95 protein-coding genes, 1 other RNA gene and 1 pseudogene (2 of these 97 cut by a window edge) are annotated in these 115,343 nt (G+C 32.1%); 31 read left to right on the forward strand and 66 right to left on the reverse strand.

Annotated elements, in window-relative coordinates; all coding sequences use genetic code 11:
- From BLW23_RS04710 to BLW23_RS04750, 9 genes are all read right to left on the reverse strand, one after another.
- A protein-coding gene (locus tag BLW23_RS04710; protein WP_093668069.1) for a Crp/Fnr family transcriptional regulator crosses the window boundary here: on the reverse strand, positions 1-557 show its 5' portion. The gene continues 115 nt to the left of window position 1, outside the view; only the first 557 of its 672 coding nucleotides appear in the window; the start codon lies at positions 555-557; its stop codon lies off the left edge, out of view.
- 198 nt (positions 558-755) lie between these two features.
- Positions 756-3,023 carry an aconitate hydratase gene (locus BLW23_RS04715; protein ID WP_093668070.1) on the reverse strand — a complete coding sequence of 756 codons (2,268 nt, stop codon included), beginning with the start codon at positions 3,021-3,023 and terminating at the stop codon, positions 756-758.
- A gap of 210 nt (positions 3,024-3,233) precedes the next feature.
- Positions 3,234-4,259, reverse strand: a complete 1,026-nt coding sequence (locus BLW23_RS04720) for a hypothetical protein (RefSeq protein ID WP_093668071.1) — start codon at positions 4,257-4,259, stop codon at positions 3,234-3,236.
- Positions 4,237-4,620: a hypothetical protein gene (locus BLW23_RS04725; protein ID WP_093668072.1), complete on the reverse strand. Its 384-nt coding sequence runs from the start codon at positions 4,618-4,620 to the stop codon at positions 4,237-4,239. Before BLW23_RS04725 ends, BLW23_RS04720 begins: the two co-directional genes overlap by 23 nt.
- A complete protein-coding gene (locus tag BLW23_RS04730) occupies positions 4,620-5,252 on the reverse strand; it encodes a cupin domain-containing protein (protein ID WP_093668073.1) in 633 nt (210 codons plus the stop codon). The genes BLW23_RS04725 and BLW23_RS04730 overlap by 1 nt, the downstream gene beginning before the upstream one ends.
- Positions 5,253-5,391: 139 nt before the next feature.
- A complete protein-coding gene (locus tag BLW23_RS04735; protein WP_093668452.1) occupies positions 5,392-8,169 on the reverse strand; it encodes a bifunctional aconitate hydratase 2/2-methylisocitrate dehydratase in 2,778 nt (925 codons plus the stop codon).
- A gap of 433 nt (positions 8,170-8,602) precedes the next feature.
- Positions 8,603-8,912: RNase P RNA component class A (gene rnpB, locus BLW23_RS04740), an RNA gene on the reverse strand.
- 271 nt (positions 8,913-9,183) lie between these two features.
- Positions 9,184-10,302: a molecular chaperone DnaJ gene (gene dnaJ / locus BLW23_RS04745; protein WP_093668074.1), complete on the reverse strand. Its 1,119-nt coding sequence runs from the start codon at positions 10,300-10,302 to the stop codon at positions 9,184-9,186.
- Positions 10,303-10,373: 71 nt separating this feature from the next.
- A complete protein-coding gene (locus tag BLW23_RS04750) occupies positions 10,374-10,955 on the reverse strand; it encodes a nucleotide exchange factor GrpE (RefSeq protein ID WP_093668075.1) in 582 nt (193 codons plus the stop codon).
- Between the two features lie 192 nt (positions 10,956-11,147).
- On the opposite strand from BLW23_RS04750, the gene BLW23_RS04755 reads away from it, so the two are divergent.
- On the forward strand, positions 11,148-11,339 hold the full coding sequence (locus BLW23_RS04755) for a hypothetical protein (protein WP_093668076.1): 192 nt from the start codon (positions 11,148-11,150) through the stop codon (positions 11,337-11,339).
- 298 nt (positions 11,340-11,637) lie between these two features.
- Here the strand turns inward: BLW23_RS04755 and murA are convergent, their stop codons facing one another.
- The 3 genes from murA to BLW23_RS04770 are packed head-to-tail and all read right to left on the reverse strand — an operon-like array spanning position 11,638 to position 15,955.
- Positions 11,638-12,951 carry a UDP-N-acetylglucosamine 1-carboxyvinyltransferase gene (gene murA, locus BLW23_RS04760; RefSeq protein WP_093668077.1) on the reverse strand — a complete coding sequence of 438 codons (1,314 nt, stop codon included), beginning with the start codon at positions 12,949-12,951 and terminating at the stop codon, positions 11,638-11,640.
- Positions 12,952-13,584 carry a DUF4290 domain-containing protein gene (locus tag BLW23_RS04765; RefSeq protein WP_093668453.1) on the reverse strand — a complete coding sequence of 211 codons (633 nt, stop codon included), beginning with the start codon at positions 13,582-13,584 and terminating at the stop codon, positions 12,952-12,954.
- Between the two features lie 43 nt (positions 13,585-13,627).
- Entirely contained in the window at positions 13,628-15,955 is a 2,328-nt protein-coding gene (locus BLW23_RS04770; RefSeq protein ID WP_093668078.1) for an ATP-dependent helicase, read from the reverse strand.
- Between the two features lie 489 nt (positions 15,956-16,444).
- Here BLW23_RS04770 and BLW23_RS04775 point away from each other — a divergent pair, with 489 nt between their 5' ends.
- The 4 genes from BLW23_RS04775 (at position 16,445) to BLW23_RS04790 (ending at position 19,732) form a co-directional block, all read left to right on the forward strand.
- A complete protein-coding gene (locus BLW23_RS04775) occupies positions 16,445-16,957 on the forward strand; it encodes a DUF7935 family protein (RefSeq protein ID WP_093668079.1) in 513 nt (170 codons plus the stop codon).
- Between the two features lie 27 nt (positions 16,958-16,984).
- Positions 16,985-18,091 carry a hypothetical protein gene (locus BLW23_RS04780; protein WP_093668080.1) on the forward strand — a complete coding sequence of 369 codons (1,107 nt, stop codon included), beginning with the start codon at positions 16,985-16,987 and terminating at the stop codon, positions 18,089-18,091.
- Between the two features lie 496 nt (positions 18,092-18,587).
- Positions 18,588-18,854 carry a transposase gene (locus BLW23_RS04785; protein WP_093667736.1) on the forward strand — a complete coding sequence of 89 codons (267 nt, stop codon included), beginning with the start codon at positions 18,588-18,590 and terminating at the stop codon, positions 18,852-18,854.
- Between the two features lie 35 nt (positions 18,855-18,889).
- A complete protein-coding gene (locus BLW23_RS04790) occupies positions 18,890-19,732 on the forward strand; it encodes an IS3 family transposase (RefSeq protein WP_255362750.1) in 843 nt (280 codons plus the stop codon).
- 280 nt (positions 19,733-20,012) lie between these two features.
- On the opposite strand, the gene BLW23_RS04795 is transcribed toward BLW23_RS04790, so the two are convergent.
- The 20 genes from BLW23_RS04795 to BLW23_RS04885 all read right to left on the reverse strand — a co-directional run bounded on the left by BLW23_RS04795 (position 20,013) and on the right by BLW23_RS04885 (position 46,628).
- Positions 20,013-20,462 (reverse strand): Crp/Fnr family transcriptional regulator, encoded by a 450-nt coding sequence (locus tag BLW23_RS04795; RefSeq protein WP_093668081.1) that lies wholly within the window; start codon positions 20,460-20,462, stop codon positions 20,013-20,015.
- A gap of 136 nt (positions 20,463-20,598) precedes the next feature.
- Positions 20,599-21,219: an FEKKY domain-containing protein gene (locus BLW23_RS04800; protein WP_093668082.1), complete on the reverse strand. Its 621-nt coding sequence runs from the start codon at positions 21,217-21,219 to the stop codon at positions 20,599-20,601.
- A gap of 138 nt (positions 21,220-21,357) precedes the next feature.
- Positions 21,358-21,696 carry a hypothetical protein gene (locus tag BLW23_RS23145; RefSeq protein ID WP_176829753.1) on the reverse strand — a complete coding sequence of 113 codons (339 nt, stop codon included), beginning with the start codon at positions 21,694-21,696 and terminating at the stop codon, positions 21,358-21,360.
- A 192-nt stretch (positions 21,697-21,888) separates the two neighbouring features.
- The gene (locus tag BLW23_RS23625; RefSeq protein ID WP_255362735.1) at positions 21,889-22,023 is read right to left on the reverse strand and encodes a hypothetical protein; all 135 of its coding nucleotides are present in this window, start codon (positions 22,021-22,023) and stop codon (positions 21,889-21,891) included.
- 58 nt (positions 22,024-22,081) lie between these two features.
- Complete coding sequence (locus tag BLW23_RS04810) at positions 22,082-22,405, reverse strand: hypothetical protein (RefSeq protein WP_093668083.1); 324 nt, start codon at positions 22,403-22,405, stop codon at positions 22,082-22,084.
- Between the two features lie 51 nt (positions 22,406-22,456).
- A complete protein-coding gene (locus BLW23_RS04815) occupies positions 22,457-22,972 on the reverse strand; it encodes a hypothetical protein (protein ID WP_093668084.1) in 516 nt (171 codons plus the stop codon).
- A gap of 113 nt (positions 22,973-23,085) precedes the next feature.
- On the reverse strand, positions 23,086-23,832 hold the full coding sequence (locus tag BLW23_RS04820; protein WP_093668085.1) for a trypsin-like serine protease: 747 nt from the start codon (positions 23,830-23,832) through the stop codon (positions 23,086-23,088).
- Positions 23,833-23,987: 155 nt separating this feature from the next.
- Complete coding sequence (locus BLW23_RS04825) at positions 23,988-24,521, reverse strand: DUF2199 domain-containing protein (protein WP_093668086.1); 534 nt, start codon at positions 24,519-24,521, stop codon at positions 23,988-23,990.
- A gap of 65 nt (positions 24,522-24,586) precedes the next feature.
- A complete protein-coding gene (locus BLW23_RS04830) occupies positions 24,587-26,779 on the reverse strand; it encodes a tetratricopeptide repeat protein (protein WP_093668087.1) in 2,193 nt (730 codons plus the stop codon).
- Positions 26,780-26,950: 171 nt separating this feature from the next.
- Entirely contained in the window at positions 26,951-28,609 is a 1,659-nt protein-coding gene (locus tag BLW23_RS04835; protein ID WP_093668088.1) for a hypothetical protein, read from the reverse strand.
- Entirely contained in the window at positions 28,606-29,025 is a 420-nt protein-coding gene (locus BLW23_RS04840) for a hypothetical protein (protein WP_176829754.1), read from the reverse strand. Before BLW23_RS04840 ends, BLW23_RS04835 begins: the two co-directional genes overlap by 4 nt.
- A 962-nt stretch (positions 29,026-29,987) precedes the next feature.
- The gene (locus BLW23_RS04845) at positions 29,988-31,412 is read right to left on the reverse strand and encodes an alpha-amylase family glycosyl hydrolase (RefSeq protein WP_093668090.1); all 1,425 of its coding nucleotides are present in this window, start codon (positions 31,410-31,412) and stop codon (positions 29,988-29,990) included.
- A gap of 24 nt (positions 31,413-31,436) precedes the next feature.
- Positions 31,437-33,107, reverse strand: a complete 1,671-nt coding sequence (locus BLW23_RS04850) for an alpha-amylase family glycosyl hydrolase (protein WP_093668091.1) — start codon at positions 33,105-33,107, stop codon at positions 31,437-31,439.
- Between the two features lie 15 nt (positions 33,108-33,122).
- Entirely contained in the window at positions 33,123-35,498 is a 2,376-nt protein-coding gene (locus BLW23_RS04855) for a glycoside hydrolase family 31 protein (RefSeq protein WP_093668092.1), read from the reverse strand.
- The gene (locus BLW23_RS04860; RefSeq protein WP_093668093.1) at positions 35,495-37,420 is read right to left on the reverse strand and encodes a glycoside hydrolase family 13 protein; all 1,926 of its coding nucleotides are present in this window, start codon (positions 37,418-37,420) and stop codon (positions 35,495-35,497) included. The genes BLW23_RS04855 and BLW23_RS04860 overlap by 4 nt, the downstream gene beginning before the upstream one ends.
- Before the next feature lie 80 nt (positions 37,421-37,500).
- Positions 37,501-39,807 (reverse strand): glycoside hydrolase family 65 protein, encoded by a 2,307-nt coding sequence (locus BLW23_RS04865; protein ID WP_093668094.1) that lies wholly within the window; start codon positions 39,805-39,807, stop codon positions 37,501-37,503.
- A gap of 231 nt (positions 39,808-40,038) precedes the next feature.
- Complete coding sequence (gene pgmB, locus BLW23_RS04870) at positions 40,039-40,695, reverse strand: beta-phosphoglucomutase (protein ID WP_093668095.1); 657 nt, start codon at positions 40,693-40,695, stop codon at positions 40,039-40,041.
- A gap of 70 nt (positions 40,696-40,765) precedes the next feature.
- Positions 40,766-42,145 (reverse strand): MFS transporter, encoded by a 1,380-nt coding sequence (locus BLW23_RS04875; protein ID WP_093668096.1) that lies wholly within the window; start codon positions 42,143-42,145, stop codon positions 40,766-40,768.
- Between the two features lie 262 nt (positions 42,146-42,407).
- On the reverse strand, positions 42,408-45,422 hold the full coding sequence (locus BLW23_RS04880) for a GEVED domain-containing protein (RefSeq protein WP_093668097.1): 3,015 nt from the start codon (positions 45,420-45,422) through the stop codon (positions 42,408-42,410).
- 180 nt (positions 45,423-45,602) lie between these two features.
- Positions 45,603-46,628, reverse strand: coding sequence for a LacI family DNA-binding transcriptional regulator (locus tag BLW23_RS04885; RefSeq protein WP_093668098.1), 1,026 nt, complete (start codon positions 46,626-46,628; stop codon positions 45,603-45,605).
- Positions 46,629-46,825: 197 nt separating this feature from the next.
- Here BLW23_RS04885 and BLW23_RS04890 point away from each other — a divergent pair, with 197 nt between their 5' ends.
- From BLW23_RS04890 to BLW23_RS04910, 5 genes are all read left to right on the forward strand, one after another.
- Positions 46,826-49,924, forward strand: a complete 3,099-nt coding sequence (locus BLW23_RS04890; protein WP_093668099.1) for a SusC/RagA family TonB-linked outer membrane protein — start codon at positions 46,826-46,828, stop codon at positions 49,922-49,924.
- Between the two features lie 12 nt (positions 49,925-49,936).
- A complete protein-coding gene (locus BLW23_RS04895) occupies positions 49,937-51,493 on the forward strand; it encodes a RagB/SusD family nutrient uptake outer membrane protein (RefSeq protein WP_093668100.1) in 1,557 nt (518 codons plus the stop codon).
- 16 nt (positions 51,494-51,509) lie between these two features.
- The gene (locus tag BLW23_RS04900) at positions 51,510-52,865 is read left to right on the forward strand and encodes a SusE domain-containing protein (protein ID WP_093668101.1); all 1,356 of its coding nucleotides are present in this window, start codon (positions 51,510-51,512) and stop codon (positions 52,863-52,865) included.
- Between the two features lie 85 nt (positions 52,866-52,950).
- Positions 52,951-55,680 (forward strand): alpha-amylase family glycosyl hydrolase, encoded by a 2,730-nt coding sequence (locus BLW23_RS04905; RefSeq protein WP_093668102.1) that lies wholly within the window; start codon positions 52,951-52,953, stop codon positions 55,678-55,680.
- 442 nt (positions 55,681-56,122) lie between these two features.
- On the forward strand, positions 56,123-56,794 hold the full coding sequence (locus tag BLW23_RS04910; RefSeq protein WP_255362736.1) for an alpha/beta hydrolase fold domain-containing protein: 672 nt from the start codon (positions 56,123-56,125) through the stop codon (positions 56,792-56,794).
- A gap of 212 nt (positions 56,795-57,006) precedes the next feature.
- Here the strand turns inward: BLW23_RS04910 and BLW23_RS04915 are convergent, their stop codons facing one another.
- The 6 genes from BLW23_RS04915 to BLW23_RS04940 are packed head-to-tail and all read right to left on the reverse strand — an operon-like array spanning position 57,007 to position 62,625.
- Positions 57,007-58,167, reverse strand: coding sequence for a flavohemoglobin expression-modulating QEGLA motif protein (locus tag BLW23_RS04915; RefSeq protein ID WP_093668103.1), 1,161 nt, complete (start codon positions 58,165-58,167; stop codon positions 57,007-57,009).
- Positions 58,168-58,186: 19 nt separating this feature from the next.
- On the reverse strand, positions 58,187-59,017 hold the full coding sequence (locus tag BLW23_RS04920; RefSeq protein WP_093668104.1) for an N-formylglutamate amidohydrolase: 831 nt from the start codon (positions 59,015-59,017) through the stop codon (positions 58,187-58,189).
- A gap of 27 nt (positions 59,018-59,044) precedes the next feature.
- Complete coding sequence (locus BLW23_RS04925) at positions 59,045-59,374, reverse strand: hypothetical protein (protein ID WP_093668105.1); 330 nt, start codon at positions 59,372-59,374, stop codon at positions 59,045-59,047.
- The gene (locus tag BLW23_RS04930) at positions 59,375-60,220 is read right to left on the reverse strand and encodes a sulfurtransferase (RefSeq protein ID WP_093668106.1); all 846 of its coding nucleotides are present in this window, start codon (positions 60,218-60,220) and stop codon (positions 59,375-59,377) included. It abuts the gene before it with no gap.
- A complete protein-coding gene (gshB, locus tag BLW23_RS04935) occupies positions 60,210-61,241 on the reverse strand; it encodes a glutathione synthase (RefSeq protein WP_093668107.1) in 1,032 nt (343 codons plus the stop codon). The genes BLW23_RS04930 and gshB overlap by 11 nt, the downstream gene beginning before the upstream one ends.
- A 58-nt stretch (positions 61,242-61,299) precedes the next feature.
- Positions 61,300-62,625 (reverse strand): dicarboxylate/amino acid:cation symporter, encoded by a 1,326-nt coding sequence (locus BLW23_RS04940; RefSeq protein WP_093668108.1) that lies wholly within the window; start codon positions 62,623-62,625, stop codon positions 61,300-61,302.
- Between the two features lie 133 nt (positions 62,626-62,758).
- On the opposite strand from BLW23_RS04940, the gene BLW23_RS04945 reads away from it, so the two are divergent.
- The gene (locus tag BLW23_RS04945; protein WP_093668109.1) at positions 62,759-63,409 is read left to right on the forward strand and encodes a DUF937 domain-containing protein; all 651 of its coding nucleotides are present in this window, start codon (positions 62,759-62,761) and stop codon (positions 63,407-63,409) included.
- A gap of 65 nt (positions 63,410-63,474) precedes the next feature.
- On the opposite strand, the gene BLW23_RS04950 is transcribed toward BLW23_RS04945, so the two are convergent.
- From BLW23_RS04950 to BLW23_RS04995, 10 genes are all read right to left on the reverse strand, one after another.
- Positions 63,475-64,197: a hypothetical protein gene (locus BLW23_RS04950; RefSeq protein WP_093668110.1), complete on the reverse strand. Its 723-nt coding sequence runs from the start codon at positions 64,195-64,197 to the stop codon at positions 63,475-63,477.
- A gap of 189 nt (positions 64,198-64,386) precedes the next feature.
- Positions 64,387-65,130, reverse strand: coding sequence for a 3-oxoacyl-[acyl-carrier-protein] reductase (fabG, locus tag BLW23_RS04955; protein ID WP_093668111.1), 744 nt, complete (start codon positions 65,128-65,130; stop codon positions 64,387-64,389).
- 142 nt (positions 65,131-65,272) lie between these two features.
- On the reverse strand, positions 65,273-68,242 hold the full coding sequence (locus tag BLW23_RS04960) for a M16 family metallopeptidase (protein ID WP_093668112.1): 2,970 nt from the start codon (positions 68,240-68,242) through the stop codon (positions 65,273-65,275).
- Between the two features lie 111 nt (positions 68,243-68,353).
- Positions 68,354-69,229 carry a succinate--CoA ligase subunit alpha gene (gene sucD, locus BLW23_RS04965; protein ID WP_093668113.1) on the reverse strand — a complete coding sequence of 292 codons (876 nt, stop codon included), beginning with the start codon at positions 69,227-69,229 and terminating at the stop codon, positions 68,354-68,356.
- 74 nt (positions 69,230-69,303) lie between these two features.
- On the reverse strand, positions 69,304-70,224 hold the full coding sequence (locus tag BLW23_RS04970; protein WP_093668114.1) for a UDP-3-O-(3-hydroxymyristoyl)glucosamine N-acyltransferase: 921 nt from the start codon (positions 70,222-70,224) through the stop codon (positions 69,304-69,306).
- Positions 70,225-70,263: 39 nt separating this feature from the next.
- On the reverse strand, positions 70,264-70,830 hold the full coding sequence (efp, locus tag BLW23_RS04975; RefSeq protein ID WP_093668115.1) for an elongation factor P: 567 nt from the start codon (positions 70,828-70,830) through the stop codon (positions 70,264-70,266).
- An 11-nt stretch (positions 70,831-70,841) separates the two neighbouring features.
- On the reverse strand, positions 70,842-71,627 hold the full coding sequence (lpxA, locus tag BLW23_RS04980; protein WP_093668116.1) for an acyl-ACP--UDP-N-acetylglucosamine O-acyltransferase: 786 nt from the start codon (positions 71,625-71,627) through the stop codon (positions 70,842-70,844).
- Positions 71,628-71,633: 6 nt separating this feature from the next.
- Positions 71,634-73,025, reverse strand: coding sequence for a bifunctional UDP-3-O-[3-hydroxymyristoyl] N-acetylglucosamine deacetylase/3-hydroxyacyl-ACP dehydratase (locus BLW23_RS04985; RefSeq protein WP_093668117.1), 1,392 nt, complete (start codon positions 73,023-73,025; stop codon positions 71,634-71,636).
- Positions 73,018-74,058, reverse strand: coding sequence for a UDP-3-O-(3-hydroxymyristoyl)glucosamine N-acyltransferase (gene lpxD, locus BLW23_RS04990; RefSeq protein WP_093668118.1), 1,041 nt, complete (start codon positions 74,056-74,058; stop codon positions 73,018-73,020). The genes BLW23_RS04985 and lpxD overlap by 8 nt, the downstream gene beginning before the upstream one ends.
- A gap of 58 nt (positions 74,059-74,116) precedes the next feature.
- A complete protein-coding gene (locus BLW23_RS04995; RefSeq protein ID WP_093668119.1) occupies positions 74,117-75,367 on the reverse strand; it encodes an HD domain-containing protein in 1,251 nt (416 codons plus the stop codon).
- A gap of 130 nt (positions 75,368-75,497) precedes the next feature.
- Here BLW23_RS04995 and BLW23_RS05000 point away from each other — a divergent pair, with 130 nt between their 5' ends.
- From BLW23_RS05000 to BLW23_RS05015, 4 genes are read left to right on the forward strand one after another with little or no spacing between them, the layout of a single operon-like run.
- Positions 75,498-77,045, forward strand: coding sequence for a T9SS response regulator signal transducer PorX (locus tag BLW23_RS05000; protein ID WP_093668120.1), 1,548 nt, complete (start codon positions 75,498-75,500; stop codon positions 77,043-77,045).
- A 40-nt stretch (positions 77,046-77,085) separates the two neighbouring features.
- The gene (locus tag BLW23_RS05005) at positions 77,086-77,628 is read left to right on the forward strand and encodes a DUF1287 domain-containing protein (protein WP_255362737.1); all 543 of its coding nucleotides are present in this window, start codon (positions 77,086-77,088) and stop codon (positions 77,626-77,628) included.
- A 38-nt stretch (positions 77,629-77,666) separates the two neighbouring features.
- The gene (tsaE, locus tag BLW23_RS05010; RefSeq protein ID WP_093668122.1) at positions 77,667-78,083 is read left to right on the forward strand and encodes a tRNA (adenosine(37)-N6)-threonylcarbamoyltransferase complex ATPase subunit type 1 TsaE; all 417 of its coding nucleotides are present in this window, start codon (positions 77,667-77,669) and stop codon (positions 78,081-78,083) included.
- Positions 78,080-79,279, forward strand: coding sequence for an alanine dehydrogenase (locus BLW23_RS05015; RefSeq protein ID WP_093668123.1), 1,200 nt, complete (start codon positions 78,080-78,082; stop codon positions 79,277-79,279). The genes tsaE and BLW23_RS05015 overlap by 4 nt, the downstream gene beginning before the upstream one ends.
- 67 nt (positions 79,280-79,346) lie before the next feature.
- Here BLW23_RS05015 and BLW23_RS05020 read toward each other — a convergent pair whose 3' ends face one another.
- The 6 genes from BLW23_RS05020 to BLW23_RS05045 form a co-directional block, all read right to left on the reverse strand.
- The gene (locus BLW23_RS05020) at positions 79,347-80,078 is read right to left on the reverse strand and encodes a DUF6733 family protein (protein WP_093668124.1); all 732 of its coding nucleotides are present in this window, start codon (positions 80,076-80,078) and stop codon (positions 79,347-79,349) included.
- Positions 80,079-80,089: 11 nt separating this feature from the next.
- Complete coding sequence (locus tag BLW23_RS05025; protein ID WP_093668125.1) at positions 80,090-80,968, reverse strand: alpha/beta fold hydrolase; 879 nt, start codon at positions 80,966-80,968, stop codon at positions 80,090-80,092.
- A 1-nt stretch (position 80,969) separates the two neighbouring features.
- Positions 80,970-82,556, reverse strand: a complete 1,587-nt coding sequence (locus BLW23_RS05030; RefSeq protein ID WP_093668126.1) for a class I adenylate-forming enzyme family protein — start codon at positions 82,554-82,556, stop codon at positions 80,970-80,972.
- A 347-nt stretch (positions 82,557-82,903) separates the two neighbouring features.
- On the reverse strand, positions 82,904-83,179 hold the full coding sequence (locus tag BLW23_RS05035; RefSeq protein ID WP_093668127.1) for an acyl carrier protein: 276 nt from the start codon (positions 83,177-83,179) through the stop codon (positions 82,904-82,906).
- A 23-nt stretch (positions 83,180-83,202) separates the two neighbouring features.
- The gene (gene lysA / locus BLW23_RS05040) at positions 83,203-84,483 is read right to left on the reverse strand and encodes a diaminopimelate decarboxylase (protein ID WP_093668128.1); all 1,281 of its coding nucleotides are present in this window, start codon (positions 84,481-84,483) and stop codon (positions 83,203-83,205) included.
- Between the two features lie 40 nt (positions 84,484-84,523).
- A complete protein-coding gene (locus BLW23_RS05045; RefSeq protein WP_093668129.1) occupies positions 84,524-85,069 on the reverse strand; it encodes a YybH family protein in 546 nt (181 codons plus the stop codon).
- A 1,060-nt stretch (positions 85,070-86,129) separates the two neighbouring features.
- Between BLW23_RS05045 and BLW23_RS05050 the strand changes: the two genes are divergently transcribed.
- A complete protein-coding gene (locus BLW23_RS05050; RefSeq protein ID WP_093668130.1) occupies positions 86,130-86,501 on the forward strand; it encodes a DUF4258 domain-containing protein in 372 nt (123 codons plus the stop codon).
- Positions 86,502-86,862: 361 nt separating this feature from the next.
- On the opposite strand, the gene BLW23_RS05055 is transcribed toward BLW23_RS05050, so the two are convergent.
- The 4 genes and pseudogenes from BLW23_RS05055 to recQ all read right to left on the reverse strand — a co-directional run bounded on the left by BLW23_RS05055 (position 86,863) and on the right by recQ (position 91,366).
- A complete protein-coding gene (locus BLW23_RS05055) occupies positions 86,863-88,038 on the reverse strand; it encodes an aspartyl protease family protein (RefSeq protein WP_093668131.1) in 1,176 nt (391 codons plus the stop codon).
- A 90-nt stretch (positions 88,039-88,128) separates the two neighbouring features.
- Positions 88,129-88,719, reverse strand: coding sequence for a YdeI/OmpD-associated family protein (locus tag BLW23_RS05060; protein ID WP_093668132.1), 591 nt, complete (start codon positions 88,717-88,719; stop codon positions 88,129-88,131).
- 3 nt (positions 88,720-88,722) lie between these two features.
- Entirely contained in the window at positions 88,723-89,151 is a 429-nt protein-coding gene (locus BLW23_RS05065) for a VOC family protein (RefSeq protein WP_218134030.1), read from the reverse strand.
- 17 nt (positions 89,152-89,168) lie between these two features.
- Positions 89,169-91,366: pseudogene (recQ, locus tag BLW23_RS05070) on the reverse strand (DNA helicase RecQ).
- A 138-nt stretch (positions 91,367-91,504) separates the two neighbouring features.
- On the opposite strand from recQ, the gene BLW23_RS05075 reads away from it, so the two are divergent.
- The 6 genes from BLW23_RS05075 (at position 91,505) to BLW23_RS05100 (ending at position 98,205) form a co-directional block, all read left to right on the forward strand.
- Positions 91,505-92,476 (forward strand): KpsF/GutQ family sugar-phosphate isomerase, encoded by a 972-nt coding sequence (locus BLW23_RS05075; protein ID WP_093668134.1) that lies wholly within the window; start codon positions 91,505-91,507, stop codon positions 92,474-92,476.
- A 2-nt stretch (positions 92,477-92,478) separates the two neighbouring features.
- Positions 92,479-93,300, forward strand: coding sequence for a twin-arginine translocase subunit TatC (gene tatC, locus BLW23_RS05080; RefSeq protein WP_093668135.1), 822 nt, complete (start codon positions 92,479-92,481; stop codon positions 93,298-93,300).
- Between the two features lie 204 nt (positions 93,301-93,504).
- Positions 93,505-94,239, forward strand: a complete 735-nt coding sequence (gene lptB, locus BLW23_RS05085) for an LPS export ABC transporter ATP-binding protein (protein ID WP_093668136.1) — start codon at positions 93,505-93,507, stop codon at positions 94,237-94,239.
- A gap of 600 nt (positions 94,240-94,839) precedes the next feature.
- Positions 94,840-95,232, forward strand: a complete 393-nt coding sequence (locus BLW23_RS05090; RefSeq protein WP_093668137.1) for a transposase — start codon at positions 94,840-94,842, stop codon at positions 95,230-95,232.
- A gap of 2 nt (positions 95,233-95,234) precedes the next feature.
- Positions 95,235-96,083: an IS3 family transposase gene (locus tag BLW23_RS05095; protein ID WP_143032113.1), complete on the forward strand. Its 849-nt coding sequence runs from the start codon at positions 95,235-95,237 to the stop codon at positions 96,081-96,083.
- A gap of 985 nt (positions 96,084-97,068) precedes the next feature.
- Positions 97,069-98,205: an AAA family ATPase gene (locus BLW23_RS05100; protein ID WP_093668138.1), complete on the forward strand. Its 1,137-nt coding sequence runs from the start codon at positions 97,069-97,071 to the stop codon at positions 98,203-98,205.
- A gap of 47 nt (positions 98,206-98,252) precedes the next feature.
- Here BLW23_RS05100 and BLW23_RS05105 read toward each other — a convergent pair whose 3' ends face one another.
- A complete protein-coding gene (locus BLW23_RS05105) occupies positions 98,253-99,224 on the reverse strand; it encodes an IS110 family RNA-guided transposase (protein WP_093668139.1) in 972 nt (323 codons plus the stop codon).
- Between the two features lie 362 nt (positions 99,225-99,586).
- Between BLW23_RS05105 and BLW23_RS05110 the strand changes: the two genes are divergently transcribed.
- Complete coding sequence (locus BLW23_RS05110) at positions 99,587-100,387, forward strand: DUF1444 family protein (protein ID WP_093668140.1); 801 nt, start codon at positions 99,587-99,589, stop codon at positions 100,385-100,387.
- Positions 100,388-100,435: 48 nt separating this feature from the next.
- Here BLW23_RS05110 and BLW23_RS05115 read toward each other — a convergent pair whose 3' ends face one another.
- The gene (locus BLW23_RS05115) at positions 100,436-101,407 is read right to left on the reverse strand and encodes an IS110 family RNA-guided transposase (protein WP_093668141.1); all 972 of its coding nucleotides are present in this window, start codon (positions 101,405-101,407) and stop codon (positions 100,436-100,438) included.
- A 346-nt stretch (positions 101,408-101,753) separates the two neighbouring features.
- Between BLW23_RS05115 and BLW23_RS05120 the strand changes: the two genes are divergently transcribed.
- The 4 genes from BLW23_RS05120 (at position 101,754) to BLW23_RS05135 (ending at position 104,897) form a co-directional block, all read left to right on the forward strand.
- Entirely contained in the window at positions 101,754-102,329 is a 576-nt protein-coding gene (locus tag BLW23_RS05120) for a hypothetical protein (RefSeq protein WP_093668142.1), read from the forward strand.
- Between the two features lie 94 nt (positions 102,330-102,423).
- Positions 102,424-102,876 carry a hypothetical protein gene (locus tag BLW23_RS05125; RefSeq protein ID WP_093668143.1) on the forward strand — a complete coding sequence of 151 codons (453 nt, stop codon included), beginning with the start codon at positions 102,424-102,426 and terminating at the stop codon, positions 102,874-102,876.
- Between the two features lie 565 nt (positions 102,877-103,441).
- Positions 103,442-104,197 carry a hypothetical protein gene (locus tag BLW23_RS05130; protein WP_093668144.1) on the forward strand — a complete coding sequence of 252 codons (756 nt, stop codon included), beginning with the start codon at positions 103,442-103,444 and terminating at the stop codon, positions 104,195-104,197.
- Between the two features lie 127 nt (positions 104,198-104,324).
- A complete protein-coding gene (locus BLW23_RS05135) occupies positions 104,325-104,897 on the forward strand; it encodes a hypothetical protein (protein WP_093668145.1) in 573 nt (190 codons plus the stop codon).
- Positions 104,898-105,126: 229 nt separating this feature from the next.
- On the opposite strand, the gene BLW23_RS05140 is transcribed toward BLW23_RS05135, so the two are convergent.
- From BLW23_RS05140 to BLW23_RS05155, 4 genes are all read right to left on the reverse strand, one after another.
- On the reverse strand, positions 105,127-106,323 hold the full coding sequence (locus BLW23_RS05140) for an IS256 family transposase (RefSeq protein ID WP_093667472.1): 1,197 nt from the start codon (positions 106,321-106,323) through the stop codon (positions 105,127-105,129).
- Between the two features lie 139 nt (positions 106,324-106,462).
- Positions 106,463-106,840: a DUF2200 domain-containing protein gene (locus BLW23_RS05145; protein WP_093668146.1), complete on the reverse strand. Its 378-nt coding sequence runs from the start codon at positions 106,838-106,840 to the stop codon at positions 106,463-106,465.
- Positions 106,841-107,155: 315 nt separating this feature from the next.
- Complete coding sequence (locus BLW23_RS05150) at positions 107,156-107,896, reverse strand: CDP-alcohol phosphatidyltransferase family protein (protein WP_176829755.1); 741 nt, start codon at positions 107,894-107,896, stop codon at positions 107,156-107,158.
- Positions 107,897-107,992: 96 nt separating this feature from the next.
- A complete protein-coding gene (locus BLW23_RS05155; RefSeq protein ID WP_093668147.1) occupies positions 107,993-109,057 on the reverse strand; it encodes a DUF6252 domain-containing protein in 1,065 nt (354 codons plus the stop codon).
- Positions 109,058-109,226: 169 nt separating this feature from the next.
- Between BLW23_RS05155 and BLW23_RS05160 the strand changes: the two genes are divergently transcribed.
- The 3 genes from BLW23_RS05160 to BLW23_RS05170 all read left to right on the forward strand — a co-directional run bounded on the left by BLW23_RS05160 (position 109,227) and on the right by BLW23_RS05170 (position 112,583).
- Complete coding sequence (locus BLW23_RS05160; protein ID WP_093668148.1) at positions 109,227-110,201, forward strand: YheT family hydrolase; 975 nt, start codon at positions 109,227-109,229, stop codon at positions 110,199-110,201.
- A gap of 133 nt (positions 110,202-110,334) precedes the next feature.
- On the forward strand, positions 110,335-111,402 hold the full coding sequence (locus BLW23_RS05165) for a putative type IX sorting system protein PorV2 (protein ID WP_093668149.1): 1,068 nt from the start codon (positions 110,335-110,337) through the stop codon (positions 111,400-111,402).
- Between the two features lie 2 nt (positions 111,403-111,404).
- Positions 111,405-112,583 (forward strand): lipoprotein N-acyltransferase Lnb domain-containing protein, encoded by a 1,179-nt coding sequence (locus BLW23_RS05170; RefSeq protein ID WP_093668150.1) that lies wholly within the window; start codon positions 111,405-111,407, stop codon positions 112,581-112,583.
- Here the strand turns inward: BLW23_RS05170 and aroQ are convergent.
- A complete protein-coding gene (gene aroQ / locus BLW23_RS05175) occupies positions 112,564-112,980 on the reverse strand; it encodes a type II 3-dehydroquinate dehydratase (protein WP_093668151.1) in 417 nt (138 codons plus the stop codon). The two genes, BLW23_RS05170 and aroQ, sit on opposite strands and share 20 nt — an antisense overlap.
- 132 nt (positions 112,981-113,112) lie before the next feature.
- Positions 113,113-114,585 (reverse strand): IMP dehydrogenase, encoded by a 1,473-nt coding sequence (guaB, locus tag BLW23_RS05180; protein ID WP_093668456.1) that lies wholly within the window; start codon positions 114,583-114,585, stop codon positions 113,113-113,115.
- 200 nt (positions 114,586-114,785) lie between these two features.
- On the opposite strand from guaB, the gene BLW23_RS05185 reads away from it, so the two are divergent.
- Positions 114,786-115,343 carry the 5' end (the start) of an imelysin family protein gene (locus tag BLW23_RS05185; protein WP_093668152.1) on the forward strand. Its footprint extends 669 nt past the window's final position, so only the first 558 of its 1,227 coding nucleotides appear in the window; the start codon lies at positions 114,786-114,788; its stop codon lies off the right edge, out of view.

Here is a 115,343-nt window from a genome sequence, read left to right on the forward strand (position 1 = left end):
GCAATATCTTTTTGAGTGTAAGGGTGTTTTATTATATTATCACCTGTTTTATCGCACTCATACCCATAATCCTCACAAAGTTCATCAAAAAACTCTAATAAACGTGTTTTCGTGTCTTTAAACAACAGTAATTGCAACCTGCGTTCTAGTCTTTTGATACGAATCCCAATAAATTTATAAACTTTAAAACTAATTGAAGCATTATCACGCATTAGCGAATACATCGTATCTTTCGAAACCGGGCATATTAACGTAGAATTGTCTATCGATTGAGCAAATTCATTTCTCTTTTCCACTCCTAGAATGGCTTTCTCACCGAACATTTCTCCTTTTGTAAGAATTGCTTTTATAACTTCTTTACCGTCTTCGGTATAATACCCTATTTTAACTTTACCATTGTCAATCAAATAAATTTTATTCGCAGCATCTTCCTCAAAATAGATATAGTCGCTCTTTTTGTAGTTATTAAACGTATGATCTTTTTTATACGCAGGATATTTGTGAGGGCAAAGTATCTTAAAGAGGTTTGTATTTTCAAAGTACCAATAAGTGTTCATAGTTCATAGTTTTATTCATTAAATGAGATTAAAATTCAACGATATTTTTTCGTTTTATTTTTCTATGAATTCATAGAAAAACACTAGAAATATAATCGATTTACTTAACTACAAATCTTAGTCTAAAATAAAGCTAAATCCTTACAAAAAACCTCAGATAAATATCAGAGGTTTTTCAGATTTCTAAACTAAAATGTTTTAATCATTTTGCTTCTTAATTAAATTCAATGCAGAACCTTCCTTAAACCACTCTATTTGCCCTTCATTATAGGTGTGATTTACAATGATCGTATTTTTCGAACCATCTTTATGATTTACTTCGATTGTCAATGGCTTCCCCGGAGCAAATTCATTTAAATCTAAAAAGTTAAATGTATCATCTTCTTGTATTAAATCGTAATCATTTTCATTGGCAAACGTTACCCCTAACATACCTTGTTTTTTAAGGTTAGTTTCATGAATACGAGCAAAAGATTTAACTAAAACAGCGGCTACTCCTAAATGACGAGGTTCCATGGCTGCGTGTTCACGAGAAGAGCCCTCACCGTAGTTATGATCTCCCACTACAATGGTTTTAATTCCTTGAGCTTTATAATGTCGTTGTACTTTTGGAACGGCATCGTAATCTCCTGTTAATTGATTTTTAACAAAGTTTGTTTGCTTATTATAAGTGTTCACGGCACCAATTAACATATTGTTCGAAATATTGTCTAGATGACCTCTATAACGTAACCAAGGACCAGCCATAGAAATATGGTCGGTAGTACACTTGCCATACGCTTTTATCAATAACTTTGCGCCTTGAATTTTATCTCCCAAAGGAACGAAAGGTGTTAATAATTCTAAGCGTTCAGAATCTGGGTTTACTGCTACTTCTACCTTACTTCCATCTTTTTTAGGCTCAATATACCCAGCATCTTCAACTGCAAAACCTTTTAAAGGTAACTCCCAACCAGTTGGTTCTTCTAATTTTACATCTTCACCATTCTCATTAATTAGGGTATCTGTGATAGGATTGAAATCCAATCGACCCGATATTGCAATCGCTGCTACCATTTCGGGCGAGCCAACAAATGCATGTGTATTGGGATTTCCATCGGCTCTTTTAGCAAAGTTTCGATTGAACGAATGAACGATACTATTTTTTGGAGCATTTTTAGGATCTTCATAACGTCCCCATTGTCCAATACAAGGACCACAAGCATTGGTGAAAATCTTAGCATTTAAATTTTCAAAAACCTTTAAAATCCCATCTCTATCAGCAGTAAAACGCACTTGCTCTGACCCTGGGTTTATCCCAAATTCAGCTTTGGTTTTTAATCCTTTATCGATTGCCTGTTGGGCTATTGAAGCAGCACGAGATAAATCTTCATATGAAGAATTCGTACACGATCCAATCAATCCCCATTCTACTTGCAAAGGCCAATCATTAGCTTTTGCTTTTTCCGTCATATCTTCACCTACTTCCGTCGCTAAATCGGGTGTAAATGGGCCATTTAAATGAGGCTTTAATTCGTCTAAATTTATTTCAATAACTTGATCAAAGTATTGCTCTGGGTTCTCATATACTTCTGGGTCTGCTGTTAAGTACTCCTTTATTTCATTTGCGGCATCTGCAACGTCGTTTCTATTCGTAGCTCTTAAATAACGTTCCATTGATTCATCATAACCAAATGTAGATGTGGTTGCACCAATTTCAGCTCCCATATTACAAATAGTTCCCTTTCCGGTGCAAGACATAGACGTGGCTCCATCTCCAAAATATTCAACAATGGCATCAGTTCCTCCTTTAACTGTTAAAATCCCTGCAACTTTAAGAATTACATCTTTAGGAGCAGTCCATCCAGATAATTTACCTGTAAGTTTTACACCAATTAATTTTGGGAATTTTAATTCCCAAGGCATTCCTGCCATTACATCTACTGCATCAGCTCCTCCAACACCAATAGCTACCATTCCTAATCCTCCGGCATTCACTGTATGAGAATCCGTACCAATCATCATTCCTCCTGGAAAGGCATAATTTTCTAAAACTACTTGATGAATAATCCCAGCACCAGGCTTCCAGAATCCAATTCCATATTTGTTTGAAACTGATTCTAGAAAATTGAATACTTCATTACTATTATTTAATGCGGTTTGCAAGTCTTTTGTTGCTCCTAATTTTGCTTGAATTAAGTGATCACAGTGCACTGTTGTTGGAACAGCGACTTTATTTTTTCCAGCTTGCATAAACTGAAGCAACGCCATTTGAGCGGTAGCATCTTGACAAGCGATACGATCTGGAGTAAAATCTACATAGTCTTTTCCTCTAACAAATGCTTTATTAGTTTTAACGTCCCAAAGATGTGCATACAAGATTTTTTCAGCTAAAGTAAGGGGCTTCCCTATTATTTTTTTAGCAGCCTCTACTCTTTCGGGAAATTTAGAATAGATTTCCTTTATCATTTCAATATCAAAAGCCATATTAGTTTATTTTTTTGTTACAAGTACAATTTAATAAAAAATAACATGGAATACTCGTCATCCTTAATCGTAAAAATTATGGCGACATTGGAGAAATTTATAATACAGAAGTTCTTTTAATGAAAAAAACATGGCTTAAACCAAGCTTTTTTAGAGGGAAAATTCTCGATTCATCAACTCTATCTAAACCCCTATATAAAAAACAGATACTTATTTTAGGTAACCTGTTTTTATATTCTTTAACCATGACAAGGAGCTGCTAGTTGTTCTTATAATTTCTTTTAATGATGGTTCTTTTTCTTTATTTACTAGGTATTCTTTATCATTGTGATAGTCATATATTATTTCTTTGGCGATGTATTTATATGATTTCCAAGTGTCTTTAATTTTTTTATCATGGTTCGATAATGACCAACTTTGAAAACTAGGAGTTTTAAAAAAATGATAAACATTGTGCTCTAAATCTTGGGCATTTCTATTAATACCATATAAAAGTCTCATCGATACTGTTTGCCATTTTAACGCGAAATTCATCCACCATAAATAATCATACAGGGTTATTATTTCGAATGGGCATTTGTTAATTACGGGTTCTAAATATTTTATAATATCAGAAGTATACTTACTAGACCCTAGTTTTCTTGAAATAATGAAATCTAAGATTTTGTGATAAGAACTAAAGGCATCTTTTGATATCACCGTATGCTTTAACTTATCACTTCCAAAGAGCTGATCTCCATTTTCTCCTGTAATTATAACATCACTAGGTGAGATATGTTCGTATATTGTTCCTGTAATGAGTTTATGATTCAACTTCCCTTCAATTACTTCTTTATAAAATGTAGTATATTCTTTTATGGACTCTTTTGAAAGAATTATATTTATTCTGCTTAATTCTTCCGAAGAACATTGTTTTAAGATGGATATTAGAGCTAGAGTCGAATCAATTCCTCCAGACCACAGGACATTTAGATCACTTGTAGTGCTATTCAATACTTGTTTTGCTCTATGGTCGCATATCTCTTTAAAAGTTTTCGTATCGTTAATGACTGGAATCTCATCAATTATTGTGAAATCAAAGCCTGAGTCTAGCATATGAGTTCTATCAATTAGAGTAGCTCCGAAAAATTCACAACTTTTTAAGTATATTGGATTGGCCATCCTTTTATACTTTTGGAAAAGTTCTTTTTTAGATAGATAAAATAAAGGTCGATCAGGATTTTGTGAACGTATCATATGATTGCTTCTTACAATTAGACAAATAGGTATCTAGTTTAGATTTTAATTGGTGTAACTCAAAGTCTGGAAAATCATATGTAAACATGCCATAAAAAGATATCCTGTTGTTGTTTCGAACAATTCTTAGTAAAGGGAATTTCCTTTTAAATATCCAGAAACCATTACTTACGGCCTCAATTAACCATTCATCTTTCTTTTTCTTAATTCTGTGAGTTACTCTGTATTTTTTTATACGTGAACCGTGCTCATAATTTATTGTTCTTTCTCGCTCTAAGAGATCTTTTCTGTCATTAACGCACATTTTATTAAATGATACTAAAAAGTCGTTTACTATTTTATCAATTTGTTCATTTGTCATTATATAAGTATTGTACCGTTAAACATGGGATGGTTTTTCTCAATTCCTCCGACTGAGGAAAAAACATGAAGAGGAATGGCTATTAAATATTCATCCTTGTAGGTTTCAAAATGATGTGGACACATTGGTTCTAAAATACATATAGAGCCTGGCTCTAATTCTGTAATAGTATTCTCTTCCTTCATTCCTACAACACTTCTCCCTCTTCCTGAGAGGATATAAACAACTCTAAAAGTTGAATGGATATGATGCTCTTGTTCTTTGCTAGAAGGTGGCATTTTTAAATACTGTAAAGTTGGATCTCCTAAACGAATAGGAGCAAACAATTGTTTTGTTGAACATCCATTTACATAAGGTAGCGAAGTAACTCCTTCCAAGGAAGTAGTGGTATCAGGATGCATATAACCTCTTATAACAGTAGCTAAATGAAGAGAATTAACTTTACATGGACCTTTTTTTACGATAGCTTTTTTTAACGTATCATCAAAAAAATAAACAGAATCTCCTAGCTCAACATTTATAACATTTTTTCCTATATAGGTTTTGAAGAAATATAACTGATCAATAGAAGATTGAAACGTGTTTACACTATTAGAATGAAAATAGTGTGCTCCGAAGAGTTTATTTGACATATTAATTATTAAGTTGGGAAATTTGTTTTTTGCAAAATTAACAATAATTCTGATTACATATATTGAGTCAAAAAGCCCGAGAATAAACTCGGGCTTTGTAAATATATTTAAGGTATTTAAATCGTGCTTTATTATGGAATTAGATAACTAATTCTTTTTGAGAAGGTTTGAATTTTGTCAATACAATTCCCTCAACAGCAGCTTCATATTCATCCATCGTTGGTGTTCTACCTAAAATTGTAGATAGCACTACCACTGGCGTAGATGACAATAATGACTCTCCTTTCTTACCTTCCGTATCTCTTACAACCCTTCCTTGGAATAAACGCGTAGAAGTAGCCATAACAGTATCACCTGGTTCGGCTTTTTCTTGGTTCCCCATACATAAACTACAACCTGGGCGTTCTAAATACAATTTGTTTTCGTACTTCGTTCTTGCAACGGCTTTTGGAGCATTATCATCAAATACAAATCCTGCATATTTTTCTAATACTTCCCAATCTCCTTCTTCTTTTAATTCATCTACTATATTATAGGTAGGTGGTGCAACAACTAAAGGAGCTTTAAATTCTACTTTTCCTTGTTGTGCTTCTACATTTTTAAGCATTTGAGCTAATATTTGCATATCACCTTTATGTACCATACATGAACCTACAAAGCCTAAATCAACTTTTTTAGTTCCTCCATAAAAAGATAATGGTTGAATATTATCATGCGTATAACGTTTCGATACATCTTCATTATTTACATCTGGATCTGCAATCATTGGTTCAGCAACCTTATCCAAATCAATAACGACTTCAGCATAATATTTAGCATCACCATCTGGTTTTAATGCAGACTTAGTTCCTGACTTTATTTCTGCAATACGATTATTCGCTTTATCAACTAAACCTTTAAAATCCTGTTTCGCGTTATCCATACCCTTATCTATCATAATTTGGATACGGTCTCTTGAAATTTCTAATGATTCGATTAAAGTTTCATCTTCAGAAATACAGATAGATGCTTTAGCTTTCATTTCAGCAGTCCAATCTGTAAATGTAAATGCTTGATCAGAAGTTAAGGTACCAATATGTACTTCAATAATTTTTCCTTGGAATACATTCTCTCCTTCAAATTGCTCTAACATCTGTTGTTGAGTCGCGTGCACCACATCACGGAAATCCATATAAGATTTCATTTCACCTTTAAAGGTAACTTTTACAGATTCTGGAATTGGCATTGTAGCCTCACCTGTAGCCAATGCTAAGGCAACTGTACCTGAATCTGCACCAAAAGCAACACCTTTAGCCATACGTGTATGTGAATCTCCACCAATAATTACATCCCAATCATCAACAGCAATATCATTTAACACTTTATGAATTACATCTGTCATTGCATGATATTTCCCTTCAGGATGACGTGCAGTAACTAATCCAAAATCATTCATAAACTTCATTAACCTTGGAATGTTAGCTTTCGACTTATCATCCCAAACAGAAGCAGTATGACAACCTGATTGATAACCTGCATCTACGATTGGAGAGATTACAGTCGCAGCCATCATTTCTAATTCTTGCGAAGTCATTAACCCTGTAGTATCTTGAGACCCTACAATATTAACTTCAACTCTAACATTAGATCCTGCATGTAATGTTTTGCCAGGAGTTGTTCCTACGGCATTTTTATTGAATATTTTTTCAACTGCAGTTAAACCTTGCCCTTCAATAGAAACTTCTTTTGAAGTAGCATATACTTGAGGTACATCTATCCCTAATACTTTACAAGCAAAAGTTTGTAATTTCTTACCAAAAACAACAGCATAAGACCCTCCTGCTTTTATAAACTCCATTTTTGGTGGTGTTAAAGCCGTAGAAATATCTTTTACCTCTTTTTGTCCATTATATAACTTCTTTGTTTTTGTGTTTATGGTAAGTACAGTACCTGTAGCAACAGAATATTCTTCTTTTAAGATAGCTTCTCCTTCATCATCAACAACCGTATTTCCTTCAGCATCTTTTTGCTTTACCCAGTTCTTTAAATCGATACCGATACCACCAGTTACTCCAACCGTTGTTAAAAAAATTGGAGCTATTCCATTTGTACCAGCAATTACTGGAGCAATATTAATAAATGGAACATATGGACTTGAAGAAATACCAGTCCATAATGCAACGTTATTAACCCCTGACATTCTAGAAGACCCTACTCCCATAGTTCCTTTGTCTGCAATTAACATTACACGTTTATTAGGGTGCTTTTCTTTTAACGCTAAAAGTTCATTTTGCATGTCTTTATTATGCTCAAACATACACTGACCGTGCAATTCACGATCTGATCTAGAATGCGCGTCAGCTCCTGGAGATAATAAATCTGTAGAGATATCACCAATACCAGCAACAAAAGTTACCACCTCTATTTCCTCATCGATCTCTGGTAACTTTGTGAAGAATTCTGCTTTAGCATAACTCTCTATTAGTTCTTTCGCAACAGCGTTTCCTTCTTTATAAGCATTTTCGATACGTTCCATATCGGCTTCATATAAAAACACTTGAGTTTTTAATACCTTAGTTGCTTTTACAGCAATTGAAGCATCACTCCCTAAAGCTAAATCTAATAAAACATCTATTGAAGGTCCACCTTTCATGTGAGACAACTGTTCAAAAGCGAATTCAGTTGAAATTTCTTTTACGATTGATTCCCCAAGAATAATCTCCTTTAAAAATTTAGACTTTACTCCCGCAGCACTTGTTGTACCCGGTAAAGTATTATAGATAAAGAAATTAAGAGAGTCTTCACGATAGGGATTTTTTTCATCCTTAATTTGCGCGATTATTTCGCTTAACAATTCTGCCCCATCAATTGGTTTTGGATGAAGTCCTTGAATTTTTCGCGCTTCAATCTCCTTGATGTAATCTTGGTAAGTGTTCATAAAAATAGAAGTCTTTTCTTTTTGAGAAAGCAAGAGGTATACTAATTCTCTTTACTCTCATAAATTATGTTAATGTCCTTTTGAGTTGTTGTAATTCTACAACATGTATTTCAACAAAACATTATAACACTCGGTTATTTACACTGATATCAATACTATTAGAGGTAAAATTACTAATTATTAATATCAACTTTAGTAAAGAACGTAAGTGATTAATGTTAATTTTTGCTGAGCAAAAATACGATTTTACCTACTAATTTAAAAATATACAACAGAATAAGCTTATTAATAAACAATATTCATAAAAAATTAAATAAATTGATTTTACAGCAATTAAAACTTCATTTACAGAAAAAAAATTGAGGATATAGTAATTTCCAAGCCTGTTTTTTACGAACCATTTCTTTATAACAATTCTAAATAAGCATTAAAAATAAAAAGCAGCTCAATAAGCCGGATCCTGTGTCCTTTAAAAAAGGTTCTTATCATTTATCTAGCCTTAATATTGCTATTAAAGTCAATCTGTCTACCCCTTAGAATCGTGCGAGCGGCACTCAATCTCTAATATACGTGACATTGCACCACATAGAGTTTACCTGGTTTCACTACAGCATTACCTGTACATTCTTTCTGTTGCACTTGTCCTCAGTTTACACTGGACGGATGTTATCCGCTATGTTTGCTCTATGGTGTCCGGACTTTCCTACTTATAAAAGCATAAGTCGATAAGATAGAGCTGCTTATATTTTTAATTCGTCTTTATAAAAAAAAACCACTCAAAATTGAGTGGGAAAATTGCTATGAAAAAGAAAAAGTATCTAGAACGTCTTCTAGATGAAGCAAATATAGAGTATTTATTTTATTTAAAACAAATAAAAAAACACAAAATTTCTCCTACCGTTCAATTTATAATTCCATAGAGGAAAGTAATTAAGCCATCGTATATACTAAGCAAAAACAGCCTACCATAAATATGGTAGGCTATTCTGTTATTTATTTTTTTTTACTTAATTCTTAAGAAAACATGTCTTTTACCTTTTCAAAAAAAGATTTATCTGACTTTTGAGGATTTGGATTGAAATTCTCATCATCTAGCATTGATTCAAAAAACTTACGCTGATCTTTCGCTAATTCTTGAGGTGTCCACACATTTACATGAATAAGGAAATCTCCTGTTCCATAATGTTCAATACTTGGAAGTCCTTTTCCTTTTAATCGTAATATTTTTCCAGACTGAGTACCTGGTTCGATCTTTATTTTAACTTTACCTGTAACTGTATCAATTTCTTTAGAAACCCCTAAAACAGCTTCAGAAAAACTTACATATAAATCATAATGTATATTACTTCCTTCTCTTTTTAGGTTTTCATGTTGAACTTCTTCAATAACAACTAATAAGTCTCCAGGAATGGAATTTTTACCAGGAGCCTCGTTTCCTTTTCCTCCTACCTTTAATTGAACTCCTTCAGTTACTCCCTCAGGTATGTTAATTGAAACAGTTTCCTCTTTAACAATCATTCCTTGTGCATCAGCACCAGAAGGTTTTTTATTCAAAATCTCACCAGCTCCATGACATGTACCACAAGTAGTTGCTGTTTGCATTCTACCTAAAATAGTGTTGGTAACACGCATTTGTTGACCTGAACCATTACATGTTGTACATGTTTTATAAGTTACACCATCAGCCTGTACCTTTCTTCTTACTTTTACCTTCTTCTCTGATCCTTTTGCTATTTCTTCTAAAGTAAGTTTTACTCGAATTCTAAGATTACTCCCTTTCACTCTGGCTTGGCGCTGTCCACCACCACCAAATCCACCAAAGCCACCGAAGCCTCCTCCGAAAATATCACCGAACTGGCTAAATATGTCATCCATATTCATTCCACCTCCGCCAAATCCTTGGCCTCCTTCAAAAGCAGCATGACCATATTGATCGTAACGAGCTTTTTTATTTTCATCACTTAAAACTTCATAAGCCTCAGCTGCCGATTTGAATTTTTCTTCAGCTTCACTGTTATCCGGATTCTTATCAGGATGGAACTTAATAGCCATTTTCCTGTAAGCCTTTTTAATTTCTGCTTGAGAAGCCGATTTTGAAATCCCTAAAATCTCGTAATAATCTTGTTTTGCCATATAATTTCAATTGACCATTAATTATTAACAATTAAACTGTTGCTAACGATTAATTTGTAATGATTTATTGTTTAAGCCTGCCCTATAACTACTTTAGGGTGACGAATTATTTTATCTCCAAGTTTGTACCCTTTTTCTACACAATCAATGATTTTTCCTTTTAAATCATTAGTTGGTGCAGGTATCTGAGTTATTGCTTCATGAATTTCAGAATCGAAATCACCTCCTGCTTTTACCTCTATTTCGCTTAGACCTTTTTGAGTTAAGGTATTTTTGAACTTGTTATTGATTAACTCAATTCCTTTTAATAGCTCAGAGTCTTCACTTTTTTTAATTTCTGCCAAACCTCTATCTAAATCATCCATAATTGGCAGTAAAGCTGTCATTAATTCCTGACTTGCAGTTTTAAAAAGCTCTATACGTTCTTTACTTGTACGTTTTTTATAGTTTTCAAACTCAGCAAAAAGTCTTAAATATTTATCTTTTTCAGCTTGTAAAAGCTCTTCATTTGTAGGTTCTTTCTTCACTTTCTCTTCTACTTCAACAGTATCTTCATCCTGAATATCAACCCCTTCACTCTCCTTTTGCTCTAATTCAGCATTTTCTAATGCATCTTTAATTTCGTCTTCTTTGGTATATTGATCTTTACTCATTGTAAATCTTTTCTTTATTTTCTCTATGTTATGCTTAGCAAGAATACTGCCATTGGACTAATTATGCCATATTGACACAAGTTTTTGCAACCTATATTTTAACATTGAATTTTCGATTTTACATTTTTTTTAACATATTCATTTCATATTTTAGAAGACGTTAACCAAATATTAATTTAACTACAACGAATTATGAAAAACAATCTATTAAACATTTCAGGAGTATCCGTTTTATCTAAGAAAGAGCAAAAAAACGTATCGGGAGGTCTTGGTCTTGATTTAAGTAAATGTGGCTGTGATTGTGCCGCTAGAGTAACTGGGCCAAAATATTGTTCAAGTTATATAGCATGTCCAGCCGTTTACACTTGTAATGACGAAATCTAGGACCAGCAACATTGTTATTAACCAAATTTAGATTAAACATGAAAACAAACTTATTAAAAGTTAAAGTATTGTTGTTTTAAAATACACATACAAAAAGTTTTTCTCTGGTTTGTTTATTTAAATTTTGCAGGCTATGTTATTGTTATAAATTCGCGATTTGCTCAACGATAAGTTGAATTATTAATTAAAGAATTACAATGAAGCCGAATTCTCATTTAAAGAATTCGGCTTTTTCATTTATTAAAACTAAAAAAGGTGTTCATATGAACACCTTTTTAAATATTATATATTTAACAAATTAATCTTCTATTCTTTCAATTTTTGCACCTAGTGCTCGTAATCGTGCCTCAATATTTTCATAACCTCTATCTATTTGTTCTATGTTATGAATAATACTAGTTCCTTTTGCGGACAACGCCGCTATCAATAACGAAATTCCCGCTCTAATATCAGGTGAAGTCATTTTAGTCGCCTTTAATTGACTGTTAAAATCATGTCCTATAACAGTAGCTCTATGTGGATCACATAAAATAACTTTTGCTCCCATGTCTATTAACTTATCTACAAAGAACAATCTACTTTCAAACATTTTTTGATGAATTAAAACAGTACCCTTCGCTTGAGTAGCTACAACCAAAACGATACTTAACAAGTCAGGTGTAAAACCAGGCCAAGGAGCATCGGCAACAGTTAAGACAGATCCATCAATATAATTCTGAATTTCATAACTATCTTGCTGAGGAATAAAAATATCATCTCCTTTCTTTTCAAGTTGAATACCTAATTTTCTGAACACATTTGGAATTTGTCCTAGGTCTTTCCAACTAACATTTTTAATAGTTACTTCAGAACGCGTCATTGCTGCCATTCCTATCCAACTACCAATTTCTATCATATCAGGTAAAATAGTATGTTCACAACCTCCTAATTCAGTGACTCCTTCAATAGTAAGTAAGTTCGAACCTACTCCTGAAATTTTAGCCCCCATACTATTCAACATTTTTGATAATTGCTGAATATAAGGTTCACAAGCTGCATTGTATATAGTGGTAGTTCCTTTTGCTAATACCGCCGCCATGATAATATTGGCTGTTCCTGTAACCGAAGCTTCATCGAGCAACATATCTGTTCCTTGAAGACCAGTTTCAGTTTCTACGCCATAAAAATATTCTTCTTTATTGTATCTGAATTTAGCACCTAAGTTGATAAAACCTTCGAAGTGAGTATCTAATCTTCTTCTACCAATCTTATCACCTCCTGGTCTTGGTATATACCCTTTTCCAAAACGAGACAACAAGGGCCCTACAATCATAATTGAACCTCTTAAAGAGCTTCCGTCTCTTTTAAACTGAGGGCTTTCAAGATATTTAAGATTGATGTCATCTGCTTGAAAACTATAACTGTTTACACCTATTTTTTCAGTTTTCACACCTAGTTCTCCAAGAATAAATATTAACTTATTTACATCAAGAATATCAGGTATATTGTTAATAATTACTTTTTCTGAAGTTAAAAGTACTGCACAAACTATTTGTAATGCTTCATTTTTGGCTCCCTGAGGCGTAATAGATCCGTTTAATTTATGACCTCCTTCTATTTTAAATGATGCCATTTATTTTTTTCTGCTTTTTTTATGATTTGTAGTTTTTCCTTTATGCCCTCCTTGAGAAGGTCTCTTTCTAAGTAAATTTTTACTTTCGGCCAAGTCTTCTTCCGTATTTCGAATATCAATTTGACCATCAGAAAGTTCGTATAAATGATCTAAAATAACACCATCTTCAACCGTATCTTTATTCCAGTTTAAATAACATTTCTTCATGTGGTTGGCAATAGTGAAAACTAAAGCTACTTTCATATCACCTTCATCCCAAGTTAATGCAACATCAATCATTGTTTGAATGTTCGTACCATAAAAACGATATTTAGATGCTGATCTAGGGTATTCTAACTTTGTAGGTTTCTCCGTTAACTCTTCTTTTGAAGGAGTTTCATATGGTGAATCTACATCCAATTTAAAATCTGCCATAATATGTAACTGATCCCATAGTTTATGCTTAAAATCAGGTACATCACGTAAATGAGGCTGCAAATTCCCCATTACATTAATGATCGCTTTTGCCATAGTGTTCCTTTCCTCCTTCTCCTCTAAATCAATACAGTGGTTCACTAACTTTTGAATATGTCTTCCGTATTCAGGTATAATTAATCTTTCTCTCTCTGAGTTATATTCTAAATCAAACATGATCTTGTTTTTATGCAGATGCAAAATAGTAATAATTATTCATTACTTATCCGATTACTTTCAATTTTGCAAACTGTAATAATAATTTCTTTTTTCCAACGGTTCCAAATTCGATTTCGGCTTTCTTATTCGGTCCCTTTCCTTCAAGTCCTAAAACTCTACCTTTTCCAAATCTATTGTGTTCTACAACGTTTCCAACGGCTATATCACCGTCAAATAAGTTGATTTTAGAATCACTTGTTTCGGATACTTTTTTTAATCTACTCTTATCAGGTTTTAAAGAGGATTTTTCTTTTTTGTCTAAGAATTCTTTTCGTTTTTTTTGAATTGGCTTTTGAAAACGAATTTTAGATGGACTTTCTTCAAATAAACTAGCATCAATAAATCGATTACTACTTGAATCTGGAGTTTTTGGTGCTAAATATTCAACATATTGATCATCAATTTCCTCTAAAAATCTACTTGGTTCTCCATCAGTCAACTTTCCCCATCGATATCGAGTTTGAGCATAGGTTAAATACGCCACTTTTTCAGCTCTTGTCAGTGCCACATAAAATAAACGTCTTTCTTCTTCTAATTCACTACGAGTATTCATACTCATTGCAGAAGGGAAAAGATTTTCTTCTAAACCTACAATATAAACATATGGATATTCCAATCCTTTCGACAAGTGAATTGTCATCAAAGAAACTCTGGGAGTATCATCATTCTCACTATCGAAATCAGTAGCGAGTGCCACATCTTCTAAAAAAGCCGTTAATGAGGCATCTTCACCCGTTTCAATTTTATCAGTAATAAAATCTTTAATACCATTCAACAATTCTTGAACGTTTTCAACTTTATTTATTCCTTCAGGGGTTCCATCTTTTTGCAAGTCTTTAACCAGTTGTGTTTGTTTTACAACTAAATCGGCAACTTCAAAAGCATTTTTCGTTTGCACTTCTACTTGCAATCGCTGAATCATCGTTAAAAAACCATCTAATTTATTCTTAGTTCCTTGGGTGATTTTAATATCGATTCGATTAATATTCTTAATAATTTCGAATATCGATTTTTTATAATGATTGGCAGCAATTACTAACTTATCCATCGTTGTGGCTCCAATTCCTCTAGCTGGGTAATTAATTACTCTAACTAAAGCCTCTTCATCATTTGGATTAATAAGTAAGCGTAAATAGGATAATAAATCCTTTATCTCCTTTCGTTGATAAAAAGAAATACCTCCATAAATTTTATATTTTATGTCTTTTTTTCTCAATGCATCCTCCATAGCTCTGGATTGTGCATTTGTTCTGTATAAAATGGCAAAATCATTATTGGTCATTTGATGATTCATCTGATTTTCCCAAATAGATTGCGCTACAAAACGACCTTCTTCTCCATCTGAGATAGAGCGCATTATTTTTATACTTTCACCAGATTCATTGGCTGTCCAAACTTCTTTATCTAATTTCGTTTTATTCTTATCGATAACGCTATTAGCCGCCTCAACTATGTTTCCTGTTGAGCGATAGTTTTGCTCCAGTTTGAACGTTTTAGCATCCGGATAATCCTTTTGAAAGTTTAATATATTATTAATATTGGCTCCACGGAAACTATAGATACTTTGAGAATCATCACCAACCACACAAATATTTTGAAAACGATCCGCCAATGCTCTTACAATTAAATACTGAGAATGGTTGGTATCTTGGTACTCATCAACCATTATATACCTAAATCTATCTTGGTATTTTGCCAATACGTCAGGGAAACGAGCTAATAACTCGTTTGTTCTCAATAATAGATCATCAAAATCCATAGCTCCCGACCTAAAGCATCTATCTACATATTCTTTATAAATATCACCTACCTTTGGTCTGCTAGCCTGTAAATCCGCTTCCTGTAAATCTGAATTATTGAAATAAGCTCTAACCGTAATTAAATTGTTTTTGAAAGATGATATTCTACCAAGAATTTGTTTTGGTTTGTATCGTTCTCTATCCAATTTCATTTCCTTTATGATAGAAGAGAGCAATCGAACCGCATCTTGAGTATCATAAATTGTGAAATTTGATGGATATCCTAGCCTATCTGCTTCCGACCTTAAAATCCTGGCAAATACAGAGTGAAAAGTTCCCATCCATAAATTCCTTGCTTCACTATGCCCTACTACCGAAGCAATACGTTCTTTCATTTCTCGTGCCGCCTTGTTGGTAAACGTTAGGGAAAGAATATTAAAAGAATCTACTCCTTGTTTCATAATATGGGCAATCCTGTAAGTCAAAACCCTAGTTTTACCAGATCCGGCACCAGCAATAATCATCATAGGACCTTCTTTTTGCAATACAGCAGCCCTTTGTGGTTCGTTAAGTTGTTCTAAATAAGTACTCAAAGAAATTTAAATTGAAAGAATTTTAAAATGGAAAATTAACCATTCTTTTAGGTTTTATAAAATATGTAGTCATTTTTTTTTCAACATATAATTTTATATTCGTTTTTAGGTTTATAATTTAACGCGAGTTGGGAGTATTTTGCACTCTTAGTTAATTTCGTTTTTCTTTGGCTAGGCCTAGCTTTGAAGGACTCTTTTTAATTCGAAAAATTACAACAACACAAAAGAAAAGACAAAATTAATGGAAACAAAGTCTTGGAAACAGTCTTCTTTAATTCTAAAAACCTTGAATTAAAACCTTAAACTGCGTCTTTTTGAATCAAATCTCACGTTTTGAATCGCTTTTATGGAAATAATATATCTGAACTCACGTTAATTTATACAGATTCTATAAGATATTTGAGCGCTAAATTCTATAAGACTTGTATCTTAGCGGCATTTATTATTCTGTATAAAATTCAAAAAAATAACTTTACAAATAGTATCCCTATGGAAGATAAAATTATTGAGGGTTTGGCTTATGCCCTCCCTGCACTTGTTACTGGTGGAGTCGCTTATTATATTTTAACGGCTTTTATTAAACAAGACAATAACGAGAGAAAGTTTGAAGCTTTAGTTACCAAAAAAAAGGAAAGTCTTCCTATTAAATTGCAGGCTTATGAGCGTATGTTATTATTTTGCGAACGTATCAACCCTATAAAATTATTGGTGCGCGTAAATCCTATTGGTGATGACGTTAATGGTTATTTACGTTTATTAACCGCAAATATTGAACAAGAATACGAACATAACCTTGTTCAACAGCTTTACATTAGTGACGAAAGTTGGAAATCTGTTTTGGCAACAAAATTAGCAATTATTGCAAAACTTAGAAAAGTTGCTGAAACCAGTGAGACTTCTGCTCAATTAAGAGAAAATGTTTTGTTGGATTATACTAAAGAAGAAAACCCTACAGATGTTGCGGTGGGTTATTTAAAACAAGAAGTGAAGAAACTGCTATAGTATTCTTCAATACTTTAACACCTATCTATGGAAAAATTATTCATTCGAGCTGTTATTATCCTGTTCATTTATTCTTTTAGCTCCTTAAGCGTTCATGGGCAAGATTATTTGGTTACAATAAATAATGACACCGTTTATGGTAAGATTGAATGGAAAACAAATACCACTGTTTTTGTAAAAAACAGAAAAGGAAAGCGACAGTTTAAGGCTAATCAAGCAAAATTATTTAAACGAGGGAGTTTTATTTTTTATTCGATAAATACTGGCTTTCCTGAATATCTTTTAGAGGTAAAAAAAGGAATCGTATCATACTACAAGGAATCACACCTCAAATCGAGGTATACATTAGATTATAAAAAGCATGTATATTTAAAATACAACGATACTCTATTTCCAATTAAAGTTAAAAGCAATGCAATTCATAAGGGTTATGCAAGCAACACCTTTTTTGATGTTCAGCGAGCAAATGTTCATAGAAATATTTCATACAAAAATGGGGATTTATATAAAAAACGCTATTTAAATGACAAGTATTCTTTGAATTTCAAGTTGTGCTTTTCTCATATACTAGGCATTGACAATGTTTTAGTTAAACTTATTTATAATGATAATTATACTTTTGAAGATATTGAACAGCTAGTAGATTTATCAAACGAACATTTGAAAGGTAAAAACATAGTTAATTATGTTAACCCCCTACTAGACAAGAAGTATGGTGCTGGATATATAATAACAAAGAAGAAGGATACTATCCATGGTTCGATAAAGTTAACTGGACGTTTTTCAATAAAAAATAAAGTGAATTTTTTAACTAAAGCCGGTGAAGAAATAGTATATAGACCTACAGAATTATCTGAGTTTTCCGTTAACAGGAGAATCTATAAGAATATCGTTATAAAAAAGAAGCCAAAATTGTTAAAAGAACTAATTAAAGGTGAAATTTCATTATATCGAGACTTGAAAAAAAGAAGAAATTATGCCACCAAAGATTTGAAAGTGTATTCCCCTGTTGACAAAAAAGAAAATTATTTAAATCTATTTAAGACTAAACCTTCAGTTTATAATAGAATTATTAAAAATAACTATCAATACTTTGAGGTAAAAAGTATGATAAAGTTATATAACAGTATATAATTTAACAAATTATAAAACCAAAAGAATGCTCATTAAAATTAATGGGCTTTTTTTACTTTTACCAATTAGCTTAATAAAACAACCATTCATCGCAACTACACTACCAAACACCTGTTTTTCAAAACAATAAACATAAGTAGATGTATATTTATAGTGTAGTAGTAAGTTAATTTTTTGATTAGCGATTTAGAGGCTTTTTCTTTTCGATAGAATTGAAAAAGCCTTTTTCTTTTTTTGAAATTGGATTCTTAAATATTCCTTTTGCTGCTGCAAGAAAAGGAAGTTCGACTAAATGATAAGAGAATATACTCACTTTTATTTTGATTGAATTACTTCATGTTTCATATTAACTTTACTTATAACACACGTAAAGAAAACAACTAATAATTATAATACTATTTGTAATTATAACTCCTTTCAATTTCGGGTGTAGCCTTCCCCAAAACCAGGACAGTTTAAAATTCGAATTTACTAACTTTAAACTCAAACTGTCACAATGAAAATCAGCAAGTTTAGCGAGAGTCAGATAATCAAGGCTCTCAAGGAAAATGAACAAGGTAGGTCTGTAGGTGATTTATCAAGAGAATTAGGAATCGATAAAAGTACTTTTTATTACTGGCGAAAAAAGTATGGAGGTATGGAACAACAGCAACTAAAACGTTTAAAAGAGTTAGAGGAAGAGAATAATAGGCTCAAGCAAATGTATGCAGATGTAAGTTTGGATGTCAAAATGCTAAAAGACGTACTATCAAAAAAGTTCTAAAGCCTTCCGACAAAAGAGTTCGTGTAAAGTATCTCATCAAAGCGTATGTGATTTCTATAGTCCATGCCTGCAAAGTTGTAGGCCTTAGTAGATCGATTTGGTATTACCAGAGTAAAAAAGATGATAGCGAGGTTATTGATAAGTTAACCGAACTTTCTGAATCGTACCCTACAAGAGGTTTTGATGAGTATTATCATAAGATCCGTCGTGAAGGCTTAATATGGAATAGGAAACGAGTGTTACGAGTGTATCGTGAGATGAAACTCAGTTTAAGACGTAAGCACAAAAAGCGTTTGGTTAAACGTGTAAAACAACCTTTGGAAAGACCTTCAAAACTCAATGAATGTTGGAGCATGGATTTCATGAGTGATGCACTTATTGACGGTAGAAAGGTGCGTGTGTTCAATGTTATTGACGATTGCAATCGTGAAGCACTGGCTATAAATGCTGGTCTTTCATATCCAGCAAGAGCCGTTATCGAAACACTGGAATGCCTAAAAGAAGAAATAGGAGTACCTAAGTATGTGAGATGTGATAATGGTCCAGAGTTTATTTCCAAGATTTTTGTCAACTGGTGCAAAAAGAATTTTATAGAAATTAAATATACACAACCCGGTAAACCTATGCAGAATGGCTATATAGAACGATTCAATCGCTTCTTTAGAGAGGATATATTAAGTGCTTATTATTTTAATGACACTTATCAACTTCAAAAGATAAGTGATAACTGGAGAGAAGACTATAATTTTAATCATCCGCATAAATCTTTGGGATACAAGTCACCTAAAGAGTTTATGCCCAGATTTGATGAAGAATTTAAATTCTTCATCAAATCTGACCTTAATAATAATTATTTGTCGAATTTAGAGGTGTCCTAAAAAAGGAAAGGCTACACGGGGTCTTTATTTTAAAATAGAATTTTATTAAACTTATAAAAGTCCAAATAAGTCCACTAACTAAGGTTAAAAACAAAATAAGATGATGCATACCAGGTGCATGAATGTATGGATGTCCAATAGTAAGATACGATATTTCTGCAAGCCCAAAACCAATTCCGTATAGCTTTAAAGTTTTTAATATTCCACTTTTCATATTATCCATAAAAATTTTCAGTTGTTAGTTTCAAACAGATAATTGTAGAAATTATATGAATTCCAATTACGTAAAACTTTCAATTCTATCTTGCTTTGTTAATAGTATTTGCTCAGCAATTAACCTTCCATAATTTTCAAAGTTTTTGTAATTGAAATATGCCTTTTGAATCGCTGAGTATGGCAAGTTTACCATTATAGTTGGCTCAATGGTTTCTATATAGTATTTTGAAGGTTTCTGTTGAATAAACGAAGGATAATCTGATGCATATGAATTTTCATTAATAAAAGAGATTATTATTTTCTTACCCTGATTATCGATATAATAACTTTTTAATAATCCTTGATAAACAAATCCCATTTCTTTTTGGATTTGCCCATTTTCCAAGTAAAATTCCTTTTTTTTAAACTCAGTAATTGACAAATGTTTTCTTATGAAGTTTAATTCATCTGCTTTTAAATAAGGACAAATTGTTAAATATGATTCTAAATATTGTTGATACGCTTTCTCTTTCATTTAAATTATTGCCGAAATGCCCTTTTTACAAGATTAATTACTGTGATAAAGTTAATAAATAACTATTTAGAACAAAAATTCGTAAAGATTTATGTGAGTGAGTAACTAATTTTGTAATTGTGATATACAGAGTTTCTTAATTCAGACAAGCTTTTATAGAGTCCTTATATGCTTCCATTCCGACTATTTCTTTTCTTTTTGTTTTTCTCCATTCTCTGCCATATTTAATATCTAAAATTTTAATAATGTAATAATTATATTGAGATACACATTCATAAATCCTTCCTTCACAACCAAGTTCCACATATTCAACATTATATTTCTTCTCAAAACTATAGTCTTCTTTCGTATTTGCAATTGGAACAATCCCTCCATTCAAGTAAAGTTTAGGAACGCCACTTTTCCAGTCTTTCCTTGCCTTATCCCTATTTATTTCACACTTTCCTTTAACAACAATTGATTTATGACTTTTCCTTTTACTCCAACTAGTTTTGTATTTATAAATTGTGTTCGGGTAATTTCCAGCGAAAATTTCTAAAAGATAACTTTCTTTTTTAGTTTTAGAAACTAAAATAAATTCTCCTAAATCATTGACAATTGTTCCATTTGACGTTCCTTTTACAAAAACGTAAACATCTTCTTTAGGCTTTCTCTTAGAAATGGAAGAAAATATTTTTCCTTTTATTGTATCATTTTGAGCTTGAAAAAATTCAACTTTTAAAAAAGTGAACACTACTAAAAAAATAATGAATTTCATCTGCTTTTTTATTCTGTGCAACTGTTTCGTATATGGGTTTGTTCTGTATTTAAGTAAACGTTTTAATAAACTAACTCGAGAAAATTTCTTATAAACTTCTCAAATAAATAATGTATAAGGTAATTAATTACATCTCTTTTACAAACACATTTTTTCTTTGAATTCTATTATATCTCTTTTCATCTCTCTATTCCAAAAATCCAATTTATCATGATAAAATCTAGTTATTGGATATTCTATATTTTCTTTTTTAGTTTTCCATGTTAAATGAACAACTGCAATGTTTCCATTTTCTAATTGTAATACAATATCATCATTAGTAATCTTTTTGGCAATTAATTCTGTTTTCAGATTAAATAATATATGATTGTCAGGTAATTCAAGTTTTAGTTCATCAATTAAAGTTTTAATATTGTCTTCTTTCATTTCTATTACGTCTAGATAAGGTTTTAGAAATTTAAGTCCGAAAATCGACATATTTAATTCTTGTTCTAAATTGCCTTTTTCTAGTAAATTAGCTATTGTCTTTTCAATACAATCTCTTGTTAGTTCTTTAACTAAAAGATCTGGAGGAATTAGATAAATTCCATTTAAGTTTTCTTCATTTTCTTTATCATACTTATTGGCAGTCTCGATAAATTTAAATGTCCAAACATTAATACCATAGTTTCATCCATCTAAGGTATCGACTATAATATTAGCAAAATCATTTTCCAAATCCTCCCATGGACCCGATATTTCAAACTCAAGCCATAGTTTGAAAGGTATTTTTCCTATTTCAACAATTTTATCATTTTTAATCATTCATTTACTCTTTCTATATATTCAGTAATGTTTAAAATAACCCCCTTTTTCATACCATCTATATGCCATTAGAAGTAGTTTCCTTTTTACATTTTTTTTCAAAGGATTCTTTATCAAAGAAAACATATTTTTTAGTGTCTTTAAAAAAAGTCTTTAGCGTGGTGTTTTTGTCAATTAACCAATTCCCATCACTATCTGTTATACATTTATAAGTATCATATGATCCCGCCCAAATAGCCCAACCTTTGGAAATTGAGTGGATTTTAACGAGTTCTTCAATTAACTCGCTCATTTTTGTTTTATCTGGGAATTCTGAAAATTTATTGTGTCGCGACATATCATCTCCCATACAAACACTATCTCTATCTGATTCAATTATCATTTTTTTGTTATTAAATAAATTCAACATATTTAATTTAATAGTTCTTGTTTTTTAGGAACTCCATCCAAAATGAAGAACATAAATCCTGTTTTTACTTTCAAAAATAATATCATCTCCAATCATGTCACCTCCTATTTTAGGGGCAAAATAGGTGTCAATTCCCATCATTTTATAGGTTTTTAACTCCTTAATGCTTTTAAGAAAGTCAAGAATAGAAGCCTTAAATAGTTCTTCTTTTGGGTAATAAAAATCGGTTAACTCTCTTCTACAATCCAGACTTGTTCTGTGTTCTCTCCAGTATTTTAATGTATCTTCAATCAAATTTTTATAATCTGGGATTGGCTCTAGTCGTAAGTTTTCAATATTTCTTTCTTCAACAATTATATTCTTACCACCAATTTTAATGAAAGGGTTTTTATAGGCTTCAATATTTAATAAGTAGGATTTAAGTCTGCTAATTAAACGCTCTCCATCTGGAAGATGTATTTCCGTGAAATGGTATTGTCCACCACAATTTGGGGTTTCTTCTTGCATTTCATTTAAATATGAGTTTATTTTTTCATGCATCTTTTTTACTATTGAACTATTGAAAGTCGACAGCTGACAAGCTAATAAAATATTAATACAACAGACTATAAAACTAAGGATTACTTTTTATGGCATGCAATGTTGTACACATATTATTCTATGTTCTTCTCAATCCACTTCTTATAAAAATTAATGCGAGCATAATACTCAGTAACTCCGTAAACACCTTCTTTTCCATTATCTTGTTGATTCGAACTAACCCCAACAATATATCTTACATTATCCACGTCAATAAAAGCCGGTCCTCCGCTATCTCCGGGTCCACTTACTCCTTCCAACTCCGTTGTATTTTCTGATTCAGGATTGTCAAAATTAAAAATTATCCATTGACCATCTATTTCATCTATCCTATTCGTTGCAGCTCGCGTAATCTTATCCCAATTTTGAGGACCTGTTAATCCAGTACCAAAATCACCACTACCCACAATGGTTATTTCCTTCCCTTTTCCGTTTTGTTTATCGTATAATTTTGCAAAAGGAATATTTGTTATATTCCCTTTAATTCGAATCAATGCTATATCATTTTCTATAAATGTTTCACTTATGTGAAAGTTTGGATGTAGAATTATTTTTTCAACATCATATTGTTTATGATCAATAGTTACTTGAGGCGTTTCCCCTTTTTTCAATTCTTCATTTAATAAAATAGCTGCATGTGCTGCCGTTACCACCCAATTTTCTTTAATCAATGTGGACTCTCCATCCGATAAATGACAAATTTGAGGATATTTTTTTCCTAATGTTATAAACCGTTCATCTGGTACATCGTGTCGAACTATTAAACTCATTAATGAAAATGACATTATTATAATTAACAGGGCTGAGATTGTTTTTTTCATTTGTTTTGGTTAAAGTTTTTTAATACCCCAAAATTAAAATGTTTTTCGCTCTACTTCGTTATTTAGAGTTAATCAGTGTTAAATTTTCAAACTAAAGAAAAATATTTATACTATGATTTCGTGAGGAATAATTCAGTACTTTTTTATTGTATAAATCAGATGTTATGAAACATGTGATTTATTCTTCTCTCCGCTTCTACTTTTGTGATTCCATCATAGTAATCTTTAACGAATGGATGGTCAAAATCTTGGTGAGGAAAAATTTCAGGTCTACTATTTCCTATTTTGGTCATTACATCACAGGGAATTGACATTGTGTTCCCATATTCTGGAATGCTGCTACATAACCAACCAAAATACCCTGTTTCGTGCTCTTCACTGTCAAAATTTGCTTTATAATTTAAATAGCTTTTCTCGCTTAACGAAACCCATAGTCCGTAATCCAAATTTTCACAAGTATCATTGACTTTTTGTGTTAGAGTTACTCTAATAAATCGATCAATCTGATTATCATAATAAATCTCGCAAAAGTCAGTGTTTAACCTTCCAAGTTCCGGCTTCTCTTGGTCTGAAAGAACATCGTAATTCGAAGGTGATTTAAAAGTCAGAGCGGGCCATTCCGAATGGGTTTTTCCGCATTCAGCACATTTAAACTCTTCTATTTTATTTTTCTTTCTTTTCCAAAACATTATTCAATAGTTGTATTCATTGCTATTATCATCATTATTCCAATATACAAAAAATGAATAGGATTTTATTTAGTTTTTACCTCAGTTCTTTGTTTTAGTGCGTTGTTTTCTACTTTCTTTTTGAGAACTCTAATAAATCTATGATTATCATCAAAATGATTTTTTGCTATCTCTAATGCTTGATTATATTTTTCAGTTGATCGAAATATGTCTTTTTTATGCTGCTTAATTAGGTCTCCTTCTAAATTCAATAGGTATGCATCATATATTGTTACTTCTTTATTGAAACAACTTATTTTCGTTAATTGAGCTTTCTCCAAGAAATCTAGAGCTTGGTCATATTTTTTCTGTTTTAATTTTAATTCAATAATATTTGAATAACATATAAGCTGATTTACATTGTTTTGTTTACCATAAAAATCGTCTAGTTTTTTTATTGCAATTGTATATAGTGAATCAGCTTTTTTATACTTTTTGCGATGCAATTGATTTGTTCCTAAACCATTGTATGCAATTCCTATTTTAGAAGATTTACTAATTCCAAAATTTTTATGGGATTCAATTGTTACTTTAAAAATTGAGTCAGATAGTTTTTTATTAAATCCAGTGTTGATATTCCCTAAATCGTTATGAAAAGTAGTAATACTTGGATAATTGGTTTCATACTCGGATAAAAAGTTGATAATTTTTAAGTTAAGGCTATTTCTATCATATTTAATATCCAACTCGTCATTTATTAGAGCTATTTTTAATTCGATTGATTTTTTTTGGACTTCTTCAAAGTTTTTAGGGTTATTAAGAGCCTTTACATAATACTCTTTTGAGTCAATATAATTTCCTTTTATAAGGTTATAATAAGCTAAAAGTTCATCTATAAATGATTGATTGTAGTTTTTATTATCAATTTGAGAAATTAAATCCTGAGTAATTTCTATTTGTTTTTCAAAGTTCTTGTAATTTGAGTTTTCAAGTTCTAATTTTAGCAATAGTAGATTTGAAAAAAATAAACTGGTAGGTTTGTTTTCTTGCTCAAAACATTTGCAAGTATTTTTAGCAACATCTAAAGCTTCTTTAATATTTTCTTTTTGTAGAATTCTAGTTTTGTAAAATAAATATCCGCAGTCGTTATTTGAAGTGATTTTCTCATATTTTTTTAAATATGTTTTTGCAGTTTCCGTGCTATCTGTAACCAAATAGTTTTTAATCAATCGAACATAGGTACTCCTAAATGAATTTATATTATTAACACTGTCTTGATTTAATATAATTAAAGATGCTTTATTTAGGTCTATTGCATCACTGTAATATGAGCGAGTGTAATAATTACCAGACGCGTTTTCTAATATGTAATGATAGTCGATATCAAAAGTGTCTTTTACTTTTAAATAATTATCAACCAAATAATCAAGTTCAGTATCATAATTATCATAATCTGAAAGTTTATTATATGTTAATAATAGATTATAACGATTCCAATATATATCAGTTTCTGTAGATTTTACATACTTAGGTTTATGCTCTTTATGTGTTAAAACACTATCTGCCTTTATATAATTATTTAAGGCATTTTTAAAATCATTTCTATTATAAAAATCATCTCCGTAATCTATATAAGCATCTGACAAAAATTCATATGTTCCTGAAAAATCTTGATAGTAGAGAGTATCATAATTCCTCCATTTCTTACCATATACAATAGCTTCTTTAGCTTTTTCAATTGCCTGATCATATTCTTTTAAATTCATAAATTTTTTATACTTGTCTATTTTTTCAAACATCAATAAGTTATTCGATAAACTAGAATCAGGTTTAAGCATTCTGAGTAAGAAATCCCTGTAGGTATTAAAATGAACATTAGAAAGAGAAAAAAATGAAGTAATAACCGCTATAGCTATAGACCTAAAAAATATATATTTAAGTTCTTTATTAAAATTATTTTTATTATAAATCCATATTCCAATTAATATAATTGAAAATATGATATTTATGGAAACTAAAATCTTTCTAAATATAGATACTGGAAGCCATAATGTAAACGTGAAAACACCTAAAGCAGAGCCTATAATTATTCCTGCTAATATTTGCAGTTTGACTTTATCATTTTGATAATTTAAAAAATAGAAGCCACCAAATATGTAGCAAATACTTAAAATAGAAGTACTAATTAAAAGAGGTGTAGTAAAATAATGTCCGAATATTAACACTCCGAGAAAAAGAGATAGAATAATAATAATTAAGATTTTCTCGCTTTTTTTCATTTAGTTTCTTGTTTTGTGTAATGCACTACAACGCGAGTCTGCTCACCAACTCTATTTTGTTTTCAAAACTAGTCAATATTTAGCAACCTGCCGCTATCAAAAGAGAATTTACAAAAGATCAGTCAACAAGGCATATAGCGTTAGCCTATCGGCACGCCATATGCTTAGTTATTAGCTGCTGGCTTTATAATTTAAAACTCCAGATATTTGTTTAGGATTATTTTTGCAATTTATCTTATATTGAATGGTGAAATCTTTGTGGCTTTTAAAAAATATATATGATGGTAACGAAGTTAATTCTTTAGTGTTTAAGGCAGGAATTTCACATTCCAATACTGTTTTTTCAGAATTATCTTGGTGGAATGTGTATTCAAAATAGTAATCTAAAATTCGGTTGAACTTACTTTCTTCTTCACCTCGTCTTTCGTAACCGAAAATTCCAAAATTAAAAAATTCTGGATATTTATAATTGTATTCGAATTCTTGTATCATGCTGTTTTTTGTATGACGAATACTATTGAAAAATGGACCAGGATCTGAATTGATTTTAAGAAGATTCGATAGATATTTTGGTTTAGGAAACTTTTTTGGTTTATAAATTTTTACAGAATTCGGAATGTATAATTTTACTTTAATTTCTTCTTCATGTCCATTACCATTATTTAATAAGGCAATTGGTAATAAGCTCATTTTGCGTATTTTTTTCCAAAACCCCGTTAAATCGTCTAAGTCATATATTACAGAATTGAATTCATCATAAAGATTCTTTTTTTCTTTTTCTTCTTCACTACCTTCTAAAGTTATTTCATCTTGGTTGAATGGTGGAATAATTGAAATACTCCTTTTTTTTGTCTCCTTTAAGTCTCCAAAATTAAAAAAATCTTCTGAGGGCAGAACACCTAAATACTTTAATGATTTTTTATTAATAAACTCAATTTCATAATCTTCAATGATTACAGGTTCATTTTCATAATCCGAAAGGCTTATCAAACTTCTTGATGAAAAATGGTCTAATCCTGTTTTACTGGTTATTTTGATGTTTGACTTAGTAACGAAATTAAAGTTACATATTTTATCAAAAAGAGCTTTTAAGTTATTAACCTGAGTTTTATAAAATTCGTAAGTGGTTATATTATCAAAACTGATATTACCAATATTATTTCCGAAATTTTCATTTTGATAATAGAAGAATAAATTAAAGTCAACTTTAATTTTTGTTATAAACTGGTCTGAATAATTAAATCGTACCCATTCAATAATTTTATTTTCAAATTTTTCACGCTTTAAACTTTTACCTTTGGTAGAGAAATAAATTAGTTGATGCACCATTCCTCCAGTAATTAGTTCTTTTGTGAAATAATTGACATTTATGTTTTTTAATGATAAAAATTTATCAATTAATGATATTGATGCTCCAAGCATAGTTGAGTAATCAAAGGGAAAGAACTTTACTTTAATTTTGTCTTTAATAGCATATAAAGATTCTCTATTTAGAAAATCATCTTGTTTGCTGCTAGTCAATTGATTAAAAAAATTTTTAACCGAAACCTCTGTTGTACCAACTAAATCTACTCTATATTCTAATGCATTAGGATTGTCATCCATTAATTTTATTAACCAATCTAAAATCTGAGGTTTGGTAAAATTGTTAATTGAAGATTTTACTTGACTAACAATTTTATTTCCTTTGTTGTCTATCCAAATTATATCAGTTTTGTCGAGAGTAGTATTTGGTTCAATTGTTATTTCTTCCCACTCTTTATCCAATGACGATAACATTGCGATAATTGATTGAAATAAATATCCTCTAATGCCATCTTGTCCACTCATCTTGTTATGTTATTTTCTGGTTCATAGTCCAAAAAGGTTTCTAAAGTGAAATTATCCCTATTAAATTCTATAAGAATTCCTAAACCATATTTATATTCTCCTTCCTGATGAACAAAATCGGTAAGTTTAATTACATCATTCTCTCTCGAATCATTATTCCACCAGCCCTTAAATTCAATTACTAATGTATTTTGCTCATTATTTCCTCTTGAATGAAATAAAAAATCAGGAACAACACCATGTGGTCTTTGAGGTATTCTTTTAGGTTCATCTCCATTTTTATTATATTCCAAGTCAATATGTAATCCTTCAGAATTAACTAATTCATGGAAATATAGACCAAATCTAAAAGATAAACTTCTTTCCATTCCTCTTTTTTGAACAAGAGAAGCATCCTCTTCATAAATTCTTTCCAATATAGAATTTACAGTTTCAATTAGATTATCAATTTGGTTTTGGCTTAAGATCAAATTTTGTTGCTTTTTCTTTATACTGCTAACCTAAAAAAAACATTTCAAATTTCCTTACGGCTTCCCGCAAACACCTTGTTTTTAATTGTAAATTTTAAGTGCTCAGTGTTAAATGTTGAGTGCTGAATTTTTAATTTTGAGTGATTGTACTTCCCTAAACATAGTTGACCGCTTTTTAGTTCCTGATTTCTAACTTCTCTTACCTCTCAGATACTCACTCTAAAGTCAAGCCTTTGTGGCTGGGAAGGTTTTTGTTTTAATTATGAATTATGAATTTCAAGTGTTGAGTTTTGAGTGTTAAATTTTAAGTTTTGAATGTTCAGTTTTTTTCAATTATCATATTTCAGTGATCAGTCATCAATCTTTTTTAGTTATAAATGTAGTGTGTTCAATTTTGAGTTTTGAGTGTTCAATGTTGAATGGTGAGTTTTTGTTTGGCAATCATCTATAACCAAAATTCCTTTATCTAATTGCTATTTTCTGGCTGTTTTTATTTCTTAGATCAATCTTTAAAATTTATTTGGCACAAGTATTAGTTATCCGACAATAACAAATTTTACCCACGAACAACAACCAATTTACAACCAATAACTATTATTAAAAAAACGAGAAACCAACCTGATAAACAACAACTTAACCATACATTTACCAGTTATCTAGTAACTACAACCATACACCGTTAATACCAAGCCATTCATCTGAAAACTAGCTACTAAAAAGGGATGCTTATGTATATTTACAGCGTAGTAGTAAGTTAATTTTTTGATTAGCGATTTAGAGGCTTTTTCTTTTCGATAGAATTGAAAAAGCCTTTTTCATTTTTTTGTAGGTATACCCTTTACACATTGAAATTATCGTAATAAAACAAACCTTTAAATCAATTGATTAGTTGGTATATATCATGAATTTTAGTTGATTAAAACCTTGTATTCCCAAGCTCCTAACTCTATTTCTTTGGTTGTTTTATCAATGATTTGCTGATGGAAGAAATCCGTATACTGCATATCTAATTTTAGCACCTGTTTTGTAGGTTCCGATGATAAATTCCCGATAAAAATCAATTCCTTATCCTTATTTTTTCTTTTAAAAATCAATACATTATCATTACTCGTCAATCTTGAATAACTTGCAGCTTTTTTACCTCCATGTAAGGCTATATTATCTGTTTTCAGTTTTCCTAGCTTTTTTAAAACTTCCCATTCTTTTCCTTTTTCATGTGAAATTTGATCTTTCTCAAAAAATTTAAGTCTATGTTTTAAACCATATTCTTGACCAGAATAAATCAATGGCATTCCCGGAGCTACATAACTTAATACTGTAAATAACTCGCTTGCCTCTCCCATTCTCTCTTGTATGGTTCCATTCCATGAGTTTTCATCGTGATTGGTTATAAATGTCATTAAAATATCATCTTCTTCGTATCGCTCAGCATCTTTATTAAACGTTATGTCCCATTCTTCTACCGACTTTTCGTCTTTAGCTATATGATTCATAGTATGATGCCTGTCCCATCCATATCCCATATCAAATAAATTCCCTTGTAATAGTTCAGGCTCCCAAGCTTCTGCTAACATAAAAACATTCTTTTTGGCTCTAATCTGTGGGATCGCTTCCTCCCAAAATGAGGTGGGAACTGATCCTGCTACATCACAACGGAATCCATCAATATTTTCGTTTTCAATCCAATATAACATATCATGTATCATTGTTTTTCTCAATTCAGGATTCTCATAATTTAAATCCGCTACATCATTCCATCCCTTCGATGTTCCGTCTTCATTCAATGGATCGGTGATTTCACCTTTATCGTTTTTCGTGTAAAAATCTGGATTCGATTGTAGCCAACCATGATCCCATCCCGTATGATTCGGTACCCAATCAAGAATGACAAACATTTCATTATCATGAGCCGTTTTAATCAACTTTCTGAAATCCTCAATCGTTCCAAACTCAGGGTTTATTTTCTTAAAATCAGATACTGCATAATAGCTTCCCAAATATCTTTTTCTTTCTTCCTCAGGAAACTCATGAGCAAACTTATCACCAGTCGCTTTTCTATTTGTTTCAGAGATAGGAAATATTGGCATTAACCAAATTATTTTTACTCCTAGCTTTTTTAACTCGGGTATATTTTTGGTAAACTCATCAAATGTTCCTTTTTCAGAATATTGACGGATATTCGCTTCGTAAATGATGGCATTTTCAAGTTCTTCCTCTGCATAACTTAAAGCTTTAGAGGCTTTTTTCTTGGGCTGTTTTACTTGTTTTGTTTCTTTTTTACAAGCCCCTAGTATAAAAGTGAATCCAATGAGTAATATGGTTATTTTGCGCATTCGTATTCTGGTTTCAGTTGTTATTTAATTTCCTCTTTCTAGTAACACCATTGAAAAGGGAGAATCTATCATTAGCTCTCCGTTCTTTACTTCGGCTGTCTGATTGGAATAATGATCTCTTACTTTCGCCCCATTTTCAAACACTTTACGAACTTTTAAAGTTTTAACTCCTTTTGAAAGATCAAGTCCAACAATAACTTCATCCTTTATACCTTCCTTATTTAATGTTCTTTGAAATACATAAGGAGCATGCGTAATCATACAATGTTTTCCTGCTCCGATAGACGGGTGATTGTTCCTAAATTGCCCTAATTTTTGAGTATGTAGCAGTAATTCTTTAGTTGCTGGCTTCGCTCCAATATCATCCCAGTTCATTAGGGATCTAAGATTCGCATCTCCTATCGCTCCTTCTACTTTTAAAACTCTTGCCGATTCATCTCCATAATACATTTGCGAAGCTCCAGGAGTTAATAATAACTTGGTAATCGCGTTAAATGGTACTTTGCGATCCACATCAAAAGGAGCACCGTCATCATGAGATGAAATATAATTTAGAGTTCCGTAACCTTTGAGCTTGGTTTCTAGTATGCTATCATATCTCGAAAATAAAGCTTCATAATTAGGAAGTTGCTTGGCATTCCACTTGAATTCAAAATTGATTAAGCTGTTAAAAGCTTCGTCAAAATAATTTACCGTTTTATCTCCAAAGCTAAAGTCTTTTCCGCTACTGAAATTATAGTTATAAACCTCTCCTACCAAGTAAAATTCATCTTCTAATTGATTCTTTGGGTGATTTGTTTTGTACTCCTTAAAAGCAATATCACACGCCTTTCTAAACTCCTGCCAAACATTTTCTTCAACATGCTTTACCGTATCTACTCGATAGCCATCAATACCATATTCACGGATATAATCGGTCAACCATTTCATAATATAAAAGCGTGGCGCTTTAGGAAACCCTGTTTTCTCGAAAAACTCATTTAACTCTTTAACTTCTGCTTCGTATCGCCCTTCTTCTTTCCATTTGCTTACTAATTGTGGTGGTAATGCCACCTCTTCATTGCTTTCCGTTTTAATATCGGGTAAGTTTTTGACCAAGGTACAGCTCACTGTATTTTTATAGGTATCATAAGTGCATTGTGGACTCGTTCGCACCCATGTTTCTGGCCATACGGGATCTTTATCTGTTACGGGTCCTGTATGGTTAATAACGGCATCTAACAAAATTCTAATTCCTTTTTCATGTGCTGTTTTTACCAATTCTTGCAAATCTTCTTTGGTTCCAAAGTTTGGATCAATTTTGGTCCAGTCTTTTGTCCAATATCCATGAAATCCATAAGTATTCCCAGTTCCCTCATCAACCTTTCCATGAACCTGCTCTACAATTGGCGTTAACCAGATGGCATTGATTCCCAGTTTTGAAAAATACCCGTCATTAATTTTGGCTGTAATTCCTTTTAAATCGCCTCCCTCAAAGCCTCTTAACTTCGCAGTGTTAGCAGTTCTATCAAAATTTACATCATTACTAATATCTCCGTTATTAAAACGATCTGTTAGCAAAAAATAGAGGTTCGCTCCCTCCCATGTAAAACTCTTCTTCGCTATTTGCTCACTCTTTACTGATTCACTTTTGGTTTCTTTGGTTTTACAAGCAAAGAAGGTTATTGCAACGAGTATGGTTATATAAATTCGCATAAAGTTCTTGTTAAGTTAAAATTTAAGCTTGATGGTTTGTTTCTTATTGGTGTTCCATTTTACTGGAATTATGAGGCTATTTCCTTTTCTTTTAAATCCTATTTGTTTTCCATTTACGGTTGATGTTTTCACATCTTTAACAATATTATGGATAACGAAGCTATACTTCTTTTCTTGAGAAGTATACTTCTCTCCAATTTCTGTATTCATCTCTATTTTTAGCATATGCTGATTAGAAGTACTTGAAAACTTGATCAATTCAAACATTCCTTTTTCTAAAGCGTTGGCAGTTTCACCATCATCGTTAAATAAACTACTCTTACTCGATTCGATAGTACTATCGTGATAATAATGAATCGTTAACAGATTCGCGTCATATTCTTCCGTATTCTGAATACTTTTTGTCATCGGAATAAAACTCCCTGCTCTCACTAACGTAGGAATACTATTTTCTCTTTTTGGACGAATTACTTCTTCATCATTTCCTACTATTCTCTCTTCGGAATAAAAATCAAACCAAATGGTAGATTTAGGTACAAAAATTGAATGATTCGTTACTTGACCATCTAATTGTGGGCTTATTAAGAAATCTTTTCCCCATAAATAAGTAGTTCCTAATTTTTCCGTTTTAGCAGATTGAAAATCGAAGAAAAGTGGTCTCATTAAGGGAATACCGTTCGCATTATTTTCATAAACTAAATGATAATTATAAGGCAAAAGTTTGTAACGCAATTCAATAGCTATCTTGGCTCTTTCTTTCGCTTTTTCAGATCTAAAAACAGGCTCTGAAGGAACTTGTTCTTGAGCATGTGGGCGATAAATAGGCTGAAAAACTCCGTATTGTAGCCATCGAGCATACAATTCATCGTTTAAATTATCACCTGCAAAACCGCCTAAATCCGAATGCATATATCCTAAACCTTGCATTCCCATTTGAAGAGCAATTTCTGGTTGCCTTCTGAGCCCTCCCCAAGTTCTGCTTACATCACCAGACCATGGAATTAATCCATAACGTTGTGATCCGGAGTATCCAGCTCGCATCAAAATAAATGGTCTCGTTTCTGAAAAATACTTTTCATAGCCTTTTGCTATCAATCCTGCCCAATCATGTCCATAGATATTATGAACCTCATTCGCAGAACCAGTTTCATGCTCTACCCAATCAGGATGTACCTCAGGTTCACCTAAATCTCCCCAAACTCCTGCAACACCTATATCTGCGAGATTTTTATAAATACTCCAAAACCATTCTTGTCCGTCTTTATTATAGATATCAATGATTCCTGTATTCCCGAAGTAAAAATCATATGTAGCTGGCTTGCCTTCTTTTGTTTTCGCTAAAACATTTTCTTTAACTGCCTCTTTCCATTTCTTGGACGTTGTTAAAATAAAAGGCTCTGTAATGGGAATGGTTTTTATGTTTTTATTCTTTAACCTATTCACCATTCCTTTTAAATCGGGAAAAGAATCTTTGTGTGCTTCTAAATTTCCCATAGTACCTTTAATCTCCTTTCCAAACCAAAATAGGTCTAAAATAACAGCATCTACAGGGATTTTATCTTCTTTAAATTTTTCGATAGTATGTTCAACTTCTTTTTCAGAATGATATCCAAATCTACTTGAAAAGTTACCCAATGCCCACCTTGGAAGCATTGGTTGTTTCCCTGTTAATTCGGTATAATTATCTAGAATATCATACCATGTATTTCCAGCAATTATCTGATAGGTTTTTCTTCCTGAAATAGTTTCGTACAAAAGTATATTGTTCTTTTTACTATCTAAATCTAAAAATCCAATTGGGGCGTTATCAAAATGTACCATGTATTTTTTTGAAGACATTACAATAGGCATCGTATAATTCATTAATTCCGAATGATCTTCATATCCATAATGTGCCTTGTTGTAAAGCTCTAAGCGATATCCTCTTCTGTTCATTCCTAAAGCCCTAGCTCCACCTCCATATAAAACCTCCTCTTTATCTAAATTTAATTCTATGGATTCAAATGTATCAGCTTTCACATATCCTCTTTTTTCTGAAATCAATTCTTTATCCTCATAGAAATATGAAATTTTAAAAGGTATTTTTTGAATGATCACCTTTAATTGCTTCGATTCAAAGTAGATAAAATCAGCTTTATTTTTGAGTTTAGTCTTGACTTCTTCAGGAGTTAGAATCACTGCATGCGATTTTTCCGAATAGACTTCTCCTTCTGGAATAAAGGACGTTTCAACTACTTCTGATAAATAGAACTGAAATCTATACTCACCATCACTCATTTTTAATCGAAGCATTCCTTTATTTTCTTCAATAATCCTATTGTAAACTCGATTGGTATTTTGCGCATTTATTTTAAAACACAGAAATAATACTAAAATATAAAGTTTCTTCATTCCTCAATTATTGTCGTTAGTAGTATACTTCCTTCTTCTTTGAGCTCTATCGTATTGTTCCATATAAAACTTTCGTTAGTTATTATATTTTTAAAAGTTCTCCCTTTCAATTTCATTTCTTCAAATCGTTCCAAATCAAGCGTAATTGGCGTTTTGTTCTTATTCATTATATGAACAACTACTTCGTTATTATACGTTCTAAACAAAACATAAACACCGTCAATTGGAGCAAAATGCACTGTTTTACCTTCTTGAATTGCTTTGCTTCGTTTTCGATAATTTAATATTTTAGTTAAGAAACTTTGCATTTCAATTTGTTCAGAGCTTAACCCTTCTTTGGTAAACGCGTTAATAGAATCACCTTTCCAACCTCCGGGAAAATCAGAACGAATTAAACCATGATCTCCTGGTTTTTCGAAATCGTTCATAAGGATTTCCGTTCCGTAATAGATTTGCGGTATTCTTGGCAGTACAAGCATATAACTCAATGCCATTTTAGTGTTTATAATATTTCCTTTTAATTGGGTGAAAATTCGACTCATATCGTGGTTATCAGGAAATATCATAATGTCTTTGGGCTTTGCATAATGAAAATCATTCGCCAAACCTTCATAGATCTTTATCAAACCTTTGTCCCAACTTTCTTCTTCATTTAAGGCTTCTACAATATTTCTTTGCATGGCAAAATCCATGGTAGATTTTAAGTTGGATTGATAACCATCTTTATTGTTAGCTCCCTGCTGCCAATAGCCAATTAACAGTGGATTGTAACTCCACTCCTCACCTACAATCGTAAAATTTGGATATTCCTCAGTAATGGCTTTCGCCCAACGAGACATAAACTCTTTATATGCATATGGATAAGTATCTTGACGAATACCTGCCAATCGTAACGTTTCTATCCACCAAATACTATTTTGAATTAAATAGGTTGCCATGAATGGATTTCGTTGGTTTAAATCGGGCATTTGAGGTACAAACCAACCGTCAGAATTTAACTTTTTATCCTTTTGGGAAGCATACCTATCTTGATTCGTTGTTCTCCTGTGATTGGATGTAATGACTGTTTCCCAATTCCAAGTAGCTTTATTCTTTATATAATGCTCTTGAAAATTTATCCAATCTTTAAAAGGTAGGTCTTCCATCCACCAATGATTTAACCCGCAATGATTCACTACTTGATCCATGATTAATTTCATGTTTCTATCGTGAAGTTCAAGTGACAATTCTTTATAGTCTTCCAAAGAACCAAATCTTGGATCAACTTGATAATAATCAGTGATAGCATATCCATGATATGAACTTTCGGGCATATCATTTATTAACAAAGGAGTCGGCCAAATACTGGTAAAACCAAGTTTTTCTATATAATCTAAATGTTTAGTAATGCCTTTAATATCACCTCCATGCCGTTTATAGTTATGAGTCCTATCTATCTCTGTTTCCAGTAACTCCTTAACAAAATCATTGGTTGTATCACCATTTGCAAATCTATCCGGAGTTATTAAGTAAACTGCATCCGAACTATTAAAACCAATTAATTCGTTAGTATTAACCTCTCTTTGTTTGAGCTCATAAGTATGTTTCTTAGTAGTTTGCCTATATTTAAAAACAATATCAAACGTACCAGGTTGCGTATTTTTATCTATATGTATATTTAAAAATACATAATTAGGACTCTCCGCTTTTATCGTTTGTATCAAATGAACGCCTGGGTAGTCAATTTCAGCTTGATAGTTAGTAATCCTATCTTCTTTTACTAAAAGTTGTAAATCTTGATTATTGAATCCTATCCACCAATTTGGAGGGGCTACTTTTTCTAAGTAAGAATTGCTCACTTCTAATTGTAAAGAAGTAGTGTTACTTTTTTCTTCACAGGAAAAAAATAAAATTAAACTCATGATGGATAGTAGTTTTCTCATAATTACATCTTTTCTAATCGTATTTTAAATCGTAAGTTTTACACTGTTTACCTTACCACGAAAAATGATTGTATGGTCTTTTAAACCATTGTCATATTATTTGGACTAAGCAGTACTTCTTCTCCATTGACTATGATATTTAGTTCTTCTCCATTATTCAACTCGAACGTTGTTTTATCTTGACCTATACTTACTTTTACTATTTGATTTCTAAAGTTCACTTTAAATGAATAGGCTTCCCACTCCTTTGGTATTTTAGGAGAAAAATTAAGCTTGTCATTTTTAATTCTCATTCCACCAAAGCCTTCAACAATACTCATCCAAGTTCCCGCCATAGAAGTAATATGAAGTCCCTCTTCTACCTCTTTATTATAGTCATCTAAATCCAATCGTGACGTTCTTAAATAAAATTCATAGGCCTGTTCCATTCTATTTAGCTTTGCTGCTTGAATACTATGAACGCAAGGTGACAAAGAACTTTCATGAACTGTAAATGGTTCATAAAAATCATAGTGAGATTCTAATTCCTCAGTTGTAAAATCTTCTTCGAAAAAATAGAACCCTTGAAGTGTATCTGCTTGTTTTATATAAGGAGACCTTAAGATTCTATCCCAACTCCATTTTTGGTTAATGGGTCTTTGTGATGAATCCAATTCAGCCACGGATATTAATTCTTTATCTAGGAAACCATCTTGCTGCAAGAAAACATTATGTTTTGGTGAATATGGAAAATACATAGTATCGGCAACTTTTTTCCATTTTGAAAGTTCTTCATCATTCAAATTCACTTTTGTAATAATTCTCTCATAATCATCTGAGAAATCCTTTTTCAGAATTTCAATATTCTCAATGGCGTATTCAATACACCATTTGGCAGAATAATTCGTGTACCAATTGTTATTTATATTGTTTTCGTATTCATTAGGTCCTGTTACGCCAAGAATTACATATTTATTTTTATCTGTTGAATATGTGGCTCTTTGATGCCAGAAACGAGCTATCCCAATAAGAACTTCCAATCCTTTTTCTGGAATATAACTGTAGTCGCCCGTATAGCGATGGTAGTTAAAAATAGCAAATGCAATAGCTGAATTCCTATGAATTTCTTGAAACGTTATTTCCCATTCATTATGGCACTCTTCTCCATTCATTGTTACCATTGGATATAAGGCTGCTCCGTTTGAAAAACCTAATTTTCCAGCATTTTCAATGGCTTTTTCAAGGTGGTTATAACGATATTCTAACAAGCTTCTTGCTACGTTTTCGTCTTTAGTCGCCATATAAAACGGTAAACAGTACGCTTCCGTATCCCAATAGGTACTACCTCCATATTTTTCTCCAGTAAATCCTTTAGGTCCAATATTTAATTGCGCATCGGTACCTAAATAGGTCTGATTTAATTGAAAAATATTGAAACGAATTCCTTGTTGTGCCTGCACATCACCTTCTATAGTGATGTCAGCCCGATCCCATATTTTTTCCCAGGCTTTCTTTTGAAGATTTAATAGTTCTTCAAAACCTAACGTTAATGCCTTCACCAACACCGATTTTGCGGCAATCAGTAATTCTTCTTTTTTATGGTTTCTGTCAACAGTATATCCAGCAAACTTGTGTATTGTTGCTTTTTGACCTTTCGTAACATCTAGAGTATAGCTATACGATACTTTTGTATCAGAAACTGTCTCTTGTAATGGGGTTTGTATTTTTTTATTTTCTAAAAAGAGCTGAGACTCCATAAAAGTACACACATGAAATGCTGTTTTCATAGTGTGAGAATAAATAAAAGCTTGATTATCGATAGAGGATACATCGAGTATATTCCAAAATTTGTCATCCCAATTACTGTCTTCATTTGTAATGCCTGCGTCTAAGTAAGGGGAAAATTCAATTGTCACAGACTGACTCATAGGGGTTACGGAATACTCGATTGCTCCGACCTCATCAATATCTAAACTTAACAAACGTTTTGTTGATACTGAAATTTCGATACCATTCTGTAAAACAGCTTCGAAGGATCTCGATAACCAACCTTCTTTCATATTTAATTCTCGTCGGAAATTTTTAACCTCTTTACAAATGGCTAAATCCAACACCTCATCATTAACTTTTACATGAATACCTATCCAATTCGGTGCATTCAATACTTTTGCAAAATATTCAGGATATCCATTTTTCCACCATCCAACTCTCGTTTTATCTGGATAGTAAACTCCAGCGATATAACTTCCTTGAAACGTGTTTCCTGTATAGTCTTCTTCAAAATTAGCTCTTTGCCCCATGGCTCCATTACCAATGCTAAAAAGGCTTTCTGAAGATTTTACACGGTTTTTATCAAATCCTTCTTCTATAATACTCCATTCATTCGATAGGATATAATTTTGATTCATTTTATTATTTTTTCTTTAATTGTTTGAGCTCAGCTCTTTTATCTTTTGTTAGATTGCTCACAAAGTGAGTCTCTTTCTAATGAACTCATTTAAACTTTTATGATTTCGTACCATTGATGGTTCTATAGTACCGTAATAAAACGTTCTTCTTTTCTATTACAGAAATTTCAAACACCAATTGGTATTACTTGCAGTTTAAAAATCTAAAGGAATTCAATTTGTATGTACTTTCTAGTTATTCATGAGTTGTATGATAAACTCGGTAGACATTTCTCTAAAGTCTCTAAAAACATAATCAGCTTCATGAAGGATGCTTTTTTCACCTATTCCAATCGCCAACATATTCGCTTTTTTGGCTGCTTGCACTCCCGCAACGGAATCTTCGAAAACCACACATTTGCTAGGATTAATCTTTATTTTCTCTGCAGCATTTATAAATACTTCAGGATCAGGTTTTGCCTTGGAAACATCATTACCATCAACAATTGCGTTGAACTTATTAAGTAGATTAACTTTTTGAAGTATTGCTCGGGCGTTTTTACTGGCAGACCCTAGTGCCACTGGAGAATTATTAGCGAGTAATAGTTCTAAAACCCTTGGAACATCAGGTAAAATTTCTGACTCATCCATATTTTCGATATACTTTAAGTACTCTTCGTTTTTCTCGTGTAATAATGAATCAAACTCTTCTTGGGAGATCGTTTTGTTCCCCCAACTTAAAATCTTTTCTAAAGATCTAATACGACTCACTCCTTTTAATTGTTCGTTTTGCTCATTTGAAAAATCTATTCCTAAACTATTTGCAAGATTTTTCCAAGCTAAAAAATGGTATTTAGCGGTATCGACCATAACACCGTCTAAATCAAAAATAAACCCAACTGTATTCATTTGATTCTATGTTAAATAATTCATTTTTAATGGATTAATATACTAAATATTAAAATCTATTATTAGAATTTTAGCTATTATCCTCTGATTGATAGCTAATTGCATTTTTATTGGTTATTAAAAAGTTAGATAAACCAGCAAGTATTAAGCTTATTCCCGCTACTGTCATGGCATTAATAGCTTCATTTCCAAATAAGCCAGAAATAAAATTAACACCACCAAGAGCTGCAATAATTTGAGGAATAACAATAAACATGTTAAAAATTCCCATGATAACTCCCATTTTTTTAGGGTCTACGGAACTGGAAAGCATTGCGTAAGGCATGGAAAGAATACTTCCCCAAGAAATTCCAATAAGTATGAATGATATTGCTAAATACTCTGGAGAAAGAATAAACTTCATCATCATAAAACCAATCCCTCCTAAAATTAAAGATATCATATGTACATACTTTCTGTTAATTCTTTTTCGAGAAGTATAAAGCACTAACAATAAAGCAAAAGCCATAGAAGAGAGTCCATATACTCCCATATATGAACCAACAGCATTTGATGATTTTTGGAAAGCAGTATTGGCAATATCAAATGCCTGTTTATCCTCTGCAGAATCCATGTTGAAATTGATCTCTTCAGGAGCTGGAGTTTTGAAAACATGCTCGGTTAATGCTGGGTTGGCCATACTCCACATTGTAAAGAAAGCGAACCAACTAAAAAACTGTATAATCCCCAGTTTTTTCATTGTCATTGGCATATTGCCAATATTATTTAAGATATCGGGAATAAATTGATTTTTCTTTGACCTTTCTTTCTCAAACTCTTCCATATCCTCTGGAGGATATTCAGATGTTGTAAATACCGTATATAAAATACTTAATAAAAAGACAAAGGCACCTATAGCGAATGCTATTTTTACAGACATTGGTACTACTCCTAATGCTGCGGAATCACTAACGCCTAACTTTGATATAAACCATGGTAAATTACTGGCCACCCAAGTACCGATACCTATAATTAAAGTTTGAACAACAAAGCCGTATGATCGTTGAGATTCTGGTAATTTATCTGCAACCAATGCTCTGAATGGTTCCATTGATATATTAATTGAAGCATCTAGTATCCATAAAAATCCAGCAGCACCCCACAATACGGGTGAGTGAGGTACAAAAAACAGGGCTAATGAACTTAATACAGCTCCAATTAAAAAGTAAGGTTTTCTTCTGCCCCATTTGACACTCCATGTACGATCACTCAAATAACCAATAATAGGTTGTACTATTAATCCAGTAAGAGGTGCAGCAATCCACAGCAAAGGGATTTCTTCTTTCCCTGCTCCTAGAGTTTGAAAAATTCGTGACATAAAGCCCCCTTGCAAGGCAAAACCGAATTGAATTCCAAGAAAACCAAAACTCATGTTCCAGATTTCCCAAAAACTTAATTTACGCTTATTCATTTATCGTAATTATTAATTAATACTACGATAAGCGCTATGACTTATCTAATTTTAGTTGTGGAAGAAAATTATTGATAAGTCGTTTTCTAGGTGGCTAATATATTAATTTTTCTCAATTATTGTCGAAAAAAGACTTTTTTTAACCATTTACCTTTCAAAATTACTCAATACCTCTTTCATTTCTCCTCTCTCCTTGTTTGTAAACATAGAAAAAGGTCATCAAAATTAATTGATGACCTTCTTTAAAAAGTTTAAAAGCTTATTACTTTTTAATAAATCGTTTTGTTACCGCTTTACCATTTGAAACAAACTTTACAAAATAATTTCCTGTTGCAAACTTAGAAACGTCTATCACAGATTTATTTTGTATCCTTTTTTCATAGCTATAAACTATTTTACCTGTAATAGAATAAATTGTCATTTGCTCAAAGTCTCCATTAATAACTTCAATATTTAAATCATTTGTAGCTGGGCTAGGATATAATTTAATATTATCTAAAGAGTTTTGTGTAAATGTTTTTAAGTCTTCACCTGGCGTTGAAGCTTTACTAAGATTTACTAAGTAATCTTCAACTTCTCCATATGTAAATGATTCACAGGCAGTAGGTACGCCATTATATTTTAAAGAAACACGCATTCTTGTTGCCCCAGCCTGTGCAGACGCGGGAACGGTAAATGTTCCTGAATTCGTAGCATCAGTCGAAGGAGCTTTAGACCAAACAAGCTCTCCAGCATCTAAGAAATCACCATCTCTATTATAATCAATCCAAACAGCATATCCTTCTCTATAAACCGTTCCTGTCCAAGTTGGCGTTATGGTAAGTGTATGTGTTCCGCTTAAGTTTGCCGAAAGATTAGTATAATCTCCATATCCTCCAGTTTCAGCTCCAGTGGTATTATCAATTCCTTCTAATTGAAACCTAGAAATATATTCATCTGATGTATTATTCCCGTTCGAATTACAATACCCTGTTGGAGGTTCAGGATCTCCTCCTCCATTACCTATTTGCAAATTAATTGTATAATCTTCAACCTCGCCATAGGTAAAGTTTTCACAAGAAGTAGGAATTGCATTATATTTCATAGAAACCCTCATTCTTACTGAGGTCTGAGCAGTTCCAGTAGGAACCGTAAAAGTTCCACTATTGCTCGTTGCTTTTGTCGGAGCTTGCGACCATACTAATTCTCCAGTATCTGTAAAAACACCATTATTATTATAATCAATCCAAACAGCATAACCTTCACTATAAACTGTTCCTGTCCAAGTAGGTGTTACTGCTATTGTATATTGTTGTCCTTCTTTTAAATCTGTAGAAATACCTGTAAAGTCCGAATAAAACTGTGCTCCAGAACTATTATTTATAGTATTTAATTTTACATTACCAATAAACTCATCATTTACATTACTACTTGCTGAAGTACAATATGAAATTTGCGCCGTAGTTGTTGTAAACGTTGCACTCACACTTCCAGATGTATTTCCTGCCGCATCTTGCGCTACAACAGAAGCAGTATATTGAGTAGTTGGTGATAAACCTGTTACGTTAAAAGAAGTTGTTGCTGATGTTCCTACTTGAGTTCCATCTATAGAAATTAAGTACCTAGCTACCGCAATATTATCTGTGGAAGCCGTCCAGTTTAACGTTGCTCCTGTTCCTCCAATATTTGATGTTGTTAAGTTTGCTGGATTGGTTGGCGCTTCCGTATCTGGTGGTCCTACAGGTTGCATTTCAAACGTACCAACGACACCTTTTCTTCCATTATTCATATATTCGGTTATAAACCAAAAAGTACTGTTGTCTGAAGGGTCTACATCTATTTTACTATAATCTCCATAACGAGTTCCTGGAATATTTTGATTCCCATTTGCAATCAATCCCTCCACAGCGGTCATCGCTCCTAAAGGGTCACCAGCTAATCGTCCTGTAAAATATGAACTAACTCTTGTAGTAGCAGAACTGGTAGAACTTGATAAAGAGGAATAGCCCATTCCAATGTTTCCACTCGCATCCATTGCCAAACTAGCATTCCATGCATGTCTTGAATCTGGAGCATTATAGGTACCCTCTTGATATAAAGACCATGGTTGATTGTCTGCACTTTGACGGAATTCCATCCAACGAATACCTGCTAATTTTCCTGAAGAAGCATCCGTATCAACAACAAAGTTAAACACAGCAGAATTGTAGGTATTGAATTTTCTAAACTGTGCTTGATTCATAATTGTTGCTTGTAAAGCATCAATAGACGCCCCTCCATTAGGTTGCGCTAAATTAGAGAAGCTTCCACCATCAAATACACCAATAAAGGGTGTTATATTGATTTCTTGTGGATTAGAAACCGTTGAACTCGCTGTATTACTCCAGTTTACATCAATAGTCCATACTTTAACGTGATCTGTAGAAACGCCTGTCCAAGCATTATCTTGCATATAAACTACTGTTGCTCCTCCTGATGCTGGTAAGTTACCATCTGTAACATTTAATACTTGAGGGCTATAAAATCCGCTTGTTTTAATGTTAGGTAGATTAAAACCTAAAATTCCTGCATTCGTATTTCCTGCAAGCATAGCAGTTCTATCTAAAGCCCAAACTCTATTTGAACTGTTGGTATTATCGGTAATATAATAACCATCACTCCAAATAGATAATTTTTGATAATCATTAATTTGAGATACATTATAAATATACCATCCAGAAGTTAAAGGGTTTGGTCCATCTGAAACTGCAACTTGAGCGCCAGCTCCTCCTCCATTTAAAAATGATAACACCCATCTGTCTGCAGCATTGTCATATGATGCCGTTAAATCACAACAGCCCCCTGATGGAAAAATAGCGGGATTAGGAGCCGTTTCTCCTAATAATTGGTTTCCTTGTTTGTCATAGATCATAAAACCTGTGTTAAATACAACTACGACATGGTTTGGTCCAACAGCTAAAGAAGGATCTGTTGGTTGTGAGTTTGAAGAATACGTGTCAAAGACTAAACTTGCATTGGCCATTTGAACACTTTGTTCTTGTGGATGTCTATTTCTTTTAAAAAAGTCATCTTTGTTTTGAGGATCTTTGCCAGAAATAATAATATTCCCCATTGATCTTTTGTCTTTAGCTTCCTTCTTTACATTTTTAAAAGGAACTAAATCGGCTGATCTATTAGATATAGGGGAAACATACTCAACTGATGATATTTTTCCTCGATAAAATGGTTGGTTTTTGGTTTCTTGTGCCATTACAACAAACGACACCAAGAAGAAAACAATAGATAATTGTTTTTTCATGATAAGAAGGGTATTTTGGTTAGTGAACCGAAACTAATAAAAAAAAACATAAACCACTGAATATTATCAGTTTATTTTATCACTTTCGAATTAAAATCCAAAACGTTATCCTTAAAAACAAGTTCGTATTTCAAATAAAACCTAAGCAATTAGTTAAACTATTTCCTTTTGTAAATGGGATTAGTTTTCTACTTTTTTACTAGATTCTCTAATTTTCAAATTGCTTGATATTACTTTGGTTTTAGTTACCTCATTCTCTTTATTTCCTTCAATACAGTCGATCAATAATTCTGCCGATTGTTCTCCCATAGTAAACCCGTGCTGTACCACAGTGCTTATGGATGGGGAAGCGTATTGAGATATGAGTCCATCAGTAAAACCAATTATCGAAATATCATTTGGAATGTTTAGGCATTTTTCCTTTGCAATTCGAATGGCAATAGCTGCATATATTTCATTGACAGCAAAAATAGCATCAATGGGTTCTTCAAATAGCTTTTCTGCTTGAGCTTTTATCTCATGTTCTTCATTCACTCTAGTAATTAATTTATGATTGATGGTTTTACCAGAATCTTTTAAAGCTTTCTCATATCCTAGTAACCTATCAAGACCAACAGTTACGTGCGTTGGTGTTGTTAAAATTCCAATCGTATCACATCCTGAATCTAACAAATACTTGGTGGCTTTATACCCTGCTCCTACATCATCAACAATTACTTTATCACATTTTAAAGATTCATGAGTCCGGTCAAATAAAACCAAAGGAATATTATTATCAATTAATCGATTAAAATGTTTAAACGTCCCTTTTTCTAATGTTTCTTTAGCAATAGAAACTAATAAACCATCAACACTACCATTTGTTAGTACATCAATTGTTTCAGCTTCTTTTTTTTCTAAATCATTGGAAAAGCAAACCATAATATTGTAACCTCTTTCTGAAGCCACTTTTTCAATACCTTTGATAACAGTTGAAAAAAAATGATGTACAATTTGAGGTAAAATAATACCAATTACTTTAGTTTTCTGATTTCGTAATTGTAGTGCTAAATTATTCGGTCTGTAATTGTAATAATCAGCATACGCCTTTATCCTTTCTTTAGTTTCTTTACTAATTTCGGAGCTATCTCTTAAAGCCTTTGATACTGTGGAAGTTGCTACGCCCAATTCTTTAGCAATTGTCTTAATAGTAATTTTAGTTTTCATCTTTTGCAAAAATGACAATTTTCTTCGGTTAGTTTTATTAAACCGTTAATATATGCCATAAAAACTTATCAACACGAAATCGTTTTCGTAGCATTTACAGTAGCTGAGCAGCTATTTTTCTTTCTATCTTCACCCCTGTGGAAGCAAAATTATTGATAATTCTTTATATCAAATTTATATGTATTTAACCTAAACAAATGAAGTATATAAACATAGTTATATTCGGAATTTTATTACTGACATCTTCTCAATTATCTGCTCAACAGAATTTTAGAGGAACGGTTATAGAAAAAACTACCGGTTATGGAATTCCAGGAGTTAATGTAGTTATTAAAGGAACTACAAAAGGAACATCTTCAGATTTTGACGGAAATTTCCAAGTAGGAAACGTTAAATCTGGAGATGTTCTTGTTTTTAGTGCTATTGGTTTTATAGTACAAGAGTATACAATTGGGGCAAGCTTAAAGGGTACTATTCAACTTCAAGAAGATTCTCAACAACTCGATGAGGTTGTTGTTGTTGGATATGGAACTACTACAAAAAAAGACGCAACTGGATCCGTTACCTCAATTAGCTCAAAAGATTTTAATAAAACACCTGTGGTAGGTGCTGAACAATTACTACAAGGGAAAGTTCCTGGTGTTCGAATCACTTCGGTTGGTGGTCAGCCGGACGCAGCACCCAATATTAGAATTCGTGGAGGTGCTTCTTTAAACGCTAATAATTCTCCTTTGATTGTTATCGATGGAGTTCCTATTGATACTACGAATCCAGCTGGTGTAAGTAATCCGCTTACCTTAGTAAATCCAAATGATATTGAAAACTTCTCAATATTGAAAGATGCTTCTGCTACCGCTATCTATGGTTCAAGGGCTTCTAATGGAGTTATTTTAATAACAACGAAAAAAGGAACTAATAGCGGTGTAAAGTTTAACTTTTCAAGTGATGTTTCTATTGGTATCGTTGGTCGTACTCTCGATGTGATGGATGGTACTCAGTTTACGAAATTTATTCAGACATATCATCCTACTCAGACTAATCTTTTAGGAATTGATGATCCAACAACTACTGCTACTGACGATTTAAGTACACCAGAGATTGAGGGTCGTATTTTATCCAATACTAACTGGCAAGAAGCTATTTATAGAACTTCCGTTTCTACAAATAATAATTTTAGTGCAAGAGCATTTTTATTTGATAAAGTTCCTGCTCGTTTTTCTTTTGGCCATACGAAAAGTGAAGGTATCGTTAAAACTAATGATTATGAACGTTATTCGTTATCTTTAAGGCTAACACCCAAATTTTTAAACGATCAATTAAAAGTTGATGTAAATGCTAAAGGTATTTATGCAGATAAAAATGTAATAGATGAAGGTGGCGCACTTGGAGGAGCTATTAATATGGATCCTACCAAACCTATTTATGATAGCAGCACTAATGGTTTTGGAGGTTTTTACCAATCAACTAGATTTAATGATGAAGATCCAAGTCAAGCAACAAAACTTTTATTAGATGGACAATTCAATCCTGTAGCTTTATTATTGCAAAGGACTAGACCAGAAAGAGTCTATAAACTTTTAGGGAATGTAGAGTTAGATTATACCATGCCTTTTTTATCGGAGCTTAGAGGTGTTTTAAATTTAGGATTGGAAACATCAAAAACAGAAATAAAGGAAGAGTTTATAGAAAATGCAATCGCCACTCGACAATTCAATGCTAGTGATACAAACCCCGAAACAAGTGCAGTTTTTAATCCGGGTATTAACTATACCGAAGATCAAAACATTACGAATACAACCTTGGATGCTTATTTAGTTTACAATAAGCAACTTGAAGGATTTCTATCGAAAGTCGAGCTTCAAGGAGGATACTCTTATCAAAATTTCCGAAACGAAGGAAGTAAAGAAATTTTTAGATATAATACAGAAACAGGATTAAGGGAAATAAAGCCAAACCCTCAGAACCCTACAAATAGATACTTCAATGAATTAAACCTACAGTCGTTTTTTGGTAGGGCTAATCTTAACTTTGACAATAAGTATTTAGTAACTTTATCATTAAGAGCCGATGGATCTTCTTTGTTTAGACCTTCAAAGCGCTGGGGCTATTTCCCCGCTGCTGCCTTAGCATGGAAAATTGAAGAAGAAGATTTCCTTAAAAATGTAGATTTTGTAAATACATTAAAATTACGACTAGGATGGGGTAAAACTGGGCAACAAGATATTACAGGTGCCGTTGGTTTTTATCCTTCAACTCCATTATTTTCGCAAGGAGATGCCTCTAGTCAATATTTAGATGGCGTTAATATCTATTCTGCTATTGCATTTAACGAGAACTTAACTTGGGAAAAATCAACCACTTATAATTTAGGTGTAGATTTTGGTTTTTTAAACGATGTTATTTCTGGTTCATTTGATATTTTCCAAAGAAATACAACCGATTTACTTGCTAGAGTACCTGTGGCTCCTGGACAAGGATTAGGGAGTTCATTCATTAAAAATGTTGGAGAAACCGAAAGTAAAGGTTTTGAACTTGCTCTAAATGCTACTCCATACGAAAACGATAACTTCAGATTCGATGTTAATACCAACGTTGCTTACAATAAAACTGAAATCACAAGCTTGCAGGACATTACAAGAATTGTTTCTTCCGATGGTGGCCTACCAGTCGGTACTGGAGTTAATCTAGCCTATTCGCCTGTTGGTTTGCAAGCACATTCAGCATGGGTATTTAAGCAGTTATATGATAGTTCAGGCAACCCAATTTGGGGAGCTCATGCCGATTTAAACGATGATGGAATCATCGATAATGATGATCGTTTTTACAGACCATTGCGCCCCAATTGGACATATGGTTTTGGGTTGAACTTTAGCTATAAAAATTGGGATTTAACGTCAAACTTCAGAGGACAGATTGGAGGTTTAGTATACAATGCTAAAAAATTAACCAATGGATGGCGTGATAATGCTATTCCAATAAATTCAAATAGTTTAACCAATGTATTAGATTTCTATAATGGAGCTTCAGATGTTAATTTTATCAATACCAACGGAAACGTTCGTTTCTCAGATTATTATCTAGAGGATGCTTCATTCTTACGTTGTGAAAATATTGTTTTAGGCTATCGTTTTGATCAGTTATTGAAAAATGGAATGGTACGATTATATGGATCGGTAGCAAATCCTTTTATCATAACGAATTATTCTGGTCAAGATCCTGAAAACTTTAACTCAATTGACAATAACTTCTATCCTAGACCAAGAACCTATACAATTGGTGTTAATGTAGATTTTTAATTCTTATTAATTATGAAAAAATTTCTAATACTTATACTTATCATATCAGCATCATTTTCGGGATGCCTAAGTGATTTAGATACAAAACCTGAAGTTGAATTAACGTTGGAAGAATTATTAAAACAAGATCCAAATGCTATTTCAGGTATTTTATCCAGACTTTACGCATCATATGCCTTATCTGGCGTTCAAGGTCCAGGAAGTTCAGACATTGATGACGATGCTGGAGAATCTCCTTTTTTAAGAGGTATTATTAACCTACAAGATTTCACTTCTGATGGAATGAAAAATAGATGGGGAGATGATGGTTTAGATCAATTAACGACGACTTCTAACTGGGATGAAAACAACAAGTTCTTTCGTTATTTATATAATAGAATATATTATACGATTCCGCAGGCTAACAATTTATTATCGGTAATGAGAAATGTTACCGTCAATGATCAAGAAAATATAATCAGTGAGGTTCGTTTTTTAAGAGCCTTAGCCTATTATTACTTAATTGATGCTTTTGGAAACGGTGTATTGGCTACCGAAGAAAACATTGGAACTTCTCAGCCTTTACCTCAAGCTTCACGACAAGAGATTTTCAACTATATTGAGTCAGAGTTATTGGCTATAGAATCAACCATTGCTGCGTCAAATGGCTATGGTAGAGCGAATAAAGCTGTTGTTCAAATGTTACTCTCTAAACTTTACTTAAATGCCGAAGTGTATACTGGTACGGCTCACTATAACGAAGCCGCTAGTTTTATTAAAAAAGTAATTGACAATGGTGGTTATTCTTTGGCTCCTGAGTTTGTCAATAATTTTTCAGGAGACAACGACACTTCTCCTGAAATCATATTTCCATTAATTGCCAATGCTGTTAATAGCCAAAGTTATGGGAACACGACATATATAATTAATGGAAGTTTATCTTCTGACACCATGAATTTAGATGATTATGGAGCTACAGGTGGCTGGGGTGGTCATAGAGCTAGTTCAGGCTGGTATGGAAAATACTGCGGAGGGGTAACTGATGTTTCTGCTTTGATAGCCTGCTCTGATGAAAGAGCGAAACTATTCTGGACGGAAAATCATGCTTTTGACATGAGTGACTATAAAAAATGGACTGACGGATTTCCTTCTATAAAATTTAGAAACACGAACGTAAATGGTTCAACAACTTCAACAGAATTCGCTAATACAGATTTCCCTTTATTTAGATTAGCAGATGCTTACTTAATTTACGTGGAATGTGCTATTAGAGGAGCAAGTTCAGCCGATATGTCAACTGCTTTAAACTATGTAAATATGGTTAGAAGTCGATCAAATGCCAGTACTGTTAGTCTATCAGAATTAACCTTAAATTTTATTATTGACGAAAGGGCGAGGGAATTAAACCTTGAAGGACATAGAAGATCTGACCTCATTCGTTTCGGAATGTTTACAGGTGGAAATTACTTATGGCCTTGGAAAGGAAATACAGCTAATGGAACGGCAATCCCTGATACCTACAAATTATTTCCAATTCCTTTAACGGCTCTTGAAGCGAATCCTAACTTAACTCAAAACCCTGGTTACTAACACAAAAGAAAACATCATGAAAAAAATAATCTCACTAATGGTAACTTTCGTTTTCGTTTTAGGTTTTATTGCCTGCGAAGACAATGATAATCTGGAGTTTACAGTGCAAGCTCCGCAAGATAGTGTTGCTTTTACCAACACCTTATTAAATGAATATATTATTACCCCTCAAACTTCAGGTAATATAGCAGAGCGCTTTGTTTGGAATTCAGTTGTTTTTATAGGTACTGCCACTGAAGTAACTTATGACCTACAAGTTTCAATTACTCAAGATTTCGCTTCCTTCGAATCTCTTGGAACTACCAACGATACGCATATGAGTGTAACCGTTGATAAATTATTAGCACTTGCTGAAACTGCTGGATTAGATAATGATCCAACCACTGATGATAAACCAAACATGGGGTTAGTATACTTTAGAGTAAGAGCTTTTGTCGGCAATGGAGGAACGGATGCCCCAGAAAGTATTTCAGACATTATGGTAATGAATATTACCCTTCCAGAAATCACTCAAGGTTCTGGAATAGAAATTTCTTCATGGGGAATTGTTGGTTCTGGATACAATGATTGGGGAAATGCTGGACCAGATGCTCCATTTTATACTACGAATACAGCCAATGTTTTAGTAGCTTATGTTACGTTATTAGATGGTGAAATAAAGCTTAGAGAAAATAATGAATGGACTAATAACTTAGGTGATGACGGAGCCGATGGAACGTTGGAAGTTGGAGGTGCAAATATTGTGTCTTCAGCAGGAACCTATAAAATAACCTTAGACTTGAATACTAACACTTATACCATAGAAAGTTATTCATGGGGAATTATAGGTTCAGGATTTAACGACTGGGGTAATGATGGTCCTGATGCTGAGTTTCATTATGATTACACAACCGATACCTTCAAAGTTGGAGTGAAATTATTAGACGGTGAAATAAAATTCAGACTAAACAATAATTGGACAACAAACTATGGAGGAACGGATGGTAACTTAGCTGCTGGAGGCGATAATATTGTTTCTACTGCCGGGTTTTACCAAGTAACTATCGATTTCAATAATAATACCTATACAATAGAAGCTAATGATGTTTGGGGAATTATTGGATCGGGATACAATGATTGGGGTAATAACGGCCCCGACTTCAATTTTACTCAGGTAAACCCAGGAATTTACATAGCCAACAACGTTACTTTACTAGATGGTGAAATTAAATTTAGATTAAATGAAGACTGGACCACTAATTTCGGAGACGATGGAAATGATGGTACACTAGAAGCTGAAGGCGCCAATATTCCTTCAACGGCTGGTAAATTCAGAATAACCATGGACTTGTCCGATAATAGTAATCCTACATACACTATAAGTTCGTTATAATGCCTACCAAAGTCTGTGATTATAAAACGTCACAGACTTTATTTTTTTAACAGTAAATAAAACATTCAATATTAAACCTATTCATTTGAAAAAACTACTCCTACTCTTTTTTTTAGCTTTTAGTTATATTTTAAAAGCACAAGTAGCTACATCACCCGGAACACCGACCGTTAGTGACGAAATAACTATTTCGTTAAATACTGCTGGTACCGAACTTGAAAATTACAATGGAGATATTTATGCTCATACAGGTGTTACGGTTGATGGGGCTCAATGGCAAAATACTATTGGTAGTTGGGGAGATAATAGCACACAACCTAAATTTACCAAAGTAACATCAAATTCCTACGAATTAATTATTACAACTAATGTATATAGCTATTACAGCGTTGATGACTCAAAAGTAATATCTGAACTAAACTTAGTTGCTAGATCTGCTGACGGATCTCAACAGACAAGACCAGATTACCATATTACTATTTTTTCGAATGACTTAAATATTCAAATTACAGCACCAAATGCTGATTCAGTTTTCGATTTAAATACTATTGTGTCCATTTCAGCTGAGACTACATTAAATGCAGATTTAGAATTGTTTGTTAATGATACATCAATCGAGATTAATAACAATGCCACCTCGATTAGTAAAGATTATACATTCTCTACTTCTGGACATCATATAATAAAAGCAGCAGCCATTGCTGGTAATACTCGAAAGGAAAGTATTATTAATGTATATATAAAAACACCAACTGTATCAGAAACCAGGCCTAATCAGATAAAAAATGGTGTTACTTTTAATTCAGATAATTCTGTAAATTTTGTCTTATTAGCACCTCAAAAATCTGATATTTTTTTAATTGGAGAATTTAATAATTGGGCATTGCATGAAGATTATCAAATGAAAAAAGATGGTGATTATTTCTGGATAACATTAGATGGGTTTGATCAAAATAAAGAATATGCATATCAATATTTTATTGATTATGAGAAAAAAATTGCTGACCCCTATGCCGAAAAAGTTTTAGATGAATCGAATGATCAATACATCTCGGCATCTAATTATCCTAATTTAAAAGAATTCCCTAGCAATGCCTCTGGAATTGTTTCTACATTTAACATAAATGAAACCAATTATACTTGGCAAAACACTTCTTTTACAAAACCATTAAAGGATAAATTAATTATTTATGAATTATTAGTTCGAGATTTCTCTGAGGACGACAGTTTTCAATCGGTCATTAATAAACTGGATTATTTAGAATCTTTAGGTATTAATGCTTTAGAACTAATGCCAATAAATGAGTTTGAAGGAAATGATAGCTGGGGATATAATGTATCTCACTTTTTTGCATTGGATAAAGCTTATGGGACTAAAAATAAATTTAAAGAACTCGTAGATAAATGTCATCAAAAAGGAATAGCAGTTATTGTTGATGTGGTTTTTAATCATTCTTACAGCCAATGTCCTTTATTGGAAATGTACAATTTTGATACTTCAAACGGAACCACCAGTAATAATCCTTTCTATAATGACAATCATAATTTTGAGAACGGAGCGTTACGTTTTGGATTTGATTTTGATCATGAATCTACTTATACCCAGCAATATTTTAAAGATGTTATGTCTTATTGGATCACAGAGTATAAAATAGATGGTTATAGATTCGATTTTACAAAAGGCTTTACCAATACCTTCTACCCTACTTCAGGTGATCAATGGGGAAATGACTATAATCAAAATCGCATCGATCGTTTAACGGACTATGCTAATTATGTTTGGAATGCACATGGAAATGACTTTTATGTCATTTTAGAACATTTAGCTGATAATTCAGAGGAAAAAACTCTTGCTAATGCAGGAATGATGCTTTGGGGAAAAATGACTCATAATTACAACCAAAACACTATGGGATATGACAGCGATGCTGATATATCTTGGGGATATTATAAAAGTAGAGATTTTAACTCTCCGCACTTAGTAACTTATATGGAAAGTCATGATGAGGAACGGTTGATGTATAAAAATATTCAATATGGAAATTCCAATGGAGATTACAGTGTTAAAGACTTGAATACCGCGTTAAAAAGAGAAGAATTGGCGGGTCTTTTCTTTTTTACCATTCCAGGTCCCAAAATGATATGGCAATTTGGTGAACTTGGATACGATATTAGTATTGACGAAAATGGTAGAACTGGCAGAAAACCTGTGAGATGGGATTACTATTCGAACGCAGAAAGAAAAAGCATATACAATACTTGGGCGACTTTAATTGCTTTAAGAAAAGAACATGATGTTTTTTCCACCAATGATGTCGACATGGATGTTTCTGGGCTTTCTAAACGAATAAATTTAAATCATAATTCTAATAATGTTGTTATTATCGGTAATTTCGATGTAGTTGAAAAAAGCATAAACCCTAATTTCACGAATACAGGAACTTGGTACGAGTACTTTACAAGTTCTAGCATAACTGTTAATAATGTATCGGAAGCAATTACCTTACAACCTGGAGAGTACAGGCTTTATAGTACTACTGCCTTTGAAAATCCATTATCAATTTCTCCAGATATTGATCTTCCTACTGAACTCATTGTTTTGTATCCTAATCCTAGTACTACTGAGTTTTCAATAAACCAAGAAGCCTTAAATGTTCTTATTTATGACCTATCGGGAAAACTCATAAAACAGTTTAAAGGAGATTTTAATAAGTACGCAAACTATTCAATAGAAGAGCTAAATTCAGGACTATATATTGTAGAAATAGAATCAAAAATGAAAAAAAGAGTTGTAAAGAAACTTATAAAGAGGTAATTTAACAAAATAAATCTTCAGATTAAAACCGGTGTCTGAGATTTTATGTTTTAACTAATCAGTTAATTAATTATTTATTATAACCGTATGGAGTCTCATATTTAATTAATAAGAGACTCCATTTTTTTATCGTTTTTTGTTTTAAATTTTATACTTTGTATAAAGAAAAAACATCATTTTCTTCTACAGTAATTTCAAATAAAAAAAGAGATAAATTCTTTATTCAATGAAGCTAAGTTTAACTTACTATTTAATCATCTCCGTTCTTAAACTAAAAGGAATAAAAAAGATTTTCAGCGCAGACCCTATCGATTATCATAGGCTTAGAAAAGAAGATCTTTTTATTCCAAAAAGCAACTTCTATAAAAGCAAACACGTATCGCGGTTTACTATTTTAAACTCAGAAATCACAAAAATCACTTAAAGTGAATCTAAAAAATTATTGATATTTATTCATGGAGGAGCTTTCATATCGGGGCCAGCTAAACATCATTGGGATTCCATAAAATCTATTTATGAACAAACCAATTATACAATTTGGTTATGTAATTACCCTAAAGCTCCTGAAAACAATATAAAAATTATCTCGGAAAATATAGACGCTGTATATCAAAAAGCTTTGGAGTTTTATGATTCACAAAACATTGTTTTAATTGGAGATTCGGTGGGAGGAACATTAACTACTTCACTTACCCAACGACTAATTAAACTCAAGAAACCTATTCCTTCACAAATTATATTAATTTGCCCTGTAATGGATTCTTCAATGACCAATAACGAAATAGATGAAATCGATCTTAAGGATGTTATGCTATCAAAAAAAGGGGTTTTAAGTTCAAAACTATTATGTGCTCAAGGAATAGATTTAAAAGATCCCATAATATCTCCGCTATATGGTAGCTTTAAAGGGTTTCCAAAAACCACAATTTTCATTGCCGAGTATGATATTGTTTATCCTGACCAAAAACTAGCTATTAAAAAGCTTATTAATGCCAATATCAATTTAGAGGTTATTCAAGGTAAAAGTATGCCGCATAATTGGCCTTTACTACCTATTATGAGAGAAGCAAAGCTTGCTTTGCAAAAGGTTATTAACATTTTAAATGAGCAATAACTTCACAAATTAAACTTTAGCATTCATTGAAGGATTAAACCATATAGATACTTACTTTCAATCTACAGAAAACTGGGATGATTCTCCAATTGTTGTTAATGGCGCTTCTGATCTTTTCTTAAAAGTACTTGAAGACAAAGGGAAACACTCAAGAGCTATTTTTGGAGTTCATAAATTACCAAGAAACTTTAGTGAATAATAGCTTCTAGATTTTATTTTAAATTATCTAAGATAAAATCTAGGGTTTTATTAGTGTTTTTATTTTCACTATATGAATCTGTAATAAACTTTGAATTTAAAGCAAGTCCCTTATCGATTAAGTATTGAATATCATCTGCATATTTTAAGGTTACCTTCCCTGTAAGTAAAATACTTAAATCTTTTCCTGCTTTATAATAATCATATACTTGCTTTAATCCTGTTAAGTACAAGTAATCTTTAGTTAAACCTCCTCCTCTGTGCACTCGAGTTGTAATGTGAAAAGCCTTCTCTCGATCTAAATCATAAAAATTATGAAGTAATCTAAATGTTCTAGAGAAAGAATACCCTTTCGCTAAACTATCAACTGCTATTACTCTATATGCCAATTCTTTTAAACGCTTTATGGTTAAGTTTCCCGACATGTATTCGCTAAAAACAGCCAAACCTTCTTGAGTTTCTACATTATTTGGCAATCCATGTGAAAATATTTTCAATTTATGTGACAAACCATTGATCGTGGTTACCATATGTACGCCTATTTCATGATTGGTTAAAATCGCCATTTCATTTTCTGAATAAGTATGTCTACTATTGAGCACCAAGGTTTGACTACTATTTAGTACCATAGCAATTGCTCCCATTACAGAAGATTCTTTTATATTGTACTCAAAATCATAGCGTTCATCATATTCTCTAAAAATACCTTCCGCTTCTTTAGAAGAATATTTTGGTTCAAAAACTGAATCATTGTCATCTTCTTCTTCAAAATGTAAAATGAACTTGGCATTTTCTACATCTAACTCAGTTGGAGTTCCAAAGGACTGCAAACTATTGTAATAAAATTTTTTTCCCTCTCCAATCGTTTCTATACAACGAACAATACCAGAATAATAGTAAATTATTTCCTCATATAGATTTCGAATTTTTTCATCTCTGATCAATTCTATTGGTTGTGTAAAAAACTTCTGATGGATTTTAAATTTATCAAAATCCTTTTCTGGATAATTAAAATTAGGGTCGGTTAGATACTTCGACTTGAAAAAAGAAGCCTTTTCTTCTTCAATATTAATAGGATTTATATAACTTAAAAGCTCTATTTTTTTTACTAATTTATCAATCTTTCTATCAATTTTAAAAAGTATATCTTTTTCAACTTTTATACAATTCTGCATACAACTACTCTTAATTATATTATTTTTTGTGCTTTTTGTAAAAGCTCTCAGCGTGTTCTGGTAAAACCAATTTTAAATATTCTTCAACGGACGAAACTACTTCAGGATATAAGATTTGTTCCAATTCATTACAATAAACCTTTGCTATTTCGGTAGCTAAAACCAATGTATTTTTAAAATTAGTAGTAATATACTTTAGAAAATATCCATTTCCTTGGAATGTATCGTTTACTTTTGAAGAGCTCTCAATTTCATTTGGAAACGGTGTTTTCCCAAGAATTTTTCGCCAAGATTCGATATCATCAGAAAATCTATAGTTATCAACATTTATTGTCCCTAGATTCCATGTTGGGACTTTTCTATCCCAACGTTGCCAATTGTAAGAATGCATATCATAAACTATACAAGTAGAAAATTTCTCTTCTAGTTTCCCTATCAAGGCGTGAACTACTTTATAGAAATTAGCATGTTTTTCTAGACTCTTCTTCCGCTGATCATAACTTAAAGATGATTTCCATAACCTTACTTTCCAAGCATCCTTATAAATCGCTGTTTGAGGAGGTCTATTTAAGTCATATTCAAAACGAGAATCCATTCCCGCTATTACAATTGGGTGCGATTGAATCATTTGTTTAGTAGCGGGATCTTCTTCATACCAACGTTCATATTCAGTATGTAAACAATTATCCCATAACTCTTTTCTAAATTGATGACCATCATGCACAGCGGCACAAACATATGGTAAATAAGAGTCAATTTTTAAAGTAAAAGAATAGTCCTCGCTCACCGCTTCAAAAAGTTCTTGCTTTTCAATTTTCAGAATGATATCATGAATACTTAATTTTTCCATTCAAATCAAAATTAGTGTAACAGCATACTAACTTAATATTTTAACTAAATAGTTAAACACTTTTTTCTCAGAATTATCAACAGTACCATCTGCAAATATTACATTTTTAATGTCATTGAGTAATTCCTTTTTCTCTCCATGATTATACTTATTCTGATCTAAATAATCTTTAATTTTATTGAGTTTTACTTTCTCATCAATATCCATCACAATCTCCGTGTGTATTTTGTTGTATAAATCCTCATCTATTTTAGATATAATATAATCACTTTCTTCTTCTGTTTCAATATAATTGCAATGTGCAACATATAGTAACACGTAAGTTGTAAACTCTTCTTTAGTCCAAATATTAATCATTTATTTCTTTTCAATTGGTAAATTAGGTGTGCTTGCCCATTCAGTCCATGAACCATCATACACACTCACATTAGTAATTCCAACAATATTCGCTCCTAATGCTAAAATACAAGCCGTTATGCCAGATCCACAAGTAAATACTAATGGTTTTTCTTTTTTTAATTTACTTCTAAAAATATCTTCGAGTTCTTCTTCGGTCTTCATTTTACCTTCTACTAATAATTGGGTGTAAGGTAAACTCAACGAGGTAGGAATATGACCTCCTTTTAAATCTATTCGAGGTTCTGGTTGTGTTGCATTAAACCTGCCTGCCGATCGAGCATCGAGAATATAATTTTTCTTATGCGCTATACTATCCAGAACATCATTCGTAAAACGAATATTGTTAGCTTGATAGTCCGATTTAAAATCCCCTATTACTCTTGAATGGCTAACCTCATTTTCAACTGGAAAACCATCTATTTGCCAAGCAGGAAATCCCCCATCCAATACAGCTACATTATCGAATCCAAATGTTTTGAAAAGCCACCAAACTCTAGCAGCTGAATAAATTCCTAAATTGTCGTATACTACAATACAACTATCTTGATTGATTCCTATTTTTCTTGCTTCTTCTTGAAATTGTTGTGCAGAAGGTATTGTACTTGGAAACTCAGAGCTTGTATCTGAGAAATTCTTCTTGATATCAAAAAAGATAGCATTGGGAATCTGTTTTTCTTCAATATTACTTTCAATATTTCCTCCTACTTTTTTAATTGTACCATTTAATACTACTAGATTTTCAGCGTATAAATGATGATTTAACCAAGACGTTACAACTAACGGAGACTTCACTTTAAGCTTCATTTACCCTTCTTTTTAAATCAGTCATTCTTTTGAAAGCTGCATTTTTTTCCAAAATTTTACTTTCTAAAAAGTCAATCACCTTCTCTTGTAATTTTACCTTCGAAACTTTGTTAATATATGTAATACCACCAGGACTCATAACATTTACTTCTACTAATTTCCCTCCAATTACATCAATTCCTACAAAATATAACCCATCTTTTACGAGTTTAGGACCTATTTTATTACAAAGTATTTTTTCGGCTGGAGTTAATTTATGTTTTTCAACTCTTCCACCGGCAGTGATATTCGATCTATGGTCTTTGTCTCCAGGAATTCTTTTCATTGCACCAATCGGAACACCATTTAACAATAATATTCTAACATCTCCTTTATCGGCACCTTCAATATATTCTTGTAAAATTACATAATCAGATGCTCCATCACTTTTACTAATATAAAAATCAAGTAAAGAATTGATATTACTCATAGCCGTTTTCTCTATCAAAATTACCCCTGACCCACCATAACCATTCAATGGCTTTAGTATCATTTTTTCGGACTCAGATTCTTCAATAGTTTTTATCAAATAATTCTTATTCTTGGAAACATGAGTAACGGGAATAATTTCATTATTAGGGTCTTCAAATACCGCCGTATATAATTTATTATTTGCTTCTCGCATCCCTTCAACCGAGTTAATTACAAAAACATCATCTTTAACAGAATCAAGAAAGTTTAACATTAAAGGATCCAATGGTGGATTTCCTCTCATGAATATTGCATCAAACCCCGCTAAGGGAAGCATTTCCTCCCTTAAAGTAGCTTTTTTATAATACGACTTAACACTCGTTGGAACCTTATCCATTCTTTCCAAAATAGAACAAAATGCATTTGTTACACTATTTCTAATTGTCAAATTAGAAGGTGAGCATAAAGCAACTCCATGTCCTCTTTTCGCACATTCATGTATTAATGTTAGCGAAGAATCTTTCTCAGGGTTAATCTCATCCCATGGATACATCAAAAAACAAATATTCATTTAAAATCTAATAAGTATGTTAATAATTTTATGTCCTAATTAATATCGAATTTCACTATTATTTAACTTCATCGTAATGATCATCCCAATTTTTAGGTTTGGGAGTTCCTAATTTTCCAACCGATTTCGCTACTAACGATGCAACAGTAGCATCTCCAGTTACATTAATAACTGTTCTACACATATCTAATGGGCGATCTACAGCAAAAATTAGTGCTAATCCGATAGCTAATTTATCCGCTGGAAATCCTACAGCTTCCAATACAATAACCAACATAACCATTCCTGCACCAGGCACAGCAGCGGAGCCAATAGACGCCAATAATGCCGTTAAAATTATAGTCAATTGATCTCCAAAAGTTAAATCGAAACTTAAAGCCTGAGCTATAAAAACAGCCGCAACCGCTTGGTAAAGACTGGTTCCGTCCATATTAATTGTAGCACCTACAGGTAACACAAAACTCGATACTTCTTTATCAACCCCCACATGCTCTTCTACTCTTTCCATGGTAACTGGCAAAGTTGCAGCACTAGAACTTGTTGAAAATGCTAATAATTGTGCTGGGCTAATTTGTTTAAGAAACCATAATGGGTTCTTTTTTACAACCAATCCGACTAAAATCATATAAAAAACAACCATTAATAATAAACCACCAACTACAGTAAAGGCGTATTTTAATAAAGCAAGTAACAAATCGGGATCGTTAGATGATACCACAACATTTGCCAATAAAGCAAATACAGCATATGGTGCGAAAAGCATTATAAGGTCTACCATTTTTAAAATAACTTCATTCAAAGAATCGAAAAATTTCTTTAATGGGTCAGATTTTTTTTCACCAATCAATAGCATTGATATACCTAGAAAAATGGTAAAAAATATTACTTGTAACATTGATTTATTGCTTCCCATTGCTTTTATAGCATTATCAGGCACCATGTCCACCATAAATTGTAATGGTCCACTTGATTTTTGCTTGGTAGCCTCTGCTATTTTGGCTTGAACACTACCACTATTCGCATATGTTTCTGTTAATTTATTAATGGTTTCTTCAGAAATACCATCACCAGGTTTCACAATATTTACCAATAGGAGTCCTAAGGTTATAGCAATTACCGTTGTTCCAACATAAATACCGATTGTTCTAAATCCTATATTCTTAAATTTAGAAATATCTTTTAAGTCCGATATTCCTTTTATAAGTGATGCTATAATTAAAGGAACCGCTATTAACTTTAAAAGTTTTACAAAAATTGTACCTAATGGTTTTATCCAGTTTCCTACAAATGTGCTCCCGCCTTCTACAGAAGTCATTGTTAAACCGAACAAAATACCAACAAGCATTCCTATTAAAATTTGCCAATGAAGTGCTAATTTTTTCATATAATTAGTTTGTTATTTTCAGAATGATAAAAGTATAAATAATAATTTAAAAAAAGTGTGACCTAAAATTTGTAACTTGTGTCTCATATAATGTATATGTAATTTACTAACCTCTAATAATTAAATCAAAAACATGGCAGGAATTTTAGACTTATTGAACAGCGACCTAGGAAAAACAATTATATCAGGAGTAGCTGGATCGACTGGACAAGACTCAAATAAAACAGGAAATGTGCTTACTATGGCATTGCCCGTTCTAATGAAAGCAATGCAAAGAAATGCTTCAACACCAGAAGGTGCGGAAGGTTTAATGGGTGCTTTATCTAACAAACATGATGGAAGTATTTTAGATAATCTAGGAGATTTATTTAAAGGTGGAGTGAATACAGATGTTATTCAAGATGGAAGTAAAATTTTAGGACACGTTCTTGGAAACAAACAACAAGGCGTTGAGCAAGTTATTAGTCAAAAATCTGGTGTTGATGCTGGTTCTGTGGCTAACATATTAAAAACAGCAGCTCCTCTTTTAATGGGAGTTTTAGGTAAACAATCTAGAGATAATGGCGTTAATAGTTCAGGAGACTTAGGTGGTTTACTTGGTGGTTTACTTGGTGGTAACTCAACTCAAAAGGAACAAAGTTTTTTAGAGCAAATTTTAGATGCTGATGGAGACGGAAGTGTTATTGATGACGTCGCTGGAATGGTTTTAGGCGGAGGAAATCAAAAATCTTCAGGAGGAGGTCTTTTAGGAGGTCTTTTAGGAGGTTTATTTGGAAAGAAGTAACCAACTCTATAAAATATATAAAACCTGCTGAATCAGCAGGTTTTATTATTTATTATTAAAATTATTTATTTACCAAAACCTCCACCTCCTGAATCACAAGGATAAATTACCTTAGAAACTTTCTTGGTACAGTTTCCTTCTTTAATAGTTGCTGTTAATGTAAACGGATGAAGACTTGCGGCCGCAACATGAACTTGAACTGCTCCACTATCTAAAAGAACCGTACCATAATTAACTGACCAAGTTACATTATTACTAGGTCCAGAATAATTAGCCAAGTTATACCTTCCATATGGATGAGATGCTGGATAACATGCGGGTATAGTTTCCTGTATATAAGCTGAAGGATAAATACTGCAAGGATCATATGTACAATTTTGATAAGGGAGATAAAGAATATCATCACATTGCACATTACTATTTGGAGCATTTGACGTGATATCTACTCTTAAATTACCTCCCGTGAAATTCGAACCGTACTTTATTGTCACCGTTTGCCCAGAAGAAGCTCCAATGATACTCATTTGAGCAGAGGAAACACTCCAAGAAAACATTGCATTCGGTAAGTCTGTAGAAACCCTAAATGTTTCAATACTATTTCTACAATTCTTAACGTTTGTTGTAGAATAAACATTACAACTTGTTTGAATTCCTCTTGTTGTAGTTTCTATCACCTCCTTGTCTATGCCCTTCTCATAAGAATCTGGTGCGTTAATATTCGACTCTTCCGAACAAGAGGCAAATGAAATGATTAAGCATAATAATGTAAGTTTGATTAAGTTTTTCATAATAATTAGAATTATTGATTAAACATTATGTCTATTTGGTTAAATTATTAAAGAAAACTTAAAAACGTTAAATTTATTTTATATCATTATACATTATTTACTAAATTCATTTGAGTTAGAATAAGGCAAAAAAAAAACACCCAGATTTTAATTCTAGATGATTTTTATATGTGGATATCTTTATATTTTTTATAACATTCCTCCGTCAACAGATAAGGTTTGTCCGGTAATATAAGAACTCATATCTGACGCTAAAAACACACAAGCATTTGCAATATCTTTAGGTTGTCCTAATTTCTTCAATGGAATAGAAGCACTATACTCTTCAATTACTTTTTCATCTAATTTAGCCGTCATTTCTGTAGCGATAAAACCAGGAGCAATTACGTTACTTCTAATATTTCTAGACCCTAATTCTAAAGCAACTGATTTAGAAAAACCGATAATACCAGCTTTAGAGGCTGCATAATTCGCTTGCCCAGCATTTCCTTTTAATCCAATTACAGAACTCATATTAATAATAGACCCTGCACGTTGTTTCATCATTGGACGAATGACTGCTTTAGTTAAATTGAAAACAGATTTCAAGTTTACTTCTATTACTTTATCAAAATCTGATTCTGAAATACGCATTAAAAGGTTATCCTTTGTAATACCTGCATTATTTATCAAAACATCAATAGTTCCAAACTCTTCTAATACACTTTTTGCCAAATCTTGAGCCGCTTCAAATTCAGCCGCGTTTGATTGATACCCCTTTGCTTTAACTCCTAAATCTGTTAATTCCTTTTCCAAAGCATTCGCTGCATCTACAGATGAATTATAGGTAAATGCCACATTACATCCTTGCTCTGCAAACTCAATTGCGATTCCTCTTCCAATTCCTCTAGTAGCTCCAGTTATTATGGCTGTTTTATTTTCTAAAAGTTTCATGTAATTAGTTGTTTTTTAACAAAGGGCAAATATAAGATAATAGCTAGTACTTCAAAAGATCTTGCTAAGATTTAAAAAATAAAAAACTCATGAAAGTTGTATTTCATGAGTTTTATAATTGGTAAAGAAATTTAGCGATAAACTATTGCTTTACTTCTTTTTTATCAACATAATTAAATAAATAATCAACATCTAATTCTGTAATTTTACCTAATTTCTTAAGTGAATTAACATCTAGATCTTTTTTATTACCTATTACCATTACATTATAAGATTCTCCTTTAATATTTTGATCAAAGAATCCTTTTAAATCTTTAATGGTCATGTTTTTAATGGTATTGTACATTTCCTCGCGGTTATCATTATCAATACCTAATTTTTTTAATCGTTCATACGACCAAAAAATACTAGACTTCGTAATTCTTTGAGCAGCAATTTTTTTAAGAGTAGCTTCCTTCGCCGCTTTAAATTGCTTTTCTGCCTCTGGCATATTATTCATTAAATCCATCATAGCATCAACCGCTTGTGATAGTTTGTTCGCTTGAGTTCCCACATACGCCAATACATAATTAGGATCATCTTTCTTATTAGCGTCATCATAGGCAGCAAATGCAGAATAAGCTAATGATTTACTTTCTCTTATTTCTTGAAAAACGATAGATGACAATCCACTTCCAAAATACGTATTGAATAAACGAGAAGCTGCCAAATTTTTAGGATCAAATGGCTTTCCCTTCGCTAAGAATAGTAACTCCGTTTGAACCATATCGTAATTTGTAAAAAATACATTACCTCCTGTTTCTGTATGCTCATAATTTTTAGCCTCAGGATACTCTTTTAATTCACCATAAATTTTATGATGTGTGTTTAGAGCTGCAATGGCTTTATTAACTTCCTTTCCATAATAAAATACACGTTGCTTATAATTTTTCATGTCTTTTACTAAGTTCACTAAGTCTTCCGGATTTATACCTTTTAATTCATCAATTTGCATAATGTCTCTTAAACGAGAATTTTCACCATACATACCATAATTCATTAATCCACCCCAAAGAATGTTTCCTTTTTGTGTTTTACCATCCTGACGTCCTTTATAAATTTTTTCAACGTACTTATCATAAGCTTCTTGGTCAGCCTTTGCGTTATCCCATAAATGCTCTAATAACTCTAATCCTTTAGGTAAATTCTCTTTTAATCCTCTTAATCCAACATACGTTTTATCATTTTGAGCACTCACATAATAGTCTACACCAAGCTTATAGAACTCCTTCTTAATATCTTCGGCAGAGTATTTATCTGTTCCTAAGTACTCTAAATATCCAGCAGCCAAACTTAACTTCTTATCGTTATCGCTTCCCATATCAAAAATGATATTCAAGTCGAACAAATCATTCTTTTCATTTAGAACGTAAGAAACTTCTATGTCGTTAGATGTTTTACTAGTTTTAATAGCTGTTTTATAGTCAATAAATTTTGGTTGTAATAATGAAGACTCTTTTTTATTAAAAGACTTTAAGAAATCAGAACTTTTTCCTCTATTTAAATTTACAGGAGTTATTCCAGGGTTCTCTACCTTTACAATACTTTTATCTTCTCCTTTTCTTTTGTAGGTAAGAACGTAATTATTTTTGTAGAAATTATTAGCAAATTCCACTAATTCTTTCTTGCTGATTTTCTTTAAATCTTCTAAAAATTTAACTTTACTTTCCCAATTTTCATGGTGTATAAAAGCGTTATAATAAGCACCTGCTAATGCTGTATTATTTTCATATTCGCGAGTTTGGCTTAACTTTAAGTCGTTAATAACGGCATCTATCATCCATTCATCAAACTCTCCCTTTTTAAGCTTTTCAATTTGCTCTAGTAATAATTCCTTTACTTCATCTAACGTTTGGCCTGATTTAGGGCTTCCACTAAATGAATGATATCCATAATCATTTAAAAATGTTGGAGAGCAAGAGGCTCTTTGAATTAATTGTTTTTGATTTAAGTTTAAATCTATCAATCCAGCATTACCATTTGACATGATCATGTCACATAAAGTAACAAATTTCTCTTCTTCTGTATTTACTCCGTTCGAGCGAAAAGCTATAGATACACTTTCAGCTGTAGGCCCAAAAACTTCTGAAATAATCGGTTGGTTAATTGGCTCTTCTTTAGGTAAAGTTGGATGGCTTAATTCTTTCTTTTCCATTTTACCAAAAGTTTCGTTTACTTTTTTAATAGTCGCATCAAAATCTAAATCACCAACTAATACTACCGCCATATTATTTGGCACATAATATTTATCAAAATAATTATGAATATCCACTAATGATGGGTTCTTTAGGTGTTCAGAAGTCCCAATAGTTCTTTGCTGACCATATGGATGATTTGGGAATAGACCTTCTAATTTTCTGTAGTGGCGTTTCCTGAAATCACTGTCTTGCGTTCTATTAAACTCTTCAAAAACCGCTTCCAATTCTGTATGAAATAATCGTAATACTAAAGTTCCGAAACGCTCAGCTTCTAAGTCTAACCACTTGTTTAACTCATTCGCTGGGATTTTGTTTTTATATACTGTTTCCTCAAACCATGTATGCGCATTTGTACCAGTAGCTCCTAATGAAGCTGTCATTTTATCATATTCATTGGCTACAGAAAAGTTTGAAGCTTCTAATGAAACCTTATCGATTTCCTTATAAATATCCTTCTTTTTTTCAGGATCCTCCTCTGTTCTGTGTTGCTCATACAAATCAGATATCTTTTTTAGGTATTCCTTTTCTTTTTCCCAATCTAAGGTTCCAATTTTATGAGTTCCTTTGAACACCATATGTTCTAAATAATGAGCTAATCCCGTTGAGTTTTTAGGATCATAATTAGAACCAGCTCTCACAGCAATGTAAGTTTGAATTTTAGGTTCATCAGTATTTTTACTTAAATATACTTTTAATCCATTTTCCAAAGTATATAAACGTAATCCTGTTGGGTCATTTGAAACAGTTTCATAGGCTAAACCGCTTGCATCAGTTTTTTTCTCTGTTTTAATAATATTAGTTGAAGTACCTGATTGCTTACAAGAAGCAATTACAACAACTAACAAACATAAAAACAGAACTTTAATGTTTTTCATAAGTAATATAGTATTTGATTAAAATAAAAAATCCGTCGAATTTAATCATTCAACGGATTTTTAAGAGTTAAATTATGTTAATTTAACGTATTTTATAAAATAGTTAATGGCTTAAGCTAATACTTTAGCTACCATTTCTCCAATTTTTGCAGGAGATTCAACAACGTGAACACCATTTTCAGCTAATATCTTCATTTTTGCTTGTGCAGTATCATCGGCCCCACCAACAATCGCTCCAGCATGCCCCATTGTTCTACCAGCAGGTGCTGTTTGTCCAGCGATAAAACCAACAACGGGCTTACGATTACCGTCAGCTTTAATCCAGCTAGCAGCTTCAGCTTCTAGGTTACCACCAATTTCACCAATCATTACAATGGCAGCCGTTTCGTCGTCATTCATTAATAACTCTACTGCTTCTTTTGTAGTAGTTCCAATAATTGGATCTCCACCAATACCAATTGCAGTAGTAATACCAAATCCTTGCTTCACTACTTGGTCAGCAGCTTCGTAAGTTAAAGTACCTGATTTAGAAACTATACCAACTTTTCCTTTTTTGAAAATGAATCCTGGCATAATTCCAACCTTCGCTTCTTCTGGAGTAATAACTCCTGGGCAGTTAGGTCCAACTAAAGTACAGTCTTCTTTTGCGTCGATATATGCTTTTACTTTTACCATATCAGCTGTAGGAATTCCTTCAGTAATACAAATAATTACTTTAATTCCAGCTTCAGCTGACTCCATGATAGCATCAGCAGCAAATGCAGGTGGTACAAAAATAATAGATGTATCAGCTCCTACTTTTTGAACAGCGTCATCAACTGTATTGAAAACAGGTTTTCCTAAATGCTCTTGTCCTCCTTTTCCTGGAGTTACTCCTCCAACTACGTTAGTTCCGTAGTCTATCATTTGACCAGCATGGAAAGTTCCTTCACTACCAGTGAAGCCTTGCACTATAATTTTTGAATCTTTATTTACTAAAACACTCATTGGTTTGTTTTTTAAATTTTTAAAAAGTCAGACAAAAATAATCTTTTAATTGAGTTTTTCCAATTAAATTTATGTTAGTTTTTGTCTCTATTAGTTACATTTTTTAAGTGAATTATTTCTCTTAAAGTTTGTCTGTATTCTCTTTGTGGAGTTCCATAATAAGTACCTTTTTTTAAGGATTTCGAAACTCCTGTCTGCGCCATTAATACCGAACCTTTTTCAATTGTTATTCCACTTACGATACCAACCTGTCCCCAAATGGTTACTTCATCTTCAATTACGGTACAACCAGCAATTCCTGTTTGAGCTGCTATTAAACATTTTTTACCGATTACTGTATCATGTCCAATATGAACTTGATTATCAATTTTGGCTCCTTCTTTAATGGTTGTATCACCTGTAACACCTCTATCAATTGTACAAGAGGCTCCAAGTTCTACTCCATTTTCAAGAACAACTCTACCCCCTGATATTAATTTATCAAAACCTTCTGGTCTATTTTTATAATAAAAGGCATCACTTCCTAACACAGTATTTGAATGAATAATTACATTGTCTCCAACAATGCAATTATTATTGATAACAACATTGGCATGAATAATACAATCTTTACCAATTATGACATTATCGCCAATAAAAGCATTAGGCTGAATAGTGGTATTCATTCCTATAACTGCCGTATCAGATATACTTTGCTTTGAAGCAATAAATGGGTTAAAATGTATGGTTAGTTTATTAAAATCTCTAAACGGATCCTCAGAAATTAATAGAGTTTTACCTTCTGGGCATTTAACTTTTTTATTGATTAACACCGTGGTTGCCTTTGAATTTAAGGCCTTATCATAGTACTTAGGATGATCAACAAAAACAATATCTCCTTTTTCAACTACATGAATTTCATTAATCCCAGTAATTTCAAAGTTTTCATCTCCTACATATTCTGCATCGATTAAAGATGCTATTCCTTTTAAGTTTTGGGCTTTGCTAAATCTCATACAAATTAAAATTCCCGCTATTCGCGGGAATCATAAATTTTATTCTTTAATACGTTCTGTATAGGCACCTTTTTCGGTATCTATTTTTATTTTATCACCTTCGTTGATAAATAAAGGAACATTTATTCTTGCTCCTGTTTCAACGGTAGCTGGTTTTGTTGCGTTTGTTGCTGTATTTCCTTTAACACCTGGCTCGGTATGTGTTATTTCTAAAATCACATGAGAAGGCATTTCTACAGATAAAGGAGATTCGTCTTCTGTGTTAATTAACACAGTTACAATTTCACCTTCTTTCATTAAATCTGCTGCATCCAATACCGATTTCTGTAAGGTAATTTGATTATAATCAGCAGTATTCATAAAGTGATAATCTTCACCTTCCGCATATAAAAATTGAAATTTGTGAGTTTCTACTCTTACCTCTTCTATTTTATGTCCAGCTGAGAAAGTGTTATCAATTACCTTCCCTGAGGTAACACTTTTTAATTTTGTTCTTACAAAAGCAGGACCTTTTCCTGGCTTTACATGTAAAAACTCAATAACTTTAAAAATATCGTGACTATACTTAATGCATAATCCTTTTTTTATATCTGATGTTGTTGCCATTATATATTTTTTTAACTTGCTTTAAAATAACCTTTCATAATTCCTCTGTGAGAATCCTTTACAAATTGTAAAATTTCGTCTCTTTCTGAAGTCGCTTCCATTTCAGCTTCTATTATTGCTACAGCCTGAGTGTTATTATAATTCTTTTGATATAATATTCTATAAATATCTTGAATCTCTCTAATTTTATCAGTATCAAATCCTCGTCTTCTTAATCCAACGGAATTTATTCCTACGTATGATAAAGGTTCTCTAGCGGCCTTAACATATGGTGGTACATCTTTTCGAACTAGAGAGCCTCCTGTTACAAAAGCGTGACTTCCTACTGATGCAAATTGATGTACGGCTACCATACCAGCTAAAACTACATTATTTCCGACATTTACATGCCCAGCAAGTGTTGTATTGTTTGAGAAAATACAATTATCACCGACCATACAATCATGTGCAATATGACTATATGCCATAATTAAACAGTTATCACCAACTACCGTTTTCATTCTATCCGTAGTTCCTCTGTTAATGGTAACACATTCTCTTATTGTTACATTGTTACCAATAATTACTGAAGTATCCTCTTCATTATATTTTAAATCCTGAGGTATAGCAGAAACAACTGACCCAGGGAAAATTCGACAATTTTCTCCTATTCGTGCTCCTTCCATAATAGTAACATTAGACCCTATCCAAGTACCTGAACCTATTTCTACATTTGCATGAATAGTTGTAAAAGGTTCGATTACCACGTTCCTCGCTATTTTAGCTTGAGGATGAACGTACGCTAAAGGTTGATTCATAGAGTTTTATTTTACTTTTGATATTTGAGCCATCAATTGTGCTTCACAGACTAACTTTCCATTTGCATAACCATACGATTGCATATGACATATACCTCTTCTGATTGGAGCTATTAAATCAGCTTTAAAAATTAAAGTATCACCAGGTAATACTTTTTGTTTGAACTTAACATTATCCATCTTCATGAAATATGTTAAATAATTTTCAGGATCTGGAACAGTACTTAAAACTAAAATACCTCCACATTGCGCCATTGCTTCTACTTGTAAAACACCTGGCATAACTGGAGCACCTGGAAAATGACCTACAAAGAAATTTTCATTCATAGTAACATTTTTCATTCCGACAACGTGGGTATCGGAAAGCTCTATTATTCTATCAACCAACAAAAATGGAGGTCTGTGTGGAAGAATACTCATAATTTTATGAATATCCATTAAAGGCTCTTGATTCAAATCATATACAGGAACATTATTTCTTTTTTCCTGCTTGATTATCTTTGCTAATTTTTTTGCGAACAGAGTATTCACTGCATGCCCTGGTTTATTCGCTATAACTTTTCCTCTTATTTTGGTTCCAACCAAGGCTAAATCTCCAACTACATCAAGTAATTTATGACGTGCTGCTTCATTTGCCCAATGTAAAGTTAAGTTGTCTAAAATACCATTAGATTTCACCGAAATCTTGTCTTTCTTAAATGCTTTCTTTAAACGTTGCATTGTTTCATCGGATAATTCCTTATCTACATATACAATAGCATTGTTCAAATCTCCTCCTTTAATCAGATCATTCTCTAATAACATTTCTATTTCATGCAAAAAACTAAATGTTCTTGCTTGAGAAACTTCTTCTTTAAAATCTGAAATAGAATTTAACGTAGCGTTTTGAGTACCTAAAATTTTAGTCCCAAAATCAACCATGGTAGTCACCTGATACTCATCAGCTGGCATCAAAATAATTTCACTTCCAGTTGTTTCGTCCTTGTATGAAATTATTTCTTTCACCACATACTCACGAACCTCGGCTGTTTGCTCTACTATTTCAGCTTTTTCAAGTGCATCAATAAAATACTTCGATGATCCATCCATAATTGGAGGCTCTGATGCATTCATCTCAATAATAAGGTTGTCAATTCCTAAACCTACGGCAGCGGCCAAAACATGCTCAGATGTTTGAATTTGCACACCATTCTTTTCTAGGTTAGTTCCTCTTTGAGTGTTTGTTACATATTCTGCCCTTGCTTCAATTGTTGGCTTTCCTTCTAAATCTACTCTAACAAAGGCAAACCCATTGTTTTCTGGAGCTGGTTTAAAAGTCATTGTAACATCATTACCTGTATGTAATCCTACACCTGATAATGTAATCTCAGTTTTAATTGTTGTTTGCTTTTTACTCATTTTTGTTTCGTTGAGTATTCAACTCTTTTTCAATTTTATGAATTGTTGTTGCTATATTCGGTAAATTTTTAAAGTGCACATAAGACTTATTGTAGTCTGAGTACCCAAAAGCAGGAGATCCTTGAACAACGTCTCCATCTTTTAAACTTCTTCCTATTCCGGATTGGGCTTGAATCCTCACATTATTCCCTATAATAATATGTCCAACAATTCCAACCTGACCTCCAATCATACAAAACTCTCCAACTTTCGTTGAACCAGCAATACCCGTTTGAGACGCTATTACCGTGTTTTTTCCGATTTCTACATTGTGAGCTATTTGAATTTGATTATCCAATTTAACTCCTTTTCTAATAACTGTTGACCCTAATGTTGCTCTGTCAATAGTACAATTGGAACCAATATCAACGTTATCTTCAATGATAACATTTCCTATTTGAGGAACAGCCTTATAATTACCATTTTCATCTGGAGTAAACCCGAATCCATCAGAACCTATAACGCTTCCTGAGTGAATTTTACAATTGTTCCCTATTTGTGATTCAGAATATATTTTCACTCCAGCAAAGAATGTGCAATTGTCTCCTATAGTTACATTATCTCCTATATAGGAATTAGGATAAATTTTAACGTTATTTCCAATGGTAACGTTGTCACCTATATATGAAAAAGCCCCTATATATTCACTTTCGCCGATTTTAGCTGAATCTGATATACTGTGAGGGTTTTCACGTCCTGATTTATTATTCTTAACTTCATTATAAAACGCTAGCAACTTCGAAAAAGCTTTATAAGCATCTTCCACCTTAATTAAGGTTGCGCTAACCTCTTTTTCTAAAGATAAATCTTTATTAACTATGGCTACACTCGCTTGTGTTGTATATATATACGGTGTGTATTTCGGATTTGACAAAAAAGTTAATGATCCTTCTTCACCTTCTTCTATTTTAGATAATTTTGAAACCTCAGTTTCTGGACTTCCTACAACCTCTCCTTCTAAAATCTCTGCTATTTGTTTTGCTGTAAATTTCATTAATGGCAAAAGTAGTTATTTTTGTTTAATTACATTCTATCAACTAAAAGTTCATAGATTACACATGCATCTTAGGATAACACATGAAATATTTGGTTACTTGTTTGGTTAAAACTTGTACATTTAATTGATCCGATGCTTTGGCTATATCTTTAAGCTTTCCTTTTTTCGTGTAAATCACTATCGGTTTCTCTGTATTGTATGCTTGATTACGGATTCTACCAGAAAACACAAAATATTCTAATTCATTATCAGCAAGCCCAAGTTCTTCCTTAAACCTTCCTTTTATTTTATTTTGATAGGCCTCCGTAAAAGGTTTTTCTTGCAACTCTATTTTTAACAAATCTCTGTGGATAATCATTTTTGACAAACTTGATAAAACAAAATCATCATGGCTAATCCACTCTTTAATAGATAATAGAACATCATAGTCATCTAATCTAGCAAAAACCTCTAGTGTATCTTCGGTAAAATTGTCTTCAGTTATTTCTGTATACAAAAAATGTTTAAGTGCCTTACTGGCAAATAACTCTACTCCTTTACTAGCTAGCTCCTTTGCTCTTTTTAAGAGACTTACTAAGATGTTTTCAGCTACAAGTCCTGTTTTATGCAAGTACACCTGCCAATACATCAAACGTCTTGCTATTATAAACTTCTCTACAGAGTAAATACCTTTCTCTTCTATGACAAGCTCATCATCCACCACATTCATCATCGTTATTATTCGTTCTGATGAAACATTACCTTCGGCTACACCTGTATAAAAGCTATCTCTTTTTAAGTAATCTAAGCGATCAATATCTAACTGACTCGAGATAAGCTGACATAAAAATTTCCTAGAATACTTTCCTTCAAAAATTTCAATAGCCAAATCAAGTTTCCCTTCAAATTCTACATTTAAAGCTCTCATAAATTTTAATGAAATTTCTTCATGAGAAATACCACTGACAATACTATGCTCTAATGCATGAGAAAATGCTCCATGACCAATGTCATGCAATAAAATAGCAATACATGTGGCATTACATTCATCTTCAGAAATTGATACATTTTTTGACTGTAGAACGCGTATTGCCTTCTCCATAAGATGCATACATCCAATAGCATGATGAAACCTTGTATGGTTCGCTCCTGGGTAAACCAAGTTCGAAAGTCCCATTTGAGTAACCCTTCTCAATCGTTGAAAATATGGGTGCTCAATAATGTCAAAAATTAAAGTGTTTGGTATTGAAATTAATCCGTAAACCGGATCATTTAATATTTTTAATTTGTTCGTGTATATCTTAGTCAAAATAGTTAAATCCTTCAATTTTAAGCAAAAGAATTACAATTAATTAATAAAAACAAATTACTATCGGTATTATTAACTTATTTTTAGCTTTTATACATACAAGAAAACTGAATTTAAACGTTTATTTAGCACATATTAAACATTCTTTATGCGAAAAATTGATATTCTTTGGGTTGACGATGAAATAGATTTACTAAAACCTCATATTTTATTTTTAGAAAAAAAAAATTACCAGGTAACTTCATGTACCAATGGTGCTGATGCCATAGATTTGGTAGGTGAACAAAATTTTGATATCGTTTTTCTTGATGAAAATATGCCTGGAATTACAGGTTTAGAAACGTTGTCTTCTATCAAACAAATTAATTCAAATCTTCCAGTTGTTATGATTACAAAAAGTGAGGAAGAATATATTATGGAAGAAGCCATTGGATCTAAAATTGCAGATTATTTAATAAAACCTGTGAATCCTAATCAAATACTATTAAGTTTAAAAAAGAATCTCGATCATTCAAGATTAATCTCTGAAAAAACAACCTCTAATTATCAACAAGAATTTAGAAAAATAGCCATGGACTTAGCTATGGTTAATTCTTATGAAGATTGGATTGACATGTATAAAAAACTTGTTCATTGGGAATTAGAACTTGAAGATATTGATGATAGCGGTATGTTAGAGATTTTGAAATCTCAAAAAACAGAAGCGAATACACAGTTTTTTAAATTTATTAAGAAAAATTATCAAAATTGGCTAAACGGTGATGATAGCCCTACTTTTTCGCATACTTTATTTAAAGATTATGTGGTTCCTAACCTTTCAAGTGATCAAGGTGTTTTGTTAGTCGTTATTGACAACCTGCGTTACGACCAATATAGAATTCTAGAACCTTTTATCAATAACTATTATAAAAAGGAAGAAGAAAACTCGTACTTCAGTATATTACCAACGGCGACTCAGTATGCTAGAAATGCATTATTCTCTGGTTTAATGCCTTCGGAAATGGAAAAAAGGTATCCGCAGTATTGGAAAAATGATACTGATGAAGGTGGAAAAAATTTATTTGAAGCAGAGTTTTTAGAATCTCAAATAAAAAGACTAGGATTAAATATTAAGCATAGTTTTCATAAAATAACAACTTTAAAAGCCGGTAAAGATCTTGCCGATAATTATAACACCACAAAACAAAATGATCTAACGGTTATTGTTTATAATTTTGTAGATATGCTATCTCATGCCAAAACGGAGATGGAAGTTATTAAAGAATTGGCTGGAGACGACAAGGCTTATAGATCATTGACAGTAAGCTGGTTTAAAAACTCTCCTTTGTTTGAAATGATTCAGAAAGCCCAAAAACTTGGTCAAAAACTGATCATCACAACAGATCATGGAACTATTAACTGTAAAACGCCAACAAAAGTAATTGGAGATAAAAACATAAGCTCTAACTTACGTTATAAAACAGGTAGAAGTTTATCATATGAAAATAAAGATGTGTTTGCCGTTAAAAATCCTAAAGATATATTTTTACCTGCGGTAGCTATTAATAGCCCTTTTATTTTTACAAAAGAAGATTTATTCTTTGCCTATCCAAATAACTACAATCACTTTGTCAAATACTATAAAAACACTTATCAGCACGGAGGAGTATCGTTAGAAGAAATTATTATTCCTTGTAGTATTTATTCACCTAAGTAATTTTATGAAGAAGATAAAGATAGTTTTCATCGTACTTTTTATGAGTTCTTTTTGTTATTCGCAAAAAGATGAAGTAACCTTAAGCGATGCAGCTATTTCAATAACAAAAGATGAAGTAACTTATGATCCTAGCTATTTTTCTATAACGTATCCAAACGGGGACATCCCTTTAAATAAAGGGGTGTGTACCGATGTTGTTATTCGATCATTTCGAAAATTAGGTATTGATTTACAGAAACTAGTCCACGAAGAAATGAAACATAACTTTCATTTATATCCTAACATATGGGGATTAAAAAGGACTGACACTAATATTGACCACAGAAGAGTTCCTAACCTTATGATTTTCTTTAAAAGAAAAGGACTTGTAAAAAAAATTACGAAGAACTCATCAGACTATAAACCTGGTGATATTGTTTGCTGGAATTTATATGGTGGCGTAACTCATATTGGTATTGTAATAAACAAAAAATCAAAGGATAAAGAGAGATATTTAATCGTTCATAATATTGGCAGTGGACAAGTAATTGCCGATTGTTTATTTGACTATAAAATTATTGGGCATTACAGATATCCAAACTAAATTTTTATTACATAGTTAAGTTATTTATTTTTGTTCTTATGAATAAAAACTATTCTTTAAATGAGCTTCATTCAATAGCTAAAATGGTTATTGAAAATGCTAAGAGTAAAACACTTTTATTTTATGGGGAAATGGGTGTTGGTAAAACAACTCTAATCAAAGAACTTTGTAAGTTACTTGGAGTTGAAGATGTTACGAACTCTCCTACATTTTCTCTTGTAAATGAATATAAAACGAATCAAGACTCTTCTGTTTTTCATTTTGATTTCTACCGAATCGAAAATGAAGAAGAAGCGTATGATATAGGCCTTGAAGATTACCTTTATAGTAACCATTGGTGCCTTATCGAGTGGCCACAGAATGTAAAAAATTTACTACCTTTAGAATCAGTTATTGTTGAAATTACCCAATTAAGTGATGGTCAGCGTAACATTCAATTAAAAACCAACTCATGAGTTCAATATCATCTCCATTTACAAAGGAACAATTAATACCGCAACCCGAAATGCTTGAAATAAAAAAGCAAAAGGGGGAGTTGTTTATTGGAATACCTAAAGAAACTCATTTCGAGGAAAAGCGAATTAGTCTAACACCTGATGCTGTTTCTGCCTTAGTCGCACATGGACACAGAATTGTTATAGAAACTGGTGCCGGTGATGGTGCTAACTATAGTGATAAAGAATATTCTGATGCAGGTGCAAAAATTTCTTATGATACTAAAGAGGTTTTTGGATGTAATATTGTACTCAAAGTTGAGCCACCTTCATTAAACGAAATTAAAATGTTAACTCCACAGTCCGTTTTAATTTCTGCTCTTCAATTAAAAACTCAAAAGAAGAAGTATTTCGAGGCGTTAGCAAAGAAAAGAATTACTGCAATAGCTTTTGATTATATAAAAGACGAACTGGGAACTTATCCGATAGTAAAATCTTTAAGCGAAATAGCAGGGATTGCTACCATGCATATTGCTTCGGAATTAATGTCGAACGCAAATGGAGGAAACGGATTGTTATTAGGGAATATAGGAGGTGTTCCTCCTAGCGATGTTGTTGTTATTGGAGCTGGAACTGTTGGAGAATTTGCAACCAAATCTGCAGTGGGATTGGGTGCGAGAGTTAAGGTATTTGACAACTCCATATCACGTTTAAGGAAACTACAAAACTGTATACATTCTCCTATTTACACGTCAACCATTCAACCTAAAACACTTCTTAAGGCACTTAGAAGATGTGATGTTGCTATTGGAGCTTTAAGAGGTGAAGATCGATCTCCTGTTGTTGTAACAAAACAAATGATCGAACAAATGAAAGATGGAGCCGTTATTGTTGATGTAAGTATTGATAGAGGTGGGTGCTTTGAAACCTCACAAGTTACAACACATAGCAATCCTACTTTTATTGATAATGGTGTTATTCATTACTGTGTTCCTAATATACCTTCTAGGTATGCAAGAACCGCCTCTTTTTCTATTAGTAATATTTTCACACCTTATATCCTTCAAATAGCCGAAGATGGTGGCTTCGAAAATGCCGCTAGATTTGATAAATCCTTAAGAAATGGCATGTATTTTTATCATGGAATTCTTACAAACAAAACCGTAGCGGATTGGTTTGATCTACCTTACAGAGATATTAACTTATTGTTTTTATAAAATAAATAGGTGTGTACTATTAAGCTACACACCTATTATCAAAATTCATTAAATTGTTGGCTTTACTTTAGAAAGGTATAAAGGCAGACACTTTGTAAAACTCATCACTTTGCGATACATCTGTATTTAATACTGATCCTCCCGACATTCTGAAAACAATTCCATTATCAAGCTTTAGCTTTAACGATCCTCCTAACCATTGATATATTTGAAGGTTTTCAGCTCCCTCGTTTCTTGTTATATCCAAAGTTTCATAAAATGCTCCTACTACTACGCGATCACTCACCTTAATTCCAGGTGCTAACCAATTTAAAACGTAATCTTTTGTCAAAATATTTGCATTATCTCTTATGGATTTATAATACGCTATATATCCTTCAAAATCTATAATAGAATCACCATAATTTACGTAAAGACTAGGTATAATTCCTTCACCTAACCTAGTTCCTGTACTATTTGATAAAAACTTACCACTGGCAAATCCGATAGACGGATTTAAGTATAACTTATCATTAAATGCTTTGAATCCAATACCTGCAGCTACTTCCAATAAAAGGTCACTTCCAGAATTTAAATTCCCAAAAGCTCCATTTGTCCAAAAAATGCTATACATGGTAATATCAAACTTTTTGTTGGTTTCAAAGTTTGCGAAAAATATTGGGTAAAACCCTGCTGCACTGTTATGAATAATTTTAGCGGCAAAACTAGTTTTATTCTTTTTCTCTTTTGTATTATCTTGAGAATATGCTACACTTGTTATTAAAAATACTATTACTAAGGTTACGATTGATTTTTTCATAATTATAAGGTTTAGTTTAAAAATGAGTTGATTAATTCCGAAACATGTCCATGTTCTTTTTCAAGATGTATATGATGTCCACCTTCAATCCATTGAATGTCGACGTTTCTAAAGTTTTCGATTCTTGAACTGAATAAGCCAGTAGAAAAGAGTCCTTGTTTACCTAAAATAATTCTAGTTTTACATGTAATTTTTTTGATAAACTGCACTACTTGCTCTTCGGTTATTCTATAATATTCTGGAAGAACAACTTTAGGGTCATGTGACCATCTAAAGCCCCCTGACACTTTTTTTAGTCCGCGTTCAATAAGTATAGAAGCTGCTTTATATGAAATAGGGCTTATTCTATTATCTACTCTATTTTGAATGGCTTCTTTTCTATTAATAAATGTTACCGAATCCTGTTTCGAAAAACCATACAATTGGGCTTTTTGTGCCATTTTAAATTGCTTATATGCCCTTGTGAAATTTGTTACGATTTCATTTTTATTATTAATAAATGGTGGCCCTAGCCCATCAATAAAAATTAATTTATTAATGCGATTTGGAAAAGCGCCAGAAACTAATGACGCAACCCCAGAACCAAGTGAGTGAGCAATTAATGTGCAGGTTTTCCACTGCAATGCATCTAGGCAATTAAGAACATCGATAGCATGGTCCCATAAATAATAATTAGCATTTGTACTTCGATGATCAGAAATACCATGTCCAGCCAAATCAATAGCGATAACATAATGATCTTTAGAAAGTTCTGGAGCTATTTTATCAAAAGTATTTGCATTATCTAACCATCCATGAATAGCTAAAATTCGATTTGAGCAATTTGCATCTCCCCAACTCTTACCTCTAAAAGTAAAGTTGTTTACTTCAATTTCGATATAGTTACTCATATCACGAAATTTTCACTTTTCCTTCCATTTGCTCAACTTCGCTCAAGGCTCTTTCTTTTAAACCTATAAGATCGAATTTTCCGTTAATGGTTTTCGGCAAACTTGATATAATTGAAATATATTCTGGAACTTTGAATGCTTCAAGGTTATTTTTACATATACCTTTTATATGGTCTTCACTTATCTCCATTCCATCTTTCAGAACAACGAATGCATATAAAACATCACCATAACTACTATGAGGCACTCCTACGATAGCTACAGAATTTACCTCCTCAATAGTTCCTATAAAATCTTCAACCTCTTTTGGACTCACTTTTATCCCTCTAGATTTTATGATATGATCCATTCTACCTTTAAAGTACAAATACCCATCTTCATCTAAAGAGCAGTAATCTCCAGTATATAAAACTTTTTCCCCCATAATAGGGCCGTCTTTTAATTTTTCCGCAGTCTTTTCAGGTTTATTCCAATACCCTCTCATCACTGTTGCTCCTCTAATTACGAGCTGGCCGATAGTATTTGCTTCTTCAATTTTATGGTCATTTTCATCAACTAACCACAATTCAGTATTAGGAATGGCTATCCCCACACTATTTAGCTTTTTATCAATATCTTCTGGTGGTAAATACGTACACCTTTTGCACTCTGTAAGTCCATACATTGAGAAAATTTCTGCATTTTCAAAAATATGTTGCACCATTTTTATATTGGTTCTAGTAAGTGCTGCACCAGTATTGGTTACTTTACGAATACTTGATAAATTGAACTTTTTATTTTTGTCCTGATCATGTAGTAACGTTACCAAAGTAGGAACTGCCGGAAGAATTGTAGCTTTTTCTTTCTCAATTTTTTTCAATAAGAAAATAGGCCAGGTAGATTCTTTTTCAAGAAGAAGATTGGCTCCAGTGGATATTGACATAATCATTTGATACAAACCATAATCAAAAGACAGTGGCAATACACATAACACTTTATCATTACTATTGTATCCTAAATACGTATTTAATGAATGCGTTGCTGTGATCATATTTTGATGAGTTAGCATAACCCCTTTCGGTTCTCCTGTTGAACCAGAAGTATATATAATTGATGCCAAATCAACACTTAAATTACCTACAGGGTTAAAGCTTTTGCTTGCATTTGAAATTGCAGACTCAAATCCTTCAACAAAATTACTTCTTAGGCTTTCAGGCAATTTCGGTACGATTACTTTTTCCAAACTACCATTCCCTAGTAATTCTAAATTTTCTTCTAGAATAATCTGATTCGTAAACAGAACTTTAGCTTGAGAGTCATTAATAATATAGTCTATTTTATCGGGTTTTAACTCTGCACTTAAAGGAATAACAATTGCTCCTGCTTTTAAAATACTCCAAAACGAAATTACCGTTTCTATTGTATTTCCAAATAGTATAATTATTCTATCCCCTCTTTTGACTCCAATACTTTGTAAGTATGCTGTCAGTTGATTCGATTTCTCTTCAATGTCTTTAAAAGTGAACTTAGTGTCACCATAAGTTACTGCTGTTTTATTAGGTAAATTCGCAGCACTACGATCTAATAATTGGTATAACTGTGTTATCATTTGTATGCTTTTTACAAAGCACTTTTTCACTTCAAATTAGGCATAGATATCCCATGAACCTTTTTTGATAAAAGATTTTATGATACTAACAAGGCAATAATATCCCTGCTCTACCATTTATGATTTCAAATTACTGTAAAAGAAAATCTTTGTTTTTTATTCCTTATACACCTTATAAACAACCTTAGTTTATCTTTCTTTTTCTACTGAAGAAGAAATGAAAAAAAGGCATTTTAATGGGGTAATTTCAGATTGTAAATGGTATAGTATATTGAACTCGTTTAAACGAATTCATTTAGTATTACACTAACTTAAAAGTGAAAAAGTGTTTTATTAATTAACCTTATTTATTCAACTTCAGTAGTTACAAGACTCAATGAACCCATTACATAATCATAAATAGTTTGTAATGTATTAAAATGTCTTGCTTCAATTGTATCTGGATTCACTTCGAATCCTTGAATATTATCTTCTAAATAAGTTAAAAAAAACATAGATGACAAAGAATCTATTCCTAGGTCATTCTTTAAGTGAGAATTTAACTTTATGGCATCATAGTTCAAGTTAGGAATACTATCCATTAAACCATCTTTAATTATATTTAGTATATCTGAATTACTCATTTTTGCTTAGTTTTAATTGTATTTTATTTGTCTAATACTGGGGTTTGAACATTGAAATTTACCAGAACCTGTCTCTCTATCATATCCTTAGGTTTATCTTTCTTTCTGATAAGGTGCATTTCATCGTTATAAACTAATATTTCAGCAGGAAACCCATGACTATGAAACAATCCTGGAGAAGAAGTAGGTCCATAGGCTCCTGATGATTTTACAACCAAAATATCAGAAACATTCACTTCTTTTAATTTTATATTCCTACCTAAAATATCATCAGGACTACATAATGGCCCTGATACCTGGTATTCAAACTCTTTAGCGTCCACATCAGCAGAAATATTCTCCATTGGGAAGTTTCTCTTTACAACACGTCCTGAACCAGCAGCTGCTGAATGACAGTTGGTTCCCCCATCTGTAATAACAAAAGTTTTATTATGGTTTACTTTTATGTTATTTACCTCCACAGCCAAATAACCAGCTGTTCCTAAGATAAATCGACCAGATTCCATAATAATTCTAGTTTCAGGGTATGTTGCATGAAATTCCTCAAACAAAGGCTTCATCAAGTCTTCAAACTTCTGAATATCTAAAGGTGTTTGATTTGCGAAATAAGGAATTCCCATTCCACCTCCTACATCAACCATACTGAATTTCGTTCCGTATTTTTTAGTTATGGTATCATATAAATTCAAAATGTATCTGGTGTTTTGGAATACAGATTCTGCATCTAAAATACTCGTGCCATTGTATACATGTATCCCTCTAATGTTTATATTAGGTACCTGTAAATACGTTCCGAAATTTTCAACTGCGTGTTTTTCATCGATTCCAAATTGAGTAGGCCTTCCTCCCATTTTCCATGGAGATCCATCTGCGGAAAAATCAGGGTTCAATCGAATCGCTACGTTTGCGGTAACTCCCATTTCCTTTGCTAAGTTTGAAACACGTTCTAATTCTGTTTCAGACTCAATTACTAAAGCAAAAATGTTTAATTCTAACGCTCTTTTAAGTTCATATTCCTTTTTACAAGGACCTAAGAAGATAATATCTTCCGGTATAGATCCTGCTTTTAAGGCAATTTCCATTTCTGTTAATGAACACACTTCGGTACAAGCTCCCTTAGTTCTTAGTAAATGTACTAATGATACATTTGGGTTTACCTTAAGCGCGTAAAATACATCCACAAATTCAGGAAGAGCGTTCTTTAAACTTTTATAATTTTTGATAATTTGTTCACCATCGTAAAGGTATGATGGCGTGCCATGCAGTCTTGCGGCTTTTAGAAGCCTTAAGTTATTTATATTCATAAAAGGGTTTTTAAATGAATTCTATTATTATAATATTTTCTTATTTGTCCGAGTTAAACATATCATACTCGATTAACCATTTGCCATTTTCTTTTTTCCAAAGGATGATATAAGACCCTTCAAAAATGTGCTCTTTTTGAGTGTTTACATATCCAAGCATATGACATCTTTGAAATGCTACATCCATATCACCAAAGAATTCTAATTCGTCCTGAAAAAATGCCACTCTGTCAACACCTTTAACACTTTCTTTAAACTCTTTTTCGATATCAGCTCTACCCAATCTAGGCTTTTTACCTGGCTTCATGAATACAGCACCAACCGTTGTATATTCTTCAGAAATACCTTTTGGATCTTTGTTTACCCACTTTGTTTCAAACCGTCTATCCGCTATGTCAATAAGTTTCGCATTTACTAACAGATCTTGTTTGGAAAATTGGTTTGAGCCATAATAGCTAACGACGGAATTTTTGTACTTAATCTCGATGTTTCTTAGTGATTTAGACTCTTTAAACGAATAAATCATGGTTCCGATTAGCACGGATAAACCTACAAGGATAATGACTCTTGCTTTTTTTGTTTTCATGGTAATAAATTTTAATTAATAAATTGGTTTTAGATCCTTAAAAAGAAACTTATGAGGAAGAAAAAAAGGTTAAAAAAAGACAATAGAATAGCTTTCTATCGAATGTTAATTGATAGTTGTTTTTATTTCCCCGTAAAATCTTTTTATAGAATTGTAATTGTTGTCGTTGTAATTTTTTAGAGCTTACATTTTATTAACACTTTTTTTGTATTTATCACACTAATAAAGGTTAATTAATTACACTTTTGCTTCATAACCCTATAATTTCTTAATAAGAACACAGAGAGTTAAGCACCTAAGTTACGGCTCTGAAATAGAGCTAACAAGCTTCTAATTTACAGTTGAAAAATATGATAATTTAAACTTTAATTGGAGCGTATTGACACCAAATATAATTCCCTAAAAACGTTTGGAATAAATAGTGTGATTTCCCCCTAAAGTATCTCCCTAAACTCTTTAAATACTCAGTCAAGAAGACCAAATTCTTTTTTACTTTTCGCATATTATTTAAATATTTTTTATTGATTTAATCACTAATAGTTTTACCGAAATTATTAACTCATTTCTTCTTTATAGAATTAAAAAAGTCAATAAACAATTACAAGGGGGAGTACAAAAGGTTATTTAGACTACTGTTTTTTACTTAAAAAAATAGATTCATTAAAAAAATTAATGTCTCAATTACAAGTAGCTTATTGTAAAACAATTAAGTCCGGCAAACATAATTAGGTAAAATTCTCAAAAACTTTGGTGACGTATGTTTGAAGTATTGATTAGAGCAAAAACAACATAATATGTCTAGTTTGAGACATATACAATATTAAAATTAATTAAAGATCATATAAACATTAATTAATAGTTAAAAAACAGACTATTAAATACCACTCATTATCTATATTAAAGGCTATATTTTTGAATATATAGATGCATTAATATATTTGCTAATCGTAAAATGTAAAAATTTCACCAAACAGAAAAACAACAAAACAATACAATTCTTCGATTTATTTGTTAGTAGAACATTATATTTATCTCTACTTTTGCCCAGTAAATATAAATTATGCAGTTACTAAAACGTTTTGGTTATTATTTTATCGGTGTGGCTCTTGGATCAATGGCTGTTCTCTACTTTTGGAAAAATAAAAAAGTAACATTCGATTACGGAATGGATGCTAGAACATTAAAATCAATTCGAATAAAAAAGCGTATTTATTCGAATAACGCTAAAGAAGTATTACAATTAAAAAACATCGATACTTCTTATATAACTGCCGTCCTTACAAGAGGCGATGTCGACTTTTCTAAAAGCAAACCTAGGCAAAAACCTTGTGCTGAGTATTATATTACAGGAAAAGACAGCTTAGAGTCTATGAGTGTTTACGTGGTTCGTTGTGACTCTACAGCTACCATTAAAGATATATTTTTAAAGTAAGGCAAGACTATTGTCTTTTTATAATTTCTGATGTTTTTTTTATCATGGAATATTAGTTCGCGTGGTTTTTACGAAATAAAATATTCATAGAACTCTTTTAAACTTTTTGAGTTTAAAAGAGTTCACAGAAAGCAGTATTCAGTTATAAAAAATTTCATACAGCGTGAATTTTAATACTTAGCCGTAACCTAACTTCAAGTTACCATTTTAAGTATACAAGATCAATATTTTAAAAAATTCAATACAAATCCCAGAGCATTTTAATCTCATTCAATGAGTTAAGCTATTCTAAAAAACAACAAGGCTGCAAAGAAATACTTCTTTACGGCCTTGTTATTTATACATAACCAGTTTTAAAGGGCTATAACAAATCCCGTAAAACTAATGATATTATTTTTTTCTGCCCTTTTTGGTTAATATATTCTATTGTTACTCTGCTACCTTTCTTTGTTAGAAGTTCGTTGTATTTCGATAGAGTCCTGTTTTCATCATTTATTCTCAGAATTTTATCACCAATTCTTAGCCCTTTTTTGTAAGCAGGAGTACTTTTATCTACTCCAGCAACTAGAATATCTTTTCCGTCCTTTTTTAGCTTTATTCCTGTTAATGGAAATTTGAACTGTTCTGAATAAAGCTTATTTGGTTTTAAGTAAAGTTCTTTTTTATCATAATCTAAAACTATCGTAAATCTTTTTATGATTTTAGCCCCCATAATCCCCATAAATTCAGGCATGGCTGTAACACCACCTTTACTATTTGACAAAGAAATAGCTAGATCTTCAAAAGTATATTCTCCTATAGTAAGTGATTTTATTCTAATAATTTCAGAAACTGACGAACTACCCAGACCTTGAGATTCATTACGAATAATTTTATCCACTTTATTTCTAATACCGTTCTCGGTTACAAATGGAGTGTTTACCAATAAAGTTAACCCTGCTCCACTATCGAAAAGTATTGAGCCTGTATAACTTTCACCGTTTGTTAGTGTATAATTGATATTGAACTGAGGAATGGGAATGCCACGATTAAAAGAAAATGGAATTTTAGTAAAACCATCTAAATCAACATTTCTTAATTTATTATAAAGTATCAATTTGTTGTTTTCATAATCTATTTTTGTAATGTATTTTGATAGTATAGAATAGCCCATAATCCCATCCAAATGTTTCCCAAATACATTATTTAAATTGGATAAATCTTTCAATACTAAATTCGTATTATCAAATTTAACCCTGTTCGTTAAGTGTAACGTTTGATTAAGAGCAATATCATAGCTTTCAACACCCGAAGCTCCATCTATTTTTTGCTGGTAATTTCCTTTTATTCCAATTTCATCTGCAATTTTCTTATCAATTAAATCAGCTGTAGCCCCAGTATCGAAAACAAAATCTAACTCTCGATCCAAATTATTGACTTTTACTTTAATAAAAGTATGTCCGCCTGGTTCAATATCCATGGGGATTTCCACAACTTGACTAAGTAATTTTGTGGTACCTACAAAAACGAGAAGTAAAAGAAAACTGTATTGTTTCATGCTAACTTATTTATATTACAAATTAACAAAAGTAAAAAACACTAAAAAGTTACTCGATGCAAAAAAATGTTAATTAATGTTAATCCATTTTTACTTTCGGTATTTATCATGCAAACCGATTCCAGCTACAATTAAAGGAATAATTTTTTCAATTCTCTTTAGTTTTGTGTTCTCTCTTTTAGCTTCAGAAATATAGTCCGTGAATTCCCTTTTTTTACTTAAAGTAAACGCTTCAAATTTTATTTTAACTTCAGCATTTTCTATAAATAATTTCTCCAATTCTTCTGGAACTAGTAAAGGCTTAGTATTTCTTTGGGCTTTCATTACTTTTCCTTCTTCGGAATTTTTCATCGCTTCAAGGACGTACTCTTTAACCAAGTCAACATCAATTTCGGTTATATTATTAAACCTCCATTGCCTCATGGCTTTTGTCTTTCCTTCCTGGGCATTTATTAAAACTTTATGATCATCTTTTAAAAAGACTCCTTGATGAAACCAAATACCAATATAACCTTTAAAGGCTGACATCCCCATGATGTTTTTCTCTTTATGAATATATGCTGGAATTCCCCATTTCACATCCTCTTTCAAGCCTAATTCCAATAAAACAGAACGCAGGAGATTTAACTCCTGCGTCCAGTTCATATTTTTATTTATGTAATCGGTTATTCTTGCATCCATTATTTATGCATGAGAATTATCATTTAATGAAAGCATCCAGTTAACGCCAAATTTATCACACAACATTCCAAATTTACCTCCCCAAAAAGCAGGCTCTAATGGCATTAGTACTTTTCCTTCTTCTGAAAGACCATTAAAAATGGCTATAGCCTCATCTTCATCATCAGTATTTATACTTACTGCAAAATTATTTCCATTATTAAATGGCTCTTTATCACTTACAAAATCGGAAGCTAAAATAGCTCTATCACCAATTTCAAGAGTTGAATGCATAATCAATTCATAAACAGACTCTGGTAAGTCCTTTCGAACTTCTTCTGGAGCATCTTTAAAAGGCATCATCATCGTAATATCTCCTCCTAAAACATCTGCATAATAGTTCATCGCTTCCTCGCAATTACCATTAAAATGAAGATAGGTATTTAATTTCATAATAATAAAGTTACATGTTAATTTGCTATATCACTGGTAAATTTTATTCTCATTAATCGAAGTTCTTCATCATCATAGTCTCCGTCAAATTCATCCATTGCTTCTTGAATTTTATCGGTTTCAGCCTCCATGAAGTAATCATATATTTCTTCCTGCTGATCCTCATCAAACAAATCATCTATAGCATAGTCTATGTTTAATTTCGTTCCAGAAAACACAATTGCTTCCATTTCTTTTATCAGCTCTGACATTTGAAGCCCTTTTGAACTTGCTATATCTTCTAAGGGAAGTTTTCTATCAGTATTCTGAATAATATATAATTTCAATCCAGAATTAACTCCAGTACTCTTCACAATTAGGTCGTCAGGACGAACAATTTCATTTTCATCTACATAAGCTAAAATTAACTTTATAAAGTCATTCCCATATTTTTTAGCTTTCCCCTCACCTACTCCATGAACTTTTGATAACTCTTCCAGTGATATTGGATATTTTAAAGCCATATCATCAATAGAAGGATCTTGAAAAACAGCAAAAGGAGGTACTCCCAACTTTTTACCTACTTTTTTTCTTAGATCTTTTAACATTGCTACCAATTTGGCATCAACACCGCCTCTAGAAGATTTTGTATTCGTTATAATCGTACCATCATCATCGGTTGCATATACATGATTTTCTGTCATTAAGAAAGAAGAAGGATTCTTTATAAACTCTTTTCCTTCTTTCGTTATTTTCAATACACCGTATTGTTCAATTTCCTTTCTAATAAAATCAGTTACTAATACTTGGCGTATTAAGGCATTCCAATAATGTACATCCTTATCTTTCCCTATTCCAAAGAAAGGCTGAGAAGGTGTTTTGTGCGATTTTAATAAAGCGTTTTCGTTACCAATTATAGTATTTACTACTTCTTTTGGTTTATACATTTCATTAGTATCAACGATCACAGATAATAGTTTGACAACTTCATCTTGCGCTTCCGATCTTTTCTTTGGGTTACGCATATTATCATCCATATCCGCTCCTTCCCCTTTTACTTCATCAAATTCTTCTCCAAAATAATGAAGTAAATACTTTCTTCTATTCATGGACGTTTCCGCATAACCAACAACTTCTTGCAGTAATGCATGTCCCACTTCCTGTTCGGCAACGGGCTTATTCGCCATGAATTTCTCTAATTTTTCAATATCTTTATATGAGTAGAAAGTTAAACAGTAACCTTCTCCTCCATCTCTTCCAGCTCTTCCTGTTTCTTGATAATAACTTTCTAAACTTTTTGGAATATCATGATGTATAACAAATCGAACATCGGGTTTATCTATTCCCATACCAAAAGCAATGGTAGCTACTACAACATCACAATCTTCCATTAAGAACATGTCTTGATGTTTTGCTCTTGTTTTTGCATCTAAACCTGCATGATATGGAACCGCATTAACACCATTTACCTGAAGTACTTGGGCTATTTCTTCCACCTTTTTTCTACTCAAACAGTAGATAATTCCAGATTTGTTGGTGTGCTGTTTTATAAATTTTATAATATCTTTTTCAATATCTTTCGTCTTTGGCCTCACTTCATAAAATAAGTTAGGTCTATTAAACGAAGCTTTAAAGACACTCGCATCAGACATTCCTAAGGTTTTCAGAATATCTTCCTGAACCTTTTCAGTTGCTGTTGCTGTTAATCCGATAATGGGAACATTATCTATTTGTTTTATAATACTTCTTAAATTTCTATACTCAGGTCTGAAATCATGCCCCCATTCCGAAATACAATGCGCTTCGTCAATGGCTACAAAAGAGATTTTTTGAGCTCTTAAAAACTCTACATATTCCTCTTTAATTAATGATTCAGGTGCTACATATAGCAATTTTGTGATACCGTTTTCAATGTCCGTTTTTACTTGATTTACTTCCGTTTTATTTAACGAAGAGTTTAGCACATGCGCAATACCATGATTCTCAGATATACCTCTTATGGCATCTACCTGATTCTTCATCAAAGCTATCAAAGGAGAAATCACAATAGCGGTTCCCTCTTTCATAAGCGCTGGCAATTGATAACAAAGTGATTTTCCGCCCCCGTTGGCATTATCACAAAAGTATTTTTGTTATTTAAGATGTTATTCACAACACCTTCTTGTAAACCTTTGAATTTACTGAATCCAAAAATTTTCTTTAACGATTTATACAAATCCGACTGCTCTATATCCATCTTTTTTAGAACAAAATTAAAAACTAAAACTAATTTATAAAAAAATCCCGATAAAAAGGGATAATCTTTATTTTATGAGAAATGATAGCTAAAATATTTCTATTTTTACAACTTCATTCGACATTTAAATTTTACACCTTGAAAAATTATAATGATATCCTTTCATCCGCTAAAGAGACTATCCTTTTGCAAAGTAATGCTGTTGCTAATTTAGTAAATTTATTAGACAAATCATTTGCTGAAGCGGTTAACTTTATTCTAAATTCCAATGGTAGAGTTATCGTTACTGGAATTGGTAAAAGTGCAAACATCGGAACAAAGATCGTAGCCACCTTAAACTCAACGGGAACGCCTGCCGTTTTTATGCATGCAGCCGATGCAATTCATGGAGATTTAGGGAACGTTCAAAAAAATGATACTGTTATATGTATTTCTAAAAGTGGAAACACTCCTGAAATAAAAGTGTTGGTTCCTTTGATAAAAAATTCAAGCAATAAAATTATTGCTATCACTGGAAATCCAGATTCTTTTTTAGGTAAAAATGCAGACTTTCTTTTAAATTCTTATGTCGAAAAAGAGGCTTGCCCTAATAACTTAGCACCTACTACAAGTACTACGACACAATTGGTTATGGGAGATGCTTTAGCTGTATGCTTATTGCAATTAAGAGGTTTTTCTAGCAGTGATTTTGCTAAATATCATCCTGGTGGAGCTTTAGGGAAGCGTTTATATTTACGTGTTTCAGATTTAATAGAAAACAATGAAATTCCGAAGGTTTCTTCTTCAGATACCATTACCAAAGTAATTATTGAAATTTCTGAGAAGAGATTGGGTGTCACGGCTGTTGTAGATGATAAAAATAAAGTGATTGGTATTATTACCGATGGCGATATTAGACGTATGCTAAGTAAAACAACCAAAATAGACGAACTTACAGCTAATGATATTATGAGTAAAAACCCTAAATCTATTCATGTAGATGCCATGGCTGTTGATGCTTTGGATACCTTAGAAAATAATAGTATTACTCAAATATTGGTTACTGATAATACTGATGAATATGTAGGTGTTGTTCATTTACACGATTTAATTAAAGAAGGAATATTTTAAATATGGCGACAAAAGAAATGTCCTTTTTAGATCATCTTGAAGAATTAAGATGGCATTTGGTTAGAAGTTTTGCTGCTATTTTTATTATAGCCATTGCAATTTTTGCGAATATCAATTTTGTGTTCGACAAAATTTTATTGGCTCATTTACAGCCTGATTTCTCAACCTATCAGTTTTTTTGCAAAGCTTTTAGTGCTATTAGTATTGATAGTAGCTTTTGTAATATCACTTTTAAACAAACGCTTCAAGCGCTTAATCCAACGCAACAATTAATGACCGCTATTTGGTCGTCATTAGTTTTGGGCTTTGTTATTTCTTTCCCTTATATGTTATGGGAATTTTGGCGTTTTGTGGCTCCTGGATTACATACTACTGAACGTAAAAAATCAAGAGGTTTTATTTTTACGGCATCGTTATTATTTTTCTTAGGTGTTTTGTTTAGTTATTATGTTATTCTTCCAATGTCTGTGTATTTCTTTTATAATTTTGAAATCTCAACGGCAGTTGAAAACAACTTTAAACTCGACGCTTATATTAGTTTAATAACAAATACCATTTTAGGTGTCGCTGTTTTTTTTGAGCTACCAGTTGTTATCTTTTTCTTAGCACGAATAGGACTCGTAACACCACAATTTTTACGAAAATATCGCAAGCATGCCTTGGTTGTTGTCTTAATATTATCAGCTATTATTACTCCACCAGATGTGGCCAGTCAAATTATTGTTTCAGTACCTATTATGATTTTATATGAACTAAGCATTTATGTAGCGAGTTTTGTCTTAAAAAAACAGCTGAAAAATGCCCCAAAAAGTCCAAGAGTTTAATGGATTTCGTTCAAAAACAATCTGACTAGATCAAAACTGAACTCTAACGATTGTAATATTGTTATTACCAATTAACAAGAACTTTCGAGTTTTAGTTATCTTTAAAAAGAAGTAATTACCAATGTTTAAGAGTATTTTAAGAGGTCGTTATCACATGAATACGTAATTTTAAATACTTAAAAAAACAAGACAGATTTTAACTATATGAAATTAAGAGCCAACGACATACAAAAATTTTACGGAAAGAGAAAAGTAGTAAAAGGTATTTCTTTAGAAGTAGAGCAAGGTGAAATTATTGGGCTTTTAGGACCTAATGGTGCTGGAAAAACGACTTCTTTTTATATGATTGTAGGAATGGTTAAACCTAATGGTGGTTCAATTTTCTTAGATGATGAACAAATTACCGAAGATGCTATGTATAAACGTTCTCAAAAAGGAATTGGTTATTTGGCACAGGAGGCTTCGGTTTTCAGAAAATTATCGGTAGAAGATAATATCATGTCTGTTTTAGAGTTTACAAACAGAACAAAAAACGAACGAAAACAGCGTTTAGAAGAGCTTATTGAAGAATTTAGTTTGGGACATGTTCGAAAAAATCGTGGAGACCTATTATCGGGTGGTGAGCGCAGACGTACAGAAATTGCTCGTTGTTTAGCTTCAGATCCTAAATTTATTTTGTTAGACGAACCTTTTGCGGGAGTTGATCCAATTGCTGTGGAAGATATTCAAGGAATTGTAGCTCAATTAAAAAATAAGAACATCGGAATTCTTATTACCGATCACGATGTGCAAGCTACCTTGGCTATTACGGATAGAACCTATTTGATGTATAACGGCGGAATCTTAAAAGAAGGTACTCCAGAAGAACTGGCCGAAGATGAAACTGTACGACGTGTATATTTAGGAAAAGACTTCGAGCTTAAAAAGAAGAAGTTCTAACTACTAGTCCGAAGTCTAAAGTTGAAAGTATGAAGTCTAAAGGCGATAGTCTGAAGTTGAAAGGCGATAGTCTGAAGTTGAAAGGCAAAAGTCTAATGCTGAAAGTTGTTGATTTCCCGAAGTCGATAATCTAAAGTTTTTAGTATGTATTCACTTCAGTGATGCCACTGATCAAAATTCACAACCTTCATTCTCTTCAGCGATGTCGCTAATCAAAATTCAGAGCTTACATTCCCTTCAGCGATGTCGCTAATCAAAATTCACAGCTTACATTCCCTTCAGCGGTGTCGCTAATCAAAATTCAGAGCTTACACTCCCTTCAGCGATGTCGCTAATCAAAATTCACAGCTTACACTCTCTTCAGCGATGTCGCTGATCAAAATTCACGGCTTACATTCCCTTCAGCGGTGTCGCTAATCAAAATTCATAGCTTACATTCTCTTCAGCGATGTCGTGGAAACTTTTACGGTTCCCTTACATCTCCTCTATTCAATTTATTGTTTTTTCTCTTTAAACATAGATAATTGATCCCTGATAATTGATAATTGAATTCCTGTACGTCTCTGATATAAGTTGACCACTTTAAAAAAGAGATTATCAATGAAAGCAAATTTAAGACGGATTCAAAAGCAACGGACTTACAGTGATGAATTTAAGAAACAACTTGTTTCGGAATTTGAATCGGGTAAGTATAGTGTACTAGAATTGGATCAACTTTATGGGGTTAGTTATCAATCGATTTACAATTGGATTTATAAATTTTCTATCTTTAACAAAAAAGGATATCGTATAGTGGAACATCAATTAAGCGGTCAAAAGAAAGTAAAAGAGTTAGAAGCTAAAATTAAGAATTTAGAAGCCTCGCTAGGTCGTAAACAGATTATGATTGATTATTTAGAGGCAATGATGGAAGTCGCTAAGGAAGAACTCGATATCGATATCAAAAAAAACTACGCCACCCCACCATCCAAAGGTTTGTCAAAAAAGAAGTAGGGATGACTTATAGTTTAAATAAATTATATAAAACTATAGGCATTAGTAAACAATCTGTTTATCAATATCAAAAGCGTCAAGAAGTTTTTGAGGATAAGCTTTTACAGTTGATCACTGAAGCAGATGTGTTGCGTAAAGAACATCCGGGTTGTGGGGTTGAGAAGATGTATTATAGTTTAGCTCCTGATTTTATAGGTAGAGATCGCTTTATTGAAATAATGATGAAGCTGGGATATCGTTTAAAGCGAAAGAAAAATTATAAGCGCACTACCATTGCCAGTAAAATATATTATCCAAATTTGATTAAAGGGATAACGGTAAGTGCTCCCAATATAATCTGGCAAAGCGATATTACTTATATCTTAGTAGATGGTAAGTTTTATTATGCAGTCTTCATTATTGACGTCTATAGTAAAGAAATAGTAGGCTATAGTATTGCAGACCATATCAGAGCTACTGCAAATGTAAAGGCTTTAAGGATGGCCTTAAAAATTCATGGGCCACCAAGATTTCATCATTCTGATAGGGGTAGCCAATATATTTACAAAGAATATATCCAGATTCTAAAGGCTAACAATATACAGATTAGTATGGCTACAAGCGCACAAGATAATGCCTATGCAGAACGTATAAATAGAACTATTAAAGAAGAATACTTGGATCATTGGAAACCTAAAAACTTTTTTCAGTTAAAGCAAATGACGAAAAAAGCTATTAAGAATTACAATGAAAAAAGGATCCATAACAGCATAGATAGAAAAAGACCATCTATGTTTAGAGCAAATTTTTCTTTGTTGACTAGTCAACAAAGAAAATCAATTACTATTTTTAACAATGAAGTATTAACCTAAAAAACGGTCAACTATGTTTAGGGAAGTACATCCTCCAAATGTCAGTTCTAGTATTTTTTACAGAGTGCTAACGACGTAAAAAATGTATAGAGAACTACATTCAATGCTAGCAATAACCAAACACAAAACATTGATAACTGATAACTGATAACTGATAACTGATAATTAGTCATTAAGAAACTTATCATTTAAAATTCAATACTTAAAATTAAAATAAAGAGGTTACGGGAAACCGTAAGGATATTTCCATTCTTTTTTATAGGTTAGCATCATAAAGAAAAAGCAACCTGAAAGATTAACCAAATACTACGAATCTGGAGAGATATACGTGCTTTAACCGTATACTTCATTCTCTCTTTTCTAATTGTAAAAATTTTCACTTTTTAGCGAGGCTTTTTGAATGATTAACCAAAAGGATAACAAAACCCAAAAGGTCTGGTTATCCGGAAATATATAACGGATAACGATTATATTTGTATGGATATAACTAGTTGTATTTAATATGCTCAGCCTTTTGGATACCGAATATTCATTTTGGGTTTGTTAAAATTTCTTTCTAAGGGCAATTTTTAAAATACTAAGGAAAGAGACTTTAATGAAGTTTCGTCTCAAACTGTACGATTGACATCGTTGAGAGTTTCACTATCAAAACGTTGGTAACGTAAAACAGTTTGACGAAGTTATCGGAAAAATTTGACAATGTCAAGTTTTTCCGATAACTTACTGTATTATAAATAATTGCTACAATATTAGTTAAATTTTAAGGGACCTTTTTTTATAACAGAACCTTATCAGTCAGTGGTTGATAAAGTTTATAATAAAAAAATAAAATGAAAATTGGAAAGGTTTTAAAGTAGCGACTGACAGACTACGTATTTTATAAATTGTATATTTACTATTGTATAAAATACTAAAAACAACACCCCATATACGCCATTAAAACGGCGCATATAGGATACGTTAGGCATAATGAAGAACAACAACTATGGAAGAACATATTATTTTTGAGAAAATTGATTTAATTCAAAAAATTATTAAGGAAAAAGATGTAAAAAAAATCCTTACCAGTGAAGATTTGAGCTTTTATCAAACTGCAATTGATTACATAAAAGAAAAATTAAATAACACCATTCCTTCGTTAGTTCAAGAATCTGATTTAACAAACGCATCGAATGAAATAGAATCTGCAGTTTCTCAATTAAACACATATGTTGGAAATGAAAATACAGGACATTTAAAAAACTCAAAAAACTCAATAATTTCTGCTTCTAATAGAATTAAAAATTTACCAACATTAATACAGGATAGTAAATTCAATTTTAGTTCTGAAATCATAAACTTTAAAAACTCGGTTTCTGAAAAAAATTCAGAATTCGATGAAGAATTAGAAAACCTAAAAGGACAACTATCAAGTTTAGATGATGAGATAACGGATAGAATGACTGAACTTAATTCTGTTAAGGAAGAATTGAGCGAAAAACAGAAAGAAATAGAAAAACTAAACACTTCCTTTGAAGAACAATACGAATCTGACCGAACTAAATATTTAGAAAAATTAGAAGAACAAGAAAATTCTATTAAAAGCAATACAGATAATTTAGTCCAATACCTTGAAAAAAAGAAAACAGAAGCATCTAAAATTGTTAATGTAATTGGAAATATTGGAGCAACTGGAAATTTTCAGAAAATCGCAAACGACCATAAAAAAGATGCAAATCTTTGGAGATTTATTGCAATACTATTTATGGCAGGATTGAGTGGTCTTATAATTTGGGCTATAATTGGATTAGGAGATAGTGAGTTCGATTGGACTAAATCATTAATAAGAATAATTGCTGCAGCTGCATTGTCTTATCCAGCAACTTATGCATCAAGAGAATCTTCAAAGCATAGAAAACTGGAAAATTTTAATAGAAAATTAGAGCTTGAATTAGCATCAATTGAATCTTTTATTGAAATTTTACCTGAAGAAAAGAAACAAGGTATAAAAGAAAAATTGGCTGAAAAATACTTTGGCAGTACTTTAGACCAATTTGAGGATGCTGATTTAAAGTCAGATAAGGATTTCTCTTTACAATCTATAGAAAGATTATTTAAGGCTGTAAAATCACTAAAAGAATAAATCACTATGCCTAACAAAGAACTGAGGTAAAAACCAAATAAAACTTCTTAATTATTAACCAAAGTACTCTTGTACTGATTGTTGTATGGAACACCATTTTTGACAATAGAAAATGCTTGTTTTAGTAATTTGTTGCATACTGCTATTAAAGCTAGTTTTTTACTTTTTCCTTTCGCTACAATTCTATCGTAAAGCGCTTTGCACCCTTGGTTGTATTTACAAGCATTGAAACTGCACATAAATAGTAAATTCCTCAGTTTTGGATTGCCCATTTTACTAATCCTTGGTCTTCCTTTAACACTACTTCCACTCTGTCTTATTATTGGTGTTAACCCAGCGTAACTACATAGTTCTTTCGAGCTTTCAAAACGATGAAAACCATCTGTAAAAACCAATAACATTAAAGCTGTTTTATCTCCTATTCCTGGAATGCTTTTTAATAAAGTTAGTGATTCTTGGTATTCTTTTTTCACATTATCATTTAATGCTTTTTCTAAAACCTCCATTTCTTTTTTGAGTTTTTTCAAACTTCTATTCAAAGAGTTAACAACAACTTTTGATGGATACCCTAAAACTTCTTCTCCATGTATTTTGTTTTTTAACTGAGTACTTTGTTTACTATAAATACTGAGCATACGCAATAACTGGAGACTTTCTTGTTGAGTATCCGATTGACCAATCCACAACTTAGGTCTACGATCTTTTCCGTAAAGCTGAATCATTTTTGCATCACTCTTATCAGTCTTTATTTTCGATAAGTCCATTTGGATATAACGTTTTATTTTTAATGGATTAACCACACTAACTCCAAAACCTAACTCCAACAAAAAATAAGCTAATCGAGTATGATAATATCCTGTGGCTTCCATAACGCAAATGGTATTTGAATCCAGTAATTTAACTAACTTTCTGAAACCAGAAAGATTGTTCTTAAATTGATAATACGCTAAGTTATTATCACATACATCAAAGAAATCTTTACTAATGTCAATTCCTAAATATTTTATATCTTTATTCATAAGAAAAAAGGATTGTAAAGAACCTATCTATTGTGAATTCAACAACTTGAAATCGAAGTCTAAAGCTTCATAGAACTGAACGAATTTAACATAGAAAAGAGCAGGGATTATCAATGTTGACGAGATCAAAGTCTCTGCGTATATCATAACCTTATTCCGCTCTTTGGTTCTGTATGATTAAGTTTCTAATTTAATAAAATGCTAACTTAAGCCGTATATAATTTATTGCTAGTTCTAGCCTACTTACGAAAATCCTCGCGGATTTTCTATTCAGTTTGTATTTGCTAAATTAGGTACTGAAACACGCAACAAACTATATACACAACGTTGCCAACAATATAAAAACCAAATCGCAAACATTTATGCTTTCATTTTTTAAATCAAAATCTAACTTAACGGAATCGGAATTTGCTGAAAAATTTTTGTCTGAATTAAGAAAGAAAGTTAACGGTTTAGAATTAGTCTCTATCAATGGACTCGAAATCACTACGAAACTAAAAGATTCTGACAATTACCGTCATTTTCTGGACAATTCTTACGCGGAATATAAAAATGACCCAAAGGATTTGAAAAACGTTATTGAAAAATATACATTTTCTGCAAAAGACCTTTTTCTTCCTCAAGAGCCTTTACAAAAAGAAAGAATAGTGCCCGTTATCAAAGACAAAAGGTACTTAATTGAGAGCTCTAAAATAATTGAGGACTTCGAGAACACTCACGTTTATGAAAAATACAACTCGGAACTATATATTTTTTATGCAGAAGATAAAGAAAATACGATTGGATATTTCACGAAAGAAGAATATTCAAAGTTGGATTCTGACATTGAATCTATTAGAGAAATAGCAATCGAAAATCTGAATTCTCTCGTATCAAAAATGGAAAGACACGGAGAAAATGGATACTTTATGTTAACAGCAGGTGGAGATTATGAGTCAAGTTTAATTCTATTTGACATTTGGAATAAAGAAAATTTTCCCGTGAATGGAAATTTAATAATCGGAATTCCAGCTAGAGATGTTATTCTAGTAACTGGAACAAATGACAAAGAAAATATTGATAGACTAAAGAAATCTATCAAAGAAATAAATGAAACTGGAGACCATATAGTTTCCGACAAAATATATGAATTAAAAGAAGGAAAATTTGAATTATGGGAATAAAATACTGTTGGCAACAAAGAACTGAGGTAAAAACCAAATAAAACTCCCTTAATTATTGACCAAAGTACTCTTGTACTGATTGTTGTATGGAACACCATTTTTGACAATAGAAAATGCTTGTTTTAGTAATTTGTTGCAAACTGCTTTTAAAGCTAGTTTTTTACTTTTTCCTTTCGCTACGATTCTATCGTAAAGCGCTTTGCAGCCTTGGTTGTATTTACAAGCATTGAAACTGCACATAAATAGTAAATTTCTAAGTTTTGGATTGCCCATTTTACTAATCCTTGGTCTTCCTTTAATACTACTTCCACTCTGTCTTGTTATAGGTGTTAACCCAGCGTAACTACATAGTTCTTTCGAGCTTTCAAAACGATGAAAACCATCTGTAAAAACTATTAACATTAAAGCTGTTTTATCTCCTATTCCTGGAATGCTTTTTAATAAAGTTAGTGATTCTTGGTATTCTTTTTTTACATTATCATTTAAAGCTTTTTCTAGAACTTCCATTTCTTTTTTGAGTTTTTTCAAACTCCTATTTAAAGAGTTAATAACAACTTTTGATGGATGCCCTAAAACTTCTTCTCCATGTATTTTATTTTTTAACTGAGTACTTTGTTTACTATAAATACTGAGCATACGCAATAACTGGAGACTTTCTTGTTGAGTATCCGATTGACCAATCCACAACTTCGATCTGCGATCTTTTCCGTAAAGTTGAATCATTTTCGCATCACTCTTATCAGTCTTTATTTTCGATAAGTCCATTTGGATATAACGTTTTATTTTTAATGGATTAACCACACTAACTCCAAAACCTAACTCCAACAAAAAATAAGCTAATCGAGTATGATAATATCCTGTGGCTTCCATAACGCAAATGGTATTTGAATCCAGTAATTTAACTAACTTTCTGAAACCAGAAAGATTGTTCTTAAATTGATAATACACTAAGTTATTATCACATACATCAAAGAAATCTTTACTAATGTCAATTCCTAAATATTTTATATCTTTATTCATAAGAAAAAAGGATTGTAAAGAACCTATCTATTGTGAATTCAACAACTTGAAATCGAAGTCTAAAGCTTCATAGAACTGAACGAATTTAACATAGAAAAGAGCAGGGATTATCAATGTTGACGAGATCAAAGTCTCTGCGTATATCATAACCTTATTCCGCTCTTTGGTTCTGTTTGATTAAGTATCTAATTTAATAAAATGCTAACTTAAGACGTGTATAATTAATGGCTAGTTCTCGCCTACTTACGAAAATCCTCGCGGATTTTCTATTCGGTTTTTATTTGCTAAATTAGGTGCTTAAACACGCCACTAATCATACACAAATACGTTATAGGTAACCGTAAAAATGATACTTAAAAAGGTACATAGAGACTTTGAAAATTATATAAAACATTTAATTGATAAAACAATTATTAAAGTTGAATATGCAGAAATTGACTATCAAAAGTTAAACGGTGATTTTAATGAAAAGCCCTACTACTTTACTCATTTTAGGAATCTAGATTCAATTGATTTTTCAATTTTCTTATATTCGAAAACAAATGAAAAAATAGAAATATATTGGGATGATAAATTTTTTCAATTTGGACTTGGGATGAAAATAAACGAGAAATCGGATTTTTCTGACTTTAAGATTTGGGATGTTTCAAATAACCAAATTTGGTCGGGAATCATTGGTGAAACCATTGAAAGTGCCAAGTTAAATTGGGAGGAGGTAACGACGACTGATGAAAAAAATGGAACATCTGAAACCTTTATCTATCCGCAAGATATTTCATTAAAATTTTCCAATGGAATAATGGTATTTATTAGTGCTGCTGCTTTTTTAAATGAACATGACAATGAAGTTTTTGGAATGTGTGATAATTTGACAGTAACTAACAATGAAGAATTAGCACGAAAAACAAAAATGATAAACTAAAGGCAACCTATAACACCACCTAAACTGCATTAAAACGCAGCTTAGCCAAAACGTTGTAGTGCATTAAAACAAGATGCTAAGAGAATTATAATAGATGAGAACTTATCCAGAAAACACCGAAGAACTAGAAAAAAAACACAGTTTTAGTTTTCCTTTAGATAAAAAAAAATTGGAGCTTATTCATAATAATGTTATTTTACGTAACGATATTGCATACGTATTTTTAAAATCAAGAATATTAAATTCACTGAAAATGCATAATCTATTTGAAAACGAATTATTCAGTGAGTCATTTTTGGACAAGAAATTTAACCAAACGGATAGACTTAAAATTTATAATGCAATAAAAAATCAACTTCCTATGCCAGCTAGTAGGAGAAATAAACTGAGCTTATCTTCTTTGTTTCAGCTAAATGAAAAACCAAAAATCGATACTAGAGTATTAACAATTAAAGACTTAATTTTTGATTTAATCAAGCAAAACAGATTCACTATTAAGGGAGAGTTTGAAATACTTTTTAAATATGAACTTGACAACTTAAAATAATAAAACGACACTACAATGGAGTAGACGGCTCTGCCCTTAGATAGAGCAGAGTGCGCCTCTCAAATAAGTGAAACGATTCACTAACTCCAGAAAAAATCAAGAAATACAGTGATTACAACACCGTACGTGCGGCACTACGTGCTTCCTTTCGTCAAAAGCAGTTCTTTTTTCTCAGGAACATATACGGCGGTTCGGTACACATTACCATTAGGCTCTTTTCCCCCTAATGATTAGTTTGTAATTTAAGCATAGGCTATATTAAAATAATCGAAAGCGTACCATAACTAATATCCCAATATGACTATTGATTGCAATTAGTATTTAATATATTTGTGATTAACTTGAAATCCCTTAGAAGAAATTACATCTCCTCCTTACCCTCAATATCTCTTCCTTTTTACGACCTTTGGCAAGCTCATGAACTAACTTTTCCATTTTACTGGATTGCTTGTATATTGGGAAGTTATCTTCTAGGCAGTAAACTCTAGAGTAATTACGGCTATTGAAACAATCTTTTTAGTTATTTTTGGAAAAAATAGCTAAAAAGATTATACATTAAATAAAAATGAAAAGAGGAAAAAAAATTGTTATAGTTAGCTCCATTGTTCTAAATCTTGTATTCCTATATACTACATTTTCTACATCGGAAAACATCAACAGAACAGCTTATTGGCACCCATTTGAATTAAATTCAAATATCAATTTAGAATCCATAGTAAATGACGGGTATCGCTATTCAAGCGCTCCTTGCGGATTTGTGCAATACACTAAACAAATAGCAGACACCATTATTCAATATGAAGTTTACGTTGATTGCAAGACCTATGAAGGGGTTTATGAACCCATACTTTTCGAAATTGAAGACGAACCAACAGAACTTTCTGAATCGGAAACAAATGATACAGAAATAACTTGGGAAGAGGAAATTGCAAAAAACAAGTATTATCCTTGGAAATTTAATGAAGTAAAAGATTGCTATCAAGGAATTAATTGGAGAATATATACAGTTAATCTTGGAGAGAGTTTAGATTTAAATAAGGTTCGTGATTTTATTCATAAGAAAGGAGGCAGAATAATTATGGAAAATTGGAGCGATGATAAAGGTGGCTCTGTAATTGTTTATTATCGAGAGAATGCTCTTTATTTTTGTGTGAATGTTTCTAAAGAAAAAATTGAGAAAAATAATGGATCATGGGTTCTTGGTATAACTAGAACTATACCTCATTTAGACTATTTGAAAGAAAGGCAAAGTATTGATCGTCAGAAAAAGATGGATAAATATTACAATTGGGAAGCACATTATAACTTTCTAAAGAATTAATTATTTACTTCGGAATGTCCCTTATATAGCTATTGGGATCTAAAATGAGCGTTCGATAAGGCAAAGTGTTTTTACTACTTTAGGAAAAATAACTTAACTATGCATACTTATAAAATTATAGTGCACTATGAAAAAAAATTTAGTCGTATTAATACTGTTATCAATTTCCTTGAAATCCAATGCTTGTAGTTGTGAATGGGTTGGGAATTTTTCACGTATTGCTAAGCATTCAGGATTAGTAATTAAGGGAAAGGTTGTACAACATATTTATCATACTGAAAACGGGAAACGTTTCATAAATCATGATGAGTTTATTCATGAAACTCTAAATAATGAGTTTGACCCAAATTACGGAACTGGAGAATCCATAAAAGTTGAAATCTTAGAAATTATCAGAGGCGAAGAGCATAGAAAAATTATTGAAATTTTTGATACAGACGGCGCTGATTGTAGAGCCAGCATTCACAATTTCCAAACTGGGAAGGTATATATTTTCGCTACACATAAATCAATGGGAACTAGAAGGAAATTACCTAACGAAACTAAAGATGATTATCAAATTGGAGCTTGTTATGAAAGTACGTTACAATATTTCCCTGAAGAAAATCAAGTTTATGGTATGATTAAAGGGAAATCATATAGACGAAAAAACATAAAATATAATTACGAGAAATTAAAGAGAAAATTAATGCAGTACTAAGCTTTAAGAGAAGAAATCAATGACAAAAGAGCTATTGAGATAATTAATGAGACTCTCCATTCGATCAACAATGAAGCTATTTTTCAAAGAAACTCTGAAGCACTAGAGAAAAGGTACTCCAAACCAACAGAAACATTATCAGGCTCGATATTTCAAGGGGATATCATTGATTCTAAAAAGGACACTATCCTAAAAAGTGTGTAAGTTCAAAATATCAGGGTTAGGTTATTTATAGCCTAATCCTTTTTTCAAATATAGCTAAAAATTGATTTAGAATTATGCCCCAATTTCTAATGGGCATTGTCCACTTTTTAGTACTTTCTCTTAAAGCTAAATATACCGATTTGATAACAGCGTCATCTGTCGGGAAAGAGAGTTTGTTTTTAGTGTATTTGCGTATTTTCCCATTAAGATTTTCAATAAGATTAGTGGTGTAAATAATAGTTCTTATTTCAATTGGAAAATCGAAGAAAACAGTGAGTTCATCCCAGTTGTTTTCCCAACTTTTAATAGCATACGAATATTTAGCTTCCCATTTATTTTTAAAATCTTTTAAAGCAGCCTTTGCGGCTTCTTTAGTTGGAGCTGTATAGATTTGCTTCATATCTTTAGTAAACTCTTTTTTATCTTTCCAAACCACGTATCTACAAGAGTTTCTAATCTGATGTACTACACATATTTGTGTGGTAGAATTAGGAAACACTGTCTTTATAGTATCTGTAAATCCGTTTAAATTATCGGTTGCAGTAATCAGTATATCTTGCGTTCCTCTGGCCTTAATATCAGTCAAAACACTCATCCAAAAAGCAGCTGATTCATTTTTACCTAACCACAAACCTAGTACTTCCTTTTTACCGTCGGATCTAAGGCCTACAGCTATGTATATAGTTTTGTTAATAACCTTAGAGTTCTCTCTAACCTTGAAAACAATTCCATCCATCCAAACGATTAAATAAGTAGCTTCTAAAGGTCTATTTTTCCATGCTACAATGTCATTAGTAATGCTATCTGTGATTCTTGAAATCGTTGAAGTAGAGATGTTAAAGTCATATAGCTCTCGGATTTGCTCCTCTATATCAGAAGCACTCATTCCCTTAGCATACAAAGAGATGATAAGATTTTCAACACCATCTGTAGTACTTTCTCTTTTCTTTACCAACATAGGATTAAAAGATCCTTCACGGTCTCTTGGGACTTCTATTTCTGTTTCTCCTAAAGTTGTTTTTAACTTCTTCTTTGAATAGCCATTTCGAGAATTAGAGTTAGTGCTCTTTTGATGTTTCTCGTAATCTAAATGAGCTGATAACTCTCCTTCTAAAATCTTTTCAACTCCTCGTTTGTGAAGTTGTTCTATAAAGCTAGTTAACTCTGAGCCATCTTTAAATTGTTTTAGAAATTCGCCGTTTAATAAATCTTCTGGTTTCATAAATGTGTAAAAATTAAAGTTAATGAATAAAAAAATCTCGGGGTTGAATTCAACCCCGAGATTTTAAAACTTACACAGTTTATGAAATACTGCCCTAAAAAGCTTTTTAAATTATTAAGGAAGAATAAATACATAAAGCTTACTTCTTCTCTACTCTTAATATTTTCTCCATTTTACGTCCTTTAGCAAGCTCATCAACTAACTTTTCCATTTGTCTACATTGCTTATATATTTGGAATTCATCTTCAATTTCTTCAATACGATACCCACAAACAACTCCTTTAATCATATGTGCGTTTGGATGCATGGTGGCTCCTTCAAAAAAGGCTCTGAAAGTTACTTTTCCTTCTATAAATGATTCCATTGCAGTATCATCATAGTTTGTTAGCCATTTTATTACCTGATCTAATTCCTCTTTTGTTCTTCCGTTTTTTATTATTCTATTCAAGTAGTGTGGATAAATTGACCCAAAGATCATATTTGCTACTTTTTCATTTTTTTCTGCCGTAACCTTCATTGCTGTTAGATTCTATTTTACAAACTATTACGGAACTAAAGTTAATATTTTTTAACGAAATAAAACTCAAATGTCAATTTTTAGGAAGAAGAATCTAGAACAATTAAACAATATTACTATAAAATTTATAATCCTTTAAGTCAGAAAAACAAATTGGCACGAGAATATTTAAAACAACATCGTTGCTTTTTTTCAAAGGAAGGATAATGACTAAGAAATCTATTCGAAAATCAATTATAATTAAAAACGAAGGATTTCTTCTTAACCGTCGAAATGAGACTTTTTATTCTAGATGATATTTGAATCAAATATCATCTATCCTTTCGCCATATTCTGAAAAACTGAAATAATAACATACAATAGAATAATCATTGGTATGGCTACTACTTTTAATAACACAATAAAAAGGATTGATGTTATTAAGAAGATATATTTTACGATGTTTTCCTTGATTCCAAAAGACTTAAACTTCAAGGAAAATAATGGTAATTCCGCATTCATTAAAAAAGACAGCAAAATAGTAATAGTCATTAAAACATATTTATTATGGATTAAGTCTAAAAAGAACTGACTTTGTCCGTACTCCCCTATTAACGGTAAAGAAATAACAAACAAACTCATGGCTGGCGTTGGTAAACCAATAAAACTATCGCTTTGCCTTTCATCAATATTAAACTTTGCCAAACGATATCCAGCGGCCAATGTTAAAATTAACCCTATATACGGTAAGTTACTCCCTGATTTTCCATATTCATCCAATCCAAAATAACCTACAGCATCAATATCAATCGCATTTACAAATAATTGTAACATTACTATTCCTGGCACTACTCCACTTGTTACCATATCTGCCAACGAGTCTAGTTGTTTTCCTAGTTCCCCCTGAACTTTTAAAATTCGTGCTACAAAACCATCTAAAAAATCGAAAACAATTCCTAAAATCACCATAACAGCTGTTCCGTAAAAATCACCTTTTACAGCCAAAATTGCTGCAATGGTTCCACTTAACAAATTTCCGAGTGTTATGAGGTTGGGAATATGCTTTTTTATGTTCATAGTTTATAGATTTTAAAAACGAAAGTAATAAATCCTTTTCAAGTATTCCTTTTTGATCTCTATTTAATTTTATCAATTTAAGTTGGTATTAATAACTTAACTACCAATATAGGTAACGCAAAAATGGCCTTCTGTTACCTCGTAGGTTCCAACTCCTGTATGAACAGGTTCTGCTGTAAATTGAAAACTTCCGATAAGTAAATTTCTTTCTGGGTTGTGAGTTATAATACTAATAGTTCCATTGGCTCTATGAAAATCATCAAAAGTAGGTGAATAATCTCCAGATGGCACTTCGGGAAGTGTTGCAAAATTATATGTTCCAATAGTTACATCATGTGCTACACCTATGGTTATCGATGCTCTATTATCGTCAACAACTTTAAAGCCTATAATTCCAAAATTATTAATACCAGGAATTATATCAACATCAACAAACTCAACACCATCAACTTTCGCGAAAAAATCATCTTTTTTTGTAAAAACAATCCTTTCAAAAACACCATTCGTAAATTCTTTGCTATTACCATTAGAGCCTGTTCCTGTAAAATTAAATGTTCCAGACACCCACATATTATTATAATCTACTTCAGTAATAGTAATTACTCCTTGTGGTTCAACTCCATTTGTAGTTGACTCCAACACCATATTAGTATGATTATCGGGTAAATATTTCACAACATTTTTTTGATTATTACTATTTTCAACACCTAATTGAAATGTTCCAACATCTAAGTCATGTAATACTATTTTAAAAACTTCTCCGGTAGAACTTTTCATGGCTTCCAAATGCAAGGTATGACCATCAATTTCTGCCTTTGAAGAAGTAGCTAAATAGGTAGCATTATCAAAATCCACTTGAAAAAAAGACGTTAAATCGCAATCTCCCAACAGCGCTAATTGCTCTATTAGCTCTTCATCCGCTTCATCACATGCATCAATGCTTTCCAATAAAGCATTTTTATAAGCTTCACAAAGCTCTGAATAATCGTCAGAGGTAACATGTGAAAAATTAGATTCAGCATCTATTAAATTATCCTCTGCTTCTTCGCATGATATTTCATGACCATTAAGATAAACCCCATTAATATCTAAAAATGGCTCATTGCATGTGTAAAAAAGAAAACAGGTAATTAAACCTTTGAAAAAAATGTTACCCCTCATCGTAATCAGTACTTACTCAAAAATAATAATTTCACAACAAAACAAGCATAAACCGCTACATTACAAAACATTACCTATGAACTTCAAATAAAGATTTTCCCACTAGTTATAATTGATTAATGAAAAAAAAATCATGATATTTGCTTAAAATAGCTATAAAACGAACCATATGCCAATTTTACATTCGAACTTTACACCAAGCTTACCTTTTAAAAATGGGCATTTTAACACCATTTATCGACCTCTTTTTGTAAAGGAAACTGTTAACTATGAAAGAAAGAGAATTTCAACTTGGGATCATGATTTTATTGATCTTGACTTTTCCTTTGTGAAATCAAATACACTCGTTCTTTTAATTCATGGTTTAGAAGGAAGCTCTTCCTCAAGCTATATGCTTACAACTACAAAGTATCTTAATAACAATGGTTTTGACACTGTTTGTATGAACTTGCGAGGTTGCAGTGGTGAAGATAATTTAGTACTAGGCACCTATCATAGCGGAAAAACAGATGATGTAAACTTTGTTGTAAACTATCTCAGTAAAAATTATTCCTATCAAAATATTGTTCTAGTAGGTTTTAGTTTAGGTGGTAACTTAACTCTTAAATATTTAGGAGAATATTCTGATATTCCCGAAGTTGTCCAAGGAGCCATATCGGTTTCTGTTCCTGTAGATTTAACGACTTCGCAAGCTGAATTATCGAAATTTAAAAATAGAATTTACTTGTCGGAATTTTTAAAAACTATGAAAACTAAAATTATAGCAAAGGCTGAGCGTTTTCCTGATTTTAAACTAGATAGGAACCTTTTAATGAAAGCTAGTAAATTCAAACATATAGAAAAGCAATATACAGTGCCTGTTTTTGGATTTAAAAGTTCAGAAGAATACTGGATAAAAGCTAGTTCAAAACCCTATATACCCCAAATAAAACACCCAACATTATTAATTAACTCTTTGGATGACAGCTTTCTTTCTAAGGAGTGTTACCCTTTCGAAGAGGCGGAAAAAGTTGATAATTTTTATTTAATCACGCCTGATTATGGTGGACATGTTGGTTTTCTTTCTTCTTTTTCCAAAACTCAAAACAATTGGTTGGAACAAAAAATGGTTCAATTCATTAAAGAGAAAATAAATTTAGTCTGACTTGAGAAGAATTATTCAACTACCTTGGAAATTTATAATAACAATAACTTGTTAAAAATATAGTTATGTTGGTAGTATTTCAGATATTTGTAGGTAAACCATAATGCAAAACAGAACTAATTTTTTTCATTGAATGTACATTCGTTTTATTTTTATTGCACTTTTAATAACCAATTCCGTTACTGCTCAATTTAGAAATTATTCTAATGAGTTTTTAAATATTGGTGTTGATGCGGCTGCTCTTGGAATGAGTAAATCCGTTGTAGCTACTAGTAGTGACGTTAACTCAGTTTACTGGAACCCTGCCGGTTTAGTGGCTGTTGAAGATTATCAAGGTTCTTTAATGCATGCCTCCTATTTTGCTGGAATTGCCAGTTATAACTTTGCTGGATTTGCCATGCCTGTGGATAAAGAAAGTGCTGTAGGTTTTTCTATTATTCGTTTTGGTGTTGATGATATTTTAAATACAACAGAATTAATTGATAGCGAAGGAAATATCGATTATAACAGAATACAACTTTTTTCTGCAGCTGATTATGCTTTTAATATTGGTTATGCTAGAAAATTATTACTTGATGGTTTTCAGTTCGGAGTGAATGCCAAAGTGGTTCGAAGGATTATTGGAGACTTTGCCAATTCTTGGGGGTTTGGTTTAGACGCAGGAGTGCAATTTGAAAGAAATAATTGGAAATTTGGTTTAATGGTTCGGGATATTACCACCACTTTCAATAGTTGGGCTATTGACCAAACTGAATTCGAAAAAATTCAAAATGCCATTCCAGGCCAAAACCAAGAATTACCAGAAACCACTGAAATTACAAAGCCAAAAGTTCAATTAGGTGTAGCTCGATCATTTGAAATTAATCGTTCTTTTCACCTTTTGGCGGAAGTGGATTTAAATATGAGATTCGCAGAAACCAATGATATTATATCAACCTCTTTTGTAAGTATTGATCCATCACTAGGAGTGCAGCTGGATTATGAAAAATTAGCGTTTCTACGTTTCGGTATAGGTAATATTCAAAATACAACTGAATTCGATGGCTCTAAATCTACTTCACTTCAACCTAATTTCGGTATCGGTTTTGTATATAAAGGTATTCAAGTAGATTATGCACTTACCAATATTGGTAGTGTTGGTAATGCTTTATTTTCCAATATATTTTCAATAAAATTTGATTATAGTTTCTTTAGACAATAACTATGTTAAAAAAATACTTTCTTTTTCTTCTCTTAATCGTTTCTAACTATTCTTTTTCTCAGGGAATGGAATTATCGGTATATTCCAAAATAAGTGTTATTACTTACGGTCCAGGAGATGCTTTATATGAAAAGTTTGGGCATACAGCCATACGAATACAAGATCCTGTATTACAACTCGATTTAATTTATAATTACGGAATTTTCGATTTTACTGAAGAAAACTTCTATATAAATTTCACGAAAGGTTTCATGAAATATCGACTTGCACGATATTCTTTTCCTTCTTCACTTCGTGGGTATAACAATAATGAACGCTGGGTTAAAGCTCAAATATTAAATTTAAATGTTCAACAGCGAAATACATTTTTCAACTATTTAGAAAATAACGCTCAACCAAAAAACGCAAGTTACTTCTACGATCCTTTTTTTAACAATTGTTCTACAAAACCAATTGATATCATGAAAGCCATCTTTGGGGACACTATTATTTATAAAAGTGATTTTGTTACCAAGGAAAACTCAATAAGGCAATTAATGAATAAGGAAATTCATACAAATACTTGGGGCAGCTTAGGTATTAATATTGCTCTTGGTAATCGGTTAGATAAAATTGCACTAGCAAATGAATATGCATACTTACCCGATTATGTTTTCGAAACTCTTGAAAACTCAAAAATAATAAAAGAGGGCAAGGAAGAAAAACTAGTTTTAAAAACGATCAAATTATTAGATTATCCTGAAAAGAGCAACCATTCAGATACGATTAATCCATTTATCGTGTTTTTAATTTTATTGATTTTCGGGGCCTATATTAGTTATCGTGATATAAAGAGAAACAAGTGCTCTCGTTGGTTCGACTTAAGTTTGACATTAATTACAGGCTTATTTGGTGTTTTAATTGTTTTTTTATGGTTTTTCACCAATCATTCCACAGCACCCAATAACTTTAATTTCCTATGGGCCTTCGCTCCAAATTTCTTTTTAGCTTTTGTTATGCATAAAAAAAATCCACCAAAGTGGATTTCTAATTATATAAAATTTTTACTAGTTCTTTTATGTTTAATTCCTGTTATTTGGATATGCAACATACAACTATTCCCGTATGTTTTAATTCCTCTTTTTATACTACTTGGACTTCGCTATTTTGTTGTCTTAAAATTTATAAAAAGCTCTGAATAGCTAAATCATAACTTTGTAAACCAAATCCTGTAATAATTCCCTTTACATTAGGAGCTATATAGCTTTTGTGACGAAACGATTCTCGTGAATAAACATTTGATATATGCACTTCTATAACGGGTGTTTCAATAGCCTTGATGGCATCAGCAATAGCCACAGAAGTATGAGTATAAGCGGCTGCATTTAATACCACACCGTCATAGGCAAAACCAACCTCATGCAACTTATTTATCATTTCTCCTTCAACATTTGACTGGTAATAATGTAATTCGACTTCTGAGAACTTCTCTTTCAATTCCTTAAAATAAGAATCGAAACCATGATTTCCATAAATACTAGGTTCTCGCTTACCTAATAAATTTAAATTTGGGCCATTTAATACTAATATTTTTTTCATCGTTCTTTTATAAAGAAAGTAAATTTAGAAATTGTTTTGAAATATGGAAGTATTAGATCAATTTTTTACTTATTAATCAAAAGAAAACCGTTGATTTCTCAACGGTCTCTATATATTTCAGTAAAATTAAATTTATCTTCTACTATAATTAGGAGCTTCTTTCGTAATTGCTACATCATGCGGATGGCTCTCATTGATTCCCGATGCCGTAATTCTAACAAATTTTCCGTTATTCTTTAACGCTTCCACATCCTTCGCACCACAATAGCCCATTCCAGCTCTTAAACCTCCAACAAACTGGTGGATGCTCTCAAATAACTCTCCTTTATATGGTACTCTACCAACAATTCCTTCTGGAACTAATTTCTTAATATCATCTTCAACATCTTGAAAATAACGATCTTTTGAACCTTTCTTCATTGCTTCAACCGATCCCATTCCTCTATAAGACTTGAATTTTCTACCCTCGAAAATAATAGTTTCTCCAGGAGACTCTTTTGTTCCAGCAAGCAACGATCCTAGCATCACACAATCTGCTCCAGCGGCAATAGCTTTAGGAATGTCTCCAGTATAACGAATACCTCCATCAGCAATTACAGGAACACCCGTACCTTTAATTGCAGCCGCCACTTCTATGACAGCAGAAAACTGAGGAAAACCAACACCTGCTACCACACGTGTGGTACAAATTGAACCAGGTCCAATTCCTACCTTAACAGCATCTGCACCTGCCTCAACTAAATATTTTGCAGCCTCAGGAGTCGCAATATTTCCTACGACCACATCTAAACCAGGAAATTTAGATTTTACCTCTTTTAAAACAGCAACCACTCCTTTTGTATGTCCATGAGCTGTATCAATAATTACCGCATCAACGCCAGCATTAACCAAAGCTTCCGCTCTTTCAACGGCATCTCCCGTAACTCCTAATGCAGCAGCTACACGTAACCTACCATATTGATCTTTATTTGCTATTGGTTTTTGAGTAGTTTTTGTTATATCTCTAAAAGTTATCAGTCCAACTAATTTATCTCCATCTACAACTGGTAACTTTTCAATTTTATTTTCTTGCAAAACAACTTCAGCTTCTTTTAAAGAAGTTCCTTCTTTAACCGTAATTAAATTCTCCGAAGTCATTACTTCCTTAATAGGACGTTCGTTATTGTTTTCGAAACGTAAATCTCTATTTGTAACAATTCCTACTAACTTCCCATCATGATCAACAACTGGAATTCCCCCAATTCTATTTTCTTTCATTGCCTTTTTAGCATCTAAAACAATAGCAGATTCTGGTAAAGTAATTGGATCGATTATCATACCACTCTCAGCTCTCTTTACCTTTCTTACTTCATTGGCCTGCTGCTGAATAGTCATGTTTTTATGTAGAACACCTATTCCTCCTTCTCTAGCAATAGCAATTGCCATAGCCGATTCAGTTACCGTATCCATAGCAGCTGAAACTATAGGTACATTTATAGTGATATTTCTAGTAAATTTTGTTTGAATACTTACTTCTCTTGGAAGAACTTCTGAATAAGCAGGAACTAATAAAACATCATCATATGTTAATCCTTCTCCTACAAATTTTGATTGGTGGGCGTTCATAAATGTAATCAATTTTACTCGTGAGAGTGTTTAGTTGTTAAAAATTAATTACGTGCAAATGTACTACAAATAAATTTATCGAAGTGTAACGATTTGCATTATCTACAAAAAGTTTCTATTTAAAATAAGTCCAAATAAACTTTGAAGAATTAAAAAATCTAACTTCCTTTGCTCTCTTATTAAAACTAAATCTAAATAAAATGAAGAAACTAATCGCTTTATCATTTACCACAGTTATCATGGCTTTAACCAGTTGTTCAAATGATGATGCAGGTGATAATGGTCAAGATACAGCCATCGCAAATGCTAAAACAGCCTTTGTAGATAATTACGTAACTATCGTAAAAGCAAGTTACGATGATGCTTTGGCTCAAACTCAGAATTTAAAAACGGCTATAGATGCTTTTGTAAGCGCTCCTGACGCAACGAACTTTAACGCCGCAAAACAAGCTTGGTTAGATGCAAGAGAACCTTATGGTCAAACAGAAGCTTACCGATTTTATGATGGTCCTATTGATGGTGACGGTGGTGAACCAGAGGGATACATTAACGCTTGGCCTTTAGACGAAGCTTTAATTGATTATGTAGCAGATGGTACAGGAGGTCAACAAGGTTCCGATACTAGACAAAATATCATAAACAATACTACTGAATACCCTACCTTAAGTAAAACAGTTTTACTCGATATTATTGGATACAACCAAAATGAATCTAACGTTACTTTAGGCTACCATGCTATTGAATTTTTACTTTGGGGA

Source organism: Tenacibaculum sp. MAR_2009_124 (assembly GCF_900105455.1).
Lineage (GTDB): Bacteria > Bacteroidota > Bacteroidia > Flavobacteriales > Flavobacteriaceae > Polaribacter.

Bases quoted from the DNA above. Each gene is read 5' to 3' on its own strand.
- BLW23_RS04715 (WP_093668070.1), bottom strand. From the start codon at position 3,023: ATGGCTTTTGATATTGAAATGATAAAGGAAATCTATTCTAAATTTCCC.
- BLW23_RS04720 (WP_093668071.1), bottom strand. From the start codon at position 4,259: ATGATACGTTCACAAAATCCTGATCGACCTTTATTTTATCTATCTAAA.
- BLW23_RS04725 (WP_093668072.1), bottom strand. From the start codon at position 4,620: ATGACAAATGAACAAATTGATAAAATAGTAAACGACTTTTTAGTATCA.
- BLW23_RS04730 (WP_093668073.1), bottom strand. From the start codon at position 5,252: ATGTCAAATAAACTCTTCGGAGCACACTATTTTCATTCTAATAGTGTA.
- BLW23_RS04735 (WP_093668452.1), bottom strand. From the start codon at position 8,169: ATGAACACTTACCAAGATTACATCAAGGAGATTGAAGCGCGAAAAATT.
- dnaJ (WP_093668074.1), bottom strand. From the start codon at position 10,302: ATGGCAAAACAAGATTATTACGAGATTTTAGGGATTTCAAAATCGGCT.
- BLW23_RS04750 (WP_093668075.1), bottom strand. From the start codon at position 10,955: ATGAGTAAAGATCAATATACCAAAGAAGACGAAATTAAAGATGCATTA.
- BLW23_RS04755 (WP_093668076.1), top strand. From the start codon at position 11,148: ATGAAAAACAATCTATTAAACATTTCAGGAGTATCCGTTTTATCTAAG.
- murA (WP_093668077.1), bottom strand. From the start codon at position 12,951: ATGGCATCATTTAAAATAGAAGGAGGTCATAAATTAAACGGATCTATT.
- BLW23_RS04775 (WP_093668079.1), top strand. From the start codon at position 16,445: ATGGAAGATAAAATTATTGAGGGTTTGGCTTATGCCCTCCCTGCACTT.
- BLW23_RS04780 (WP_093668080.1), top strand. From the start codon at position 16,985: ATGGAAAAATTATTCATTCGAGCTGTTATTATCCTGTTCATTTATTCT.
- BLW23_RS04785 (WP_093667736.1), top strand. From the start codon at position 18,588: ATGAAAATCAGCAAGTTTAGCGAGAGTCAGATAATCAAGGCTCTCAAG.
- BLW23_RS04795 (WP_093668081.1), bottom strand. From the start codon at position 20,462: ATGAAAGAGAAAGCGTATCAACAATATTTAGAATCATATTTAACAATT.
- BLW23_RS04800 (WP_093668082.1), bottom strand. From the start codon at position 21,219: ATGAAATTCATTATTTTTTTAGTAGTGTTCACTTTTTTAAAAGTTGAA.
- BLW23_RS23145 (WP_176829753.1), bottom strand. From the start codon at position 21,696: ATGTCGATTTTCGGACTTAAATTTCTAAAACCTTATCTAGACGTAATA.
- BLW23_RS23625 (WP_255362735.1), bottom strand. From the start codon at position 22,023: ATGATTAAAAATGATAAAATTGTTGAAATAGGAAAAATACCTTTCAAA.
- BLW23_RS04810 (WP_093668083.1), bottom strand. From the start codon at position 22,405: ATGATAATTGAATCAGATAGAGATAGTGTTTGTATGGGAGATGATATG.
- BLW23_RS04815 (WP_093668084.1), bottom strand. From the start codon at position 22,972: ATGCATGAAAAAATAAACTCATATTTAAATGAAATGCAAGAAGAAACC.
- BLW23_RS04820 (WP_093668085.1), bottom strand. From the start codon at position 23,832: ATGAAAAAAACAATCTCAGCCCTGTTAATTATAATAATGTCATTTTCA.
- BLW23_RS04825 (WP_093668086.1), bottom strand. From the start codon at position 24,521: ATGTTTTGGAAAAGAAAGAAAAATAAAATAGAAGAGTTTAAATGTGCT.
- BLW23_RS04830 (WP_093668087.1), bottom strand. From the start codon at position 26,779: ATGAAAAAAAGCGAGAAAATCTTAATTATTATTATTCTATCTCTTTTT.
- BLW23_RS04835 (WP_093668088.1), bottom strand. From the start codon at position 28,609: ATGAGTGGACAAGATGGCATTAGAGGATATTTATTTCAATCAATTATC.
- BLW23_RS04845 (WP_093668090.1), bottom strand. From the start codon at position 31,412: ATGCGCAAAATAACCATATTACTCATTGGATTCACTTTTATACTAGGG.
- BLW23_RS04850 (WP_093668091.1), bottom strand. From the start codon at position 33,107: ATGCGAATTTATATAACCATACTCGTTGCAATAACCTTCTTTGCTTGT.
- BLW23_RS04855 (WP_093668092.1), bottom strand. From the start codon at position 35,498: ATGAAGAAACTTTATATTTTAGTATTATTTCTGTGTTTTAAAATAAAT.
- BLW23_RS04860 (WP_093668093.1), bottom strand. From the start codon at position 37,420: ATGAGAAAACTACTATCCATCATGAGTTTAATTTTATTTTTTTCCTGT.
- BLW23_RS04865 (WP_093668094.1), bottom strand. From the start codon at position 39,807: ATGAATCAAAATTATATCCTATCGAATGAATGGAGTATTATAGAAGAA.
- pgmB (WP_093668095.1), bottom strand. From the start codon at position 40,695: ATGAATACAGTTGGGTTTATTTTTGATTTAGACGGTGTTATGGTCGAT.
- BLW23_RS04875 (WP_093668096.1), bottom strand. From the start codon at position 42,145: ATGAATAAGCGTAAATTAAGTTTTTGGGAAATCTGGAACATGAGTTTT.
- BLW23_RS04880 (WP_093668097.1), bottom strand. From the start codon at position 45,422: ATGAAAAAACAATTATCTATTGTTTTCTTCTTGGTGTCGTTTGTTGTA.
- BLW23_RS04885 (WP_093668098.1), bottom strand. From the start codon at position 46,628: ATGAAAACTAAAATTACTATTAAGACAATTGCTAAAGAATTGGGCGTA.
- BLW23_RS04890 (WP_093668099.1), top strand. From the start codon at position 46,826: ATGAAGTATATAAACATAGTTATATTCGGAATTTTATTACTGACATCT.
- BLW23_RS04895 (WP_093668100.1), top strand. From the start codon at position 49,937: ATGAAAAAATTTCTAATACTTATACTTATCATATCAGCATCATTTTCG.
- BLW23_RS04900 (WP_093668101.1), top strand. From the start codon at position 51,510: ATGAAAAAAATAATCTCACTAATGGTAACTTTCGTTTTCGTTTTAGGT.
- BLW23_RS04915 (WP_093668103.1), bottom strand. From the start codon at position 58,167: ATGCAGAATTGTATAAAAGTTGAAAAAGATATACTTTTTAAAATTGAT.
- BLW23_RS04920 (WP_093668104.1), bottom strand. From the start codon at position 59,017: ATGGAAAAATTAAGTATTCATGATATCATTCTGAAAATTGAAAAGCAA.
- BLW23_RS04925 (WP_093668105.1), bottom strand. From the start codon at position 59,374: ATGATTAATATTTGGACTAAAGAAGAGTTTACAACTTACGTGTTACTA.
- BLW23_RS04930 (WP_093668106.1), bottom strand. From the start codon at position 60,220: ATGAAGCTTAAAGTGAAGTCTCCGTTAGTTGTAACGTCTTGGTTAAAT.
- gshB (WP_093668107.1), bottom strand. From the start codon at position 61,241: ATGAATATTTGTTTTTTGATGTATCCATGGGATGAGATTAACCCTGAG.
- BLW23_RS04940 (WP_093668108.1), bottom strand. From the start codon at position 62,625: ATGAAAAAATTAGCACTTCATTGGCAAATTTTAATAGGAATGCTTGTT.
- BLW23_RS04945 (WP_093668109.1), top strand. From the start codon at position 62,759: ATGGCAGGAATTTTAGACTTATTGAACAGCGACCTAGGAAAAACAATT.
- BLW23_RS04950 (WP_093668110.1), bottom strand. From the start codon at position 64,197: ATGAAAAACTTAATCAAACTTACATTATTATGCTTAATCATTTCATTT.
- fabG (WP_093668111.1), bottom strand. From the start codon at position 65,130: ATGAAACTTTTAGAAAATAAAACAGCCATAATAACTGGAGCTACTAGA.
- BLW23_RS04960 (WP_093668112.1), bottom strand. From the start codon at position 68,242: ATGAAAAACATTAAAGTTCTGTTTTTATGTTTGTTAGTTGTTGTAATT.
- sucD (WP_093668113.1), bottom strand. From the start codon at position 69,229: ATGAGTGTTTTAGTAAATAAAGATTCAAAAATTATAGTGCAAGGCTTC.
- BLW23_RS04970 (WP_093668114.1), bottom strand. From the start codon at position 70,224: ATGAGATTTAGCAAAGCCCAAAACTTAAAAGGAATAGCATCTTTAATC.
- efp (WP_093668115.1), bottom strand. From the start codon at position 70,830: ATGGCAACAACATCAGATATAAAAAAAGGATTATGCATTAAGTATAGT.
- lpxA (WP_093668116.1), bottom strand. From the start codon at position 71,627: ATGAATCAACCTTTAGCGTACGTTCATCCTCAAGCTAAAATAGCGAGG.
- BLW23_RS04985 (WP_093668117.1), bottom strand. From the start codon at position 73,025: ATGAGTAAAAAGCAAACAACAATTAAAACTGAGATTACATTATCAGGT.
- lpxD (WP_093668118.1), bottom strand. From the start codon at position 74,058: ATGAAATTTACAGCAAAACAAATAGCAGAGATTTTAGAAGGAGAGGTT.
- BLW23_RS05000 (WP_093668120.1), top strand. From the start codon at position 75,498: ATGCGAAAAATTGATATTCTTTGGGTTGACGATGAAATAGATTTACTA.
- BLW23_RS05005 (WP_255362737.1), top strand. From the start codon at position 77,086: ATGAGTTCTTTTTGTTATTCGCAAAAAGATGAAGTAACCTTAAGCGAT.
- tsaE (WP_093668122.1), top strand. From the start codon at position 77,667: ATGAATAAAAACTATTCTTTAAATGAGCTTCATTCAATAGCTAAAATG.
- BLW23_RS05015 (WP_093668123.1), top strand. From the start codon at position 78,080: ATGAGTTCAATATCATCTCCATTTACAAAGGAACAATTAATACCGCAA.
- BLW23_RS05020 (WP_093668124.1), bottom strand. From the start codon at position 80,078: ATGAAAAAATCAATCGTAACCTTAGTAATAGTATTTTTAATAACAAGT.
- BLW23_RS05025 (WP_093668125.1), bottom strand. From the start codon at position 80,968: ATGAGTAACTATATCGAAATTGAAGTAAACAACTTTACTTTTAGAGGT.
- BLW23_RS05030 (WP_093668126.1), bottom strand. From the start codon at position 82,556: ATGATAACACAGTTATACCAATTATTAGATCGTAGTGCTGCGAATTTA.
- BLW23_RS05035 (WP_093668127.1), bottom strand. From the start codon at position 83,179: ATGAGTAATTCAGATATACTAAATATAATTAAAGATGGTTTAATGGAT.
- lysA (WP_093668128.1), bottom strand. From the start codon at position 84,483: ATGAATATAAATAACTTAAGGCTTCTAAAAGCCGCAAGACTGCATGGC.
- BLW23_RS05045 (WP_093668129.1), bottom strand. From the start codon at position 85,069: ATGAAAACAAAAAAAGCAAGAGTCATTATCCTTGTAGGTTTATCCGTG.
- BLW23_RS05050 (WP_093668130.1), top strand. From the start codon at position 86,130: ATGCAGTTACTAAAACGTTTTGGTTATTATTTTATCGGTGTGGCTCTT.
- BLW23_RS05055 (WP_093668131.1), bottom strand. From the start codon at position 88,038: ATGAAACAATACAGTTTTCTTTTACTTCTCGTTTTTGTAGGTACCACA.
- BLW23_RS05060 (WP_093668132.1), bottom strand. From the start codon at position 88,719: ATGGATGCAAGAATAACCGATTACATAAATAAAAATATGAACTGGACG.
- BLW23_RS05065 (WP_218134030.1), bottom strand. From the start codon at position 89,151: ATGAAATTAAATACCTATCTTCATTTTAATGGTAATTGCGAGGAAGCG.
- tatC (WP_093668135.1), top strand. From the start codon at position 92,479: ATGGCGACAAAAGAAATGTCCTTTTTAGATCATCTTGAAGAATTAAGA.
- lptB (WP_093668136.1), top strand. From the start codon at position 93,505: ATGAAATTAAGAGCCAACGACATACAAAAATTTTACGGAAAGAGAAAA.
- BLW23_RS05090 (WP_093668137.1), top strand. From the start codon at position 94,840: ATGAAAGCAAATTTAAGACGGATTCAAAAGCAACGGACTTACAGTGAT.
- BLW23_RS05095 (WP_143032113.1), top strand. From the start codon at position 95,235: ATGACTTATAGTTTAAATAAATTATATAAAACTATAGGCATTAGTAAA.
- BLW23_RS05100 (WP_093668138.1), top strand. From the start codon at position 97,069: ATGGAAGAACATATTATTTTTGAGAAAATTGATTTAATTCAAAAAATT.
- BLW23_RS05105 (WP_093668139.1), bottom strand. From the start codon at position 99,224: ATGAATAAAGATATAAAATATTTAGGAATTGACATTAGTAAAGATTTC.
- BLW23_RS05110 (WP_093668140.1), top strand. From the start codon at position 99,587: ATGCTTTCATTTTTTAAATCAAAATCTAACTTAACGGAATCGGAATTT.
- BLW23_RS05115 (WP_093668141.1), bottom strand. From the start codon at position 101,407: ATGAATAAAGATATAAAATATTTAGGAATTGACATTAGTAAAGATTTC.
- BLW23_RS05120 (WP_093668142.1), top strand. From the start codon at position 101,754: ATGATACTTAAAAAGGTACATAGAGACTTTGAAAATTATATAAAACAT.
- BLW23_RS05125 (WP_093668143.1), top strand. From the start codon at position 102,424: ATGAGAACTTATCCAGAAAACACCGAAGAACTAGAAAAAAAACACAGT.
- BLW23_RS05130 (WP_093668144.1), top strand. From the start codon at position 103,442: ATGAAAAGAGGAAAAAAAATTGTTATAGTTAGCTCCATTGTTCTAAAT.
- BLW23_RS05135 (WP_093668145.1), top strand. From the start codon at position 104,325: ATGAAAAAAAATTTAGTCGTATTAATACTGTTATCAATTTCCTTGAAA.
- BLW23_RS05140 (WP_093667472.1), bottom strand. From the start codon at position 106,323: ATGAAACCAGAAGATTTATTAAACGGCGAATTTCTAAAACAATTTAAA.
- BLW23_RS05145 (WP_093668146.1), bottom strand. From the start codon at position 106,840: ATGAAGGTTACGGCAGAAAAAAATGAAAAAGTAGCAAATATGATCTTT.
- BLW23_RS05150 (WP_176829755.1), bottom strand. From the start codon at position 107,896: ATGAACATAAAAAAGCATATTCCCAACCTCATAACACTCGGAAATTTG.
- BLW23_RS05155 (WP_093668147.1), bottom strand. From the start codon at position 109,057: ATGAGGGGTAACATTTTTTTCAAAGGTTTAATTACCTGTTTTCTTTTT.
- BLW23_RS05160 (WP_093668148.1), top strand. From the start codon at position 109,227: ATGCCAATTTTACATTCGAACTTTACACCAAGCTTACCTTTTAAAAAT.
- BLW23_RS05165 (WP_093668149.1), top strand. From the start codon at position 110,335: ATGTACATTCGTTTTATTTTTATTGCACTTTTAATAACCAATTCCGTT.
- BLW23_RS05170 (WP_093668150.1), top strand. From the start codon at position 111,405: ATGTTAAAAAAATACTTTCTTTTTCTTCTCTTAATCGTTTCTAACTAT.
- aroQ (WP_093668151.1), bottom strand. From the start codon at position 112,980: ATGAAAAAAATATTAGTATTAAATGGCCCAAATTTAAATTTATTAGGT.
- guaB (WP_093668456.1), bottom strand. From the start codon at position 114,585: ATGAACGCCCACCAATCAAAATTTGTAGGAGAAGGATTAACATATGAT.